The organism is Planomonospora alba, assembly GCF_039534085.1.
In the GTDB taxonomy this organism is placed as follows: domain Bacteria; phylum Actinomycetota; class Actinomycetes; order Streptosporangiales; family Streptosporangiaceae; genus Planomonospora_B; species Planomonospora_B alba.
Window position 1 is genome coordinate 57294 of record NZ_BAAAUT010000008.1, and the last position, 101792, is coordinate 159085.

Sequence of the window (101792 nt, forward strand, 5' to 3'; positions counted from 1 at the left end):
GGCGGCATCGGCCTGGCGGCCAGCGGCAACGTCAACCCCGACCGGACCGCGCCCAGCATGTTCGAGCCGGTCCACGGCAGCGCCCCGGACATCGCGGGCCAGGGCAAGGCCGACCCCACCGCCACCATCCTGTCGGTCGCCATGCTCCTGGACCACCTGGGCCTGGCCGAGGACGCCGCCCGGGTCGAGCAGGCCGTCGCCGACGACCTGGTCGAGCGGCAGACCGGCTGGAGCGGCCGGACCACCCAGGAGATCGGCGACGACATCACCGCCCGAGTAGCCGGCTGACAAGCCGCCCACCCGACCTCTGACGCGCCCGGCGGCTCGCAAGAGCCGCCGGGCGCTTTCGCGTATCCGGGCGGGTGCGGTCCTGCCGATCACCCACCCGGATGCAGTAGTTTCCCGTTACCCGAGTCCACCGCAGAATGGACTAAAGGGTAGAGCCATCACAAAGAGAAGGATCTCCGTCATGACCACCGCTCAGAAGCTCAGCTTCGATGTGCAGCTCTCCGACCACGCGCGCACCGCGGCAGAGCGCGAGCGGGTAATGGAGAGCCCCGGGTTCGGGCAGGTCTTCACCGACCACATGATCTCGATCGACTACACCGAGGGCGAGGGCTGGCACGACGCCCGGCTCATGCCGTACGGCCCGCTCGTCATGGACCCGGCGACCTCGGTCTTCCACTACGCCCAGGAGCTCTTCGAGGGCCTGAAGGCCTACCGGCAGCCGGGCGGGGCGATCGTGTCGTTCCGGCCGTACGCCAACGCCGCCCGCTTCAACACCTCCGCGCGGCGCATGGCCATGCCGGAGCTGCCCGAGGAGACGTTCGTCGAGTCGCTGGAGCTGCTGGTCCAGACCGACCGGGAGTGGGTGCCGACGACGCCGGGCCACAGCCTCTACCTGCGCCCCTTCATGATCGCCACGCAGCCCGCGCTCGGCGTGAACTACCCGTCCAAGACCTACAAGTACATGGTGATCGCCTCCCCGGCCGCCGCCTACTTCGGCGCGAGCAAGGCGGTCTCGGTCTGGCTGTCCACCGAGTACACCCGGGCCGCGCCCGGCGGCACCGGCTTCGCCAAGTGCGGCGGGAACTACGCGGCGGCCTTCGTGGCCCAGCGCCAGGCCGTCGAGAACGGCTGCGACCAGGTGGTCTGGCTGGACGCGGGCGAGCACCGCTACGTCGAGGAGATGGGCGGGATGAACCTGTTCTTCGTCTACGGCGACCGGCTGCTCACGCCCGCGCTCACCGGCACGCTGCTTCCGGGCATCACCCGCGACTCGATCCTCGCGTTGGCCGACGGCCTCGGCCTGACCGCCGAGGAGGGGCGCATCTCGATCGAGGAGTGGCAGGAGGGCTGCGCCTCCGGCGAGCTCACCGAGGTCTTCGCCTGCGGCACCGCCGCGGTCGTCACCCCGGTCGGCTCGGTCAAGGGCGCCGACCGCGCCTGGACGATCGGCGACGGCACCCCCGGCCCGGTCACCCGGCGCATCCGCGAGGAGCTCACCGGCATCCAGTACGGCAGCCGCCCCGACCCGTTCGGCTGGGTCCACAAGATCTGCTGACCGGCGTCCCGGCCCGGGCCGCGCACGCCTGCGGCCCCGGGCCGGGCACCCTCCCGTCAGCGCTTCCGGATCATGGTCAGTCCGTCGGCCATGGGGAGCATGATCGAGGTGGTCCGGGGATCGGAGGCGACCATGTCGTTGAAGTCGCGCAGCGCCTCCACGCCCTCGTCGCGGTCCTTGGGCTGGGCGACCCGGCCGCCGCCCAGGGTGTTGTCGACGAGGATCACCCCGCCCGGGGCGAGCAGGGACATCAGGATCTCGTAGTAGACCGGGTAGTTCGGCTTGTCGGCGTCGATGAACGCCAGGTCGACGGGCGGGTCGGCGGGCAGTTCCCGGAGCCGGATCGCGGCCGGGCCGAGGCGGAGCTCGATGCGGTCGGCCAGCCCCGCCTTCTCCCAGTAGCGCCGGGCCACCGTGGTCCACTCCTCGCTGATGTCGAAGCAGGTCAGCCTCCCCCCGGGCACCAGGCCGCGGGCCAGGCAGATGGAGGAGTAACCGGTGAAGGTGCCCACCTCCACGGCGTTCCGGGCCTCGCGGATCTGGGCGATCATCGTGAGGAACCCTCCCTGGGCCGGGGTGATCTGCATGATCGCCCGCTCGCCCGTGAGCTCGCGGGTCTCCATGGCGAGCTCGTCGAGCAGCTCGTCCGGCCGGGCGGAGTGCGCGAGCAGATACTGCCCGACGGTCGGTTCGAGATAAATCGCCTTCATCACGCCATTCTCACCGGTCACCGGCGATCTACACGGAGGGGCCCCTGCCCGGCGGGGCCGTGCCGTACGTCTCGGATCCCGAGATCGATGTGTCAGATGGCGGTCGCATGTGGCAGACTGCAGAGCATCATGTCCTACGGTCTGCTCATTATCGGCAGGCGCGCCGGCTGAAAAGGGACACCGCCGGCGCGCAGACCTCTCACGTCCGTGAGGGGTCTTTTTGCTTTCCCGAGCCGAATGGGCGCGCGGCGACACCGCACCGCGAAGGAGATCACCGATGACCGACGACCGCTTCCACGTCTACGACACCACGCTCCGCGACGGTGCGCAGCAGGAGGGCCTCAACCTCACCGTGGCCGACAAGCTGGCCATCGCGCGGCACCTGGACGGCCTGGGCGTCGGGTTCATCGAGGGCGGCTGGCCCGGCGCCAACCCCAAGGACACCGAGTTCTTCCGGCGGGCTCGGACCGAGCTCGACCTGAAGCACGCGCAGCTCGCCGCGTTCGGCGCGACCCGCCGGGCCGGCGTGAAGGCAGCCGACGACCCACTGGTGGCCGCACTGCGCGAATCCGGCGCGCCGGTCGTGACCCTCGTCGCCAAGAGCCACGACCGGCACGTGGAGCTGGCCCTCCGCACGACGCTGGAGGAGAACCTCGCGATGATCCGCGACACCGTCTCCCACCTGCGTGCGGAGGGCCAGAGGGTCTTCCTCGACGCCGAGCACTTCTTCGACGGCTACGCCTCCAACCCGGCGTACGCGCTGGAGGTGCTGCGCACCGCCGCCGAGGCGGGCGCCTCGGTGATCGCGCTCTGCGACACCAACGGCGGCATGCTCCCCGACGAGCTCGCCGAGATCGTCCACGAGGCGGTCGGCACCGGGGCCCGCATCGGCATCCACTGCCACGACGACACCGGCTGCGCGGTGGCCAACACCCTCGCCGCGGTGCGGGCGGGCGCCACGCACGTGCAGGGCTGCGCCAACGGGTACGGCGAGCGCTCCGGCAACGCCAACCTGTTCACCGTGGTGGCCAACCTCCAGCTCAAGCGGGGCTTCGACCTCGTGCCGCCGCAGGCGCTGGCCGACATGACCCGGATCGCGCACGCGATCACCGAGGTCACCAACGTCACCCCGAACTCCCACGCGCCCTACGTCGGCGTCTCGGCCTTCGCGCACAAGGCCGGCCTGCACGCCAGCGCCATCAAGGTGGACCCCAACCTCTACCAGCACATCGACCCGGCGCTGGTCGGCAACGACATGCGCATGCTCGTCTCCGACATGGCCGGCCGGGCCTCGGTCGAGCTCAAGGGCCGGGAGCTGGGCTACGAGCTGCCGGCGGAGACCGCGCGCGACCTGGTGGAGCGGGTCAAGGACATGGAGTCGCGCGGCTACACCTTCGAGGCCGCCGACGCCTCCTTCGAGCTGCTGCTGCGCGACACCGTCGCGGGCGAGCGCCGCCGCCACTTCGAGGTCGAGTCCTGGCGGGTGATCGTCGAGCGGACGCGCGGCGGCGAGCTGGTCAGCGAGGCCACGGTCAAGCTGCACGCCAAGGGCGAGCGGATCGTCGCCACCGGCGAGGGGAACGGCCCGGTCAACGCGCTGGACAAGGCGGTGCGGGCCGCGCTGGAGCGGCTCTACCCGGACCTGGCGGCGGTCGAGCTGGTCGACTTCAAGGTGCGCATCCTGGAGGGGACCCACGGCACCGACGCGATCACCCGGGTGCTGATCACCTCCAGCGACGCGGCGGGCGAGTGGGCCACGGTGGGCGTCGCCGAGAACGTCATCGAGGCGTCCTGGCAGGCGCTGGAGCAGGCCGTCACCTACGGCCTGCTGCGTGCCGGGCACGCCACGGACTGAGGAGCCCGCCGGGCGGGGCCGCTACGGCGCGGCCCCGCCACGCGGGCCCGGCCCGGCGGCCCGGTCGGCGGGCCGGGGCCCCGCGGGTCAGGACAGGACCGTGCCGGCGGCCTTGAAGGAGACCGAGCCCTTGGAGGTCTCCAGGGTGACCTTGCCGCCGGAGCAGGAGACCGAGGGCTTGTCGGTGCCGGGCACCACCACGGTCAGCAGCGAGCCGGCGACGTCGGGGGAGATGACGGCGGGGGCGGCCTGCTTCTTCAGGTAGGCGGGGGAGACCCAGCCCTGGTAGGGGCCGCTCGCGCCGCGGACGACCTTCTGGCCGCCGACCGGCGCGCAGGACGGCATCGCGATCTGGACCAGCGTCGCCTTCCAGCCGCTCGGGTCCTTGACCACGACCCGGCCGCCGTCGTCGGAGACCACCGACAGGTTCGCGGCGAAGTGCCAGAGGGTGCGGACCTTCGAGCCCTTGGGCACCGTGTCGAGCACGGCCATGACGTCCTCGCCGTGGTTGACCAGGACCGAGCGGGTGCGCGGCACGCCGTACGCCCTGTCGGTGAGGCGGAAGCCCTGCCGGCCGTCCTTGATCGAGGACCGGGTCAGGGAGGTGGCGGTCCTGGGCCGGAAGCGGGCGCCGGCCACGACGGGCACGTTGTGCGCCTCGGGGGACATCGTCCAGTGGCGGTAGGCGCTGTCCTCGTAGGAGTGGAAGCCCACGTCGACCAGGACGTCGCGGCCCTGGGCGTAGTAGGTGACGCCCAGGTGGTCCTCGTGGCCGTGGTACTTGGTGCCCGGGCCGAACCGGATGGAGTAGAACGCCGAGTCCGGCTTGCCCCAGGAGGTCCGGCCGTACACGTAGCCGTTCCGGTACACCTGCACGGTCTTCTTCGGGTTGTCGTAGCCGACCGGGCGCACGTCGGCGCCGCCGTCGCCGATCGGGACCATGAAGCCGTCGGGCTTGGTGGAGTGGGCGATGAAGGTCTTGAGCGACTCCCAGCGCTTCTCGATCGCCGACGGCACCTTCCGGCCGCACGCCTTGATGTTGTCCATCGCGACCTTGAGCCGGTCGTGGACGTAGACCGCGTAGCGGGGAGCCTGCTCGCGCAGCGCGCCCTGGGAGTCGACGTCGAGCTCGACGGTCTCGGTCAGGCGGCGGATCGCGAGGGAGGACCACTGGTCGCGCCCGTAGCGGCAGCCGATGCCGAGCAGCGCGATGTCCTGGTCGATGCCGTGGTTGTGGCCCTTCTCGTAGAGCCTCGGGTCCGACAGCATCGCGGCGTGCTCGGCCAGGCTGCGCGTCAGCCAGGACTCCTTGACGTGCTTGCTCAGGCAGACCAGGGCGGGGGCGCGCAGCGCGATCGGGTGCTCCTGCCAGGCGTACGGGCTGCCGCCGCCGCGCCGGGGGTTGTCCTTCACCCAGTCACGGGCGATCTCGGCGGCGCGCTCCAGGTAGGCCTTCTCCCCGTTCGTCTCGTAGTCGGCGACCAGGCGGCCCATCCAGCGCAGGGAGTGGAAGACCATGCTCCAGGAGCGGTTGCGGTAGGGGTCGGTCCGCCAGTCGACGTCCCTGCCCACCTTGACCGGCGGAAGGTCGAGGAAGGACACCTCCCCGGCCATGACCTCCGGCCCGGTCGGGGTGGCGGGCAGCCAGTCGCCCTGGCACTCGGCGGTGCGTTTGACCGCGCCGCCGGTGTTCGCCGCCTCCGCTGTGCCGGCGGCGCCGCCGGAGGCCAGCAGCAGGGCGGTGGACAGGACGAGTGCTCGTGTGCGGGGGCGCACGCCAGTTTCCTTCCGGGGCAGGTGGGGTACATGAGAAAGCTTGGCCATCATCCCATCGATATCCCACCGAACCGGTCAAGCCGGGGTGACTTTTCCCAGGGCATCGTTAGCAACTAGATGCACGGTCCGGCCAGGCCGCACGGGGCGTGGCCGGCCGGGCCCGGTCCGTCACCCGCCGGCGCGGGTCTCCTGGCGGGTGCTCGCCCAGATGCTCGGCCGGGGCAGCGGCTCCCCGGCCCGGACGGCGGCGGCCCACTCGGCGGTGGTGGCCACCGCGGCGAAGTTGGAGGCCATCACCACCAGCACGTGCTCGTGCACCCGGCGGGCGGAAAGACTCCCCGCCGGGGTCGTCAGCGCGACCGTGCCGGTGGCGTCCGACAGGAACTCCACGGCCATGCCCCGGTGGAAGGCGTCGCGGGCGGTGGACTCGTCGCAGTTCTGGGTCATGTACCCGGCGACGGTCAGCGTGTCGACGCCCCGCTCCGCCAGCCACCCGCCCAGGTCCGTCCCGGTGAAGGCCGAGGGCCTCGCCTTGTCCACCAGGTGGTCGTACGGCCTGCCCGCCACCTCCTCGCGCAGCTCCCAGCCGTGCCCGCCGGAGCCGAACAGCGGCGAGGAGGCCGGGGCGGTGTGCCGGACCACGACGACCGGGACGCCGTGCTCGCGGGCGGTGTCCATGGCGGTCAGGATCGCCGCCAGGCTCTCCTCGCGCGGCGGGTGGGCGATCGGGAGCTCCCCGGTGAAGTACTCGTTCTGCACGTCGATGACGACGAGGGCGCGTTTCATGCGCTCAGCCTGGCGGCGGGGGAGGGCCCGGCGTGAGGGCGCGGTCGGCCATCCGCCGAGGGATTCACGCCACGGCGCCCGCGGCGGTCTCCGCCGGGGGCGTTCCGGCGCCGCCCCCTGAGCCGGTCCCGGCTCCCGTGCCGGTGCCGGGGGCGCGGTCCGGGCCGGAGGGGCCGCAGAAGGCGGCGCGGTAGGCGGCGGGCGAGACTCCCACCTGGCGGCGGAAATGGGGCCGCAGCGCCACCGCGGAGGCGAAGCCCGCCCGCCGGGCGATCCGCTCGACCGGCTCGTCGGTCGTCTCCAGCAGCCGCTGGGCGTGCAGGACCCGCTGGTGGAGCAGCCACTGGGCGGGAGTCGTCCCGGTGGCCCGCCGGAACCGCCGGTCGAAGGTGCGCCGGCTCATCAGCGCCCGGGCGGCCAGCGCGTCCACGGTCAGCTCCCGGTCCAGGTGGCGCAGGGCCCAGTCCAGGACGTCGCCGAGCGGGTCGCCGGCCGCGGGGGCCGGGACGGGGTGGTCGATGTACTGCGCCTGGCCGCCGGCCCGGTGCGGCGGCGTGACCAGGCTCCGGGCGATGGTGTTGGCCACCCGCGTGCCGTACGAGCGGCGCACGAGGTGCAGGCACAGGTCGATGCCGCCGGTGCTCCCGGCCGAGGTGAGGATGTCGCCCTCGTCCACGTAGAGCACGTCCGGCCGGACCTCGACGCGCGGGTGCATCGAGGCCAGCAGGCCGGTGTAGCGCCAGTGGGTGGTGGCCGGGCGCCCGTCCAGCAGGCCGGCGGCGGCCAGCACGAACGTGCCCAGGCACAGGGAGACGACCGTCGCGCCCCGGGCGTGGGCCCGGCGCAGCACGTCCAGCGCCTCCGGTGAGGGCGGGCGGGACGAGAGCGGGTGCCGCCAGGTCGGCACGATCACCAGGTCGGCGTCCTCTGCGGCCGCCAGGCCGTACGGCGCGGCGAGGGTGAGCCCCGCGTCCGTGCGCACCGGTCCGCCCTCGGCGGACACCGCCCGCACCTCGAACTCGGGTGTCCCGGCCCGCCGCTCGCCGAAGACCGCGATCGGCACCGAGGCCTCGAACAGCGGGATCTCGTCGAAGAGCAGCACCGCGACCGTCGAGAAACCCGCCGGGGGCGGAGCCGCCGGAGAGGTCTGCGCCGGATGGGCCATGGCGGGATCCTATCGGCGGGTGTCCTGCCGGACACTCGTGCGCTCCGGCGGCCCCGGGGATCCTGGGCGCATGAGACTCGACGACATCGTCATCCCCGACACGCCCGCCTGCCGCGCCGCGCTGGAGGCGGCCACCGCCTACTGCACGCCCTCGCTGCTGGGCCACTCGGTCCGGGCCTACCTGTGGGCGGCGGCCTACGCGCAGGCCCGCGACATCGCCTTCGACGCGGAGCTGCTCTACGTGGCGGCGATGTTCCACGACATCGGGCTGGTCGCGGAGTTCGACAGCCGCACGGTGCCGTTCGAGGAGGCCGGGGGCCACGTCGCGTGGGTCTTCGCCGCGGGGGCGGGCTGGCCGGTCGAGCGCCGCCGCCGGGTCTCTGAGGTGATCGTGCGGCACATGTGGGACGAGGTGGACGTCACCGCCGACCCGGAGGGGCACCTGCTGGAGCTCTCCACCGGGCTGGACATCTCCGGCCGCAGGCCCGAGGACTGGCCCGCGGAGCTGCGGGCCGAGGTGCTCGCGCGGTACCCCCGGCTGGAGATCGGCAAGGAGTTCACCGCCTGCATCCTGGAGCAGGGGGAGCGCAAGCCGGACAGCCTCGCCGGGCGGTTCGTCCGCGGCGGCGTCGCCGACCGCATCGCGGCCAACCCGCTGGACCGCTGACCGCCCGGCCCGCGGGCCCGGTCACCGGGGCGGGTCAGGACTTCGGGCCGGTGCTCTGCACGACCTCGAACGACCAGACCTCGGCGGCGGAGGCGGCCGGACCGCCCTGGCCGTGACCGTGCCCCTGGCCGTGACCGTGGCCCTGCCCCTGGTCCTGTGCGTGGCCGTGGCCCGGGGCGCCGGCCTCGGCGGCGGCCTGGGCGTGGCCCTGCTGGAACGCCCGGCTCTCGGTCCAGCGCTGGAAGTCCTCCTCCGAGCGCCAGCGGGTGTACACCAGGTAGCGGTCGAGGCCGTCCACCGGGCGCAGCAGCTCGAACCACTCGAACCCGTCGGCCGACTCCACGAACCCCGCCCGGTTCGAGAAGCGCCGCTCCAGCTCCTCGCGCATCTCCGGGGGCACCGTGAGCACGTTCATCTTCACAACCGACATGAGGCCTCCTTCCGGAACGTCTTCCCGATCACCCTACGGTCCCCCCTCCCGCGGTCCCGGGAACGACCCCGCGGCCCGTGCGCCGCGTCCGGGACCGGTCCGGCGTGAGCCGGACCGGCACTAGCCTTGTCCTGTGCGTATAGCGAGGTTCTCCACAGGCGACGGTGTCGGATTCGGGGTGGTCGAGGGCGGCCCGGGTGAGGAGTTCGTCTCGGCGATCTCCGGTCATCCGTTCGGCCCGATCCAGTTCACCGGCGAACGGCACGCGCTCACCGACGTCAAGCTGCTGGCGCCCATGCTGCCCAGCAAGGTCGTCGCCATCGGCAGGAACTACGCCGAGCACGCCCGCGAGATGGGCGGCGAGGTGCCCGAGGAGCCGCTGTTCTTCCTGAAGCCGTCCACCTCGGTGATCGGCACGGGCGACGCCATCGCCTACCCGGTGGGGCTCTCCCAGCGGGTCGACTACGAGGGCGAGCTGGCCGTGGTCATCGGCAGGCTCTGCCACCAGGTGCCCGTCGAGCGGGCCCACGAGGTGGTCTTCGGCTACACCTGCGCCAACGACGTCACCGCCCGCGACCTGCAGAAGAAGGACGTGCAGTTCACCCGGGCCAAGGGCTTCGACACCTTCTGCCCGCTCGGCCCGTGGATCCAGACCGAGCTCGACCCCGCCGACCTGGGTATCACCACGAAGGTGAACGGCGAGGTCCGGCAGAGCTCGCGCACCTCCAAGCTCATGTACGACATCCCCGCGCTGATCGCCCACGTGAGCGCGGTCATGACCCTGATCCCCGGCGACGTCATCCTCACCGGGACGCCCGAGGGGGTCGGCCCGCTCGAGATCGGGGACGAGGTCAGCGTCGGCATCGAAGGTATCGGCACTCTCAGCAACGTGGTGGTCTCCCGATGATCAGGGTTCGTTTCGCTCCGTCGCCCACCGGCATGTTCCATGTCGGCGGCGCCCGCTCGGCGCTGTTCAACTGGGCGCTGGCCCAGCAGTCCGGGGGCCGCTTCGTGCTGCGCATCGAGGACACCGACGCCGCGCGCAACCGGCCGGAGTGGACCGAGGGCATCCTGTCGGCCCTGGCCTGGATCGGGATCAGCGACGAGAGCCCGGTCTTCGAGGGCCCCCACTTCCAGTCGGAGAACGAGCCGCGGCACCGCGAGGCCGTCGCGAAGCTGCTCGCCGACGGCAAGGCGTACTACTGCGACTGCACCCGCGACAAGCTCGAGGAGCGCACCGGCTCGCAGCACAAGGGCTACGACGGCTTCTGCCGCGACCGGGGCCTGAGCGAGGGCGCGGTCCGCTTCCGCACCCCCGACGAGGGCGTCACCGTGGTGGACGACGTGATCCGCGGCCGGGTGGAGTTCCCCAACGACGCGCAGGAGGACTTCGTCATCGCGCGCAGCGACGGCTCGCCGCTGTACGTGCTGGCCAACGCGGTCGACGACATCACCCAGGGCATCACCCACGTGGTCAGGGGCGAGGAGCACCTGTCCAACGCCCAGCGCCAGGAGCTGCTGTGGCCCGCGCTGGGCGCCGAGCCGCCGGTCTGGGCGCACCTGCCGGTCATCGTCAACGAGCAGCGCAAGAAGCTCTCCAAGCGCCGCGACAAGGTGGCCCTGGAGTCCTACCGCGAGGAGGGCTACCTCGCCGAAGCGATGGTCAACTACCTGATGCTGCTCGGCTGGGGGCCCGGCGAGGACCGGGAGATCATGCCCTGGTCGGAGATGATGCCGCTGTTCAAGCTGGAGGACGTCAACTCCGCCAACGCCTTCTTCGACGAGAAGAAGCTGCGGGCCTTCAACGGCGAGTACATCCGGGCGCTCCCGCTGGACGAGTTCGTCCGGCGCTGCGAGCCGTGGCTCGACCCGAGCTGGGACCGGGCGACCTTCACGAAGGTCGCCGAGCTGGCGCAGACCCGCATCTCGGTGCTCTCCGAGATCAGCGCGAACGTCGACTTCCTCTTCCTGGACGAGCCCTTCTTCGACCAGGCCTCCTGGGACAAGGCGATGAAGGGACCGGCCGAGGAGATCCTGACCGGCTACCTCGCCCGCCTGGAGACGGCCGAGATGACCCCCGAGGCGCTGAAGACCGCCCTGGAGGAGGTCGGCGCGGAGCACGGGCTCAAGCTCGGCAAGGCCCAGGCCCCCGTCCGGGTGGCGGTCACCGGCCGGACGGTCGGCCTGCCGCTGTTCGAGTCGATCGAGGCCCTCGGCCGGGAGCGCTCGATCGAGCGCCTGCGCGCGGCGCTGACGCGCCTGCGAGGCTGAGCGCGGCCCCGGCCGCCATCGCCAGCCAGACGCCGCTCGCCCCGAGCGCGGAGGCGAGGAGGGCGGCCAGGGGCAGCTGGACCGCGAAGCCCGCCAGCGTGGCGGCGAGCAGCCGGCCGCCCCTGCCCTCGGCCTGGAGCACGCCGCCCAGCGCGATCAGGCCGCCGAACGGGACGAGATAGAGCGTCATCCAGCGCAGGAAGTCCACGGCCGCGGCGGCCGTCGCGGGGTCGCCGGTGAACAGCCCCGCCGCGGGCGCCGCGACCGCGTTGAGCACGGCGGCGACCGCCGCCCCGGCAGCCAGGCCGTACCGGAGCACCGGTCCGGCCCGGCCGGTGCGGGCGGTGCGGATCAGCGCGGCCTGGCGGAGCGCGTAGAAGGCCATCACGCCCGCCAGCATGATCTTCGTGCCGATGCCGTACCCGGCCAGTGCCGCGACCCCGAGCCCGCCCACGATGTCGACCATGAGCAGGCCGGCCAGGGACCTGGCCAGGAAGTCGCCGGACATGGGCAGGCCGGTGCGGAGGATCTCCGCGGCGTGCGCCCGTGCCGGCGGCTCCGGCGCCGCGGCCCTTCGGTCCGCGCCCGCCCGCGCTCCGGATCCTCCATCCGCCCTGACCTCCCGGTCCGCGCCCGCCCGCTCCCCGGGACCTCGGGCCGGAGGCGCCGGGGCGGGAACCCCGGGCGCCCGCCGCAGCAGCAGGGTCAGGGAGACGGCGAGGGTGACCAGCCGGGCCAGTACGGTCGCCAGCGCCGCACCGGGCACGCCCAGCGCCAGGCCGTAGACGAACAGGGGGTCGAGGGCGATCACCAGCGCGTTGCAGAGCAGCGCGTTGCGCATCGGGGTCCTGGTGTCCCCGAAGCCCTTGAAGACCCCGTCGGCCAGGGACTGGGCGTAGAAGACCGGGACCCCGGCCATGGAGACCAGGAAGAAGTCCGCGGTCAGGGCGGCCGTGGCGGCGTCGTCGGTGAACAGGGCGGCGAGCGGTTCGCGGAGCAGCACGCCGGGGACGGCCACGGCGAGGCCGGCCGCCGCGCACAGCAGCCACGCCGTGCGGACGACCGGGGCGGTGGGCAGCCGGCCGTCGCGCCGGCCCACCAGGACGGTGGTCCCCGTGGTGACGGCGAGGACCACGCCCAGCACGAGGTTCTCTACGGTGGTCGCGATCGTGACGGCGGCCACCGCGCGCCCGCCCAGCCCGGAGACCCACAGCAGGTCGATCAGGCCGACGGCGACCACGGCGGTCAGCAGTTCCACATAGACGGGCAGGGCGAGGCGGATCAGCGCCATGCTTTACCTCGATTCGATATAGCTCGTTTAGAGGTATAGCGTTACGATGCGCCCATGGCAAGCGGCGACCTTACCCTGTCGATCCTGGGCCTGCTCGGCGAGGGGCCCAAGCACGGCTACGAGCTCAAGGCCCGCATCCACCAGCTGAGCGGCCACCTCCGCCCGGTCAGCGACGGCGCGCTCTACCCCGCCATCACCCGGCTGGAGAAGGCCGGGCTGCTGGAGCGGCACGAGGAGGAGGGGGCGGCCGCCGCCCGGCGCCAGGTGCTCACCCTGACGGAGGCGGGCCGGGCCGAGCTGCTGCGCCGGCTCCGCGAGCCGGACGAGCTCGACATCAGCGACCAGACCCGGTTCTTCGGCCTGCTGGCCTTCCTGTCGCAGCTCCCCGACCGCGCCGACCAGGCCAGGGTCCTGCGCCGCCGCCTCGACTTCCTCCAGACGCCCGCGAGCTTCTTCTACGCGGACGGCCGGCCGCAGCGGGCCGAGGAGGTCTCCGACCCGTTCCACCGCGGCATGCTGCTGATCGCCCGGGCCACCGGCACCGCCGAGAAGCAGTGGCTGCGGGAGGCCATAGCGGCGCTGGAGTCGTGAAAGAGCCCGGGGGAGGCAAGGCGCCTCCCCCGGGCTCGAAGCCCTTCAGCGGGCCAGGGCGGCCCCGGGCCGGGGGTCTCAGGCCAGCAGGCCCCGCCGCTCCAGCAGGGGCTCGATGCGCGGCTCGCGCCCGCGGAAGTCGCGGAAGGCGGCCATCACGTCCTTGGAGCCGCCCACCGACAGCAGCGTGGCGCGGAAGTGGTCGCCGTTCTCCCGCCTCAGCCCGCCGTTCTCCTTGAACCACTCGACGCTGTCGGCGTCGAGGACCTCGCTCCAGATGTAAGAGTAGTAGCCGGCGCTGTAACCGCCCACGCCGGAGGAGAAGACGTGCGCGAAGTAGTTGGTCCGGTAGCGCGGGGGGACCAGCTCGAAGGCGATCCCCGCGCGCTCCAGGGCCGCCGCCTCGAACGCCTCGGGGTCCTCGACGGTCTCGCCCGGGGCGAGCTTGTGCCAGGCCCAGTCCAGCAGCGCGGCGGCGAGGTACTCGACCGTCGCGAAGCCCTGGTTGAACTTCTCCGCGGCCCGCATCTTCTCCAGCAGCTCCGCCGGGACGGGCTCGTCGGTCTCGTGGTGGCGGGCGAAGCCCTCCAGGATGGACGGCCAGGTCGCCCACATCTCGTTGACCTGGGAGGGATACTCCACGAAGTCACGGGGGACCGTGGTACCGGAGACGCGCGGGAAGCGGACATCGGAGAACAGGCCGTGCAGGGCGTGGCCGAACTCGTGGAAGGCGGTGTTGACCTCGTCGAAGGTCAGCAGCGTCGGGCCCTGCGCGGGCTTGGTGATGTTGAGGTTGTTCATCACCACGGGCCGCTCGCCGAACAGGCGCGACTGGTCCACGAGGTTGTTCATCCAGGCGCCGCCCCGCTTGGTGGGCCGGGCGTAGGGGTCGAACAGGAACAGGCCCAGCGGCGAGCCGTCGGCGTCGAAGACCTCGTAGACCCGGACGTCGGGGTGGTAGCCGATCAGGTCGGTCCGGTCGGTGAAGGTCACGCCGTACAGCTCGGTGGCTGCGCGGAAGACGCCGTCCCGGAGCACCCGGTCCAGCTCGAAGTAGGGGCGCAGCTCGGAGCTGTCGAAGTCGTAGCGCGCCTTGCGCACCTTCTCCGCGTAGAACGACCAGTCCCACGGCTCGATGGGGAAGCCGGCCTGCTCGCTCAGCGCCTCGGCCTCGCGCCGGGCGTTGGCCACCGCCGGGCCCACCAGCTTGCCGAGCATCTCCTCGACGGCCTCGGTGGTCTTGGCGGTCTGGTCGGCGACGGAGTAGGCCGCGTGGTGGGGGAAGCCGAGCAGGGCCGCCCGCTCGGCGCGGAGCGCGGCGATCCTGGCCGCCAGCCCGAAGTTCTCCGGCGCCCGGCTCACCGAGAGCTCGTACAGTCTCCTGCGGGTCCCGCGGTCGGTCAGCTCGGCCAGGGCCGGCTGGTTGGTGAAGTTGAGCAGCGGCAGGACGTACTTGCCGTCCTTGGCGATCGCCTCCAGGGCGCTCTCGGAGAGCCCGTCGAGCTCCTTGGCGTCCTCGACGACCAGGGCCGAGGAGGTGCCCGCCGTCAGCAGGTTCTGCGCGAAGGCGGTGGCGAGCGTGGACAGCTCCTCGTTGAGGGCGCGCAGCCGCTCCTGCTCGGTATCGGACAGCTCGGCGCCGGCCCGGACGAAGTCCTCGCGGTACTTCTCCAGCAGCCAGGCCTCCTCCGGGTCGTCGGTGGAGACCTGCTTGATGCGCGCGTAGAGCGCGCGGTCGAGGTGGATGGCGTCGGCGTGCTTGGTCAGCCGGGGGGAGATCTCCTTCTCGATCGCCCGGATGCCGTCGGTCGCGTCGGAGGAGGCGAGGCTGAAGAAGACGGTCGAGACCCGCTTCAGGATCTGCCCGGAGCGCTCCAGCGCCTCGATGGTGTTGGCGAAGGTGGGGGGCGCGGGGTCGCCCGTGATCGCCGCCACCTCCGCCAGCTGCTCGGCCATGCCGCGCTCGAACGCGGGCAGGTAGTGCTCCTCGCGGATCTCCGCGAAGGGCGGCAGCCGGTAGGGCAGCGTGCTGGGGGTGAAGAACGGGTTGGACGGGCTCGACGGGCTCGACTGGCTCGACTGGCTCTCTGCCAAGGCTGGGGCTCCTCACATGCGGACAGATCTCCGAAAACAGCGTTACACACCCCGTTCCCGCCGGGTACTCCCGTGTCACGGATTCGGCTCAGGGCCGAGCCGGGGCAATCGTTTTGGTCCTAGTCCGCAACGTGGGCTATTCTTTCGGAGTCGCCAGGGCGGACCGAGAGGAAAGCCCGAAGCGGTGGGGTATGGTGTAATTGGCAGCACGACTGATTCTGGTTCAGTTAGTCTAGGTTCGAGTCCTGGTACCCCAGCTGCGGCCTCCTCCCCGAGGCCGTTGCGGATCCGGTCCCCCGGATCCGGCGACAGCAGGCACGGTCCCGTCGTCTAGTGGCCTAGGACGCCGCCCTCTCAAGGCGGTAACGCCGGTTCGAATCCGGTCGGGACTACCACTGCTGTCACTCTTGGCAAGGCTCCGTCGTCTAGTGGCCTAGGACGCCGCCCTCTCAAGGCGGTAGCGCCGGTTCGAATCCGGTCGGGGCTACCACGCAGAACCCCTGGAAGCATCCGCTTCCAGGGGTTCTTCGCATTTCCGGCACCGCTCCCTTGATTGGATAGCTGCACTGACCAATACTTGGTAAGTGACGCTATCCAAGGGGGTTCCGATGATCACTCTGCTGGCCGACGGGCGCGAGGACACGATCGAGGGCCTGGTCCTGCCGTACGGCACGGCGGTCCTCGGCTGGGAGCGCAAGCCGCACGGCTGGTGCCGCGGTGAGGCGTGCCTGCCGGCGTTCCGGGCCGCGGCGGCCGAGACCGACGAGGGGGTGGACCTGGTGGCCTTCGCCGAGCTGCTCGGCAGGCAGGCGGTCGCGGACGCCGGCGAGGGCGTGGTGGCGGTCGGCGAGCCCGCCCCCGCGGCCCTGGACCGGGCCCCGGAGTTCGGCCCGCTGCCGGGCCTGCGCGGCACCAAGGTCGCGCTGGTCTTCTGGGCCTCCTGGTGCGGCTGCCGCTACGACCTGCCCGCCTGGGAGGCGCTTCACCGCGAGCTCGGCGGCCACGGCTTCAGCGTGGTCAGCGTCTCCCTCGACCGCGACCCCGGGCACGCCCGGGAGTGGCTCGAAGGCCTCACCCACCCGGCGGTGGTCGACGCCGACGGCCGGATCGCGGAGCTGTACAACGTGGTCAACGTGCCGACCGTGGTCTGGATCGACCCGGACGGCCGCATCGCCCGCCCCCAGGACACCATGACGGCCACCGACACCTTCCGGTCGATGAACGGCCTGTCCTCGGAGCGGGCCACGGCGGCCCTGCGCAGGTGGGTGGTCGAGGGCGAGTCCGGGGCGGACTCGCGCGAGCTGCGCGCCCCCACCGCCGCGGAGCGGCTGGCCCGGCTGCACGGCCGGGTGGCGGCGTGGCTGCTGCGCGCGGGCCGCGGCGAGGCGGCCGGGCGGCACCTGGCGCGGGCGGCCGAGCTCGCCCCGCACGACCTGGCCGTCCGGCGCGGCCTCATGCCGCTGGCCGGGGTGGACCCGTTCGGTGAGGAGTACTTCAGGCTCCGGGAGGAGCTCCAGGCCGCGGGCATCCCGATCTACCGGCCGCTGCCCGACTGGCAGGAGGGCGCCTGACGGGCGCCGGGGCGACGGGGGGCGCTGACGGCCGGGCGTTGAGGAGCGCCCGGCCGTCCCGAGTGCGCGGTGCGCCGTCCGGGACGGCCGGGCCCGCGTGTCCTCAGTCCCGTGCGGAGCGGGCCTTGAACAGGGCGCGCTTGGCGGCCTTGCGGACCTGGGGGTCCGGGTGGGCCTTGGTGATCGTCTCCAGCAGCTCCTCCAGGTGCGGGTGGCGGACCTTCCAGATCACGTCGAGCAGTCCGGTCAGCATCGGCGCCGGGCCGATGTCGTCGAGGCTGCCGACGAACTCGGCCCGGCCCAGACCGGCGGAGATGGTCAGCATGTCGAGGATCAGCCAGTGGGTGTCGGCCTGGGTGGGCGCGGGGGCGTCCTCCACGCCGAGCTGGGCCAGGTGCGTGGCCGCGTAGGGGTGCAGGGACGGCTCGTCCAGCGCCCGCCGCCAGGCCGGCACCGCCACCTCGCCGAGCGAGCCGACCACGCTGGCGGCCTGGACCCGGACCAGGGCGTCCGCCTCGTCCGCCGCGGCGGCCTCCAGCAGCTCGCCGGCGGCCTGAGCGGGGTCGCGCAGCTCCATCCAGGCGGCGAACTCGGCGTCGGCCTCCTCCTCCGACAGCTCCGCGCTGAAGGAGAGCAGGTCCAGGGCGGTCATCGCGTCGATGGCGGGCCGGGCGTCCAGCTCGATGTCGGCCTCGTCCACCAGGTGGACCACGCCCTCCATGCCCAGCGGGGTCAGCCGCACCTGGCCGTGCTCCACCTCGACCATGCCGTAGCCCGCCAGCCAGTCGAGCACCGGGTTGAGCGGGTCGCCGTACTGCTCGGTGGCGGCGGCCCAGGCCTCGGCGCCCAGGTCGTCGCAGGCGGCGGCGGCCTCGGCCAGCTCGGTGCGGAGCTCGTCCAGCGGCTTGGACCCGGTGGCGAGCAGCACCCGCACCAGCAGGGCCCGCGTCAGCCCGGACAGGGCGATCGTGGCGTCCTCGTCCTCCAGCTCGGGGTCGCCGTAGTCGACCGAGTGGAGACCGGCCAGCCAGGCGTCCAGGACGTCGTCGTCCTCGTCGAAGGGCCACTCGACGGCGTCGGGGTCGGCGCTGACGGTGTCCTCGCCCTCGGGCTGCAGGAAGTCCAGGTCGATCGCGAGGTTCCACACGTTCCACAGCGCGTCGGCCGAGCGCCCGCCGCCTGCCTCCGGCGGGGGGAACCCGAGGACGGCCAGCGCCTCGGCGACCTCGGCGTCGGACAGGAGGGTCTCCTCGCCCACCCGGCGCCCGGTCCCGACCCAGACGGCCAGGTCGCGCGCCTTGCCGATCAGGACGGTACGGCGGGCCGCCTCGGCCAGCTCGGCGTCAGGGCGGAGCCGGATCGTGGGGAGCCGGGAGAGCTCGTCGGCGAACGGCTCGAAGTCGCCCAGCCCCTCGTACTCCTCGTCGTCGTCGCCGTACCCGTCCTCGTCGACGAGCTCCTCCATCGCCTCGACGACGTCGTCCTCGATCTCGTCCAGCTCGGTGAGCAGGTCCTTGATCGAGGCCGAGCCCGCGGAGAGCCGCCCGGTGTCCGACAGGAACGCCAGATAGGAGCGTACGGCGGGCACCAGGCCCTCGGCCGCGGCCTCGGGGTCCTCCACCGCCTTGGGCATGCGCTCCAGCAGCACCGTGCGCAGATCGGAGGTCCTCCAGCGGCCGATGTCGTCGGAGGCGCTCAACCGGTGCCACAGGGCCACGGAGCCGACCAGGTTGGAATCGCTGCCGGGCGCGTTCTCACGGGCCCAGAGGATGAATTCTTGGAGCAGGGGACGCAGTTCAGCGGCGGCTGCCTCGATGCGATCTGTCACCCGCCCAGCCTAGGGGGCTGCAGGGGTGCTCGCCTCCTCATATCGGGTGTGCGGGCGCCCGCGGGCACGCCGTTCCCGCCGGTGCCGCCCCCCGGGCCCGGCTCAGCCGTTGCGGCGCATGGCCTCGGTGATCCGCTCGGCGGCGGCGACCACGGGGGCGGCGTGCAGTCGGCCGGGCGTGCGGGTCAGGCGCTCGATCGGCCCGGAGACCGAGACGGCGGCGATGACCTTCCCGCCCGTGCCCCGGATCGGCGCCGAGACGCTGGCCACGCCCTGCTCGCGCTCGCCGACGCTGTGCGCCCAGCCCCGGCGCCGCACGCTGGAGAGCGTGGCGGCGGTGAACTTGGCGCCGCGCAGGCCGCGGTGGAGGCGGTCGGGCTCCTCCCAGGCCAGCAGGACCTGGGCGGCCGAGCCGGCGGTCATCGGCAGGGCCGAGCCGACGGGCACGGTGTCGCGCAGTCCGCTGGCGCGCTCCGCGGCGGCCACGCACACCCGCTCGTCGCCCTGGCGCCGGTAAAGTTGTGCGCTTTCGCCGGTCATGTCCCGGAGCTGGGTGAGCACCGGGGACGCGACGGCCAGCAGCCGGTCCTCACCGGCGGCCGTGGACAGCTCGGAGAGCCGCGAGCCCAGGACGAAACGGCCCTGCGTGTCGCGGGAGACGATGCGGTGGTGCTCCAGCGCGACCGCCAGCCGGTGGGCGGTGGGGCGGGCCAGGCCGGTCGCCTGGACGAGCTGCGCGAGGGATGCCGGGCCGGCTTCGAGGGCGTTGAGCACCAGCACGGCCTTGTCGAGTACGCCGACTCCGCTAGAGTTGTCCATACACCGATACTGCCGTCTCGACATATGAGAAGGCAAGTCGGCGGCGGAGCGCGACGAGGCGCGGAGCCGTACGGAAAAGGGAGGCGACAATGGGCCGCACGCTGGCGGAGAAGGTCTGGGAGCAGCACGTCGTGCGACGTGCGGAGGGAGAACCCGACCTGCTCTACATCGACCTGCACCTCATCCACGAGGTGACCAGCCCGCAGGCCTTCGACGGCCTGCGCATGGCGGGGCGGACCGTGCGGCGGCCGGACCTCACCATCGCCACCGAGGACCACAACGTCCCGACCCTGCTCGGCCCGATCGCCGACCCCGTCTCCAAGACGCAGGTCGAGACGCTGCGCAAGAACTGCGCGGAGTTCGGCGTCCGCCTGCATCCCATGGGCGACGCCGGCCAGGGCGTCGTGCACATCATCGGGCCGCAGTTCGGCCTGACCCAGCCCGGCATGACCATCGTCTGTGGCGATTCTCACACCTCCACCCACGGCGCCTTCGGCGCGCTCGCGTTCGGCATCGGCACCTCCGAGGTGGAGCACGTGCTGGCCACCCAGACGCTGCCCGCCTACCGGCCGAAGACGATGGCCATCGAGGTCTCCGGCGAGCTGCCGTCCGGCGTCACGGCCAAGGACCTGATCCTCGCGATCATCGCGAAGATCGGCACCGGCGGCGGCCAGGGCCACATCGTGGAGTACCGCGGCGAGGCCGTCCGCAAGCTCTCCATGGAGGGCCGGATGACCGTCTGCAACATGTCGATCGAGGCCGGCGCCCGCGCGGGCATGATCGCCCCCGACGAGACCACCTTCGAGTACCTCAAGGGCCGCCCGCACGCCCCCACCGGGGAGAAGTGGGACGCCGCGGTCGCGTACTGGAAGTCGCTGGCCACCGACCCCGACGCCGTCTTCGACACCGTCGTGGAGATCGACGCCTCCACGCTGACCCCGTTCGTCACCTGGGGGACCAACCCGGGCCAGGGCGCCCCGCTGGGCACCGCCGTGCCGGCGCCGGAGGAGACCGACGACCCGGCGGCCGCCCGCCGCGCGCTGGAGTACATGGGCCTGACCCCGGGCACCCCGCTCCGGGAGATCGAGGTGGACACCGTCTTCGTCGGATCCTGCACCAACGGCCGCATCGAGGACCTGCGGGCCGCGGCCGAGGTGCTGCGCGGGCGCAAGGTCGTCACCCGCACGCTCGTCGTCCCCGGATCGATGCTGGTCAAGCTCCAGGCCGAGCAGGAGGGCCTGGACCGGGTGTTCACCGCCGCGGGCGCCGAGTGGCGCACGGCCGGCTGCTCGATGTGCCTGGGCATGAACCCCGACACCCTCGCGCCGGGCGAGCGCAGCGCCTCGACCTCCAACCGCAACTTCGAGGGGCGCCAGGGCAAGGGCGGCCGCACCCACCTGGTGTCGCCCGCCGTCGCCGCCGCCACCGCCGTCACCGGCAAGCTGACCGCCCCCGCCGACCTGGCCTAGGAGACCCGAGAGATGGAAGCCTTCACCACCCACACCGGCCGGGCCGTGCCGCTGCGCCGGAGCAACGTCGACACCGACCAGATCATCCCCGCCGTCTGGCTCAAGCAGGTCAGCCGGACCGGGTTCGAGAAGGGCCTGTTCTCCGCCTGGCGGGAGGACCCCGACTTCGTGCTGAACCGGCCCGCCCACGCCGGCGCCTCGATCCTCGTCTCCGGCCCCGACTTCGGCACCGGCTCCTCCCGCGAGCACGCGGTCTGGGCCCTGCAGCAGTACGGGTTCCGCGTCGTGATCTCGGCCCGCTTCGGCGACATCTTCCGCAACAACGCCACCAAGATGGGCCTGCTCCCGGTCATCCTGCCGGGGGAGGTCGTCGAGGAGCTGCAGTCGGCCGTGGAGGCCGACCCCGCGCTGGAGGTCACCGTCGACCTGGACGGGCGCCAGGTCCGCTGGGCGGACCGGGCCGTCGGCTTCGAGATCGACGACTACACCCGCTGGCGGCTGATGGAGGGCCTGGACGACATCGGGCTGACCCTGCGCAACGTGGAGGACGTGGTGGCGTACGAGAATGGTCGGCAGCCATGGCTGCCGACGACGATCTGACGCGTTCCGAACAGGAGCTGGCGCGGCGGTTGCGCGAGGCGCACCGCCGCGTCCGCGCGCTGCCGGCCTCCCCCGAGGTGCGTCAGCGCCTGGCCCGCCGCCTGCTGGCCATCTGCGACGCCGCCAAGCACGACGTGCGGCACGCCGCTTCACGCCTGGAATTGTTCCTTATTTCCCTCGATGACCTGGTTTCAGACACGGGCAGTGCTGGAAATATTGCGGAAGGTGATTGAGTCACACGCTCCCGTCCCCTAATTTCAAGCGGGTAAGGGGTTCCGGCTCGACCGGGGCCCCTCTCGGCGACAGATCGGGTGAGGCGGGCTTCCTGTCTTGAGACCCACTCCCGGACATCGGCAACAAGGGACAATCTTATGAACAAGAAAGAACTCGTCGACGCCATCGCGGATCGGGTGGGCGACAAGAAGACGGCCACCGAGGCCGTGAACGCCGTCCTCGACACGATCCAGAAGGCCGTCGCCAGTGGGGACAAGGTCTCCATCACGGGGTTCGGTGCCTTCGAGATGGCCCACAAGCCGGCCCGTACGGCAAGGAACCCTTCCACCGGCGCCGAGATCAAGGTGGCAGAGAGCTGGGCGCCGAAGTTCCGCCCGGGGTCCGACTTCAAGGAGCTCGTGAACGAGGGCGGCAAGAAGGCGGCGAAGAAGTAACCAGGACACGCGCACCGGGGCCCGGTTCCTCCGCGGAGGACCGGGCCTCGTCCGTGCCCGGGTCCGGCGGGACGGCCCCGGCCGTCGTCAGCCGGGGAGCGGGAACGTCGAGAGCGTGACGTAGGTGACGCGGCCGCCGTCCAGGAGGATGTTCACCCGCTGGCCCGACCTGAGCAGCCGGAGCGGCCCGGCGTCGAACGCCTCGGCGCCGAACGGCACCTCGGTCCCGTCGTCCAGGAACACCGACCCGGATCGGCTCGCGGGGTCGAAGGTCTTCACCGTCGCCTGCACGCCCCCACCCTAACCGGCCCCGCCCGGCGCGGCGGAAAACGGGTTGACCCGGCCGCGGACGGGCCGCGATCATGCCTGGCCATGCGCACCCGGGACCAGAGCACGGGGATGTGGCGGGACCGGTCGTTCCGGTTGTTCCTCGGCGCCGACGCGATCAGCCAGTTCGGCACCCAGATCACCCTCGTGGCGCTGCCGATGGTCGCGCTGCTCACCCTGGACGCGGGCGAGTTCCACCTCGGCCTGCTCACCGCCGCGGAGACGGCCGCCTTCCTGATCCTCGGGCTGCCCGCCGGGGTGTGGGCGGACCGGCTCCGCCGCCGCCCGATCATGATCTGGAGCGATCTGCTCCGGGGCGCGGCCCTGCTCTCCGTCCCGGTCGCCGCCGCCCTGGACGCGCTCACCCTGCCCCAGCTCTACGTCGTCGCGCTCCTCCTCGGCCTGGGCTCGCTCCTGTTCGACGTCGCCCACATGAGCTTCCTGCCCGCGCTGGTCGGCAAGGAGGACCTGCTGCGGGGCAACGGCGCCCTGGAGACGCTGCGCGGCACGGCGGCGCTGTCCGGCCCCGCCCTGGGCGGCTGGCTGGTGCAGGTGCTGACCGCGCCGGTCACCCTGCTCGCCGACGCGGTCAGCTACCTGGTCTCGGCGCTGCTGCTCGGCGGCGTCCGCGTGGCGGAGACCCCGGCGCCCGCCGCGGCCCGGCGCAGGCTCACCGAGGAGGTGGCCGAGGGCGTGCGGTACGTGGCCGGCCACCCGGTGCTGCGCCGCCTCGCCGCGGTCGGCGCGCTGGTCATGCTCTGCAACGGGATCTGGGCCGTCGCCCAGCCGGTCTTCCTGCTCCGGACGCTCGGCGTCGGGCCGGGCGTCTACGGCCTGCTGGTGGCCGGCTCCGTCGCCGGCGGGCTGGCCGGGGCGGTCCTCGCCCCCCGGGCCGCCGCCCGGTTCGGAGCCGGCCGCGCCATGTACGGCGGAGCCGCCCTGGCCGCCGTGGCGGTCCTCCTCATCCCCCTGGCCGGGGAGGGCTGGCGGCTGGCGCTGTACCCGCTCGGCTGCGTGCTCAACGGCGTGGGCGGCGCGGTCTTCGGCGTCAACCAGCTCAGCTACCGGCAGCGGATCACCCCGGAGCACCTGCTCGGCCGGATGAACGCCAGCATGCGCTTCCTGATGTGGGGGGCGGCGCCGCTCGGCGGCCTGCTCGGCGGGGTGCTGGGGGAGCGGTTCGGCGCGCACGCCGCCCTGTGGGCCGCAGCGGCCGGCATCGCGGTCGCGCACCTTCCGGTCCTGCTCGGCTCCACGGTCAGGCGGCTGCGATGAGCGGCCGGGCGGTGGCCGCGGCGCGGGGCCGGGGCCCGCGACGGGCGGTCAGGCGCCCGCGATGAGCCGGGCCACCTCGGCGGTGCGGGGGCCGGTGCCCAGCGCGAGGGCCGCCCGCAGGTCGTCGGGGGTGTCCACGTCCCGGCGCACCGAGTCGACCCCCGCCAGGCAGAGCTCCTTGGCGCCGCGGCCCAGGTGGCGCTCGCGGGAGGGGCCGCCGAAGCCCGGGGCGAACGGTACGCCGGGCCGTACCCCGTAGAAGGTCGTGCCGACCTCGGCGGCGTCCGGCAGGAAGGCCTGGTCGAACTCCGCCGCGGCGGCCAGCACGCGCGCCAGTTCGGCGGGGCGCAGGGCGGGCAGGTCGGCCTGGAGCGCGCCGACCGCCTCGCCGGGCGCCAGCCGTACGGCCTCGCGGGCGCCGTGGCGCAGCGCCGCGTTGAGCCCGGCCTCCGGGTCGCCGACCACGCGGGCGCCCACCCCGGACAGCGCCCCGGCCGCCACCGGATCGCCCGTCACCACCACGACGCGGGAGACGAGGGCGCACCGCAGGGCGGCCTCGACGGTGTCGCAGGCGATCGCCACGGCCAGCGCGGCGCGGTGCGGGCCCGCGGCCTCGGTCAGCCGGGTCTTGGCGGCGACCAGCGTCTTGACGGGGACGACGAGACTCCAGCCCGCGTTCTCGGGAGGCATACCCTTAAGCATCCCGCCTCGGCGGTCCCGGAAGCCAACCGGGAGGTCCGCCGGGCGTCCCCCCGCGCGTATGGAGGACTCATGAGACGCCCTGGGTGGCCGACCCGCTTCTGGGTGGCCGTGGCCGTCGTGATCGTCAAGCCGCTCTCGTGGCTGCTGGTCAAGAAGGACTGGCGGAACGGGGAGCGGCTGCCACGCGAGGGCGCGATCATCGTGGCGACCAACCACCTGTCGTGGGTGGACCCCTTCCTGATCGCGCACTTCCTGTACAACAACGGGCGCTGGCCGGTGGTGCTGGCCAAGTCCGGGATCTTCAAGGTGCCGGTGATCGGGCAGCTGGCGCGGGCGATGCGGGCGATCCCGGTCCACCGGGGCAGCGCCGAGGCGGTCCGCTCGCTGGAGGCGTCGCAGGAGCGCGTCGCCGAGGGCGCGTGCGTGATGTTCTACCCCGAGGGCACGTGCACCCGCGACCCGGACTTCTGGCCGATGGAGGGCAAGACCGGGGCCGCACGGCTGGCCCTGGAGACCGGCGTGCCGGTGATCCCGGTGGCGCACTGGGGAGCCCAGGAGATCCTCCCGTACGGCAGCAAGCGCCCCCGCCTGTTCCCCCGCAAGACCTTCCGCGTGCAGGTCGGCCCCCCGGTCGACCTGTCGAAGTACCGCGGCGGAGCGGACGGGCGGCCGCCCCAGGCCGAGGTGCTGCGCGCGGCGACCGCCGACATCATGGCGGCGATCACCGCGCAGCTCGCCGAGCTGCGCGGGGAGAAGGCGCCGGACGCCCCGTTCAAGAGACCCGCTCACGGCTGAGTTCGGCGTACGGTGTGGGAATGACCAAGGCTGCCGTGTTCGGGACGGGCTCATGGGGCACGACGTTCGCGATGATCCTCGCCCACGCGGGCACCCGGACGACCCTGTGGGGCCGGCGCGCGGACGTCGTCGAGGCGATCGACCGCCGTCATGAGAACCCCGACTACCTGCCGGGGGTCGAACTGCCCAGCACGCTGCGCGCCACCACCGACCCCGCCGAGGCGCTCGACGGCGCCGACTTCGTGGTGCTGGCCGTGCCCTCCCAGACGCTCCGGGCCAACCTGGCCGTCTGGAAGCCCGATCTGCCCTCCGGCGCCGTCCTGGTGAGCCTGATGAAGGGCATCGAGCTCGGCACCGCCAAGCGGATGAGCGAGGTGATCCGCGAGGTGGCCGAGGTGCCGCCGGAGCGGGTCGCGGTGGTCTCCGGCCCGAACCTCGCCGGCGAGATCGTCCGCGGCCAGCCCGCCGCGACGGTGGTGGCCTGCCCGGACGAGAAGGCCATGGAGCGCCTCCAGGCGGCCTGCCACCTGCCGTCGTTCCGGGCCTACACCAACCCCGACGTGGTGGGCGTGGAGCTCGGCGGGGCGGTCAAAAACGTGATCGCGCTGGCGGTCGGGGTCGCCACGGGCATGGGGATGGGCGACAACGTCGCGGCGACGCTCATGACGCGCGGCCTGGCGGAGATCTCCCGGCTCGGCGCGGCGCTCGGCGCCGACCCCCACACGTTCGCCGGGCTGGCGGGCATGGGCGATCTGGTGGCGACCTGCACCTCACCGTTGTCCCGGAACCGTACCTTCGGTGAGAATCTGGGGCGGGGCATGACCCTGGCCGAGGTCGTCGCCGCCACCAAGCAGACCGCCGAAGGGGTCAAGTCCTGCGAGTCGGTCCTCGAACTGGCCAGAAAGCACGACGTGGAGATGCCGATCACCGAGGTCGTGGTGGCCGTCGTCCATGACGGCATGCCGCCCGGGGAGGCAGCGATGCTGCTGATGTCCCGCACCCCCAAGCCCGAGCGGTACGGATGAATCCCGGCATGCGCAGGCAGCGGGGGGAGAACACCCGCTCGGCGCATCTGCCGGTCCCGGCCGCGCCCCAGCGCAGCCCGCTCGGCCTGCCGGTGTGGCGCAGCTCCGCGTGGGGTTCCGCAGGTCCGGGCGGCGGCGCCGCGGAGGCCGCGGCGCAGGCGGCGGGCGACCGGATCGACAACCCGACGACCGCGGCCTTCGCGGCGGCGGTGGCCTCCCTGGAGGGCGCGGCCGCGCCGGAGGACGTCGCCGGGCAGGCGTTCTCCTCGGGCCGGGCCGCGGTCAACACGGTGCTGATGACCTTCCTGCGCTCCGGGGCGCACGTCGTCGCCCCCGTCCCGGTCGACGGCGGGACCCACTCGCTCCTGACGAACGTGCTGTCGAGGTTCGGGGTGAGCGCGGACTTCGTCGACTACGCCGACCTGGGCCGGGTGAGCGCGGCGGTCCGGCGGAGCACGAAGATCATATACGCGGAGACGATCTCCACCCAGGCGGCGGCCGTGGCCGACATCCGCGGCCTCTACCGGATCGCGCGCGGCGCCGGGGCCCTGCTGGTGGTGGACTCGACCTACGCCACGCCGGTGGTGTGCCGCCCGCTGGAGCACGGCGCCGACCTCGTGCTCCACTCCGCGTCCACCTACCTCGGCGGGCACGACGACTGCACCGGAGGGATCGTCGTGGGCCGGCCCGACCTGGTCGCGCGGCTCCGCGCGGTCCGCGCCGACACCGGGGCCGAGCTCTCCCCCGACGAGGCATTCCTGCTCCGCCGCGGGCTGGAGACGCTGCCGCTGCGGGTGCGCCGCATGTGCTCCACCGCGATGGTGTTCGCCGCGGCCGTGGCCAAGCACCCCGCGGTCCGCCGGGTCGACTACCCCGGCCTGCCCCACCACCCCGGCCACCGGCTGGCCAGGCACCTGTTCGACTCCGGGCCCGAGGGCACCCGGTACGGCGCCTGCGTGACGGTCGTCCCGCACGGCGGCCAGGAGGCGGCCGCCCGGCTGACCGGGGCGCTCCGGCTCGTCTCCGCCGCCTCCTCGGCGGGCGGCACGCGCACCAAGGTCGCGCACGCGGCCTCACTCGGCCACCGCAGGGGCGGCGGCGGCACAGGGGACGGGAGGGCGGACGAGGCGGGAGCGGTGCGCTTCTCGATCGGCCTGGAGGACGCCGAGGACCTCATCGTGGATGTCACCCGGGCGCTCGACTCCCTGCTCGCCGCGGGGAGATAGGCGCGTCTGACAACCGGATTCACCCCCCAGAGGGGGTACATTCGGTCATCATGAGCGAGCAGCACACGTCCCGGCCGCGGGTCGCGATCCTCTTCGGCGGCCGAAACTCCGAGCACGCCGTCTCCATCCTCGGTGCGGGCAGCGTGCTGGAGGTCATCGACCGGTCCAAGTACGAGGTGATCCCGATCGGGATCGCCAAGGACGGGCGGTGGGTGCTCGCCTCCTCCGGCCAGCGCTACGCGATCGAGAGCGGCGAGCTGCCTGCCGTCGATGCCGGCGGCGCGGAGCTGGCGCTGCCGTCCGGGGGGAACTCGCTGGTCGCCTACGAGCCGGGGGACATCCCCGTCGAGCTCGGCACGGTGGACGTGGTCTTCCCGGTCATGCACGGCCCGTTCGCCGAGGACGGCACGATCCAGGGGCTGCTGGAGATGGCCGGGGTCCGCTACGTCGGCTCCGGGGTGCTGGCCAGCGCGGTCGGCATGGACAAGTCCTACATGAAGATGCTGCTGGCGGCCTCGGGCCTGCCGGTCGGGCCGTACGTCACGATCCGCGACCGCGACTGGCGGACCGAGCGCGACCGGGTCCTCAAGGAGGTCCAGGAGCTCGGCTGGCCGGTCTTCGTCAAGCCGGCCCGGGCCGGGTCCAGCCAGGGCATCTCCAAGGCCTCGGACCCGGCGGAGCTGGAGCGGGCCGTGGAGCTCGCCCGCGAGCACGACCCCAAGGTGCTGGTGGAGGCGGCGATCGCCGGCCGGGAGATCGAGTGCGCGGTGCTGGAGTCCCCGGGCGACGAGCCGCCGCGGGCCAGCCTGCCGGGCGAGATCCTGGTCCACGGCGACCACGAGTTCTACGACTTCGAGGCCAAGTACGTCGGCGACGACATGTCCCTGGTCGTGCCCGCGGACCTGCCCGGTGAGGCGGCCGAGGACCTGCGGGCCATGGCGGTGCGCGCGTTCGAGGCGCTGGGCTGCGAGGGGCTGGCGCGGGTGGACTTCTTCTACACCCCGGACGGGCGGCTGATCGTCAACGAGATCAACACCATGCCGGGCTTCACCGCGATGTCGGCCGCTCCGCAGCTGTGGGAGGCCAGCGGCGTGCCGTACCCCGAGCTGGTGGACCGGCTGATCCGCCTGGCGCTGGAGCGCTCACCCGGTCTGCGGTAGCGCGGCGGTGATCGGGGCCGCGAGGTCGGCGAGCACGTTCTCCGGGACGTGCTCGCGGGACACGGTCACCTCGACGTGGGCCGCCCGGGCGACCGAGGTGTACAGCAGCGGCCTGCCGGGGTCCTGGAACCACGCCACGTCGTTGATCACCGGCACCTGGTCGGTGGCGTTCATGTTCACCGGGCGGGGCACCCCGCAGCGCAGTGTGATCTCGCCGCCTCCCCAGACCGCGACGTACGGCGAGGCGGGGGTCGACTCCGTCCGCTCGGCCCCGTCGAGCACCCGGGGGAGCCGTCCGGCGAGCGTCCGGCAGGCGGCCGCGGCCGAGGGCTCCGGGGCGGGCGGGTCCACCCGGACCGCGCCGCCGCATCCGGCCAGGGCCAGCAGGACGCAGGCGCAGCCCGCCCGACGAGCGAACCGGAGCGACATCTTCCCTTCTCCCGCGGATCAGATGTGGACGATGGGGCACGTGAGCGTGCGCGTGATCCCTTCCACCGCCTGGATCTGCGCGACCACGAGCTTGCCGAGCTCGTCCACGTTCCGGGCCTCCGCGCGCACGATCACGTCGTAGGGGCCGGTGACGTCCTCCGCCTGCGTGACACCGGTGATCGAGGAGATCTGGCGTGCCACCTCGGCGGCCTTGCCGACTTCGGTCTGGATCAGGATGTAGGCCTGCACCATCACGTCCTCCCGGGCGATTGGATCAGTGCCGGAGGGCCACCGTACCCTGTGATGAACGGGAGGTGTGTCATCACAGTCGGAGATCTCGGCGAATTCGGAATCGTCGCGCGTATCGCCGGGCGTCTGCCGCAGGGCCGGACCGTCCTGCTGGGCCCCGGGGACGACGCGGCGCTGGTGGGCGCGCCCGACGGCCGGGTCGTGGTGACAACGGACTTATTACTCGAAAATCGACATTTCCGTCGGGATTGGTCCACTGCTTACGATATCGGACGAAAAGCCGCGGCCCAGAACCTCTCCGACGTCGTGGCCATGGGCGCCGACCCCACCGGAATCGTGGTCGGCCTGGGACTGCCCGCCGACACCCCCGCCGGATGGCTGGACGACCTCGCCGACGGCTTCCGCGACGAGTGCGCCCTGGTGGGGGCCAGCGTCGTGGGCGGCGACACCACCCGCTGCGAGCTGGTCGTGATCGGCGTCACCGCACTCGGCGACCTGGGCGGGCGGGCCCCGGTCACCCGCTCGGGAGCGCGCGAGGGCGACGTGGTCGCGGTGGCGGGGCGGCTCGGGCACGCCGCCGCCGGACTCGCCCTGCTCCGCGACGGCCGGGCCGTACCGGGGGCGGCCGGAGCCGGGGCGCGCCCGGGCGGGGCCGGGTCCGCCGCCAGACCTGCTGCCGGGCCCGCGGGGGCGGCCGGCGTCCCGGCATCCGCGGGGGCGGAGGACCCGGACTCGGGGGAGGCGGCCCCGGTGGCGCTGGCGGCGCTGGTGGACGCGCACCGCCGCCCGCGCCCGCCCTATCCCTGCGGTGTCCAGGCGGCCGAGCTGGGCGCCACCGCGATGCTGGACGTCAGCGACGGTCTGCTGCAGGATCTGGGCCATGTCGCACACGCCAGCGGAGTGGGGATCGTGCTCGACCCCGCGGCCTTCGCCGTCCCCCCGGAGCTGGAGGCCGCCGCCCGCCTGCTCGGGACGGACCCGCTGGAGTGGATCCTCACCGGCGGCGACGACCACGCCCTCGCCGCGGCCTTCCCTCCCGGCGTACGGCTCCCGCCCGTCTGGACCCGGGTCGGGAGGGTCACCGGAGGCGAGGGCGTCCAGGTGAGAGGACGCCCGCCGGGACACGGCGGCTGGGATCACTTCCGCGACTGACCGGTCGCGTTCTCATGGCATCCGTGAAAATTGTGACAATTATTTACTGAAATGGTATGAAGATGCCCGGTCGACTTCCTGAGGAAAAAAGAGGTGACAGTGGGTAGTCACGGAGCGGAGGGGGAGGAACCTCTCCAGCACGGTGGACGCCCCGAGCCGGGCACCGCTCCGCTGTCGGTCGGCGGGGACGAGCCGATCGGGCGCCGGCTCCGTCCCGAGCAGTCGGCGGACACCGTCCCCCTCCGGGGGGAGCGGCGGGACGGGTCCCCGGAGGAGCCCCGGTCCGAGGCCCGGCGGCGCTCCGGAGTGCCGGCCAGGGCCGCGCTGCTCGCCGCCACCGCCGCGGTCGCGATGATGGGCGGCACCGTCGCCGGCGTCCAGGCGTGGAAGGACGCGGCGGGACCGGCCCCCGACTGCCCGCCGGGGCAGTGCGCGGCGGCGTCGGACCGGCCCTCGCCGGCCGAGGACGCCACCCGGCCGCCCGAGGGCGCCTCCGGTGAGGAAACGGACCCCTCGGGCACCCCGGGGACCGAGCCCTCCGAGCCGGAGCGCGGGCAGACGGCGAAGCCCTCCTCACCCGCGAAGACGACCGACCGCCCGCGGCCGAGCCGCACGCCGAAGTCCCGCCCCGCGCCGGAGACCACCCGGAAGGTCTTCGACGACGGCCCGCCGGCGCTCGACGAGGACGGTCCGCAGCCGGACGAGCCGGCCGGCGGACTGTCGGCCGCCGACGACCACGCCGCACCGGCCACCCGGACCGCCACTCCGACGGCGCAGGCGCCCGCGGCCACCTCGACGCCCGCACCCGAGAGCGCGGCGCGGCCCTCGCCCAGCCCCACGAGGCAGCCCCACAAGCTCCCGCTCCCGCTGCCGTTCCTCGGCGGGGGAGGCCGGGACTGAGCCGCCGGCCGCCTCGCGCGGTCTCCTCCCCGGCCGGATCCGCGGCGCCCCACACCCGGCCGGAAGCTGGTTGGATGAGAGCCATGACCGTTTCGTCCCCTCCCCGCGTGCTGACCGTCGCCGGTTCCGACTCCGGCGGCGGCGCGGGCATCCAGGCCGACCTGAAGACCATGCTCGCCCTCGGTGTGCACGGCATGAGCGTCATCGCCGCGGTGACGGCCCAGAACTCGCTGGGCGTCCAGGGCTACTGGGAGCTCCCGCCCGAGGCGGTGCGGGCCCAGCTCGACTCGGTGCTCGGCGACATCGGAGCTCAGGCGATCAAGACCGGGATGCTGGCCTCGGCCGTGCTGGTGGAGACCGTCGCCGAGGTGCTGGCCGGGGTGGACGCCCCGGTCGTGGTGGACCCGGTCGGCGTCTCCAAGCACGGGGACGCCCTGCTGGCCCCGGAGGCGGTGGACACCGTGAAGTCGCGGCTGCTGCCCGTGGCCACCGTGGTCACCCCCAACCTGTGGGAGGTGGCCCAGCTCACCGGGGTGAAGGTCGAGGAGGAGAGGGACATGCGCCGGGCCGCGGAGGCGGTCCTGGCGCTCGGCCCCGCCTGGGTGCTGGTCAAGGGCGGTCACCTGCCGGGCGCCCCGGTGGACCTGCTGACCGACGGCGACCGGGAGTTCCGCTTCACCGCCGAGCGGCACGACAACCGCCACACCCACGGCACCGGCTGCACCCTGGCCTCGGCCATCGCCTCGCACCTGGCCCTCGGCGAGGACGTCCCGTCCGCCGTGCGGCAGGCCAAGGAGTACGTCACGGGCGCGATCGCCCGGGGGTTCGCACTGGGGGCGGGCATCGGCCCGGTGGACCACGCCTGGCGCGGGCGCGCCTGACCCGCCCGCCCCGGCCTCCGGGCCGGGGCGGTCTCAGACGTCGATGATCACGTGCTCCAGCTCGCGGTCGACCCGGGTGATCCCCGCGCGGTCGTCGGTGAGCACGATGGCGTCGACGACTCCCGAGGGGGAACTGCGGGCGCACAGGGCGACGTTCACGTCGACCACGTCGTCGTGACCGCATTCGCCGATCTTCCGGCCGATCTGGACCGCGCGCTCGGGGGTCAGCTCGTCGATCACGAGCGAGCCGTGGCGGATCCGCTGGGCGCGGTTGAACGCCGCGGCCAACCGGGTCTGCCGGGCCCCGCCGCGACCGACCTCGGCCAGCACGGTGCGGGGTACGACGCCCTCCACCTCGCCGGCGAGGATGCGCTCCAGCGCCTCGATCACGTCGGGGTGGCCCCGCTCGAGCCCGATCAGGGCGCCGGAGTCGAACACGAAGCGCCGCAGCCCCTCGGACCGCGTCACGCCCGGACCCCCAGGGCGGACGCCCCGGCCTCCTGGATGGTGCGCAGCGCGTGGACGGCCTCGTCGACGCGCTTGCGGCTCTCCGCCGAGGGCTCGCCGAACTCCGCCTTGAGGTCGGCCAGGAGCGCGGACAGCTCCGCGCGGCTGCGCTGGTGCTCGACGACCTCCGAGATCAGCCCGGAGATGGACGGGGCGCGACCGGCTCTGACCTCGCCCTGCATCCACCGGTACAGGTCATCGGGGAGGTCGACGCCGATCTTCTTGGTCACGTCGCGCACGGGGCCGCGAGGCAGGCAGGTGATGGTCACGCTGCGACGATAGAGAGTCACGCTGCGTCGGACAAACATGTTGCGAAAACATGTCGGCCCGGAGCTGTTCCGTTGACCGGCGGCCGGTGGCGCGGTCGGAGCGCGCGCGGGGCACGCCCCGAGCGGGCCGCAGACGTGCCCGGAAAAGCAGGAAGCCCGCCGCCCTCGCGGAGGGCGGCGGGCTGTCCGGGAGCCTGGACTAGCGGGTGACCTTGCCGGCCTTCAGGCAGGAGGTGCACACGTTGAGCCGCTTCTTCGTGCCGTTCACCACGGCGCGCACCGGCTGGATGTTCGGAGTCCAGCTGCGACGGGTGCGGCGGTGCGAGTGGGAGATGTTGTTGCCGAAGATCGGCTTCTTGGCGCAGACGTCGCAGACGGAAGCCACGGTTCGCTCCTTAGATCAGTCGAGAGACCCGATCCGCTTGGCGGTCATCGGGCATGCCGGGACGACCGGCTGGCCAAACGAGGATATCCGATGCCTGGCCCTGCCTGCCAACGCGAGCTGTCACGGCCAGTCGAACGGGATAATCTCCAAAAGACAACCGTAGCGCATCCCGGAGGCCGGGACGGCGGGCCGCGGGGGACGGGGCCTGGCCGCGGCGGGGCGGCGCGGCCGCCGGGACGCGGCCGGACGGGCCCGCAGGCACGAAAGGGCAGGCATGCTGGAGGTGTTCGACCCGCCGGCGGTCCGCCGGTGGTCGCGGCTGGCCGCGGAGACACTCGGCCGGGTCCGGGAGGAGATCGACGCGCTCAACGTCTTCCCGGTCCCCGACGGCGACACCGGCACCAACCTCCACCTCACCATGCTCTCTGCGGCCGAGGCGCTGGACGGCCTGCCCCCCGGCGCCGACGCGGCGACCACCTGGCGGACCCTGGTGCAGGGCGCTCTGATCGGCGCGCGCGGCAACTCCGGGGTCATCGTCAGCCAGGCGCTGCGCGGCCTCGCCGAGGTGCTGCGCACGGCCGAGGGCCGGGGAGCCGATCTCGGGCACGGCCTGGCGCGGGCCGCCGAGCTGGCCCGGGGCGCGGTGGAGAAACCGGTCGAGGGCACGCTGCTGAGCGTGCTCGGCGCGGTGGCCTCCGCGGTGCGCGACCTGCCGGGCGACCTCGCCGCGGTGGCGCGCCGGGCGGCCCAGGAGGCGCGCGCCGCGCTCCGGCGCACTCCGGACCAGCTGGACGTGCTGGCCCGCAACGGCGTGGTGGACGCGGGCGCGGCGGGCCTGACGATCATCCTGGAGAGCCTCGCCGCGGTGGTCACCGGCTCCTCCGTCGGGTCGCCGCGGATCCCCGCCCCGGCGCACCGGATCGAGCCCGAGCCGGAGGGGGAGCCCGGCTACGAGGTGATGTACCTGCTGGAGGCCGACGACGGCGCCGTGGAGGCGCTCCGCGGCGAGCTGGCCGGGCTCGGCGACTGCCTGGTGGTCGTGGGCGGCGAGGGCCTGTGGAACGTGCACGTGCACGTGGCCGACGCGGGAGCCGCGATCGAGGCCGGGCTCCGGGCCGGCAGGCCGTACCGGATCCGGGTGGCCTACCTGGCCGCGGCGGGCCGGACCCACCGGGCCGCGGGCGGGCGGGGCGTGGTCGCGGTGGCGGCCGGACCGGCCCTCGGCGCGCTGTTCGAGCGGGCCGGAGCCGTCGTGGTCCGCCGGGAGCCGGGCGCAGGCCCGCCGCGGGCCGCCGTGCTGGCCGCGATCCGCGAGGCCGGCACCGAGGTCGTGGTGCTGCCCAACGACAGCGGGGCGAGGGAGGTCGCGGCGGCCGCGGCGGAGACCGCCCGCGAGGAGGGGATCGCGGTGAGCGTGATCCCCACCCGGGCGTCGGTGCAGGGCCTGGCGGCGCTGGCCGTGCACGACCCGCTCCGGCGCTTCGACGACGACGTCGTCGCGATGACCGAGGCGGCCGCGCACACCCGCCACGGGCACGTCTGGGTGGCCGACCGCGAGGCCGTGACGAGCGCCGGCCTGGTCGGCCCCGGCGACGTGCTCGGCGTGATCGACGGGGACGCCGCGCTGGTCGGCACCGGCCTGGTGCAGACCGCGCTGCAGGTCGTCGACCGCATGGTCGCGACGAGCAGTGAGCTGGTCACCCTGCTGGAGGGCACGGACGCGCCGGACGGGCTGGCGCGGGCCGTGCAGGACCACCTGGCGGCCACCCGCCCGGACATCGAGGTCGTCCGGTACGAGGGCGGGCAGGGCGGCTACCCGCTCCTCATCGGGGTCGAATGAGCGGCCGGACCGGGGTCGGAGCCGGCCGGGCGGGCGCGGCCGGATGAATTCTGTCCCCGGGAGAAGGTAGAAAGCTGCCGTGACGAGCTTCGACGAGCCGACGGGCAAGGTGCTGGACCCCCGCACGGCCAAGCTGCTGGAGAGCGTCCTCGGCCTGCGCACCGTCGGAGACCTGCTCCGGCACTACCCCCGGCGCTACGCCCAGCGGGGCGAGCTGACCGACCTCGACGACCTGCGGGTCGACGAGCACGTCACGGTGGTGGGCGAGGTCACCAAGGCCGTGCGCAGGCCGATGCGGAACAAGGGCGGCACCTGGCTGGAGGTCGAGGTCGTCGACGGCCGCGGCAGCAGGATCTACCTGTCGTTCTTCGGCAAGGCCTCGCACATCGCCGAGACGCGGCTGCGCCCGGGCGCCCGGGGCATGTTCGCCGGGAAGGTCGGGGCGTTCGGCCAGGGCGAGCGGCGCAAGTGGCAGCTGTCGCACCCCGAGTTCGAGATGATCGACGAGACGGAGCAGGACGCCGGGGAGTTCGCCGCGGCGCTGGTGCCGATCTACCCGGCGGGCAAGGACGTCACGCCCTGGGCGATCCGGCGGGCGCTGGGCGTCGTGCTCGACACCATGGGCGAGCTGGAGGACCCCCTCCCGGCCGACCTGCGGGCCCGGCACGGGCTGCCCGGGCTGGCAGAGGCGCTGCTGGCGATCCACCGGCCGCGCGACCACGCCGACGTGGCGCGGGCGCGCAAGCGGCTCAAGTTCGACGAGGCGTTCCTGCTCCAGGCCGTGCTGCTGCAGCGGAAGACGGCCGCCGAGTCCTGGGCGGCGACCCCCCGGCCCCGGCGCGACGACGGGCTGCTGGCCGACTTCGACGCCCGGCTGCCGTTCCAGCTGACCGAGGGGCAGCGGAGCGTGGGAGAGGAGATCGCGGCCGACCTGGCGCGGGAGCACCCCATGCACCGGCTGCTCCAGGGCGAGGTCGGCGCGGGCAAGACCGTGGTGGCGCTGCGCGCCATGCTCCAGGTCGTCGACGCGGGGGGCCAGGCCGTCCTGCTCGCGCCCACCGAGGTGCTCGCCCAGCAGCACCACCGGTCGATCACCGCCATGCTCGGCGACCTGGCGACCGGCGGCATGTTCGGCGGCACCTCGGTGGCCCTGCTGACCGGGTCGCTGGGCGCCGCGGCCCGCCGTACGGCGATGCTCGACGCCGCCTCCGGCGCGGCCGGGATCGTGGTCGGCACCCACGCGGTGCTCCAGGAGCGCGTCCAGTTCGCCGACCTGGGGCTCGTGGTGGTCGACGAGCAGCACCGCTTCGGTGTGGAGCAGCGCGACGCCCTGCGCGAGAAGGCGGGCGGAGGGCGCCCGCACGTGCTGGTCATGACCGCGACCCCGATCCCGCGCACGGTCGCGATGACCGTCTTCGGCGACCTCACCGTCTCCACGCTCTCGCAGCTGCCCGCCGGCCGCGCCCCGATCAGCACGCACGTGGTGCCCGCCGCCGAGAAGCCGCACTTCCTCGACCGGGCGTGGGCCCGCGTGCGGGAGGAGGTCGAGCTCGGCAGGCAGGCCTACGTGGTGTGCCCGCGCATCGGCGACCTGGAGGGCGACGAGGGCGACCTGGCGGGCGGCGACGACGAGCGGCGCCCGCCGCTGGCGGTGCTGGACATGGCGCAGGCGCTCGCCGAGGGGCCGCTGAAGGGGCTGCGTACGGCGGTGCTCCACGGCAAGCTGCCACCGGAGGAGAAGGACGCCGTGATGCGGGCCTTCGCCCGGGGCGAGGTCGACGTCCTGGTGGCGACCACGGTCATCGAGGTCGGCGTGGACGTGCCCAACTCCTCGGTCATGGTCATCATGGACGCCGACCGCTTCGGCGTCTCCCAGCTCCACCAGCTCCGCGGCCGGGTCGGCCGGGGCGGCCTGCCGGGACTGTGCCTTCTGGTGAGCGAGGCGCCGCAGGGCACGCCCGCCCGGGAGCGGCTCGCCGCGGTCGCGGCGACCCTGGACGGGTTCGAGCTGTCCCGGGTGGACCTGGAGCAGCGCCGGGAGGGGGACGTGCTGGGAGTGGCGCAGTCGGGCCGCAGGTCGTCGCTGAAGATGCTGCGGCTGCTCCGGGACGAGGACGTCATCGAGGCCGCCCGCGAGGAGGCCGAGGCGATGCTGGCCGCGGATCCGGAGCTGGCCGGGCATCCGTCCCTGAGGGCGGAGATCGGAAGGCTGCTCGCCGACGAGCGGGCCGAATACCTGGAGAAGGCGTGAGGGCGGAGGCGTGAGAGGGTTCCCCGGACGGGGCGCCGGGAGAGGCGGCCCGTGCGAGGGGCGCCGCCGGAGTGCCGCCGGGGTTCCGGGCGTCCTTCGCGGCCTGCGCCGCGACCGAGCACGGTGCGCGCCGGGATCCCCGGGCCCAGTTGCGGGGACGGCCTCCCCCCGAATGCCGTCCCCGCCTGGGCCCGCTCTCGGGTCAGGTGCCGAGAGCACCGGCGTGCGGAAGGGCTCACGATCACGCCGGCCGGCCTTCCCCTGGGTCATTCGAAGGCCGCAGCACTCATCATGCAGGGCGGGGGGCCGCAGGGGAACGACCCTTGCGCTTTCGTCGCCGCCGCTTGCCCACTCTTGACCATGGCGACCCGCCGGAAAGCCTGTGACCTGCGGTTATGTGCTCGGCCGCGACACCGGAGACGACACGGGACAATGGACGGGTGAGTCGAGTCATCGCGGGTGTCGCAGGGGGAAGAAGGCTGGCCGTGCCGCCGGGGCGGGGGACCCGCCCCACGAGCGACCGGGCCAGGGAGGGGATCTTCTCCACGGTGGGCTCGCTGATCGGCCCGCTGGACGGGGCCCGGGTCATGGACCTGTACGCCGGCTCCGGCGCGGTCGGGCTGGAGGCGCTCTCGCGCGGGGCGGCCCACGCGCTGCTGGTGGAGTCCGACCCCAGGGCGGTCCGGACGATCCGGGCGAACATCGCCTCGCTCGGGCTGCCGGGGGCCGAACTGGCCGCCGACCGGGTGGAGCGGGTGCTCGCCCGGGGCGCCGCGCAGCCGTACGACTTCGTGTTCGCCGACCCGCCGTACGCGGTGGCGGCCGAGGAGGTCGACGCGGTGCTGGGGCTGCTGCGCGCGGGGGGCTGGCTCGCCGAGGACGCGCTGGTGGCGGTGGAGCGGGAGAGCAGGGGGAAGGACCTGGTCTGGCCGGACGGATTCGAAGAGGAGAGGGTCCGTCGTTACGGCGAAGCGTCCGTTTGGTACGGTCGCGCCGCCGGGAATCCGTAAACCTGGGGGTTCGCCTTGCGTCGCGTGATCTGCCCGGGGTCCTTCGACCCCGTCACCAACGGTCATCTGGACATCATCGGCCGGGCCTCCCGGCAGTACGACGAGGTCGTCGTCGCGGTCCTGATCAACATCGAGAAGAAGAGCCTGTTCACGGTCGAGGAGCGCATCGAGATGCTCCAGACCGTGACCAAGGAGTACGGCAACGTGCGCGTGGACAAATTCCACGGCCTGCTGGTGGACTACTGCAGACAGCAGGAGATCCCGGCCATCGTCAAGGGCCTGCGCGCGGTCAGCGACTTCGACTACGAGCTCCAGCAGGCCCAGCTCAACTACCGGATGTCCGGGGTCGAGACGCTGTTCATGGCGACCGGGCCCGAGGTGTCGTTCCTGTCCTCCAGCCGGATCAAGGAGATCGTCAGGTACGGCGGGGACGTGAGCGGCCTGGTGCCCGAGCTCGTCGAGGAGCGCCTCATCGAGAGGCTCAGGGGATAGGCCGCGGTCCGTGCGCGCTCCGCCCCGCAGCGTGGCGGTCCGGAGCTCGCAGACCCCTGGTATTCTCTTATTTCGGCCTTGCACGACGGCGGTGATTCGCCATGCCTGATGAGAGCGGAATGACTCTGCACCTTGATCCCCGCGCCCCGTGGGTGGTCTCCACCCACGAGTTGGGGCGGCAACCGGGGACGATGCGGCAGTTGCGCCTCACTCTTCCGGCACCGGCGGAGATCGGCGTCGACATGATCGGTGTCCCCAAGGACGCCGATGTCGAGCTGGACCTCCGGCTCGAGGCGGTCATGGAAGGCGTGCTCGTCACGGGCACGGCGCGTTCCCCGCTGCGGGGGGAGTGCGCACGGTGTCTGGAGCCGATCACCTCGGTGAGCGAGGTGTCGTTCCAGGAGCTGTACTTCTACTCGGCTGAGGATGCGGCCGAGGACGACCTCCTCCTGGACGGGGACCTGCTCGACCTCGAACCGGTCTTCCGCGACGCGGTGGTGCTCACACTGCCGCTGAGTCCGCTCTGCAGTGAGGACTGCGCCGGGCTCTGCGCGGAGTGCGGGATCAGGCTGGCCGACGCCGAGCCTGGTCACGGTCACGAGGTGATCGACGCACGCTGGGCGAAGCTGCAGGGTCTGGTTCCGGAACATAACAACGATCAGGAGAGCTGACGTGGCTGTCCCCAAGCGCAAGATGTCGCGGAGCAACACTCGCTCCCGCCGGTCGCAGTGGAAGGCCGCCGCGGTCTCGCTCGTGAGCTGCCCCCAGTGCCGCTCGCCGAAGCGTCCGCACATGGCGTGCCCGACCTGCGGCACCTACAACCGCCGTCAGGTGATCGAGCCCTCCGCCTGATCGCATTCTGACTGACGGATGCCGGCCGGGCGCCCCTCGCGGGCCCCGGCCGGCGTCACCGTCCGGCCCTGCGATGGCGGTCCGTCCGCGGCCGTGGTGGACGCCGGGGTCCGTGCACACGAACCCTCCCGGCGTCCACCACGTCTTCGGAGTATCCGGGCGATCTCTCGTCTCGCTTCCTTCGCCATCGCGCATTCACGAACGACCGTGCGAGGAGAAGAAGACGTGGCGACGAGCATGAAGCCGGTGGCCGTCGAGGCCGCGAGGGACGAGCTGGAGCGGCTCCTGTCCGTGCGACTGGACGTCGCGATCCTGGAGCGGGCGCTGACCCACCGCTCCTACGCCTACGAGAACGGCGGCCTGCCCACCAACGAGCGCCTGGAGTTCCTCGGCGACTCGGTGCTGGGGCTCGTCGTCACCGACACGCTCTACCGCAACCACCCCGACCTGCCCGAGGGCCAGCTGGCCAAGCTGCGGGCCGCGGTGGTCAACATGCGCGCCCTCGCCGACGTGGCGCGCGGCCTGGGCCTGGGCCGCTTCCTGCGGCTCGGCCGGGGCGAGGAGGGCACCGGGGGGCGCGACAAGTCCTCGATCCTCGCCGACACGCTCGAGGCGCTCATCGGCTCGGTCTACGTGGACAAGGGCCTGGACGAGTCGTTCCGCGTCGTCCACCTGCTCTTCGACCCGCTCATCACCCGCTCGGCCTCGCTGGGCGCCGGTCTCGACTGGAAGACCTCCCTGCAGGAGCTGACCGCCTCGGAGTCGCTCGGCGTGCCCGAGTACCACGTCGAGGAGAGCGGCCCGGACCACGCCAAGTCCTTCACCGCGGCCGTCCGGCTGGGCGGCGAGGAGTACGGCTCGGGCTCCGGCCGGTCGAAGAAGGAGGCCGAGCAGCAGGCCGCCGAGGCCGCCTGGAACCGCATCCGCAGCGCCCAGCAGGCGCGCGAGGCGGCGAACTGACGGCGGTCCCGGGACCGGTCAGGAGGGGGCATGCCCGAGTTGCCGGAGGTCGAGGTCGTACGGCGGGGCCTGGAGCGCTGGGTCGCCGGCCGTACCGTGGCGCGCGCGCAGGTGCTCCATCCGCGGGCGATCCGGCGCCACGTCCCCGGGGCGGAGGAGTTCGCCGCCCGGCTGGCGGGCCGGACGATCGCCTCGGCCGAGCGCCGCGGCAAATACCTGTGGCTCCCGCTGGACGGCTCCGACGCGCTCCTGGCGCACCTGGGGATGAGCGGGCAGCTGCTGGTGGTCGAGCCGGACTCGCCCCCCGAGCGGCACCTGAGGGTCCGGCTGAGCTTCACCGACGGCGGCCCGGAGCTGCGCTTCGTCGACCAGCGGACCTTCGGCCACGTGCTGGTCGCGCCGCTGACGGCCCGGCTCCCGCGGTGGGTGCCCGAGCCGATCGCGCACATCGCGGCCGACCCCTTCGAGGACTCGTTCGACGACGAGGGGTTCGCGATCGACCTGCGGCGCAGGCGGACCGAGGTCAAGCGCGCCCTGCTGGACCAGTCGCTGATCAGCGGGGTCGGCAACATCTACGCCGACGAGGCCCTGTGGCGGGCGCGGCTGCACGGCACGCGCCCCACGGCGACGCTGACCCGGCCGAAGATCGCGGAGCTGCTGGCCGCGGTCCGCGCGGTGATGACCGAGGCGCTGGCCGAGGGCGGCACATCTTTCGACAGTCTGTACGTGAATGTCAACGGGGAGAGCGGCTACTTCGAGCGGTCACTCGCCGTGTACGGCAGGCGCGACCTGCCCTGCCGGCGGTGCGGGACACCGGTCGTGCGGGAGTCGTTCATGAACCGCTCCTCCTACAGCTGCCCCCGCTGCCAGCCTCCCCCGCGCGCCGCCCGTAGGGTACGGGCATGACGGAGGTCCGGCTGACCGCATGGGTCAGAGGAAGAGTCCAGGGTGTGGGTTTCCGCTGGTGGACGCGGGCGCGGGCGTTGGAGCTCGGCCTGGTCGGCTGGGCGAGGAACGCCGACGACGGCCGGGTCGAGGTCGTGGCGGAGGGATCCGAGGAGGCGGCGGGCGCGCTGCTGGAGCTCCTCCGGAGCGGCCGGACGCCGGGCCGGGTGGACGGGGTCGTGGAGCGCTGGAGCGCGGCGAAAGGAAATCTATCGGGTTTCGTGGAGCGCTGACACTTCCCTTGAAACCTCTCTCTGGGGTATATTTAGCTGTCGAGAGTGCCCACAGGTGCATCCATGCGGAGTGTTCAACTTGACCGTCTCCCACACCGGTGCGACTCTTGATAGGAACCACGCGCACCCCTCCCGCGGCAAAGAAGTGCGCGAACCAGTCTGGTCACTCAGCGTGGAGGACCCTTAACCATGGCGAAGGCTCTACTCGGCCACGTCGGCGGTCCTGACCCTCGGATGGTCTCGGAGATGCGCCGTCTTCAGCAGCGCGTCCGCGACCTGGAGGCAGAGCTCATCCGGCTCCAGGCCCAGAACGACGAACTTGCGGCGAGCAGCCGCGACGAGACGTTCACCGGTCTGCAGGATCGCGAGCCAGCTCTCACCTAGGGCCCTGTTCCTGAACCTCCGCCCGCTCGGGTGACGGATCCCGTCGTGGATACGCCGCGCGGACACGGGCTCAGGAAGAGGTTCCCCGGGGCCGGCCCGGAGAGAACACATTGTCAGGGACGCCTCCACGGGGCGTCCCTTGTCATGTCCCGTCGGCGCCGCTCCGCCCGTCCCCGTCCGTCCGCGCGGGGCGCAGATGGATGTGCCGGGAGACGAAGGAGATCTGCTCCGGCAGCACCCGGCGGCGGTAGGCGGCGTTGTGGCAGCCGTCGGAGACGCCTCCTTCGGCCGTGGCGCCCAGCGCCTTCAGGCCCTTGAGCATGGTCTCGGTCTGCTTGGCCCAGCCGTCGCGGTCGCCGCAGCCCAGCCAGACGGGGATGTCCACCAGTTCGCGCAGCGGCGCCTGCGCGGCGGTGACGGCCGGCGCCACCGCCACGACCACGGCGACCTTCCGCTCGCCCAGCTCGGCGGCGAGCCGCAGCGCCCCGGCCCCCCCGGCCGACCAGCCCATCAGCCCGATCCGCTCGGTGTCCAGCCCGCAGTCGTCCAGGTAGGGCAGCAGGTCGCCCGCGATGTCGGCCGAGGGCCAGTCGTCGATCGAGGCCACCGCGAACCGCGCGCCGCCCGCGGCCAGGTAGCGGTCCACCGCGTAGAGCTCGAACGGGGTCAGCGCGTCGCCGGCGGCGCCGTGCAGCATGACCAGCACCGGGATCCTGCCCCGCGTGCCCGGGGGGATCCCGATCACCACCCTGCGGTCGTCCAGCGTGCTGCGCTGCAACGTGCCCGGCGGCGCCTCCGGGGGGTCGGGCATCCTGCCGCACCTGATCTGCCCGTAGGCCTTCCGGACGCCGTCGGGCCCGGCCAGGGCGGCGGCGCCTCCGAGACCCAGGAGAGTCAGGCCGCCGGCCGCCAGAAAACTTCGTCTTTTAAGCGTATTTTCCCTGGTCTGGGAGGGTTGTCGCGCTCCCCGCACGCCGCGCTCCACGTCCATGCAGGGCACCATAGGCCGTGCGCGGGCGGGTGTGGGCGAAGAACGGTAGTCTTCCCCGCTAAGGGCTCACGGCGGGCCCGGATCAGACGCCGCCCACCGGCCCGGCGCCGCGCGCGTGCGCGGCACGGGAGGCGCGGATCCGGCCCGCGTGCCGCGGCCTGCGCCGCCGCGGCCGGTGCGGAATGTCAGGACGAGGGGGTTTTCGTTGTATTTGAAGACTCTCACCCTGCGCGGCTTCAAGTCCTTCGCCTCGGCGACCACCCTCCGCTTCGAGCCGGGCATCACCGCCGTCGTCGGCCCCAACGGCTCCGGCAAGTCCAACGTGGTCGACGCCCTGGCCTGGGTCATGGGCGAGCACAGCGCCAAGTCCCTGCGCGGCGGCAAGATGGAGGACGTCATCTTCGCCGGGACCTCCTCCCGGGCCCCGCTGGGCCGCGCCGAGGTCACCCTCACCATCGACAACAGCGACGGCGCCCTGCCGATCGACTACACCGAGGTCACGATCAGCCGCCTGATGTTCCGCGGCGGCCAGAGCGAGTACGCCATCAACGGCGACACCTGCCGCCTGCTCGACATCCAGGAGCTGCTGTCGGACTCCGGCATCGGCCGCGAGATGCACGTCATCGTCGGCCAGGGCCAGCTCGACCAGGTCCTGCACGCCGGTCCCGAGGAGCGCCGGGCGTTCATCGAGGAGGCCGCCGGCGTCCTGAAGCACCGCAAGCGCAAGGAGAAGGCGCTGCGGAAGCTGGACGCCATGCAGGCCAACCTGACCCGCGTCCAGGACCTCGCCACCGAGCTGCGCCGCCAGCTCAAACCGCTGGGCCGCCAGGCGGAGATCGCCCGCAGGGCCGCCGTCATCCAGGCCGACCTGCGCGACGCGCGCCTGCGCCTGCTCGCCGACGACGTGCTCACCCTGCGGACCGCGCTGGAGCGCGAGGCCGCCGACGAGGCCGCGGTCCTCGCCCGCCGCCGGGAGGTCGAGGCCGCGCTGGAGCGGGGGCAGCTGGAGGAGACCGAGCTGGAGGCCGCCGAGGCCGAGGCCCAGCCGCGCCTGGCCGCCGCGCAGGAGACCTACTTCCGGCTGTCCTCGATCCGCGAGCGGCTGCGCGGCCTGGCCGGCCTGGCCGCCGAGCGGCACCGGCACGCGGCCGAGGCCGGCGTGGAACGGCGCGGGCGCGACCCGGAGGACCTGGAGCGCGAGGCCGAGGAGGTCCGCGAGCAGGAGCGGGTCCTCGAAGAGCTGCTGGAGCGGGAACGCCAGGCGCTGGCCCGGGCCGTGGCCCGGCGGACCGAGGCCGAGAACGCGCTCGCGGCCGAGGAGCGGAGGCTGGCCGCCGAGGCCAGGGCCGCCGCCGACCGGCGCGAGGAGCTCGCCCGGCTCCAGGGGCAGGTGGGCGCGGCCCGCAGCCGGGTCGAGGCGGCCGCAGGCGAGATCGGCCGGCTGGGCGCCGCGCTCGCCGAGGCCGAACTCCGGGCCGAGCAGGCCCAGGCCGAGCACGACGGCCGGGAACGGGACGAGCCCGCCGCCGACCCCGCCCTCGCGGAGGAGCTGGAGATCGCCCTGGAGGCCGTGGAGTCGGCCAAGCTGACCGTGGAGTCGGCCAAGGCCGCGGCCGAGGAGGCCAAGGCGGCCGTCGCCGGCCCGGACGCGGCGCTGGGCGCCGCCCGCACGGCCCTGGCGGCCGCGCGCACGGCCGAGGCGGAGGCGCAGCGCAGGGTCGCCGCCCTGGAGGCCAGGCGGGAGGCGCTGGAGCTGAGCCTGGCCCCCGGCACGGACGGCGGAGCCGCCCTGCTCGCCGCGGCCGCCGGGCAGGGCCCGGACGGGCTCGGCGCGGCCGTGCTCGGTCCGGTCGCCGCGATGCTGACCGTCCGGCCCGGCGCCGAGGCCGCCGTCGCCGCCGCGCTCGGCGGCGCGGCCGAGGCGGTCGCGGTCGGCTCGCTGGCCGACGCGGTCGGCGCGGTGGAGTTCCTGCGGAGCACCGACCAGGGCCAGGCGGCGCTGGTCATCGCCGGGGAGGGGCCGGCGGCCCCCGCCCGGCCGGCGCCGGTGGCGGGTGCCGAGTGGGCGGCCGACCTGGTGACCGTCCCCGCGGAGCTGCGGGCCGCCGTGGACCACCTGCTGGCGGACGTGCTCGTCGTCGACGACCTGGCGGCGGCGCGCGAAGCCGTCGAGCGGCGGCCCGGGCTGCGGGCCGTCACCCGCGCCGGCGACCTCCTCGGCGCCCACGCCGCCCGGGGCGGAGGCGCGCCGGGCGCCTCGGCGCTGACGATGCGGGCCGCGCTGGACGAGGCCGCGGCCGACCTGGAGGCCGCCCGGCTGGCGGCCGGACGGGCCGCCGAGGTCATGGAGGAGGCGGCGCAGGCCGAGGAGGAGGCCCGCCTGGCCGTGGAGGCCGCCCGGGAGCGGGCGGCCGAGGCCCAGACGGGCGTGCAGACCGCCCAGGCCGGGGTCAGCGCGGCGCAGGCCGTGCTGGAGGAGGTCCGGGGCAGGCAGCGCGACGCCGACCAGCGGGCCGCCGCCGCGGCCCGGCGGCTCGCCCGGCTCGAGGCCGCGGCCCGGGCCGCCCGTGACGAGTGCGCGCGCCTGGCCGAGGGCGTGCGGGCCGCGCAGGAGGGGCGCGAGCGGGCCCTGGCCGAGCTGGAGGAGCTGCAGGAGCGGCTGGAGGCCGCGGTCGACGCCGCGGAGCCCGCGGCCGACGAGCCGTTCACCGGGATGCGCGACGAGCTCGCCGAGCTGTGCGCGCAGGCCCGGCAGGCCGAGATGGAGGCGCGGCTGGCCGTGCGGACCGCCGAGGAGCGGGTCAAGGGCATCGCGGGCCGGGCCGACGCCCTGGTGCGCGCCGCGGCGCACGAGCGCGAGGAGCGCGCCCGCGCGGCCGAGCTGCGCGAGCGGCGGCGCCGGCAGGCGAGGATCGCCGAGGCGGTCGTGCGGGGCACCGAGCGGACGCTGCGCGCGCTGGAGACCTCGCTCGCCGCGGCCGCCGCCGAGCGCGACGAGGCCGAGCAGGCGCGCGGGCACCTCGACGGCGCGCTGCGGAGCGCCCGCGCCCGGGTCCGCGAGCTGAGCGCGGAGCTCGACAAGCTGGTCAACCGGGTGCACGGCAGCGAGATGGCCCGCACCGAGCAGCGCATGCGCCTGGAGCAGCTCGCGGAGCGCGCGATGGAGGAGTTCGGCGTCGAGCCGGACGTGCTCATCGCCGAGTACGGCCCCGACCAGCCGGTCCCGGCCGCCGACGGCGAGCCGGTGCCGTACGACCGGCAGGAGCAGGAGAAGCGGGCCAGGGCGGCCGAGCGGCAGATGGCGCAGCTGGGCAAGGTCAACCCGCTGGCGCTGGAGGAGTTCGCCGCGCTGGAGGAGCGGCACGCGTTCCTCACCTCCCAGCTGGAGGACCTCAAGAAGACGCGGCGCGACCTGATGCTGGTGGTCAAGGAGGTGGACGAGCGGGTCGAGCAGGTCTTCTCCGCCGCCTACGAGGACGTCGCCCGCGAGTTCCAGTCGATCTTCTCCCGGGTCTTCCCCGGCGGGGAGGGCCGGCTGCTGCTCACCGACCCCGAGGACATGCTGACCACCGGCGTCGAGGTCGAGGCGCGCCCGCCGGGCAAGAAGGTCAAGCGCCTGTCGCTGCTGTCGGGCGGCGAGCGCTCGCTGACCGCGGTGGCGTTCCTGGTGGCGATCTTCAAGGCGCGGCCCTCGCCGTTCTACGTGATGGACGAGGTCGAGGCGGCGCTGGACGACACCAACACCCAGCGCCTGCTGACCCTCTTCGAGGAGCTGCGGGAGACCTCGCAGCTGATCGTCATCACCCACCAGAAGCGGACGATGGAGATCGCCGACGCGCTGTACGGCGTGTCGATGCGGGGCGACGGCGTCACCCAGGTGATCAGCCAGCGGCTGCGCACCGACTCCTGACCCCGGCGGCGGAGGGGTCCACCGGGGACACGGGACACCCCGAAGCCGGAAAGGTCGGACTATCACCGGCGGTCTGGGAAACTAGGCGGTTGTGGAGAGCTATCTCGGCCTGATCCTGATCATCGCCGCCGCCGTCGTGCTGACGGCGGGCGGCATGTTCCTGCTGTTCCGCCAGGGGAGGAAGACCCCGCCGCCACCGGTCCGGCCGCCCGAGGCGCCGCCGGTGGAGGAGCGGCCCGCGGCGACGGGCACCGTGGTGGAGGAAGAGGAGGCGACGACCACCGTCCCGCCTCCGGCCCGGCCGATCGAGGTGCCGGTCGCGCCGCCGGTCGAGGTCCCCCCGCCGTCCGCCGGCCGGATGGTACGGCTCCGCGCCCGGCTGGCCCGCTCCCAGAGCACCTTCGGCAGGGGCCTGCTGGAGCTGCTCTCCCGCGACCGCCTCGACGACGACGTCTGGGACGAGATCGAGGAGACCCTGATCACCGCCGACGTGGGCGTCGCGCCGACCCAGGTGATGGTCGAGGAGCTGCGGACCCGGGTGAAGGTCCTCGGCAGCCGGACGCCCGACGAGGTGCGCGGCCTGCTCCGCGAGCAGCTGCTCACCCAGATCGGCGCGGACACCGACCGGACCCTGCACCTGGCCAAGCACGGCGAGCGCCCGGCCGTGGTCCTCGTGGTCGGCGTCAACGGCACCGGCAAGACCACCACCACCGGCAAGCTGGCCCGCTCCCTGGTCGGTGACGGCCGCAAGGTCGTGCTCGGCGCGGCCGACACCTTCCGCGCCGCCGCGGCCGACCAGCTGGCGACCTGGGGCGAGCGGGTCGGCGCCGAGGTGGTGCGCGGCCCGGAGGGCGGCGACCCCGCCTCCGTGGCCTTCGACGCGGTGGCCCGCGGCATCGACGACAAGGCCGACGTGGTGATCGTGGACACCGCCGGGCGCCTGCACACCAAGACCGGCCTGATGGACGAGCTCGGCAAGGTCAAGCGCGTCATCGAGAAGAAGGCCACCGTGGACGAGGTGCTGCTGGTCCTCGACGCGACCACCGGCCAGAACGGCATGCGCCAGGCGCAGGTGTTCGCAGAGGTCGTGAACATCACCGGCATCGCCCTGACCAAGCTCGACGGCACCGCCAAGGGCGGCATCGTCATCTCCGTCCAGCGGGAGCTGGGCGTCCCGGTCAAGCTCGTCGGCCTCGGCGAGGGCCCCGACGACCTGGCCCCGTTCGACCCCGAGGTGTTCGTGGACGCCCTGCTGGGCGACTGACCGCGACCCGGACCCCGCCCGGACCCGGCCCGGGACCGGGCCGGGACCGGGCCGGGACCGGGTTCAGTCCACGGGGCCGGCGGCGTGCTGCCGGACGCCGATGGGGACCACCAGAGGGGTCCCGGTCACCGGGTCCTCGATGACCTTGGCGTCCAGGTCGAAGACCTCCGCCAGCAGCGACTCGGTGAGCACCTCGGCCGGGGTGCCCGCCGCCACGACCCGGCCGTCGCGCATCGCGACCAGCCGGTCGGCGTAGCGGGCGGCGAGGTTGAGGTCGTGCAGGACCATCACGACGGTACGGCCCAGCTCGCCGTGGAGCCGGCGGACGAGCTCCAGCACCTCGATCTGGTGCGCCAGGTCGAGGAAGGTCGTCGGCTCGTCCAGCAGCAGCAGGTCGGTGCCCTGCGCCAGGGCCATGGAGATCCACGCGCGCTGGCGCTGCCCGCCGGAGAGCTCGTCCAGCGGGCGCTCGCCCAGGTCGAGCAGGCCGGTCATGGACAGCGCCTCGCTGACCGCCGACTCGTCGTCGGACGACCACTGCCGGTACCAGGTCTGGTGCGGGTGCCGTCCCCGCGCCACCAGGTCCGCCACGGTCAGCCCCTCGGGGGCGGTCGGCGCCTGGGGGAGCACGCCGAGGATCCTGGCGACCTCCTTGGACGGCATGCGGTCGATGCGCCTGCCGTCCAGCAGCACCTCGCCGCCGGAGGGCTTGAGCAGCCGTCCCAGCGCGCGCAGCAGCGTGGACTTGCCGCACCCGTTCGGGCCGATGATCGTGGTCACCGTGCCGGCCTCGATCCCGAGGTCGAGACCGTCGACGATGACGCGATCGCCGTATCCGAGCCGGACGTCGGCGGCCTGGAGTCTCATGGGCGTGCCTCTCTGCGCACACGGACGAGGAGATAGATCAGATAGGGGGCGCCGAGGATCGCGGTGACCACGCCCACCGGGAGTTCGGTGGGGCTGAAGGCGGTCCTCGCGAGCAGGTCGGCGGCGGTCGTCAGCAGGGCGCCGGTCAGGGCGGAGACCAGCAGCGGGGGGTGGGCCGTCCCGGCCAGGCGGAGCGCGATCTGCGGGGCGGCCAGGGCGACGAAGGTGACGGGCCCGGCGGAGGCGGTGGCGACCGCGGCGAGCAGCACCGCGGCGAGGATCATCAGGCCGCGGGCGAGGTTCATCCGCACGCCCAGGCCGGTCACGGTGTCGTCGCCGAAGCGCAGCACGGCCAGCGAGCGGGTGCCGAGCAGGGTGACCGGGACGAGCACGGCCAGGGCGAGCGCGACCGGGTGGACGTGCTCCCAGCCCCGGCCGCTGAGCGAGCCGCTGATCCAGACCATGGCGCGGCTGCTGTCGTTGACGTCGCCGAGGGTCAGCAGCCAGTACTTGACGTTGCCGAACACGGCGGTGACGCCGATGCCGACCAGCACCAGCCGGTAGCCGTCCAGCCCGCCCCGCCAGGCCAGCAGGTAGACCGCCACCGCGCCGAGCAGGCCGCCGGCCAGTGCCGCGAGCGGGATGCCGAGCGCGGACAGGGCGCCGCTGGGGCCGCCCGCGGTGCTCCCGGCGGCCACGATGACCGCGACCACGGTCACACTGGCGCCGGTGGTGACGCCGAGGATGTCGGGGCTGGCCAGCGGGTTGCGGGCGACGGCCTGGGTGATCGCGCCGGACAGCGCGAGCGCCGCGCCGGCCAGCGCCCCGGCCAGCGCGCGCGGCAGCCGCAGCTCCATCACCACGAAGTGCTCGGGGCCGTCGCCGGTGATCGCTCCGAGCACCTGGCCGACCGTCATCGGGATGTCGCCGATGCGCATGTTCAGCGCCATCAGCAGCGCGACCGCGGCCAGCAGGACCAGGCAGAGCGCCGCCGAGCGCGGGCGGAGCGGCCAGGAGAAGGGGCCGATCCGGACCGGCCGCCCGTGCGGCGACCGCCGGGCGGCGGGGGCGGAGGGGAGCCGGGTCACAGGCGGACCGGCTTCCTGCGGCGGACCAGGGCGACGAAGAACGGCGCGCCGAGCAGGGCCAGCACGACGCCGACCTCCAGCTCGCCGGGGCGGGCGACCACCCGTCCGACCACGTCGGCGACGAGCAGGGCGATCGCCCCGGCGAGCCCGGAGTACGGCAGCAGCCAGCGGTGGTCCGGGCCGGACAGGGGGCGGACCAGGTGGGGGACCATCAGACCGACGAAGGCGAGCGAACCGCAGGCCGCCACCGCGGCGCCGCTGAGCAGGGTGACCGAGGCGACGCCGAGCGCGCGGGTCCGGGCGACGTTCCGGCCGAGGGCCCGGGCCACGTCCTCGCCGAGGGAGAGCGCGTTGAGCCCGGGCGCGTTGGCCAGCGCCATCACCAGGCCGGCCGCGATGAACGGGAGCACCTGCCAGGCGACGTCGGCGCCCCGGGCGGCGACGGAGCCGGCCTGCCAGAACCGGAAGACGTCCATGGCCTGGTCGTCGATCAGGACCAGGGCGGAGGTGAGGGCGTAGAGGAAGGAGCTGACCGCGGTTCCGGCCAGGGCGAGGGTCACCGGGGTGGGGCCGCCCCGGCCGCCGGCCATGCCGAGCGCGAAGACGCCGGCGCTGGCGGTCAGCGCCCCGGCCAGGCCGAACCAGATGTAGCCGTACAGGTCGGTGACACCGAGGACGATGATGCTCGCCACCATCGCGAACGCCGCGCCCTGGGTGACGCCGAGCAGGCCGGGGTCGGCCAGGGGGTTGCGGGTGTGGCCCTGCATGAGCGCGCCCGCGACGCCGAGCGCCACCCCCGCCAGGATGCCGAGGGCGGTCCGGGGGACGCGCAGGGAACGGACGATGATGTCGTTCTCGGTGCCGGTCGGGCCGGTCAGCCCGTGCCAGACGTCACCGAGCGGGACGGGCTTCGCGCCGACCGTCACGCTCAGCACGGCCGCCACCGCGAGCGTCGCCAGCAGGCAGGCCAGGACCAGCGTCCGGCGCCCCCGCCGCCCGCCGTCCCGCCGGGGCGCCCGGGGACCGCCGGGCGAGGGCGTGCGCGCCGCGGCTACCGCTGTGCTCACCGGTGCCCCTCTCAGTTGCTTGACCGTTCCGAGTATGTCAGTTTAGGCATGCCTAAGCTAAATGAGGTTAGGCATACCTTCGTGAGAGGATCGTCAGATGAGAGCTTTGCGTGCTCTGACCATGACGGTGGCGGGAGCCGTACTGTCTCTCGGGCTCGCCGCCTGCGGGTCGGACGCCCCCGCGGCCGGGAGCGGTACGGCGGGCGCGGCGCCGACGGCGGGCGGCGGCACCGCGGCCTTCCCCCGGACCGTCAAGCACGCCATGGGCGAGACGGAGATCCCGGCCCAGCCCAAGCGGGTCGTCGCCCTCGACCAGAGCTTCGTCGACGCGGTGCTGACGCTGGACACCGAGGTCGTCGGCTACACCGTCTACCGCGGCATCGACGACGAGCTGCCCGGCTATCTGGCGCCGGTCATGGACCAGGCGCGCAATGCCGAGGTGGTCGGCACCCTGGAGGCGCCGAGCCTGGAGCAGATCATCGCGCTCAAGCCCGATCTGATCGTCTCGGCCAAGATCCGTCACGAGGCCCTGTACGACAAGCTCGCCCGGATCGCGCCGACCGTCTTCAGCGAGACCACCGGCGCCATCTGGCCGGAGAACCTCCGGCTGATGGGACAGGCCCTGGGCAAGGAGGAGCTCGCCGAGACGCGGCTCAAGGAGTACAAGGACCGCGCCGCGAAGATCGGTGAGGCGATCAAGGCCGAGGAGGGCGAGATGCCCACGGTCTCGGTGGCCCGCTTCGCCGGGGAGCCGACCGTCCGCCTGTACGTGGAGAACTCCTACTCCGGCCTGGTGCTCAAGGACGTCGGGTTCCCGCGCCCCGAGGGCCAGCCGACCACCACTGAGACGATCATGGTGCCGATCAGCGAGGAGAACATCCCGCAGCTCGACGCCGACCACATCTTCGTCGTCGCCTACGACGACCCGGAGGTCAAGGCGGTCCAGGAGAAGTTCCAGGCCAACCCGCTCTGGGGCAAGCTCAAGGGCGAGCAGCACGTGGTCGACGACACCACCTGGATGGCGGCCGTCGGCCTCCAGGGCGCCCACGTCATCCTCGACGACCTCGCGAAGATCTTCGGGGTCGATCCGGCCACGACCTCCTGAGCGGTCGCCGGGCCCGCGGTCCTCAGGGTGCGGTGAGGAAGGCGCGCAGGTCCTCCAGGTGGGGAGCGATGTCCAGGCCGTGCTCGGCCAGCCAGGCGTCGTCGTCGTAGGTGCCGCGGTAGCGCTCGCCGCCGTCGCAGATCAGCGTCACCACGCTGCCCCGCTCGCCCGCCTCCCGCATCTGGCGGATGATCTGCACGGCCGCCGCCACGTTCGTGCCGGTGGAGCCGCCGACGTCGCGGCCGGTGACCTCGCGGACCCAGCGCATGGCGGCGATGGACCGGGCGTCGGGGACCTGGATCATGCGGTCGATCACGGCGGGCATGAAGGAGGGCTCGACCCGGGGGCGGCCGATGCCCTCGATGAGGGAGCCGGCGGCGGTGACCTCCGGGTCGCCGGAGCACCAGGAGGGGTAGAAGGCCGACCCGTCGGGGTCGGCGACGGCGAGCCGGGTGGCGTGGCGGCGGTAGCGGATGTAGCGGCCGATGGTGGAGGAGGTGCCGCCGGTCCCGGCGCCGACCACGATCCAGGCGGGCTCGGGGTGGGGTTCCATCGCCATCTGGTTGAAGATGCTCTCGGCGATGTTGTTGTTGCCGCGCCAGTCGGTGGCCCGCTCGGCGTAGGTGAACTGGTCCATGAAGTGCCCGCCCGTCTCCGCGGCCAGCCGGCGGGACTCGGCGTAGATCGTGCGGGGGTCGTCCACGAGATGGCACTTGCCGCCGTAGAACTCGATCAGCGCGATCTTCTCCGGTGAGGTCGAGGCGGGCATCACCGCGATGAAGGGCAGCCCGAGCAGGCGGGCGAAGTAGGCCTCGCTCACCGCGGTCGAGCCGCTGGAGGCCTCCACGATCGTGGTGGAGGGGCCGATCCAGCCGCCGGCCAGGCCGTACAGGAACAGCGAACGGGCCAGGCGGTGCTTGAGTGAACCGGTGGGGTGGACCGACTCGTCCTTCAGGTAGAGGTTTACTCCCCAGTGCGCGGGAAGCGGAAAGACGTGGAGATGAGTGTCGCAGCTGCGGTTGGCGTCGGCCTCGACGAGGCGGACGGCCTCGGCCACCCAGGCGCGGGTCTCGGGGTCATGGCGGTCCACGTATCGCATGCCCTTAAAGGTATCTCTACCTGCCCTTATGTGACACCAGACACATTCTCTGTCAAACAGAGCGGGAGATGTTACGATAACGAGACTTGTTCGGCTGCAGGGTGTGTCGCCTCCGCCCGCGGCACGGACGTCGACAGACCTCCTCCCGACCGTGCGGAATCCTTAACGAGCCTCTTACGGAGCCGATGGGAGCATGAGCCGGACCGTCGGGAAGGGTGTGCCCACACCCGGAGAGGACGGTCGCGGGGGGAAGAACACAAGGGGGATGACATGATCTCGATGACCGACGAGCAGCGGCAGGACTGGTTCGAACGCGACGTCGTGCCGGTGACCGGGCAGCTGTACGCCTCCGCCATGCGTCTCACCCGAAACTCCGCAGACGCCGAGGACCTGGTGCAGGAGACCGTCACCAAGGCGTTCACCTCCTACCACCAGTTCCGTGAAGGCACGAATCTCAAGGCGTGGCTGCACCGGATCCTCACCAACAACTTCATCAACGACTACCGCAAGAAGCAGCGCTCGCCGAAGCTGTCGGCCACCGAGGAGATCGAGGACTGGCAGCTCGCCGCCGCGGAGTCGCACACCTCCACGGGCCTGAAGTCGGCCGAGACCGAGGCGCTGGAGCAGCTGCCCGACAACGCCGTGATGAACGCCCTGCGGGCCCTGCCGGAGGACTTCCGGGTGGCGGTCTACCTCGCCGACGTCGAGGGGTTCGCCTACAAGGAGATCGCCGAGCGGATGGGCACCCCCATCGGGACGGTGATGTCCCGCCTGCACCGCGGCCGCCGCCAGCTCCGCACCATGCTGGCCGACTACGCCCACGAGGAGGGCGCGGTGCGGCTGCCGGAGCAGCGCCAGGCCGCGTAGGGCGCCGCCGGGCTCCACCGGCCTCCGGCGTCGGGCCACCGTGAGCGGACGGCCGGCCTCCGGCGTCAGGCCGCGGCGATGAGGGCGACCGCGGCGAGGGTGACGCCGATCCCCGCCGACTGGACGACGTTGAGCCGTTCCCCCAGCACGTAGCGGGCCAGCACCAGCGTGCTCGCCGGATAGAGCGAGGCGAGCACTCCGACCAGCGCGATCATGCCCCGCTGCCCGGCCAGCACGAACAGGATGTTGGCCACCATGTCCAGCGCCCCGGCCGTGATGATGATCGGCAGCGCGCCGCCGCTGCCGGGCCGCAGCGTGCGGCGGGTGGCCACGGCGAGCAGGGCGATGAGCGTCACCGAGGCCAGCCGGGCGCCGACCAGCGGCCACAGGCCGCTGTCACCGGGCCCCTGCGCGATGAGGATGAAGAAGCAGCCGAAGCCCGCGCCGGCGGCCAGGGCGGCCAGGACCGGGCCGTAGCCGCCGGTGCCCCCGGCGGGCGCGGAGGAGTCGCGGCTGACCAGGACCACCGCCACCAGCGCGAGCGCGATGCCGCCCAGCGCCATCGGCTCGGGGCGCTCTCCGGCGGCCAGGCCGAACAGCACCGGCAGCGCCGCCGAGGTCGCCGCGGTGACCGGGGCGACGACCGACATCACGCCGGTGGCGAGCGCCCGGTAGAAGAGCACCAGCGCCGCGGCCCCGGCCAGCCCGGCGGCCATGCCCCAGGCGAGCGCCGCGGGGCTGGGCGACCCGGGCAGCAGCGGCAGCGCCGCGACCACCAGGACCAGCCCGGCCAGCTGGGAGAGCACGACCACGGCCAGCACCCGTGACCGCCGGGTGGCGAGCCCGCCGAAGAAGTCCGCCGTGCCGTACACCAGTGCGCTGGCCGTGGCCAGGACAACCGCCGTCATCGTTCACCTCGGTTCATTTGAATGCACTCTTAGTACAGTACATTGAGCGCACTAGACTGTACATGAAGTTCACTAGACTGCACTCATGGACCCCGAGACGATCACCGCCGCCATCGCCAACAACGTCCGGGCGCAGCGGGCGCACCGGCAGATGACGCTCGACGAGCTCGCCGCGCGGTCGGGGGTGAGCCGGGGGATGCTGGTCCAGGTCGAGCAGGGGCGGACCAACCCCAGCATCAACACGCTCACCCGCATCGCGGACGCACTCGGGGTGACGGTCGCCCGGATGGTGGAGGTCTCCGACACGCCCGTGGTGCGGGTGGTGAACCCCTCCGACGTGGTGACCTTCGCGCACGGCCGGGCGAGCGCGGCGCGCCTGCTGGTCGGCACCGACGCGCCCGCGATCCTGGAGCTGTGGGACTGGCGGCTGGCCCCGGGCGACCACCACGACGGCGACGCCCATCCTCCCGGGACCCGGGAGATGCTGACCGTGCTGGAGGGGGAGCTGACCCTCACCGTCTACGGCAGAAGCCACGTGATCGGCGCCGACGGCGCGGTGCTGTTCAGCGCCGACCGCCCGCACCGGTACGCCAACGAGGGCTCCGGGCCGCTGCGGTTCGTGATGGTCGTCACGGAGCCCCGGGAGACCCCCGACCAATAACCCCGAAGGCCTTTTCCGTTGACTGTGGGTAGCAGCATGATTGCTCCATGCGACTTCGGAGACTCCTGACCGGCGCGCCGGATCCGTCTCGCCCCGCTCCCCTCGTCCCGCCGCGTACGGACCGGAGGGGCCGCCGTGGGTGAGCGGGAGGGCGCGGTGGCCGCTCTCCGCGCGGAGCTGGCCCGACTCGGTGTCACCGACGCCTGCGAGATCGGGGACGGAGTCACGCTCTCCGTCTGGCTCGGCCTGGTCGTCCGCTTCCGGGATGGCTTCTACCGGTGGCAGGAGGGGCAGGTGAGACAGCGGCATCTGGGTACAGATCCGACAGGATGTGCCATTCGGGTGGCGCGCAGATACGCCGAGCTGCAGACCGACGTCCCGCTCTGGTGGGAGGGACTGGCCAAGGTCTTGCGAAGGGATGCGGCGCAGGGGCCCTCCTGACCGCCGCGCTGCTTCCGGGAGGACGTATGCGGGTGTGGATCGCGCCGTTGGCGGTGCTGCTCGGGATCGGAGCCCCCTCCGTCCCGCCCCCGCCGCCGGATCCGGAGACGCTCTCCGGGAACCTCATCGAGATCCAGCCGCAGTGGCCCGGGAGGGGGTTCCCCGTCCCGCCCCCGGCGCGCAGGATCGACTGCGCGACGGCCAGGTGCGTGGCGCTCACCTTCGACGACGGCCCCGGCGAGCACACCGCGTCGCTGCTCGACACCCTCGCCGAACACCGCGCCCGGGCGACCTTCTTCGTGATCGGCGAGACGGTCGCCGCCGGCGACGGGAGGGACCTGCGCCGCATGGTGGCCGACGGGCACGAGCTGGGCAACCACTCCTGGAGCCACGCGGACCTCGCCGCGCTGCCGGAGGACGGGATCGCCGACGAGCTGCGCCGGACGCAGGAGGCCGTGCGGCGCGTCACCGGGGTGCGGATGGTCTTCATGCGCCCGCCGTACGGCGCCACCGACGACCGGGTCGCCGCGACGAGCAGGCGCGAGGGACTGGCCCAGATCCTGTGGAACGTCGACACCCTCGACTGGCTGGAGCGCGACGGCCCGTCCCTGCTGCGCCGCGCGGGGGCGGCCGAGCCCGGATCCATCGTGCTGATGCACGACATCCACCGTGAGACGGTCGAGGCCGTGCCCCGGCTGCTGAAGGACCTGGCGGCCAGGGGCTACACGTCCGTGACGCTCTCGGAGCTGTACGGCCGCGCGCTGACGCCCGGTCAGGCCTACCTCAGGCGGTGACCGGCGCCCCCGGTCGGCCGCCGGTCGTCGGCCGGCGTCCGGCGGCCGGGCGCCGGTGGAACGGCCGGTTTCCGTCGGCGGCCGCTGAGACCATGGGGCACATGAGTTTCAGCGGTTTCCCGGACGAGGCCTTCATGTTCTACGAGGGCCTGGAGGCGGACAACTCCAAGATCTACTGGACGCGGCACAAGGCCCGCTACGAGGAGGCGGTGCGGGCGCCGATGGCCGCGCTGGGGGAGGAACTGGAGGCGGAGTTCGGCCCGGTGCACCTGTTCCGGCCCTACCGCGACGTCCGCTTCGCCCGGGACAAGTCGCCCTACAAGACCCACCAGGGGGCCTTCGCCGCGACCGGCGAGGCCACCGGTTACTACGTGCAGCTCGACGCCGCCGGCCTCTACGCCGGGGCGGGCACCTACTCCGTCCAGGGGGAGCGGCTGGCCCGCTACCGCGAGGCGGTGGACGAGGAGATCACCGGGGTCCCGCTGGCGAGGATCGTCGGCGAGATCCGCGCCGCGGGCCACACGATCGAGGGCGACCGGCTCAAGACCCGGCCCCGCGGGTTCCCGGAGGACCACCCGCGGCTGGAGCTGCTGCGGCACCGCTCCCTGTACGCGGGCCGCCGGTTCGAGCCCGAACCCTGGGTGCACACCCCCGAGGTCGTCGAGCGCGTCCGCGCCGTCTGGCGCGACCTCGCCCCGCTGGTGGAGTGGCTGACCGCGCACGTCCCCGGAGACTAGGGTCCGCCCCGGTCTCCGCCCGGGCCGGGGCGCCGGGCCGGGGCGCCGGGCCGGCCGTACGTCCTCGGGCGTGCTCCGGGCCCCGGCGGTCACCGGGGCCCGGAGGCGGCCCTCCCGGGCGGAGGGCGGCGCCGAGGGGGCGGAGCCGGGCGATCGTGCCGCAGGCGAGGGGGTGAAGACGCCGGTCGGCGCGTGATGACCGGAGTCAGCGCCGGGCGATCGTGCCGCAGGCGATGCGCCGGCCGGAGTCGCCGGCCTCCAGTGTCTCGGCGTCGGGGCCCTTGCGGGGCGAGTCGGCGTCGGGGCCGACCCGGCCGCCGGGGGCGGGGCTGGCCGTGTCCCCGCCGTGGCTGTAGCGGTCGGGGATGTTGGCCTGGTTGTCGGGCTTCTCGTGGACGATGACGGCGGTTCCGTCGGCGTCGAGGAGCTGGTCGACGCGGAAGCGGTCGGTGACGAAGGAGGCGGTCCCGCCGCCGTTCCGGTCGACCAGCAGGTCCGGCATGTCGCCGTTGTGGTCGGGGTGGGAGGCCGACTCGAAGCTGAGGTGCGGGCCCGCGTCGGCGAACGGGCTGCCGGTCGCGGGGTCGACAGCGTCCGGATCGCACACGCCCTTGCCGTGCAGGTGGAAGCCGTGGAACCCGGCGGGCAGCCCCGTGACGGTCACGGTGACCACGGACCTGCCGTTCTCCTCCTCGACGCTGAACGAGCCGACGGACTTGCCGTCCACGTCCTTCAGCTCGGCCTGGGCCGAGGCGCCCGCGGCCCCGGGGGAGCCGCCCTGGTCCGTCCCGGCCGGCGAGGGGGAGCCCCCGGGAGCCGGCGACTCGTCCTCGCCGGTCGGGGTCGGCGCGACCTCGTCGGCGGTGTCGTCCGGGGCCGGATCCCGTCCCGCCGTGTCGGTCGGCATCGGCGCGTCGGGCGGCTGGGGCGACGTCGCGGTCGCCGGGCCGATGGCGAGCGCCCCCGCGCCCAGAGTGGCGGCCAGGGCCAGATGCGGTGTGCGAAGCATGGACTTCCCCCGTGTGTCGTGGCTGCGCTCCGCCTTCCGCGGTCCTCGGCGGTCCTCGGCGGCCCGGCGTGGCCCTTCGCGGTCCCCTCCGCGGTCCTCGGTGGTCCCGGGCGGCCCGTCGTGGTCCTCCGCGACCTTCGCCCGGGCGGCACGGGGCGGAGCAGAGAGCTCGCCTGTCTCCATACCTCAGGAGTCGCCGGCAATGCCCTCGATATCCCCTATAGGGGACAAAAGGGTTTTAGGGGAACGCGTGGAAGTTTCAGGGCAACACGCGGAAGGGGCGGGTGCCCTCCCGTGCGGGAGGGCACCCGCCCCTTCACCGAGGACCGGCCGCCGCGGGCGGTCAGCCGCCGCGCTTGGCGCGGGCGGCGGTGCGGGCCCGGCTGGCCGCGTCGAGCACGACCTTGCGGATGCGGACCGCCTCCGGAGTGATCTCCACGCACTCGTCCTCGCGGATGAACTCCAGCGCCTGCTCCAGGGAGAGCTGGCGCGGCGGGATGACCTTCTCGGTCTCGTCCGCCGTGGAGGAGCGCATGTTGGTGAGCTTCTTCTCCTTGGTGATGTTCACGTCCATGTCGTCGGAGCGCGAGTTCTCACCGATGATCATGCCCTCGTAGACCTCGGTGCCCGGCGAGACGAACAGCACGCCGCGCTCCTGCAGGTTGAGCATGGCGAACGCGGTCACCGGGCCGGAGCGGTCGGCGACCAGGGAGCCGTTGTTGCGGGTGCGCAGCTCGCCGAACCACGGCTCGTAGCGCTCGAAGACGTGGTGGACCAGACCGGTGCCCCGGGTCTCGGTGAGGAACTCGGTGCGGAAGCCGATCAGGCCGCGGGCCGGGACCACGAACTCCATCCGGATCCAGCCGGTGCCGTGGTTGGTCATGTGCTCCATGCGGCCCTTGCGCACGGCCAGCAGCTGGGTCACCGCGCCGAGGTACTCCTCCGGGCAGTCGACGGTCAGCCGCTCGACCGGCTCGTGCAGCTTGCCGTCGATCATCTTGGTGACGACCTGCGGCTTGCCGACGGTCAGCTCGTAGCCCTCGCGGCGCATCTGCTCGACCAGGATGGCCAGCGCCAGCTCGCCGCGGCCCTGGACCTCCCAGGCGTCGGGGCGCTCGGTCGGGAGCACGCGCAGCGACACGTTGCCGACGAGCTCCTTCTCCAGGCGGTCCTTGACCATGCGGGCGGTGACCTTCGCGCCCTTGACCTTGCCGACCAGCGGCGAGGTGTTGGTGCCGATGACCATCGAGATCGCGGGCTCGTCCACCGTGATCAGCGGGAGCGGGCGCGGGTCGTCGGGGTCGGCCAGCGTCTCGCCGATCATGATGTCCGGGATGCCGGCGATCGCGATGATGTCGCCGGGGCCCGCCTGCTCTGCGGGCTTGCGCTCCAGCGCCTCGGTCATCAGCAGCTCGCTGATCTTGACGCGCTCGATGGTGCCGTCGGTCTTGCACCAGGCGACCTGCTGGCCCTTCTTGATGACGCCCTGGTGGACGCGGAGCAGGGCGATCCGGCCCAGGTAGGTCGAGGAGTCGAGGTTGGTGACGTGGGCCTGCAGCGGCGCGGACGGGTCGTAGACCGGGGCCGGGATCGTCTCCTTGATGACCTCGAAGAGCGGCTCCAGGTCCTCGGAGTCGGGCATGCCGCCGTCCTCGGGACGGTTCAGCGAGGCGCGGCCGGCCTTGGCCGAGGCGTAGACGATCGGGAAGTCGATCTGGTCCTCGGTGGCGTCCAGGTCCATGAAGAGCTCGTAGACCTCGTCCACGACCTCCTTGATCCGGGCGTCGGGGCGGTCGACCTTGTTGATGCAGAGGATGACCGGCATCTTGGCGGTCAGCGCCTTGCGCAGCACGAACCGGGTCTGCGGCAGCGGACCCTCGGAGGCGTCCACCAGCAGCACGACGCCGTCCACCATCGACAGGCCGCGCTCGACCTCGCCGCCGAAGTCGGCGTGGCCGGGGGTGTCGATGATGTTGATGGTCATGTCACCGTGCCGGACGGCGGTGTTCTTGGCGAGAATGGTGATGCCCTTCTCGCGCTCGAGGTCGTTGGAGTCCATGACACGGTCGTCGACGTCCTGGTTGGCCCGGAAGGCTCCCGACTGCCAGAGCATGGCATCCACGAGAGTGGTCTTGCCGTGGTCGACGTGCGCGATGATCGCGATGTTCCGCAGGTCGTCGCGGCTGTTCAAGGGCATGTTGAAGTCTCACTCTGTGGTCGTGGGGCTGACCGCGGACGTGCGGCCGCATTATTTTAGTTGATTCCAGCCTTCTTCAACGCGTTCTCGGCCCCCTGCCCTTCCCGTTCACCCTCCGGAAACCCGGAGGACCACCGCGCCGCCACCCGCCGGCACCCGTCCGGCACCCCGGACGCGGGTCCGCCGCCGACCGCGTCCGGGCCGCTCGCGGGCAGGTGGAGGCCGGCGGCGGGCCGGGCGGAGGCGGGGCGCGGTCCGGGTGGGGCGGCGCCTAAGCTCGCCCCATGTCTTTCGCCCCCTCCTTCCCCGTGATGCTCAGGACCCGGGACAACGTACGGATCGACGCCGCGCACACCCCGCCGCGGCACGACGGCGACCTCGCGATCGTGCTGGCGCACGGCTTCACCGGATCGTTCCGCTCCCGCACCACCCGGCGCATCGTCCACGTGCTCAGCGGGTTCGGCGGCGTGATCGCGTTCGACTTCCGGGGGCACGGCCGCTCCGGCGGCGAGACGACCGTGGGGGACCTGGAGATCCACGACCTGGACGCGGCGGTGCGGCACGCGCGGGTGACCGGCTACTCCCGGGTGGTGACCATGGGGTTCTCCATGGGCGGAGCGGTGGCGCTGCGCCAGGCCGCCCTCCTGCGCGGGGTGGACGGGGTGGTCGCGGTCAGCGCGCCCGCGCGCTGGTACTACCGCGGCACCCGGCCGATGCGGCAGGTCCACTGGGCGATCGAGCACCCGGCCGGGCGTCTGGCGGCGCGGCTGGGGAAGCGGACGCGGATCGCCCGGGGCGGGTGGGACCCGCTCCCGCTGGCGCCCTACGAGGCGGCCGCGCGGATCTCGCCGGTGCCGCTGCTCGTCGTGCACGGCGACGCCGACACGTTCTTCCCGCTCGACCACCCGCACCAGATCCACGACGCCGCCCGGGACCCCAAGGAGCTGTGGATCGAGCCCGGTTACGGTCACGCGGAAACGGCCGCCACGCCGGACCTGATCCGCCGGATCGGGCGGTGGGCGGCCATGGTTTAGTCCTGGTACGGACGGCAAATGGTCGAGGCGGGGGTAAGCGCACATGCGGAGCATCTACGTGGCGGGTCTCGGCCCCGGTGACGGGCGGCAGATCGTCGAGCTCGGCCTGATGGAGCTGCTGACCCGCCGGGCCGGCCGGACCGGGGTGTTCCGGCCGATCGCCCGGGGCGAGCACGCCTCGGAACTGCTCGACGACAGATACCGCCCCGCGGCCTCGTCGATCGGCGTGACCGCCGACGAGGCGGCCGAGATCTACGCCCGGCACGGGAGCGAGGAGCTCATCGGCCGCCTCGTCGCCCGCTTCCACACCATGGAGCACGAGTGCGACGCGCTGCTGGTGCTGGGCAGCTCCTTCGCCACCGACGACCTCCCCCGCGAGCTGGCCTTCAACGCCCGCCTCGCCGCCGAGTTCGGCGCCCCGGTGATCGTGGTGGTGGGCGCGCACGCCGACGGGCCCGGCGAGATCGCGCGGGAGATGCGCACCGGCTACCAGGTCTTCTCCGACCTGGGCTGCACGGTCCTGGCGGTGATCGCCAACCGGGTTCCGCCCGGCATGGCCGTCGAACCCGACCTGCCGGTGCCGTACTACGTCATCCCCGAGCACCCGTCGCTGTCGGCGCCGACCGTGGCCCAGGTGGCGGAGGCGGTGGAGGCCAAGCAGGTCCTGGGTGACGACGACGGGCTGCTCCGGGACGTGAACGGGTTCGTCTTCGGCGGCGCCACGCTCCCCACGCTCCTGTCGCACCTGGTGGACGGGGCGCTGCTGCTCACCCCCGGCGACCGGGCCGACCTGCTGCTGGCCGCCGCGGCGGCGGAGGCCGCGGGCACCGTACGGCCGGCGGGCGTGGTGCTGACGCTGGGCGAGGTGCCCCCCGAGGGGGTGCGGGAGCTCACCTCGCGGCTGGCCCCCGGCCTGCCCGTGCTGTCGGCGCAGGCCGGCAGCTTCGCCGTCGCCACCACGCTGGGCCACCTGGAGGGGCGGCTCACCGCGGAGAACCCCCGCAAGATCGAGACGGCGCTGGGCCACTTCGAGGCGCACGTCGACACCGCCGACCTCGCCGACCGCATCGCGCTGGCCCGCTCCGAGCGGGTCACCCCGATGATGTTCGAGCACATGCTTCTGGAGCGGGCGCGTGCCGACCGCAGGCACATCGTGCTGCCGGAGGGCGGGGACGACCGCATCCTGCGGGCCGCCGACCTCCTCCTCCGCCGCGGCATCGTGGACCTCACCCTGCTGGGCCGGGAGGAGGCGGTCCGGCGGCGGATCACCGAGCTCGGCCTCGACCTGGAGGGGGTGGCGGTGGTCGACCCGGTGACCTCGCCGCTGCGCGACGACTTCGCCGAGGAGTACGCCCGGATCCGGGCGCACAAGGGCGTCGCCCTCGACCGGGCGCGGGACGCGCTGACCGACGTCAACTTCTTCGGCACGATGATGCTGCACCGGGGCCTGGTGGACGGCATGGTCTCCGGCGCCGCGCACACCACGGCCGCCACGATCCTGCCCGCCTTCCAGATCATCCGGACGGTCCCGGGCACGTCGATCGTCTCCTCGGTGTTCTTCATGTGCCTGGCCGACCGGGTGCTCGTCTACGGCGACTGCGCGGTCAACCCCGACCCGGACGCCGAGCAGCTCGCCGACATCGCCATCTCCTCGGCCCGTACGGCACGGCGCTTCGGCGTCGAGCCGCGGGTGGCGATGCTGTCGTACTCGACGGGCCGCTCCGGCAGCGGCGCCGACGTGGACAAGGTGCGCGAGGCCACCGCCAGGGTCGCCGAGCGGGCACCCGACCTGCTGGTCGAGGGCCCCATCCAGTACGACGCGGCGGTCGACCCCCGGGTCGCCGCGGCCAAGCTGCCCGGCTCGCAGGTGGCGGGGCGGGCGACCGTGCTGATCTTCCCGGACCTCAACACCGGCAACAACACCTACAAGGCGGTGCAGCGCTCCGCCGGGGCGGTCGCGGTCGGCCCGGTCCTGCAGGGACTGCGCAAGCCGGTCAACGACCTGTCGCGCGGCGCGCTGGTCACCGACATCGTCAGCACGGTGGCCATCACCGCCGTCCAGGCCCAGGGGGATCCCCGATGACGCGCAAGCACATCCTGGTGCTCAACTCCGGATCCTCGTCGGTGAAGTACCGGCTGCTCTCGATGGGAGAGGAGCCGGCGAAGGGAGCGGAGGCGGGAGAGGCCGTGCGCCTGGCCTCCGGGACGGTGGAGCGGATCGGAGAGGCGGGCTCCCCGGTCGCCGACCACGGCCAGGCGCTGCGGGCCGTCGCGGACGAGCTGGAGCGGGTGGGATTCGGCCTGGACTCGGAGGAGCTGATCGCGATCGGGCACCGGGTGGTCCACGGCGGCACGGCCTTCACCGAGCCGACGCTGATCACCGACCGGGTGGTCGAGAAGATCAAGAAGCTCGTCCCGCTCGCCCCGCTGCACAACCCGGCCAACGTGGAGGGCATCCAGGTCGCCCGGCGGCTCCGCCCCGACCTGCCGCAGGTCGGGGTCTTCGACACCGCCTTCCACTGCACCATCCCGGAGGCCGCCGCGACCTACGCGATCGACCGCGCGACCGCCGAGCGGTACGGCATCCGCCGCTACGGCTTCCACGGCACCTCGCACGCCTACGTCTCCCGGGAGGCGGCGCGGCTGGCGGACCGGCCGGACCCCAACGTGATCGTGCTGCACCTGGGCAACGGCGCCAGCGTCTCGGCGGTGGCCGCCGGGCGGTGCGTGGAGACCTCCATGGGCATGACCCCGCTGGAGGGGCTGGTCATGGGCACCCGGAGCGGCGACGTGGACCCGGGCGTGCTCGTCCACCTGCGCCGCGAGGCCAGGATGCGGACCGAGGAGGTCGACGGGCTGCTCAACCGGCGCAGCGGCCTGCTGGGCCTGTGCGGCGACAACGACATGCGCGCCGTGGAGCGGCGGGTCGCCGAGGGGGACCCGGACGCCGAGCTGGCCCTGTCGGTCTACTGCCACCGGATCCGCAAGTACGTCGGCGCCTACTACGCGGTGCTCGGCACCGTGGACGTGATCGCCTTCACCGCCGGTGTCGGGGAGAACTCCGCCCTGGTCCGGGAGCGGGCGCTGGCCGGTCTGGAGGCGCTCGGCATCGCCCTGGACCCCGGGCTCAACGCGGCCGGCAAGGGACTGATCTCGGCGGACGGCTCGCGGGTGAAGGTGGCGGTGATCCCCACGGACGAGGAGTTGGAGATCGCCCGCCAGACCCTCGAGGTCGTCTCCCGGAACGGTCGCGGGTGAATCTCCGAACCGATCGCGGATGAAAGCCGTCTACCTAGGGTGGACGGATGAAACCCGCCGGGAGAAGCCCAGGGGACACGAACCGCCGCCAACCGGTGGTCGTGGGGCATACTTCATGCAGTCGGCCGGTCGCCCAGCGTCGCGGGGGCGCGCTGGGCCGCTCATCCGGCCGCGTGTGCCGGTACGGCCCCGCGGGGCCGTACCGGCACGTCCCGCCCCCCCGCCCGGCCCCGCGGGACGCGGGGCGTCCGGGACCGGGCCGGGAGGTCCCGAGGGGGGCCGAGAAGGCCCGGGGTCAGCCCATGCGGGCGATGGACTTGTACTCCAGGTAGGACGCCAGGCCCTCGGGGCCCATCTCGCGCCCGATGCCGCTGGACTTGAAGCCGCCGAACGGGGCGCAGGGCTCCAGCATGAAGAGGTTGACGCCGTAGGTGCCGGTGCGGACCTGGCGGGCCACCTCCATGCCGTGCTCGGCGTCGGCGGTCCACACCGTGCCGGCCAGGCCGTAGTCGCTGTCGTTGGCGATGCGGATCGCGTCGGCCTCGTCCTCGTAGGGGATCACGGCCAGCACCGGGCCGAAGATCTCCTCCCGGGCGATGCGCATCTCGTTGGTCGCGCCGGCGAAGACGGTCGGGGCGACGTACCAGCCGCGTCCGTACGGGCGCTCCAGGCCGCCGACGACCGGCTTGGCGCCCTCGTCGATGCCGATCCTGATGTAGTTCTCCACCCGCTCCTGCTGGCGCTGGGCGACCAGCGGGCCGATGCCCGTGGCCGGGTCGGCGGGGTCGCCGACCGGCATGCTCCGGACCATCGCGGCGACCGCGTCGACCACCTCGTCGTAGCGGCTGCGGGAGGCGAGGATGCGGGTCTGCGCGACGCAGGCCTGGCCGTTGTTCATCAGCGACGCGATCGACAGGAAGCCCATCGCGGAGGCCAGGTCGCAGTCGTCCAGGATGATCGCGGCGGACTTGCCGCCGAGCTCCAGGCTGACGCGCTTGAGCTGCTCGCCGCAGATGCTCGCGATGCGGCGGCCGGCCGCGGTGGATCCGGTGAAGGCGACCTTGTCCACCCCGGGGTGGGAGACCAGGTGCTCGCCGGCCTCGCGGCCCGCGGGCACGATGCTGACGACGCCCTCGGGCAGGCCCGCCTCCTTGATCAGCTCGGCGAGGAGGTAGGAGTCGAGCGGCGTCTCGGGGGCGGGCTTGACGACGACCGTGCAGCCCGCGACGAGGGCCGGGGCCAGCTTGGTCATGATCACGAACTGCGGGACGTTCCACGGGACGATCGCGGCGACCACGCCGACGGGCTCGCGCCGTACGGTGACCGGGCCGAAGGTGCCGGGCCGGTCCTCCTCGACGGCGAACTCCCGGCCCAGCTCGGCGTAGTAGCGCAGGAAGCCGAGCGGCTGGGGCACCTGCGCCATCTTGGAGAAGGCGATGGGCGAGCCCATCTCCTCGGTGATGATCTCAGCCATCTCCTCCTGGCGGGCCTCGTAGAGGTCGGCGAGCCTGGCCACGACGGCGGCCCGTTCGGCCATGGTCATCCGGGGCCACGGGCCGTGGTCGAACGCCTGGCGGGCCGCGGCCACCGCGCGGTCCATGTCGGCGGCGGTGCCCTCCGGCACGCGGCCGACGACCTCCTCGGTGTGGGGCGAGACGACGTCGATCGTGGCCGTGCCCGCCGGGGCCACCCAGTCGCCTCCGATGAACAGCGTGTCGTGCTGGCGCATGTCTGTTGCCTCCTGGTGGGCGGTCCGGGGCGATGAACTGAACTAATGCTTGTTCGGACAGTGTCATCCGCGGGAGGGACCTCCACAAGGCCCGCCGCCGGGGAAAACCGAACCAGGTTCTGTCAATCATGGCAAGGGTTGCGACCGGAGGGCGGGGTTGCGCACTCACCGGGCGCGTCGCCCTCCGGGGCCGTACCCTCGTGGTGCGCCCCTCGGCGCGTCCGGCCGACCCCTAGCTGGAAGGTTCGGGCATGCCCGAAATTGTGGTCATACGTTGCGACCTGGTAGATAGTTCATCAATGGTGTATGGAATCCACCATTCCGGTGGCGAGCTTGAAGATCGTCTTCTATAGTTTCGCTCCGTCCGCAAGGGCCTCTGGAGGTGAGCGAAGCGTGCGACCGAGCCGCCCGGCGGTGCTGGGCGTCCTGCTCGCGGCGCTCCTGCTGACCCCGGCGATGGCGGGGGCGAGCGCCGGGCAGATCACCGCCCCCGACCCCGAGGCCAGGTTGAAGAAGCTGACCGCCGAGGCGAGCCGGCTCAACAAGCGCTACCGCGGCCAGGTGCAGACCCTGGAGGACGCCCGGGTCAAGGCCAAGAAGGCCACCGAGACCGCCAAGAGCCTCAAGCGCTCCCTGGCCACCACGGAGACCGACGTGGTCCGCTTCGCCCAGACCGCCTACATGGGCGGTCCGCTGGACAGCGCCGCCATGCTGGGCTTCCGGGGCGACGCCGAGCTCGCCCTCGACCAGGCCGCGACCATGTCCCACCTGGCCGGCCAGCGCGCCAACCAGCTCGTCCGGCTCAAGGAGCTGATCAGGCGGGCGGACGAGGCGGAGAAGAAGGCCGAGGCCGAGATCGCCGAGCTGGAACGGGACATCTCCCGGCTCAAGAAGGACCGTGTCCGGATCGAGGGGCTCCTGGCGAAGTACGGCTTCCAGCAGCCCACCGGGAACGGCGGCCTGACCCCCCGCACGGTCACCATGCGCAACCTGGTGCTGCAGAACTTCCCGATGCCGTACGGCTACGGCTGCCTGCGCCCCGGCGACCCCGGCGACCACGGCAGCGGCCGGGCCTGCGACTTCATGATGAGCTCCGGCGGCCGGGTGCCCACCGCCGAGGCCAAGGCCCGCGGCGACCGCCTGGCCCAGTGGGCCATCGACAACGGCGCGCGGCTCGGCGTGATGTACATCATCTGGCAGCAGAAGTACTACGACGTGCGGACCGGTTCGGGCTGGCGCATGATGTCCGACCGCGGCGGCAACACCGCCAACCACATCGACCACGTGCACATCTCGATGTTCTGACGGGGCGCGGCCGCGCCCCGGCAGCGTCTCACGGACTCGGCGCGCCGGAGCCGGCGGCGTGCCGGGACCGGGCCTCGTCGATCTCCGTCCCGTGGCGTACCGCCCAGTCGGCCAGTGCCGACAGCGGTTCGAGCAGCGTCCGCCCGAGCGGGGTCAGGCTGTACTCGACGGCGGGCGGCACGGTCGGGTGCACCTCGCGCCGCACCAGCCCGTCGGCTTCCAGGCCGCGCAGCGTTCGGGTCAGCATGCGCTGGCTGATCCCCTCGACGGCGCGGTGGAGCTCGTTGTACCGGTGCGGGCGGCCGCCGAGCAGGATCACCAGCAGCATGCTCCACTTGTCGCCCACCCGCCGGAACACGTCCCCGACGGGACACGCCGCGAGTTCGTCGGCCGGCACCGGCCGGGGAAGCTCGTGAGCCAGCACGGAGGGAACACCGGTGTGCGTACCGGACATGAAACTGCCTTCTTTCCGCCGCCGACGGGGGCGTCCCACGATTGGTCCAGCCGATTGCGATCCTACGGACCGTGGAGGACCCCGTGCCCGACCGAACGCCGAAAACCGTGATCATCAGCGGCGGCACCGACGGCATGGGCCGCGCGACCGCCCTGGAACGGCTCGCGCGGGGCGACCGCGTCACCGTGATCGGCAGCAGCGAGGCGAAGGGCCGCGCCCTGCTCGAACGGGCCGGCAGTCCGAACCTGCGGTTCGTCCGGGCGGACCTGTCCTCGATATCCGAGGTCGAACGGGTCGTCGCCGGTGTCTTCGAGCGGCACGGCAGCGTCGACGCGCTGGCGTTGTTCGCCAACCGGGTGAGCGCCGGGCGCAGAGAGACCGCGGAGGGGCTGGAGCACACCTTCGCCCTGTACTACCTGAGCCGCTATCTCCTCAGCCACCGGCTGGTCCCGCTGCTCGACGCCAGTCCCGCACCGGTGGTCATCAATGTCGCCGGTGTCGGGAACACCGCGGGCCGGATCTTCTGGGAGGATCCGCAGCTGACGCGCCGCTACGGCCAGGTGCGCGCCCAGCTGCAGGCGGGCCGGGCGAACGACCTGCTCGGTGTGGCGTTCGCCGAGTGGGCGGGGAGCAGGGCGCGCTACGTCCTCTACCATCCCGGATTCACCCGCAGCGGGACCGGCGGACACCGGAACCCGCTGGTGCGCGGTTCGATCAGACTACTCGGAAGGCTCTTCGCCCGTCCGGTGCCCGAGGCGGTCCGGCCGATCGTCGGATGGATCGACGAGCCGCCGGGAGACCCGCTCACCGCCGTCGACAGGGGCCGGCCGGTGGACAGGTCCCTGCGGACGCTCGACCCCGGCGAGGCCGCCCGCCTGGCGGCCTACACCGAGCGCCTGCTGCGCGACCGGTCCTCCCGCCGCTGAACCCGACGGTACGAGCCCGCCCCCGGTCCCACCAGGGCTGTCAACCATAAATAAACCTTAAATAAAGTTTCTTATTGACAGGGGTTGTGGGGTGCGGTTACATCTTCGTGACTTCAGCCGTCACGGTGTTCTCGGCGGGCGCCCCACCGTGACGGCTCCTCCCCACCGCGGGCGGGCCGGGAGGTCCCGTCCCGCGACGACGACAGAGCGGAACCACCCCCATGCGCAAACGCAGGCCTCTTCTCGCGGCCCTGGCCGCGGTCCTCGCCCTGACCGCCACCACGCTGGGCGCCACCACGGGCGACGACCGGGCCGAAGCCGCCGCCATCGGCCCCGTCACCTGGTCTGACGAGTTCAACGCCGCCGCCGGAACCCCCGTCGACGGGTCCAAGTGGAAGTTCGACATCGGCGGCGGCGGCTGGGGCAACAACGAGCTGCAGTACTACACCGACTCCACCCAGAACGTGTACCACGACGGGCAGGGCCACCTGGCCATCACCGCCCGCAAGGGGAACCCGTCCAACTACCAGTGCCACTACGGGACCTGCCAGTACACCTCGGGCCGCATCCTGACCGCGGGCAAGTTCAGCCAGGCGTACGGCCGCTTCGAGGCCCGGATCAAGATCCCCAAGGGGCAGGGCATCTGGCCGGCCTTCTGGATGCTCGGCGGCGGCGACTGGCCGAACACCGGTGAGATCGACATCATGGAGAACGTCGGCAGCGCGCCGAACACGGTCCACGGCACCGTGCACGGCCCCGGCTACTCCGGCAGCGGCGGCATCGGCGGGAGCCGCACGATCGGCGCGCCGCTCGGCGACGCCTTCCACACCTACCGGGTCGACTGGTCCCCCAACCTCATCGTCTGGTACCTGGACGGGTCGGAGTACTTCCGCCTCACGCCGTCCGGCATCCGGGGGAACCGGTGGGTCTTCGACCACCCGTTCTTCATGATCCTCAACGTGGCGGTCGGCGGCAACTGGCCGGGCAGCCCCAACGCGAGCACCTCGTTCCCGCAGACCATGCTGGTCGACTACGTCCGCGTCCACGCGTGGAACGATGAGGGGTCCGGGGGCTCCGGCGGCTCCGGGGGCGCCTCCGCCCTGAAGTCGAAGCTGAACGGCCGCTGCATCGACATCCCCGCCGCGAACGCCGTCGACGGCGCCCGCCTGCAGATGTACGACTGCAACGGCAGCGCCGCCCAGCGGTGGGCCTTCAACAGCAACGGCACCGTGAGCGCGATGGGCATGTGCATGGACGCCGCGGGCGCCGGCACCGCCAACGGCACACCGATCCAGCTCCACCCGTGCAAGGGCAACGCCGCCCAGCAGTTCCGGCTCACCTCGGCCGGTGACCTGGTCAACCCGGTCTCCAACCGGTGCGTGGACGTGGTGGACAACAACGCCGCCAACGGCGCGCGGCTCCAGCTGTGGGACTGCGCCGGCACGGCCAACCAGAAGTGGACCCGTGCCTGACCCCGACTGATACGCGAGGCCGGCGGCCGGCGCCGCCGGCCTCGCGCGTCCGCGGTCCGGCGTGCCTCGCGCGTCCGCGGTCCGGCGGGAGGCGGACCCGGGGCGCGGTACGGGCGCGGGCCCGCATCCGGCGACCCGTCTCCCGGGCCGACCCGGGGGCCCGTCAGGCGGCGGGGAACGCGCCGCCGACGGCGTGGGCCACCAGGGTGGTCAGCACCTCCTTGACCGACTCGCGCTCCCGCGCGTCGCACATCACGACCGGCGCCGCCCCGTCCAGGCCGAGCGCCCGCCGTACCTTGGCCGGGTCGTGGCGGCGGGCGCCGTCGAAGCAGTTGACCGCCACCACGAACGGCAGGGCCCGCTGCTCGAAGTAGTCCACGGCGGGGAAGCAGTCCTGCAGGCGGCGGGTGTCGGCGAGCACGACGGCGCCGAGCGCGCCGGAGGACAGCTCGTCCCACATGAACCAGAAGCGGTCCTGGCCGGGCGTGCCGAACAGATAGAGCCACAGGCCGTCGCGGATGGTGATGCGGCCGAAGTCCAGCGCGACCGTCGTGGTGGCCTTGGACTCCACGCCCCGCAGGTCGTCCACGCCGGCGCCGCGCGCGCTCAGCAGTTCCTCGGTGTGCAGCGGCCGGATCTCACTGATGGCGCCGACCATGGTCGTCTTCCCGGCCCCGAAGCCGCCCGCCACGAGGATCTTGAGCGCCACCGCGGGATCGGCGGTCGCGGGCTCAGAGCCTGCGTAGCCCATGCAGCACCTCCCTGTAGACGTCCTCGGTGATCGTCTGCGCCACGGGCCCGGGCCGGTCGATGGCCACCAGCCCGTCGCGGCGCAGGTCGGCCAGGAGCACGCGGGTGATGTTGACCGGCAGGCCAAGGTGCGCGGCGACGTCCGCCACCGGGGTGGGCCGCCGGCACAGGTCCAGCACGGCGAGGTGCTCCGGGACGAGCCCGACCGGGTCGAGGGGCACGTGGACGGTCGTGACGACGGCGACCAGGTCGAACGACTCGCCGGCCGGGCGGGCGCGGCCGCCGGTCAGCCCGTAGAGCCGGATCAGCGGTCCCGGGTCGTCCCCTGTCACGACCGGGACCCGTTCCAGGCGGGCGCCGGGGCCGCCGTCCTCGGCTGCGCGGACAGGTGCTCGCCGACCCGCTTGACCAGCAGTGCCATCTCGTAGGTGACCATGCCGAGGTCGGCGTCCTGCGCGGCCAGTACGGCGAGCCGCGCGCCCTGGCCGGCCGCGGTGACGAACAGGAAACCGCCCTCGAGCTCGATGATGGTCTGCCGCACGCCGCCGAGGCCGAAGTGCCGCCCCGCGCCCGCAGCGAGGCTGTGGCTGCCGGCGGAGATGGCGGACAGGTGCTCGGTGTCCTCCCGGGTCAGGTCGCGGGAGCCGCCCATGGCCAGTCCGTCGGAGGACAGCACGACGGCGTGCCGGATCCCGGGGACGCGCCGGGTGAGGTCGTCCAGCAGCCAGCTGAGCTCAGATCTGGGGTCGGCCATCGCAATGGCCCTCCTTTCCGTTCCGGGGGTCACCGCTCGTGTCACCGCTCGTGTCGCCGTGCGCGCCGTCGCGCGCCCCGCCGTGGGCTCCGGCCTGGGTGCGGCCCTGCCGCCAGCCCCGCTGCATGGCGGACATGCGGGCGAGCGCCTCCTCGGGCGCCCGTGCCGGGGGAGCGGGCGCCCGTTCCGGCTCCCGGCCGGGCACGCGGCGCAGCTGGGGGGCCAGGCTGGCCTGCCGGACCCGTACGGGCAGCCCGTCGAGGTCGTCGGGAGCGCCGGGGTCGCCGCCGGCGGCCTCCAGCGGGGCCGGGCCGTCGTCGGCCGGGGTCCGGGGATCGGCCAGCAGGCTCAGCGGGAGCATCACGATCGCCGTGGCCCCGTCGTAGGGCGAGGGCCGCAGCACGACCTTGATCCCGTGCCTGGCCGCGAGCCGGGACACCACGAACAGGCCGAGCCGGTCGCTGTCGGCCGGGTCGAACTCCGGCGGCCGGGCGAGCCTGCCGTTGAGCTCGTCGACGCAGACCCCGCCCAGCCCCAGGCCGCGGTCCTCGATCTCGATCGCGAAGCCGTGGGCGGCGGCCGAGCCGCGGACGTGGACCGGGGTGCCCGGCGGGGAGAAGGACGTGGCGTTCTCGACCAGCTCGGCGATCAGGTGGACGACGTCGGTGACCGCGTTGCCGGCCAGCAGCGGGGCACCGGGCATGGGCAGCACCGTGACGCGCGTGTAGTCCTCGACCTCCAGCACGGCGCCGCGCACCACGTCGAGGACCGGGACCGGGTCGCGCCACCGGCGGCCGGGGGCGGCGCCGGACAGGACGATGAGGTTCTCCGCGTGCCGGCGCATGCGGGTGGTCAGGTGGTCGACCTTGAACAGGTCCTCCAGCGTCTGCGGGTCCTCGGTCCTGCGCTCCATCGCGTCCAGCAGGGTGAGCTGGCGGTGGAGCAGGGCCTGGTTCCGCCGGGCGAGGTTGAGGAATACCTGGCCGACGCCCTTGCGGAGCACGGCCTGGCCGACCGCGGCCTCCACCGCGGTCCGTCGGACGGCCGACAGCGCCCGCACGACGCCGTCCACCTCGGCGGTCGGCGTGGGCGCCGGTTCGGGGGTCTCGGCCGCCGGATCCACGTCCTCGCCGCCCGCCAGCCGCTCGACCAGCCGGGGCAGCCGCTCCTCGGCCAGTTCGGCGGCCGAGGCCCGCACCTGCCGCAGCTCCCGGACCAGGGAGCGTCCGAAGCGGTAGGAGAGCACGGCCGAGACGACCACGGTGAACAGGCCGAGGAGCACGACCGCGCCGATGCGGAGCAGGGCCGCGGTCCGCAGGTCGCCGCCCTTGTCGGTGACGCGGGCCAGCTCCCGCCGGGCGTTGGAGTCGAGGGCGGAGACGACGGCCTCGGCGTCCCGGTTCCACACGGCGGCGTCCAGCGGCGGTGAGCCTGATCCGTCCCAGGCGAGGAGCCGGTCCTCGGCCGTCTGGAGCCGCCGGTGGGCGGTGCCCGCCGCCAGCTCCCGGTGGAGCGCCCGCAGCTCGGGGCCCATGTCGCGCTCGGCGGCGGCGAGCATGAGCCTGCGGCCGGTCGCCGCGGCGACGAAGGCGGTGTGCTCGGCCGTGGTCATCTCGCCGCGGGCCAGCGCGAGGGTGACGAGGGCGTGCTCGCGGGACAGGTGCTCGGAGACGATCGAGTAGTAGGACAGTCCCCGGACGATCCGGTGGGACGCCACGTCGGGGAGCAGGTCGGCGGCGTTGAGCTGCCGGTGGGCGAGGTCGACGAGCGAGGCGTAGCGCTCGATCACCTCGGACGGGGCCGTCCGGCCGCCGTCAGCCGCCGAGCGCAGCGCGCTGAGGTCGCCCAGGGACTCCAGCAGGGACCGCATGCCGGTGGAGTTCTCCTCGGCGGTGTTCTCCAGGCCGATGGAGGCGACCAGCTCACGCAGGGCGGAGGCCGTGTCGTCGGTGGTCCGCCGCTGCTCCGCCAGCACCGCCCGCCGGTCGGGGCGGCCGGCGGTCTCGGCGGTCAGCTGGCGCTCCCGCCGAAGCTCCTCGATCAGTTCCCGGACGGGGGAGCCGACCTCCTGCCACCGGCTCTGGGTCTGCGCGAGAGCGGAGACCTCCAGGACGGTGGTGTAGGCGTTGTAGCCCCACATGGCGACGAGGGCGGCGAACGGGATCAGCAGGATCTTGAGGATCCTCGTCCGGATCGGCTGGGGGGTGCTCATCCATCGTGTCCAGTTCCGCGCGTTCCCGCGCAGGGTCGTCCGTCACGGGCGGCGGCCGACCCCCGAAGATCGCGCCGTGACGGGTGCGCTGTGATTCGCCTCACTATGCCGGTGTGATCGAAAGCGGTTCAAGGCGGTGATTGCGAAGATTCGGTATCGATGCCGCCCCCGGAGACCGGGCCGTCACGGGAGACCGGGCCGTCACGGGGAGGTGATGCGGGACCGGGCCGGGACCGGCGGCGGGGAAGGAGGCGCCGGCGGCGTCACGCGCGGCCGGGGTCCCGCCGCAGGGCGATGCGTTCGCGCAGCCAGTGGTAGGAGGCCTTGGGCGTGCGCCGCTGGGTGGCGAAGTCGACGTGGACCAGTCCGAAGCGCTGGTGGTAGCCCTCGGCCCACTCGAAGTTGTCCAGCAGCGACCAGACGTAGTAGCCGCGCACGTCCACCCCGTCGGCCACCGCCCGCTCCACCGCCGCGATGTGCCCGTCGAGGTAGGCGATCCGGGCGGTGTCGTCCACCACGCCGCCGGGGCCCACCTCGTCGGGCTGGGAGCAGCCGTTCTCGGTGACGTAGACCGGGGGCAGGGCCTCGCCGTACCGGGCGGCCAGTCCGGTCAGGAGCTCGTGCAGGCCGTCGGGGACGACGGGCCAGCCGAAGGCGGTGCGGGGGTATCCGGTGATCGGCACGTCGGCGAAGGGCAGGAGGTCCCCGGCCGCGGGCGCGGCGATCCGGGTGGGGTTGTAGTAGTTGACGCCCAGGCCGTCGAGCGGGGCGGAGATCAGGTCGAGGTCGCCGTCGCGGACGCAGTCGAGCGCCGTGCCGTACGCCGACAGGTCCGGGTAGGTCCCGAGCAGGACCGGGTCGTTGAACAGGCGGTTGTGCAGGACGTCGTAGGCGTCGGCGGCGGCCAGGTCGGCGGGGTCGCCGGAGGCGGGCCAGACCGGGGTGCAGTTGTTGGTGATCAACACCTGCCGGACGCCGCGCTCCCGGAGCGCGGCCACGGCCAGGCCGTGCCCGAGGAGCTGGTGGTGGGCGGCGGGCAGGGCGCCGGTGAGCAGGGCCAGGCCCGGGGCGTGCACACCGGTCGCGTAACCGTAGGCCATGTGGACGAAGGGCTCGTTGAGGGTGATCCACATCGGGATGCGGTCGGCGAGCCGGTCGGCCGCCAGGGCGGTGTAGTCCGCGAAGCGGAAGGCGGTGTCCCGGGAGAGCCAGCCGCCCGCGTCCTGGAGGGGCTGCGGCAGGTCCCAGTGGAAGAGGGTGGCCGCCGGGACGATGCCCTCGGCGAGCAGGGCGTCGGTGAGCCGGTCGTAGAAGTCCAGCCCGGCGGGGTTCGCCGGTCCCGTCCCGGCGGGCTGGACGCGGGGCCAGGCGATGGAGAAGCGGTAGGAGCCGACCCCCAGGCCGGCCAGGAGGGCGACGTCCTCGGGCCAGCGGTGGTAGTGGTCGCAGGCGGTGTCGCCGGTGTGGCCGCCGGCGACGCGGCCGGGCTCGTGGGAGAAGACGTCCCAGATGGAGGGGCCCCGGCCGTCCTCCGCGACGGCGCCCTCGATCTGGTAGGAGGCCGTCGCCGCGCCCCAGAGGAACATCTGCACCCTCCAGTGGTATGAGTGCTGCTCATGTTAGCTCGGTGAAGGGGCCGATGGGGGATGATGAGGGGATGACGAACGTCTCCGGGGGAACGCTGCGCCGCCGCCCCGCCCAGCGGCGGAGCGTGGAACGGGTCGAGCGCATGCTGGACGAGTGCGCCCGGCTGCTGGACGAGGTGGGATACGAGGCGCTGACCACCAAGGAGGTCGCGCGCCGCGCGGAGGTGCCGATCGGCACCTTCTACCAGTTCTTCCCGGACAAGCAGGGGCTGGTGCGCGCGCTCGCGCTGCGCAACCTCGAGGCGTTCCTCGACCGGGTCACCACCCGCCTCGGCGACGCCGAGCTGTCCGGCTGGACCCAGATGGTGGACCTGGCGATCGACGAGTTCGTCGCGATGAAGCGCTCCACGCCCGGCTTCGCCGTCATGGACTTCGGCGAGGTGCTGCCCACGCCGGGAGGCCCGGCGCTGCGCGGCACCGAGCGCATGCTCGACGCCGCGCTGGAGAACAACGTGGTCGTCGCCGACCGCCTCCGGGCGATCACCATCGACGTACTCGGTGCCCCGGTGGGACCGGAGCTGGACCGCGCGCTGGTCGTGGCGGTGGAGGCGGCCGACGCCGTGCTCAAGCTCGCCTTCCGGACCGCTCCGGAGGGAGACCCCGAGCTGATCGCCGAGTGCAAGCTCCTGGTCCGGCGCTACCTCGCCGGCCACCTCCCCTCCTGACCGGCGGCTCCCCGGGCGGCGGGCCCGGCGGGAACCGCCGGACGCCTCAGGAGACGGCGTCCAGCCGGGCGCGGAGCTCGCCGTCGAGCTTGACGTCCAGGGCCCCGAGCGCCTCGTCCAGCTGCTCGACGCCGCTCACGCCGACGATCGGCACCACGGCCGGGGAACCGCCGATCAGCCAGGCCAGGACGACCTGGTTCACCGTGGCGCCCACCTCGGCCGCGACCTCGCGCAGCACGGCGAGGCGGCGGTCGGTGCCCGGGTGGTCGAACGCCTCGTCGAAGGGGCGGTCCTCGCGGGTGTAGCCGCCGCTCATCAGGGTGTTGTAGGCCCACAGCGTGACGGAGGGCTCCTCGCGCAGGTAGTCGAGGGTCTCGTCGCCCGCCACCCGGTGCCCGGAGGACTGCAGCGGGGCGCCCGGGCGGGGCCGGACGTAGGAGTGGCGCAGCTGCAGGTGGGTGTAGGGGGTCCAGCCGTTCTCCCGCGCCACGTTCCGGGCCCGCTCCAGCCGCCAGACGGGGAGGTTGCTGGCGCCGACCTCGCGGACCCTGCCCTCCCGGACCAGCTCGTCGAAGGCGCCGACGGTCTCGGCCAGCGGGACCGACCGGTCCTCCATGTGCGCCCAGTACACGTCGACGTGGTCGGTCCCGAGCCTGCGGAGGCTGCCCTCGATCGCCGCCTTGATCACCGGCGCGGACAGCCCCTCGGCAGAGCCGAGCGTGCGGTCGCCCGGGACGGTCGGCCGGGCGCCGCACTTGGTGCCGACCACCATCCGGTCGCGGTTCTTGCGTGAGGCCAGCCAGCGGCCGATGGTCAGCTCGCTCTCGTCTCCGGTCGCTCCGTCGTACCAGAAGGGGTAGTTGTTCGCGGTGTCCAGCAGCGCGCCGCCCGCCTCGGCGAAGCGATCCATGATCGCGAACGCCGTCCGGTCGTCCACCGCGGTGCCGAACGGGATGGTGCCCAGGGCCAAGGGGATGTGGTGCGTCGTCATACGGCACAGCCTGGAAGCTGGAGCCCACTCCATGTCAAGCGGGGCGGTGCGGCGCGCCGCACGGCGGCCGGGAGCTTGACCTGGAGCCCGCTCCAGGTGGGATGCTGCCGGGCATGAGCACGAGTGTGTACACGCCGGGACAGGTTGCGGAGGAGACCGGGTTCAGCCTCGACACTCTGCGCTACTACGAGCGGATCGGGCTGCTGGAGCGGGTCGGCCGCAACGCCGCCGGCCAGCGGCGCTTCACCCAGCAGGACATCGGCTGGCTGGGCATGATCAGGTGCCTGCGGGACACCGGCATGCCGATCGCGGAGATGCTCCGCTTCGCGGAGCTGACCAGGGAGGGCGAGCACACCATCCGCGACCGGATCGCCCTGCTGGAGGCCCACGACCGCCGGGTGGAGGCCCAGGTCGCCAACCTGCGGGAGAAGCAGGCCGCGCTCCGCAACAAGATCGGCTACTACCGCGGCGTGATCGCCGAGACACCGTGCCCCGCCGCCGGCTGAGCCGGGCTCCCGGGGTGGGAGACGGGGGGTACGGCCGAGGCCTCACGGACCCGGGAGGCGGGTGAGGCACGCCGTACGGCGGTTTTGCCGCGGGGCGGGGGTCCCTTTCCGCGCCGGCTGCTAGACCGGTAGCCGGATCTCGGGGAGGGGCCCATGGCCGCACCGCGCGCACGGCGGATCGACATCCCGCTGCGGCACGTCGCCGTGGCATGCGGGGTGATGCTGTTCGTGCTGCTCGGCAGGGCCACCTACATCCAGGTCTTCGAGGCGGCCCGGCTCCGGGAGGACCCGCACAACCAGCGCGCGTCGACCGCGCGGTTCGACCGGCCCCGGGGGGAGATCGTGCTGCGCGACGGCACCGTCGTGGCGACCAGCCGCCCCTCCGACGGGCGCCACCGCTACCGGCGCTTCTACCCCGGCGGCCCGGTCCACGCCCCGGTCACCGGCCACCTGTCCTTCTACGGCGCCACCGGTGTCGAGCAGGCCGAGGACGCGGTGCTGTCGGGGAACGACCCGCGGGCGACGGTGCGCTCGATCATGGGCGGGACGCCGGCCCGGGCCACGGTCAGGCTCACGATCGACGGGCGGGCGCAGCGGGCGGCCTACGCGGGGCTGCGCACCACCGGCCGGCCCGGCGCCGCCGTCGCGCTCGACCCGGCCACCGGCGCGATCCTGGCCATGGCGTCCCACCCGTCCTACGACCCGAACGCCTACACGACCCCCGACCCGGCCGAGCTCGACCGGACCGACCGGCGGCTGCAGACCGACCCGCGCGGGCCGCTGCTGAACCGGGCGATCCGGCGGACCTACCCGCCCGGCTCCGTCTTCAAGATCGTGACGGCCGCCGCGGCGCTCTCCTCCGGCGGCTACCGGCCGGGCACGGAGGTCGCGGCGCCCCCCGTCCTCCGCCTGCCCGGCGCCTCCGCCCTGCTGCGCAACTTCCGCGGGTCGGCCTGCGGGAACGGCCTGCCGCCGCTGTCCTACGCGTTCAAGGTCTCCTGCAACACCCCGTTCGCGCTGCTCGGCGTCAAGCTGGGCCAGGACGCGCTGCGCGAGCAGGCCGAGGCGTTCGGGTTCAACGCCGCGGACCTCGCGATCCCCCTGCCGGTCGCGCGGAGCGTCTACCCGGCCGGGATGGACCGGGCGCAGACCGCGATGTCGGCGCTCGGCCAGTTCGACGACCGGGCCACCCCGCTCATGCTCGCGATGATCTCCGCGGCGGTCGCCGCCGACGGTGTGCTCATGCGCCCCTACCTGGTGCAGGAGGTGCGGCTCGGCGACGGCACGGTGGTCCGGGAGGCGGAGCCGTCCCGGTACAGGCGCGCGCTCGGCCGCCGCGACGCGGCCCGGCTCACCGCCATGATGACCGGCGTCACCCGGCCGGGCGGCACCGGCCGCGCCGCGGCGATCCCGGACGTCGAGGTGGCCGCCAAGACCGGGACCGCGGAGAACGCGGGCCGCGACCACGCCGTCTTCACCGGGTTCGCCCCGGCGCGGGAGCCCCGGGTGGCCGTGGCGGTCCTCGTGGAGGGCGGCGGCTCCGGAGGCCGGGTGGCGGCGCCCATCGCCAAGGAGATCATGCAGGCGGTGCTGGGCACCGGGTGAGGGGCGTCCGCGGCGCGCCTCCGCCGGGGACGGAGCCGGGAGGCGGCGGGAGAGGAGGCGAAACCGGAGGCGGGACCGGAGGGCCGGTCAGGCCGAGTAGGCCTCCGCCTGCAGGCCGTACAGCTCGGCGTAGAGGCCGCCGAGCGCCATGAGCTCGGCGTGGGTGCCCTCCTCGGTGACCTTGCCGTGGTCGAGCACGTAGATCCGGTCGGCGTAGCGCACGCTGGCCAGCCGGTGGGTGATCAGCAGGACGGTGCGGCCGCCGGCGTGCTCCCGGATGCGCTCGAAGAGCGTGTGCTCCGCCCGGGCGTCGAGGGCGGCGGTCGGCTCGTCGCAGATCAGCAGGGGCGCGTCCCGGTGGAAGCCGCGGGCGACCGCGATCCGCTGCCACTGCCCGCCTGACAGCTCCTGGCCGTCCTTGAAGCGCCGGTCCAGCAGGGTGTCGTAGCCGTGCGGCAGGCCGGCCACCACCTCGTCGGCCCCGGCCACCTCGGCCGCAGCGACCAGTGCGGGCTCGCCCTTGTCGGTGCCCATGGTGATGTTGTGCCGGGCGGTCAGCGGCCAGTGCGTGTGGTCCTGGGCGATGACCGCGATGCGCTCGCGGAGCCGGTCGGGATCGACCCGGGCCAGATCCGTCCCGTCCCAGCGGACGCGCCCGGCGTCGGGCTCGTAGAGGCCGGACAGGATCTTGGCCAGGGTGGTCTTGCCCGAGCCGTTCTCCCCGACGAGCGCGACCACCTCGCCCCGGTCCAGGTGGACCGAGACGCCCTGCAGGGCGGGGGCGTCGGAACCGGGGTAGGTGAACGTGACGTCGTCGGCGGTGATGCGACGGAACGACTCCGGGACGGGCTCGGTGCGCCCGCCGGCCAGCCGGTTCTCCGCCGCGGCGCAGAAGTCGAGGAAGTCCGTGAAGTACAGGCCCTCCTCGTACAGGCGGTTGGTGGCGTACATCAGGTTGGCGAGGTAGGTCTGGCCGGAGCGGATCGCGAGCACGGCGGTGCCCGCCACGGCCAGCGGCACCGCCCCGAGCGCCAGCAGCACGCCGAGCGCGACGTAGACCAGGGCCGTGCCCAGGCCGCCGAGCGCCTCCCCGACGATCCGGGTGACCGTCTGCCGCCGCGCCAGGTCCAGCATGACCGACTGCTCGGCCCGGGAGACCGCGTCGTACATCCGCATCAGGAAGCCGCGCATGGTGAACGAGCGCACCTCGGCCGCCGGCTCGCGCTCCGCGAGCAGCTCGGCGATGATCCACTTGCGCCGGGCCGCGGGGATCAGCCGGTACATCGTGGTGTAGCGCATGCGGGCCGCCCGGACGGCCGCCCAGGCGTCGGGCAGGACGGCCAGCACCAGCAGCGGCAGGAGCAGCGGGTGGAGCACGCCGAGCACGCCCGCCGTGGCGGCGATGCCGATCGCCGCGGTCAGCACGTTGATCGCCGTCCCGACCACCTGGTCGGCCATGGCTACGCCGCGGGCCCGGGCCCGCTGGAGCGCGTCGTGGAAGTCCGGGTCGTCGAAGGAGGCCAGCTCCACCCGGCTGGTCAGCCCGTAGAGGCGCTCCTCGGCGACCCGGCTGACCTGCGGCTCCAGCCGGGACTGCGCCCAGCCGGCGCCCGCCTGCACCAGCGCGCGCAGCGCGGCGGCCACCCCCACCAGGACCAGGCTGGGCAGGGCGGCCCTGACCCGCTCCGGGGTGGGGCCCGCCTCGAACAGGGCCGTCAGCACCCCGGTCGTGGCGAGCAGGCCGAAGGCGGTGAAGACGCCGCCGAGCAGGCTCAGCGCGATCGCGGTGACGGTGTCGCGGGGGCTGGCCAGCCATGCCAGCCGTACGGCCTGGGCGACCAGGGCGGGCAGGCGGCGGGCGATGGTGAGGAAGCCGACGCCGGCCAGCTCGCCGGCGTGCGCGTGCCAGTCGGAGAAGGTGAGCTCGCCGAGCCCGGGCACGTCGGATCCGGGGGCGCCGGCGTCCGGGGCTTCGCGGGGTGCTGGAACGGGGTCCTGTGAGGTGTCCGCCATGACCGCAGTGTGAACGGCCGGGCCGGTGGCCGCCATGGCCGAGGCTGTCCACCATCGGACACCCGGCGCGCGGGGCCCCTCGCGGGGGCCGGGTGCCGGGGCGCCGGCAGCACGGTGGCGGCGCCGCTCGTCCGCCTCCGTCCGCCCGCCTCTTGACGGGGGAGGGCGCGCGTGCGTTGATAGCCGTACTGACAACGTTGTCACGCAGCGCTGTCACCTCGGGGGAACGCGGCGCGCGGCGCCGCGGCCAGAACGCGCGGCGCCCGGCGGCGCGCGCCATAGCGATCCTCGACCCCGAAGGGACGGGAAAAGCCATGCGACGACGGTGGACGGCGGCCGTCGCGGTCACCGTGGCGGGCCTGCTCGCCCTGACCGCGTGCGGTGACGGCGGTGGCGGCGGGGCGGCGCAGAGCCCCCAGGGCGGCGCCGGCAAGCAGGTCGAGGTCTTCTCCTGGTGGACGGGACCGGGCGAGGCCGACGGCCTGAAGGCCATGAGGGAGATCTTCGAGAAGCGGAACCCCGGCCTGACGTTCTTCGACGCGGCCGTGGCCGGCGGCTCCGGGGACAAGGCCCGCGCGCTGCTCGCCACGAAGCTCCAGGCGGGCACCCCGCCGGACACCTTCCAGGGCCACGCCGGCGCCGAGCTGCAGGGCTACATCAAGGCCGGGAACCTGGAGCCGGTCGACTTCCTCTACGACGAGCTGAAGCTCCGGGAGGTCCTGCCGCCGCAGCTGGTCGAGCAGATCAGTGTGGACGGCAAGATCTACTCGGTGCCGGTGAACATCCACCGGTCCAACGTCATGTGGTTCAACCCGGCGGTGCTGAAGGAGGCGGGCGTCGGCACGGTGCCCGCGACGATCGAGGAGTTCGTCGCGGCGCTGGAGAAGGTCAAGGCGACGGGCAGGATCCCGCTCGCGCTCGGCTCGGAGTGGACGGCCGTGCACCTGCTGGAGAGCGTGCTGCTCGGCTCGCTCGGCACGCGGGCCTACAACGCCCTGTGGAGCGCGGACGCGGACTGGTCCGGCCCGGCGATGACCAAGGCGCTGAACGCGTACAAGACGATCCTGTCCTACGCCACCGACCCGCAGGACGACTGGCAGCCCGCCGCCAAGCAGGTGGCCGACGGCCAGGCGGCGTTCACCATCATGGGCGACTGGGCCTACGGCTACTTCCACAACCCGCCCGACGGAGGGCTCGGCAAGACCTCCAAGACCGACTTCGACTGGGCGCCCGCGCCCGGCACCGCCGGCACGTTCATGTGGCTGTCGGACAGCTTCACCCTGCCCAGGGGCGCGCCCAACCGGGACGGGGCGATCGCCTGGCTCAAGGTGGCCGCGAGCAAGGAGGGCCAGGACGCCTTCAACCCGAAGAAGGGCTCGATCCCGGCCCGCAAGGACGCCGACACCTCGCTCTACACCGACTACCTCGCCGACGCGCTGAAGGACTGGGGGAGCAACGAGCTGGCCGGCTCCATCCAGCACGGCGTCACGGTCAACGACGCCTGGCGCGCCGCGATCAACGAGGCGGTCGGCCTGTTCCAGCAGTCCCAGGACGTCGCCGCGTTCCAGGCCGCGCTGGCCGACGCGGCGAAGAACTCCGGCCAATGACGTCCCTGGACGTCCGCGCGCGGCCCGCGGCCCGGACGCTCCGGCGCCCGGCCCGCCGACCGGCGCCCGCGGGACACGCCGGCCGGGCCGGGGCGGGACGGGCCGCACCGGAGGAGGGCCGGGCCGTACCGGAGGAGCGGACGGCCCCCGCCGCCGGGGCGCGGGGCGGGGCACCCGCCCGTGGTGCCCGGTGACGCGCGTGCGCGGATGGCTGCCCGGGCTGCTGCTGGTGGCGCCGTCGATCGCGGCGATCGCGGTCTTCGTGTACGGCATGCTCGGCTGGAACTTCCGGCTGGCGATGACCGACAAGCACGACGAGGTGTCCGAGGGGGGCTTCGTCGGGCTGGAGAACTTCACCGGGCTCTGGGAGCAGCAGCGCTGGCACCTGTCGGTGAACCACGCGCTCGTCTTCACGGCGGTGTTCGTGGGCGGCGCGCTGGTGCTGGGCTGGCTGCTGGCGTTCCTGATGGAGCGGGGGATCAGGGGCGAGGGCACCTTCCGGGCGATCTACCTGTTCCCGATGGCGATCTCGTTCGTGGCGACCGGGGTCGTCTGGCGCTGGCTGATGAACTCCAGCACCGGGGAGCGGGCGGTCGGGCTGAACCGGCTCCTCGACGGCCTGGGGCTGGAGTTCCTGCAGTGGCAGTGGTTCCGGGACCCGGACTGGGGGATGGCGGCCATGGCCGTCCCGGCGGTCTGGCAGATGTCCGGCTACGTCATGGCGCTGTTCCTGGCGGGGTTCCGCGGCATCCCGGAGGAGCTGCGCGAGGCCGCGCGGGTGGACGGCTGCACCGAGTGGGGCGTCTACCGGCACGTCGTGCTCCCGCTGCTCCGCCCCGTCACCCTCTCCGCGCTGATCATCCTCGGCCACATCTCGCTGAAGGCCTTCGACCTGATCGTCGCGGTCTCCGGCAAGCAGATCATCACCGACGTGCCCGCGGTGTTCATGTGGGTCGCCGTCTTCGACGCGCACGACCCGGCCAAGGGCGCCACCATCGCGGCCTACATCGTGATCGCGGTGAGCGTCTTCGTCGTCCCCTACCTGGTCTGGTCGCTGCGGAAGGAGAGGCGGGCATGACGGCTGCCGCCGCACCGGCGCGCGAGCGCGGGGCCGGGGAGGCAGGGGCGCGGGCCGCGCGCCGGGCGAGGCGGGGCCGCGCGGCCCGGCTGGCGCTGCTCGTCGCCTTCGTCGTCGTCTTCCTGATCCCGGTCTACGTGCTGCTGGTCACCAGCTTCAAACCGCTGACCGAGGCGGACCCGGGGCGGGCCTGGGCGCTGCCGGAGACGTGGACGGCCGAACCGTGGCGGGTGGCGTGGGAGAAGCTCGCGCCGGGCGTCTGGAACAGCGTGCTGCTGGCCGTACCCGGGGCGCTGATCTCGGCGGCGCTCGGATCCATGAACGGCTACGTGCTGTCGAAATGGCGCTTCCCCGGCGCGGACGTGGTGTTCACGCTGTTCCTGTTCGGGATGTTCATCCCCTACCAGGGCGTCATGATCCCCCTGGTCCAGCTCCTGGTGGGCCTCAACGAGCTCACCGGGCTGAACGGCGTCTTCTACGGCGGCATCCCCGGACTGGTGCTGGCGCACGTGGTCTACGGCATCCCGATCTGCACGCTGATCTTCCGCAACTACTACGTCACCATCCCCGACGAGCTCGTCGAGGCCGCCCGGGTGGACGGGGCCGGGATGCTGCGGACCTACCGGTCGGTGGTGCTGCCGCTGTCCGGCCCGGCCTTCGCCGTGGTGGTCATCTGGCAGTTCACCGCGCTGTGGAACGACTTCCTGTTCGCCGTCTTCCTGACCGGGCCGCAGAGCTGGCCCACCACGGTGATGCTGAACAACATCGCCGGGGCGCAGACCGTCCCCTACAGCCAGCAGATGGCCGCCGCGCTGCTCGCCTCCGTCCCCACCATGGTCGTCTACGTGCTGCTCGGCCGGTTCTTCATGCGCGGCCTGATGGCCGGGGCGCTGAAGGGCTGAACCGCGGCGGACGCATAGCCGCCGCGGACCGGGGCATCTCCCGACGAGGGGCGTTTTCGGGGTGAGGCGATGGCCTGCGTTCTGGTCGTAGAGGACGATGTCGATCTCCAGTTCGTGATCGACCTGCTGCTCAAGCGGGCCGGGCACGAGGTGACCATGGCCGGCCACGGCCGGGCCGCCCTGGAGGCGGCCGCCCGGCGCATGCCCGACGCGGTGGTCCTCGACTGGATGATGCCGGGCATGTCCGGTCCGGAGGTCTGCCGCAGACTGCGGGCGATGCCCGGCGGCGACCGGGTGGGGGTGCTGATGCTGACGGTCAGGGTGGAACCGGACGACCGGGAGGAGGCGCTCCGGGCCGGCGTCGACGACTACATGGTCAAGCCCTTCGAGCACGAGGAGTTCATGCGGCGGCTCGGGGAGATGCTGGAGCACGTGGCGCGCGCCCGCCCCCGGGCCTGACCGCGGCCCGGACGCCGGCCCCGGGGCGGACGTCACGGCGGCAGCTCGCCCGAGCCGCGCGGGACGAGGCGGGTCGGGAGCTCGATCCGCTCGGCGGGACCGGTCTCCCCGGCCAGCCGCCGGAACAGCAGCTCGGCGGCGGTCCGGCCGAGCCCGGCGGGATCCTGGGCGACCACGGTCACGCCGGGCGTCAGCAGGTCGGCCAGCTCGAAGTCGTCGAACCCGACGAGGGGCGGGCGGCGGCCGGCGCGCAGCACCGCCACGGTGACGCGGCCGTTGCCGGTGAACACCGCCGTGGGCGGGTCGGGCGCGGCGAGCATGCGCTCCAGCGCGGCGCCCGCCTCCTCCGGAGGGCCCAGCGCGACCAGCGACTCGTCGGCGGGCAGGCCCGCCTCGGCGAGCGCCCGGCGGTAGCCGCGCAGGCGCTCGTCGGCGGTGAAGATGCCCCTGCGGTCACCGAGGAAGGCGATCCGGCGGTGGCCGTGGCCGATCAGGTGGGCCACCCCGGTGCGCGCCCCGCCGACGTTGTCGCAGAGCACGGTGTCCGCCTCCAGCCCGCCGGGCCGGTCGGCGAAGACGGCGGCGACGCCCGCGTCGAGCTCGGGCCGCAGGTAGTCGTGGCCGGAACCGGCAGGCACGATGATCAGCCCGTCCACCCGGCGCGCGCAGAAGGCGAGCACGAGCTCCCGCTCGCGCCGCGGGTCCTCCCCGGACGAGCCGCTGAGCACCAGCGAGCCGTGCCGGAGCGCCACGTCCTCGACCGCCCGGCTGATCTCCGAGTAGAACGGGTCGGCGACGTCCTCGATCACCAGGCCGACGGTCGCGGTCCGGCCCCGGCGGAGCACCCGGGCGCTCTCGTTGCGCCGGTAGCCGAGCCGTTCGATGGCGGCGGCGACCCGCTCGCCCGTCTCCGGGCTGACCCCGGGCTCCCCGTTGACCACCCTGGAGACCGTCTTCAGCGCCACCCCGGCCGCCGCGGCGACGTCCTTCATGGTGGGACGTCCCCGGATGCTGTCTGCCACGGCTCCGATCATCGCGCAGGCGGGGCCTGCGGACAACGTTGTCAACGGGTGCCGGGGCGGGCGGCCTCCGCCCGCGCCCCACCCGCCTGTCAGCGGTCCTCCCTGCTGTGCTCCACCGCGCGGTCGACGAAGACGCCGGCCGACCCCAGGGAGCGCGCCGGGTCGAGCGCGGCGTCCAGCTCCCGCTCGGTCAGGCCCGTCCGCGGGTCGGCGAGCAGCACCTCCCGCAGGGGGCGGCGCTCGGCGGAGGCCCGCGCGCAGGCGGCGTCCACCAGCTCGCGGGCCTGCGGCGTGCCGCCGAGCCGCGCCACGACGTTCTCGGCCAGCGGCAGGCCCAGGGTCAGTTCGAGGTTGGCGCGCATCCGCGCGGCGTCCACGGTCAGGCCCTCCAGGACCTCGCGGAGCCAGGAGGCGGCGCTGCCGGTCAGGCGGAGCAGCTCGCCCACCGTCTCCCACTCGGCCTGCCAGGGCCCGGCGGCGCGCTCGTGCTCGGTGAGCATGCCGTCCAGCACGGAGGCCACCAGCCCAGGGACGCGCTGCACGCAGGCCAGCGCGCTGACCGCGCCGACCGGGTTGCGCTTGTGCGGCATCGCGCTGGAGCCCCCGCGGCCGGGGGCCGACGGCTCGGCGGCCTCGCCGACCTCGGTCTGGGCCAGCAGCTTCACATCGGTCGCGATCTTGCCGAGGGCCCCGGCGGTGACGCCCAGCGCGCACGCCAGCTCGGCGACCGGGGTGCGGTCGGCGTGCCAGGGCACGACCGGCGCGGCGAGCTCCAGCGCGGCCGCGAGCCGGGGCGGCACCTCGTGGCCGCGCCCGCCGAGGACCGAGAGCGTGCCCGCGGCCCCGCCGTACTGGACGGGCAGGCGGAGCGCGGCCAGCCGGGCGTGCGAGCGGTGCAGCGCGGTGAGCCAGCCGGCCGCCTTCAGCCCGAAGGTGACCGGTACGGCCTGCTGCAGGAGGGTGCGCCCGGCCATGACGGTGTCGCGGTGCCGTCCGGCGAGGCCGGCGCAGGCGTCGGCCCCGGCGCGCAGGTCGTCCAGGAGCGGTGCGAGGGCCCGCCTGGCCAGCAGCATCATCGCGGTGTCGTTGACGTCCTGGCTGGTCGCGCCGTGGTGCACGTACCGGCGCAGGCCGGCGGGGAGCCGCTCGCGCAGGGCGGCGACCAGGGGGACGACCGGGTTCGCGGTCCGCGCGGTCCGGTGCCCGATCTCGGCCAGGTCGAACAGCTCCGGATCGCAGGCGGCACCGATCGCCTCGGCGGCCGCGTCCGGGACGAGGCCGAGCTCCGCCTGGGCGCGGGCCAGCGCCGCCTCCACGTCCAGCATCGCGGCCAGCCAGGCCGCGTCCGTCACCTCGGCCGCGGCCCCGCCCCGGGAGAACACCTGCGAGAACAGCCCGTCCAGCCCCGGCACCATCACCCCCGCCTTCCGTTCGCGACATCTCCAGCGTGCCACGGGGCCCTGCCGCCCCGTGACGTCCGGGTCGGGCGGCCGAGCCCGCCGGGACACGGCGGCCGGGCCGTCGCGCCCCCGCCGCGGCGGCCCCCGCGTGAGAAGATCCTCTCGGCGGCCGCCGCCGTGGAACGTGTACGAAAGCAGGGCGATGTCCGAGCACCGAGTCCGTCTGTCGTGGTTCCTGCTGCTCGGCGGGGTCGTGCTCGCCTCGCTCAACCTGCGCCCCGCCCTGGCCGGGATCTCGCCGGTGCTCGACGAGATCATGGACGATCTCGGGCTCAGCCCGGCCGGGGGAGGGGCGATCACCACGGTCATGGTGGTCTGCCTCGGCGTGCTGGCCCCGCTCGCCCCGGTGCTGGCCCGCCGGTTCGGCCTGGACCGCACGCTGTCGGCCGGGCTGCTCGTGCTGGCCGCCGGGGTGCTGCTGCGCAGCGCCGGGAGCGTTCCCGCGCTGTACGCGGGCGCGGCCGTGGCCGGCACCGCCATCGCGATCATGAACGTGGTGATGCCGGGCATCGTCAAGCAGCACTTCCCCGAGCGCGTCGGCCTGGTCACCGGCCTCTACGTCTCCGCCCTGGTGCTCGGCGCCGCCGCGGGCGCCGGGCTGACGGTCCCGCTGGAGCACGCCACCGGGTACGGCTGGCGCGGGGCGACCGCGCTGGCCGCCCTCCCCGCCGTGGCTGCGGCCCTGCTCTGGCTGCCCCAGGCGCTGCGTCCCCCGGCGGGCGGCCCGGCGGCGCCCCGGCCGTTCCGCGCGCTGCTGCGCGCCCCGGCGACGTGGTCCGTGACCGTTTTCATGGGGCTGCAGTCGCTGACCTTCTACATCACCCTCGCCTGGCTGCCGACGATCTTCCGGGAGGCGGGGATCCCCGCGGAGCAGGCCGGCTACCTGCTGAGCCTGTCCAACCTCGTCCAGATCGCGGTCACGCTCGCCGTGCCCCTGCACGCCGGGAGGGCGCGCTCGCAGGTGTCGCACGTGACGGCCGCGGCCCTGCTCACCGCGGCCGGGTACGCCGGGGTGCTGCTGGCCCCCGCCACCGCCCCGTGGCTGTGGGTGACCCTCCTCGGCCTCGGTCAGGGCGCCTCGATCGCGCTGGCCCTGCTGATCATCACGCTGCGGGCCCCCGATCCGGCGTCGGTGACCGCGCTCTCCGCCGTCGCCCAGTCGGCCGGGTACGTGCTGGCGGCGCTCGGCCCGTTCCTGGTCGGCGTGCTGCGCGAGGTCTCGGGCGGCTGGACGGTGCCGCTGCTGGCCGGGCTCGGCGCGTGCGCGCTCCAGCTCGCCGCGGGCCTCTTCGCCGGCCGTCCGGCGCCCGCCGGGAGACCGGACCCCGTCCCGGACCGGAGCGCGTGACGCTCCCGACACCGGGGCGTGCGGTGCCCGTCGCGCGCCGGGCACCCGGTGGTCACCTGGGCTCCCTACGGTCCTGCCATGATCCGTAGGTTCCTGGCGGTGGCGCTGACCGTCCTCGTGACCGGTACCGTCACCGTTGTGCTGCACCGACCCGAACCCGCCGCCGCCGACCGCCGCGGCGAGAGGCCCATCGTCATCGGCCACCGGGGCGCGAGCGCCCACCGGCCCGAGCACACCCTGCTCTCCTACGAGGCCGCGATCGCGCTGGGCGCCGACTACATCGAGCCCGACCTCGTCTCCACCAAGGACGGGGTGCTCGTGGCGCGCCACGAGAACGAGATCTCCGGCACCACCGACGTGGCGCACCGTCCGGAGTTCGCCGACCGGCGCACCACCAAGACCATCGACGGGCGGCCGGTGACCGGCTGGTTCACCGAGGACTTCACCCTCGCCGAGCTGAAGACCCTCCGGGCGGTGGAGCGCGTGCCCGACCTGCGCCCGGACAACACGGCCTTCGACGGGATGGCGGAGATCCCGACCTTCGAGGAGGTCGTGCGGCTGGCCAAGCGGCACGGGGTCGGCGTCTACCCCGAGACCAAGCACCCCACCTACTTCGATTCGATCGGGCTCTCCCTGGAGGAGCCGCTCCTGGCGGTCCTGCGCGAGCACGGCTGGGACGGGCGGCGCGCCCCCGTCTTCATCCAGTCCTTCGAGACGGCCAACCTGCGCGACCTGCGCAAGAAGACCCGGCTCCCGCTCATCCAGCTGATCAGCGCGAGCGGTGCGCCGTACGACCGGACCGCCGCCGGGGATCCGCTCACCTACGACGACATGGTCACGCGCGAGGGCCTGCGCGAGGTCGCACGGTACGCCGACGGCGTCGGCGTGGACACCCGGCGGATCGTGCCCACCGGCCCCGACGGCCGCCTCCTGGAGCCCACGACCCTGATCGGCGACGCCCACCGCGCCCGCCTCGCGGTCCACACCTGGACCGTGCGGAACGAGAACTCCCAGCTCCCGGTGGACTTCCGGCTGGGAAATCCGGCCAGCCCGGCCTACGCGCGCGCCACGGGTGACGTGATGGGCTGGCTGGAGAAGCTCTACCGGCTCGGCCTGGACGGCGTCTTCGCGGACGACCCGGGGGTCGCCCGGGCCGTCCGGGAGCGGGTGTTCTGACGCTTCGGTGAGACGCCCCCGGGAGCGTTTCCCGGAGCCGGCGTACGGGGGCCCGGTCCGGCGGACCGGGCCCTCAGTCGTCGCGGCCCAGCACCAGGTCGAGCAGCCAGCTCACCACGCCGACGATGATCGCGCCCCAGAAGGCGGCCCAGAAGCCGTCCACGTGGAAGGGCAGGTCGACCCGGTCGGCGATCCAGCTCGTGAGCAGGAGCAGCCCGGCGTTCACGACGAGCGCGAACAGGCCGAGCGTGAGGACGTAGAAGGCGCAGCCGACGGTCTTGATGATCGGCTTGAGCACCGCGTTGACGAGACCGAAGATCAGGGCGACCGCGATCAGCGTGCCGACGGTCTCGACGGTCGTGCCCCCGGAGACGGAGATGCCCGCCACGAGCTGGGTGGCCACCCAGAGGGAGGCCGCCACGATGAGGACTTTGATGATTAGCTTCACGTTCGGGGATCCTCGCACGCTTGTCGGATGGCCGATAGGTCCGATGGCCCGTAGATCTTCGCGGTGACGGGCATACCCCGACCCTAGACACTCCGGGGCCCGTCGTGGCGGAATGCGTGTGCGATCTCCGGCCCGCGGGCGCGCGGCAGGGGGCGTTGACCTCCGTCCGGCCGCGCGTTGACCATTCGATCAGTGGCGAACACGCATGATCACCCACATCCGGGGGCAGATGGGGCATAAAGGGGGTGGGATCGGTGGAGACGGACGAGCTGGAGGCGCTGTCGGCCAAGGAGCTCCACGACCGCGCCGTGGGATACGCGGTGCACCACGGCGACCTGGGCTTCCTGTGGGAGCTGCTCAAGATGATCCCGCCGGCCGAGGCGGCCAGCGGGAACGGCGAGGAGACGACCAACGATCTCACCCGGGTCTCGGCCCTGCTCAGCGACGCCATGGTGTCGGGCGAGGGGGAGCTCGGCGAGGCCCTGCGGCCCTTCTACATCGACTACCTGTCCAAGCACCCGGACGCCTGACCGCCGGGACGCCCGAGATGCCCGGCCGCCCGGTGCCCCGCTCCGCCGGGCCGGCGGCTTCGGTAGGGTGATCGGCAGGCGAGGAGAGAGGGCGGAGCGATGGCATCGGTGCACGTGGAGCGGACCGAGGACGGCTATCTCGCGCGCAACGGCCGCGGAGCCGAGGTCGCCATGGGCGGCGGTGACGAGCAGGGGGTGTTCACCCCGGTCGAGCTGCTGCTGGCCGCGCTCGGCGGATGCAACATCGTCACCGTGGAGCCCCTCACCGCCCAGCGCGGCCACCGGCTGGTCCGCCTGGCGATGACCGTCAGCGGGGAGAAGACCGCGCCGACGAAGCTGGGACCGATCACCATCACCTACGACGTCGAGCTGCCCGAGGGCGACGAGAAGGCCGGTGAGGTCTTCCGCGCGGTCGCGCGCCGCGTCGAGGAGAACCACTGCACGGTGAGCAACGCCCTGCGCGGCCAGACCGAGATCATCCTGGAGCTGCCCGGGTGACGCCCTCCGGCGGTCCCGTCGCCGGGGCATTGTCCGGGCTATACCGGGTCACTCCGGGTGTAGGGGCAAAAGCAACCTGTGTATGACTTTCTCCTTGCCATCCCCCCGCTACTGTGGAAGCAGGTCGACAGATCCGCGAGGCAGCGGGCGACCGCAGAGGCTTTTACCGGATAAGGACGCGGGGGGATCGCGTCCGTGCGCGGAGCCGTCGGTGTCTTGGGGGAGGCACCGGCAGGGCCCGCCAGGTGAAGACGGGGCCGGACAGTTGGGGGAACTGTCCGGCCCCGCACCTGTCTCCGGGGACTTCCGGAGGGGCCCGGTCTGCGTGGATGTGCGTTGTCCTCCGTAGGACTGGTACAGTTTTCCCATCGCAAGCGCCGCTAGCTCAGTTGGTTAGAGCAGCTGACTCTTAATCAGCGGGTCCGGGGTTCGAGTCCCTGGCGGCGCACCGATGGAAGACCCGGGCCGGCCTCGTCGGCCCGGGTCTCTTCTTTTCCGCGGAGCTCCTCCAGACGCCGCCGCGGCCACCGGGCCCGTCAGCCCATGGTCTTCGCGCCGTCCAGCGCCTCCCGGATGATGTCGGCATGACCGGCGTGCTGGGAGATCTCGGCGATGACGTGCAGCAGCACCCGGCGCACCGACCAGGAGGCGCCCGGCTCGAACCACGGGGCCTGCGGGAGCGGATGGGAGGCGTCCAGGTCCAGGGTCGCCACCAGCTCGTCGGTCCGGCGGGCCGTCCGCCCGTAGGCGTCGATCAGGCCCGCCAGTGTCTCGCCCTCCTCCATGCGGAACTCGGCTGCCCAGTCGACGGGCTCGCTCCGCATCGCCGCGGCCCCGCCGACCATGAACCGCGCCCACCGCGTCTCGACGCCGGTCACGTGCTTGATGATCCCGCCCAGGCAGAGCTCGCTCACGGTGGTGCGCAGCGCGGCCTGTTCGTCGGTCAGGCCCGCGACCGTCTGGAGCAGGAAGCCCCTGTGCCTGTCCAGCGTCTGCAGCAGGTCGGCCCGCTCGCCGGTCGCGGTCTTCTCGTGAGTGGTCATGTCGGCTGCCTTCCGTGGGTCTGCACGCGGTCCGTCGGATCCACGATAAAGATCGGCACCGACATCCCCTGATCACGGGCGCGCGGCCCGGAGGCTCCGGAGCGGCCGGTGGGCCGCTCCGTCAATGATCTCGGCAGGGCGGGATATATAGGCCCTGAGAGGTGGTGACCGGTATGGAAGACAGCGAATCGGCCATCCTGCGGGTCCCTCCGGGCAACGACCCGGAGGTCGGCCGGCTGGACAACACCGTCATGGACGTTCCGCAGGGGTCGGACATCTACCAGATGCCGTACCAGGGCGGGCCGCTCTACTTCAAGCGCACGACCGAGCGGGTCGAGTGGCAGGGCGAGGAGCCGCTGCCGGTCTTCGTCTACGTCGGCGACACCCCGCCGGGCGTGTGACCCGGCCGCCCCCGGCGGGGCCGGGACGGCGGCGCCCACCCCGCAGGCCGGGTCAGGACGGGGAAGCCGGGGGGCGCTCGGCGGGTGGTCGGGGGAGCGTGCCACGATGGCCGCCTGCCGCGATCACCGCAGTGCCGAGGAGGCCCCCCGATGCGCATCGACCGCCTTGACCACCTGGTGCTGACCGTCACCGACATCGAGGCGACGGTCGACTTCTACGGCCGCGTGCTCGGCATGGAGCCGGTCACGTTCGGCGAGGGACGGCGGGCGCTGGCCTTCGGCCGGTCGAAGATCAATCTGCACCGGGCGGGCCGGGAGTTCGAGCCGAAGGCGGCGCACGCCGTCCCGGGCAGTGCCGACCTCTGCCTGATCAGCGCCGATCCTCTGGAGCAGGTCGTGGCCGAGCTGGCGCGGCACGGTGTGGAGATCGAGGAGGGCCCGGTGCGCCGTACCGGGGCGCTGGGGCCGATCGAGAGCGTCTACCTGCGCGACCCCGACCGCAACCTCATCGAGATCAGCGTCTATCCCGGGACCCCGTGACCCGGACCCCGCGACCCGTGCCCGTGACCCGGTGGAGCGGGCGGCGCGCCGGTACGCCGCCCGGCGTCCCGGGAACCCCGCAACCGGTGATTCCGGCGAAACGGAAGTGGCTAGGTGGGCGGGGGTGTAGTTTTCCTCCTCACCGAAGGTGGTCGGTCGACCGCAGACCGCTTCTATCGTGGAGGTCCGCCATGTCCGTGTACGGCCGGGACGAGGAGACGTGGGAGCGGCTCGTCGAAGCGGGTCTGGAGTTCCTGACCGACCTGGCGCGCCGAGGGGGCGTGACGTCGTACACCGACCTCAACCTCGCCGTGGCGCGCCGGACCGGCACCGCCGGGTTCGACTTCAGCCGGGCCGACGAGCGCGCCGCGATGGGGCACCTGCTGGGACGGATCGTGGAGCGGAGCATGCCGGCCACCGGTCTCATGCTCTCGGCGCTGGTGCGCTATCTCGACCAGAACGACGCGGGTCCCGGCTTCTACGCGCTGGCGGGCCAGTACGGGCTCGTGCCGCCGGGGCTGCCGCCCCAGGCGAGGTGGGAGTTCTGGGTCAAGCACGTCACGGCGGTCCACGAGCACTACTCCCGCGCGGAGAGCGCCTCCGCCGGCTGACCCCGGCGCCCGGCGGCCGTCAGCCGAGGCCGAAGCGCTCGTCCAGGCGGGTGACGCGCAGCAGCCTGGCGGCGTTGCACGGGACGCCGGCCGGCCGGAGGCGGCCGCCGAGATGGCGGGCCCACGCCGGGGTCTGGAAGACCGGTCGCCTCACCGAGAAGCGCGAGCTGCGCGGCGCCGCGAAGCTGCACGTGACGGTGACGCCCACGGCCTCGGAGGGCACGCTCTTCGCCCACCTCTACGACGTCGACCGGCTCGGCGTCGCGAAACTGATCACGCACACGCCGTACGGCTTCGCGGACCGGCAGGCCGGGCGGCCGTTCGCCGCGGACGTGACCTTCCAGAGCACCGCCTACGGCGTGCCCGCCGGGCACCGCCTGGCCCTGGCCGTGGACACCGTCGATGCGGTCCACAAGGAGAACGACCCGGCGTCCGCCAAGGTCACGTTCTCCTCCAGGAGGCCGACCGGGCGGTCCGGCGCATCGGCTACGACTTCCGCAGGACGGGGATGACGGCCGCCACCGCGGCCGGTGTCCGCTCCGCGGTCACCCCGTCCCCGGCCGGTGGGCCGGGGGCGCTATCCGATCGTCGCGGTCAGGCCCTCGTCTCCGCGGCCGTCCGCGATGAGCTCTTCGATCCTGGCCGCGGCCTCCGGCAGCCCGCCGTCGCCGAGACGCAGCCCGCTCCGCAGCCCGATGAGGCGGCGGACGACCGCGAGGTGCTCGGTGAGGCGGGCGGGACCCGCGGGGTAGTCGGCTTCCAGCAGCTCGGAGACGGTGCCGGGAACCCCCGCGACCACGTGGCCGAGCTGGACGCCCGCCGTGCGGGCGAACCCGGCGACGTCGACGCCGGCCTCCCGGACGGTCTCGAGGGCGCGCAGCAGGCCGAGCTGGGCGTCGTACCAGACGCCGAAGAGGGCGAGGTCCCAGACCGCCGCCGCCTCCGGCGCCTCCCCGACGAAGCGCGGCCCGCCCAGCAGCCGGAGGGTCGCGGCGTGTTCCTCGAACGCGGGCCGGTGGCCGCTGTACAGGATGGTCGCCGCGCCGGCGCCGATCGTCTCGGGTGAGGCCTGGACGCCCGCGTCCAGGTAGTGCGCTCCCAGGGCCGCGACCCGCCGGGCGGCCGACCGCGCGTCGTCGGGGGTCCCGGTGCACATCGCGACGACGGTCCGCCCGGACAGGTCCGTGTCCAGCGCGGCGAGGCACTGCCGTACCGCCGCGTGGTCGGTGAGGGTGAGCAGGACCAGGTCGCCGGCCGCCACCGCGTCCCCGATCGACGCCGCAGGCAGCGCCCCCTCGTCCACCAGCCGGGCCGAACGGCTGGCGGTGCGGTTCCACACCGCCACCTCGCACCCGCCGGCGAGCAGGCGGCGCGCCACCGCGCCGCCGATGGCCCCCGTGCCGACCACCGCGACCCTGGGCGCCGGCTTTGCGATCTCCGTCATGGTGGTGATCCTCGGACATCGACCATGCTTGAGGTCAAGGCGGCGCCTCGGGCGCCGCGGTGGCCCGAACCGTCCGGGACGGGTCCCCGGCGACGGGACCGGCGCGGGGCGCGATCGGCACGCCGTTCATCGTGGAAAAGGCGCTGTGGAGCGGTATCCGACTGTTCGGCGGATGAAAGTTTCATCCGGACCTGCGCTTTCGTGATGTGCCGGTTATGCTCCAGGCCGGTCGGTGTCGATCTGCGAGCTGCGGTGGAGGCGGCCATGGGCGAGGGGACCCGGAGCTTGAACTGGACGCACGAGGACCCGGACTACCTCCCGCCGGAGATCGACACGAGCAGGCCCAGCATCGCCCGGGTCTACGACGCGTTCCTGGGCGGCAAGGACAACTTCGCGGTGGACCGCGCCGTCGCCCTGGAGGGGATGAAGCACTTCCCCGACGGCGGCGAGGGGGCGCGGCAGAACCGCGCGATGCTCTTCCGCGGCGTGAAGTTCATGGCCGAGCAGGGCATCGACCAGTTCCTCGACATCGGCTCGGGCCTGCCCACGATGGACAACACCCATTCCGTCGCCCAACGGGTCAACCCGGACGCCAGGGTCGTCTACGTCGACAACGACCCCATCGTGCTGGCCCACGCCCGGGCGCTCCTGCGGACCGACGAGAAGACCCGGGTGCTCACCGCCGACATGCGGGAGCCGGAGAAGATCTTCAATCATCCGGAGGTCGAGGGCTTCCTGGACTTCTCCCGCCCGATCGGCCTGCTGCTGGTGGCCGTGGTCCACCACCTGGGCGACGACGAGGGCCCGGAGGGGCTGGTGGACGCCTACAAGGCGAGGATGGCTCCGGGAAGCTACCTGCAGCTGACGCACTTCTGCTCGTGCGCCCCCGAGGTGCGGGCCCTGGAGGGGGTCCTGCTGACGATGCTGGGCACCGGCCGGGCCCGGGACATGTCGGAGATCGTGCGCTTCTTCGACGGGCTGGAGCCGGTCGAGCCGGGCGTGGTGCACGTGCCGGAATGGCGGCCGGAGCGGCCCGTCACCTACCCGCTGGGCCTGGGCGGGATCTGCATCGCCGGCGGGGTGGCGCGCAAGCCGTGACGGCGGCCGGTACCGGCCGTACCGGGCCGTGGCGGCGGCCCGGGAAGGCGGTTCAGCCGCCACCGCCACCGTCGCCGCCTCCCCCGGAGCCGGGGTCGTAGGTGCCGCCCATGCCGCTGTTGTCCGGGCCGTCCCAGATGACGGGGCCGCCGTCCGCGCGGGGCCCGTGGCGCCGCCGACGGGCGCGCCGGTTGTCCAGGAGGTGGACGGGCAGCATGACGGCGAGCAGCCCGATGACGAGCGCCCCGATGATCACGAATTCGACAGAGGGCATGAGACAGACCTCCACGGTGGGATCGCACGGTCCACGTCCTGTGCCGGGTGAGACGCTCCCGCTCCGCGGAAGGTTCGCCGGGGAGGATCCGCCCGCGGCGCCCGCGCCCGCCGTCCGGGCAGGCGCGGGAGGCGCAAGCCCGGGGCTTCAGCCCGGGATCGCCGACCGCACGGCTCTGGCGACCGCGTCGGTGACCGGGAGCAGGCCTGCCAGGGCCCGCTCCTCCGGCAGCGGGACGGACTCCGGAGAGTTCATCTCCGTGCCGCGGGGGCGGTCGGACGCCCAGTAGGCGATCTCGGCCACGGTGCCGCCGGAGAGCACGACGGCGCGGGCCACCCCCGCGTGCGCGGTGGCGTTCCGGTTCCGGCGGTACTGGCGGAAGGCCCGGTCGCCGAGTTCCGGCATCTCGGTGGCCTGCCCGTAGGAGGAGCCCTCGTGCTCGCCGCCCGCGCGCCGGCGCGCCTCGGCGAGGGCGTCGGCGTAGTGCCGCGCGGCCGCCTCCGGGTCCGGGCTCCCGGCACGGGTGTGGAAGGTCGTCAGGCCGACGAAGACGTTGCGCAGCCGCAGTCCTCCGGCGGTCCGGATGCCGGTGTTCTGCCACCAGCAGCTGTGGACCGTCCGGTCGTGATGCCGCACGCGCTCGGCCCGGGTGTTCGCCCGGGGGACCAGCCGCTCGGCCGACGGCGCCACGGCGGCGCAGGTCCGCGGGAAGGCGACCGGCACCGGGGTGGGCGTCCCGGAAGGGCTCCCGGCCGGCGGCCCCGTGGGCGCCGCCGCGGGTGTGCCGGTGGGCGCCGCCGCGGAGGGGACGGCGGACGGGCGGGCGTACGGCCTGCCCCGCCGCCAGGCCGCGACGGACTCCGAGACCTGGGCGAGCAGGAGCCGGGTCTCCCGCAGCATCTCCCGCCTGGGCGGCAGCGGGGCCTCCGCGGAGGAGGCGGAACCCTTCAGGGGATACCTGGTGACGGTGTAGGCCACCGTGACGATGACGTCTGCGACCCTGCTGACGCCGGTGCCTCCGGCGGAGGAGCCGCCGTTCCGGGTGTACTGGACGTACGCCTCGTCGCCGATCCCGGCGATCTCGACGCCGGGGGAGGTGCGGACGTTCCCGATCGGGGTGCCGGACGCGGCCCGGGTGGCCCGCAGGCGGCTGTCGTAGCCGACCTCGGCGTAGGCCGCGGAGGTCAGCCGCTCCAGGGGCTTGAACCGGACGACGTCGACGTCGATGCGCGCGCCCTCGGTGTACTCCCCGGCGGGACGGTCGGAGCCGTCCCAGTGGCAGCGCCAGGAGGTGGACCTGTCGTCGTCATGGCTGCGACGCGAGCTGTCGGCCTCCGGGACGAGGCGGTCCAGGTCGCCCTCGCCGACCATGACGCAGACGTCGGGGCCGGCGGAGGAGGCGGCCGGGGTGTGCCGTGCGGAGGCCGGCGCGGCCGGGGCGGGGGTCCGGGGGGCGGGTCCGGCCGACAGGTGGGCGAGGAGGCCGCCGGTGACGGCCAGCGCCGCCGCCCCCGCCACCACGGGGGCCAGCAGGCGCCGGCGGGCCGTACCGGGCGGCCGGCCCGGAGGGCCGGCCATCCCTACCCGATCCCCGACTTCTGGAAGGACGCGACGATCGCCTCGGTGACCGGGACGAGGCCCGCGATGACCTCCTTCTGCGGCATGAGGACGGACTTGGGGGAGTTGATCTCGGTGCCCTTGGGCCGGTCGGCGCCGCCGTAGGAGACCTCGATCACGGTCGGTCCGACGAGCACGGCGGCGTCGGCGACGCCGGCGTGCGCGCTCGGGGTCCGGTTCTTCCGGTACTGGTAGAACGCCCGCTCGCCCAGCCCCTTGGGCTCGGTCACCTTGTACCAGAAGATCCCCTGGAGCCCGCTGCCCTCCCACTCCTTGGCGTCGGCCCGCTTGTCGATGTAGTACTGCTTGGCCGCCCAGGCGTCCTCGGTTCCCGCGCGGTTGACGAAGGTGATGAAGCTGACGAAGACACTCCGCATCCGCAGGCCGTTCCCGTGCGGGATCTCCCGGTTGTTCCACCGGCAGGTGACGGTCGTCCGGTCGGCCTCCTGCGTCCGCTCGGACTTGAGCGCCGCGCCGGGGACCAGCGGCTCGGCGACCGGGGTCACCTGGGCGCAGGTCGCCGGGAAGTCGATCGGCACCGGCGTGGGCGTGCCGGAGGGCGTCGGCGTCGGCTTCGGGGTCGAACGGGCGTACGGCTTGCCCTGCCGCCAGGCCGCGACCGACTCGGCCGCCTGCTTGAGCAGGAGCTCGACCTCCCGCAGCGCGTTCTGCTCGGTGATGAACTGGCGGCCCTTGGTGCTGAGGACGGGCACGTCCTTGGGCTGCTGGCTGGCCTGGTACTCCAGTTCGATGATCACGTCGCCGACGCGGCTGAATCCCGCGCCGAAGGCGTATCCGCTCTCACCCTTGGACCAGGTGTACTGCGCGTGCGCCTCGTCACCGGCACCGGCGAGCTTGCGGACGGGGGAGTAGTAGACCTTCTTGTCGGGGTGGGCCTCCCTGTACTGGGACGACTGGAGCTCGAAGCCGTAGTTCCGCCGGGTGACGGTGTCGGCGGTCTCGGTCCCCTCCCCCTCGTGCTGAGTGATCTTGACGCTGAGCTGGCGGCTCCGGCGGTACTCGCCGTAGGAGTAGTCGAGATTGCTCCAGCTGCAGTTCCAGGTGATGTAGGCGGGCGACGACGAGCGGTTGTCCGAGGTGGAGTCGCTCACCTGCGCCTGCGGCACGAGGCGGTCGAGCTCGACCTGGTCGATCACCGCGCACGGGTTGATGGGACCGGAGGGGGACTTCGCGACCGGGGTGGCCGGTGCCGCGGAGGCGGAGGCGGAGGCGGTGACGGGGGCCTTCCCGGCGGTCTTGCTCACCACCAGGTAGGCGCCTCCACCGGCGACGAGGGCGAGCGCGGCCACGCCCGCCACGGGCAGCAGCCAGCCCCGCCGCGGCGCCGGAGACGGAACGGTCGGCCCCCACCCGGCCGGAGCGGTGGGCGGCTGGGGACCGCCGGAGCCCATGTGAGGCTGAGGGCCGCCGGGGCCCGCGGGCCACTGGGGGCCGCCGGGGCCCATGGGCGGGTGGGCGCCGCCGGGGCCCGCGGGCCACTGGGGGC

100 protein-coding genes, 4 tRNA genes and 1 pseudogene (1 of these 105 only partly in view) are annotated in these 101792 nt (G+C 73.4%); 64 read left to right on the forward strand and 41 right to left on the reverse strand.

Annotated features, from left to right (window positions below):
- Positions 1-288: the 3' portion of a 3-isopropylmalate dehydrogenase gene (locus ABD823_RS06530; RefSeq protein ID WP_344856925.1), read on the forward strand. The gene continues 759 nt to the left of window position 1, outside the view; 288 of the gene's 1047 nt are visible here — the last part of the coding sequence; its start codon lies beyond the left edge, outside the window; the stop codon is at positions 286-288.
- 181 nt (positions 289-469) lie between these two features.
- On the forward strand, positions 470-1564 hold the full coding sequence (locus ABD823_RS06535; RefSeq protein WP_344856927.1) for a branched-chain amino acid aminotransferase: 1095 nt from the start codon (positions 470-472) through the stop codon (positions 1562-1564).
- A 56-nt stretch (positions 1565-1620) separates the two neighbouring features.
- Here the strand turns inward: ABD823_RS06535 and ABD823_RS06540 are convergent, their stop codons facing one another.
- Positions 1621-2274 (reverse strand): O-methyltransferase, encoded by a 654-nt coding sequence (locus ABD823_RS06540; RefSeq protein WP_344856928.1) that lies wholly within the window; start codon positions 2272-2274, stop codon positions 1621-1623.
- A gap of 277 nt (positions 2275-2551) precedes the next feature.
- Between ABD823_RS06540 and cimA the strand changes: the two genes are divergently transcribed.
- Positions 2552-4129 (forward strand): citramalate synthase, encoded by a 1578-nt coding sequence (gene cimA / locus ABD823_RS06545; RefSeq protein ID WP_344856929.1) that lies wholly within the window; start codon positions 2552-2554, stop codon positions 4127-4129.
- Between the two features lie 87 nt (positions 4130-4216).
- Here the strand turns inward: cimA and ABD823_RS06550 are convergent, their stop codons facing one another.
- The 3 genes from ABD823_RS06550 to ABD823_RS06560 all read right to left on the reverse strand — a co-directional run bounded on the left by ABD823_RS06550 (position 4217) and on the right by ABD823_RS06560 (position 7856).
- Entirely contained in the window at positions 4217-5905 is a 1689-nt protein-coding gene (locus ABD823_RS06550) for a heparinase II/III domain-containing protein (protein WP_344856930.1), read from the reverse strand.
- Positions 5906-6073: 168 nt separating this feature from the next.
- Complete coding sequence (locus tag ABD823_RS06555) at positions 6074-6691, reverse strand: cysteine hydrolase family protein (RefSeq protein WP_344856931.1); 618 nt, start codon at positions 6689-6691, stop codon at positions 6074-6076.
- Between the two features lie 64 nt (positions 6692-6755).
- Positions 6756-7856, reverse strand: coding sequence for a helix-turn-helix domain-containing protein (locus ABD823_RS06560; protein WP_344856932.1), 1101 nt, complete (start codon positions 7854-7856; stop codon positions 6756-6758).
- A 70-nt stretch (positions 7857-7926) separates the two neighbouring features.
- On the opposite strand from ABD823_RS06560, the gene ABD823_RS06565 reads away from it, so the two are divergent.
- Positions 7927-8523, forward strand: a complete 597-nt coding sequence (locus ABD823_RS06565; RefSeq protein WP_344856933.1) for an HD domain-containing protein — start codon at positions 7927-7929, stop codon at positions 8521-8523.
- Positions 8524-8557: 34 nt separating this feature from the next.
- Here the strand turns inward: ABD823_RS06565 and ABD823_RS06570 are convergent, their stop codons facing one another.
- Positions 8558-8953, reverse strand: coding sequence for an antibiotic biosynthesis monooxygenase family protein (locus ABD823_RS06570; protein ID WP_344856935.1), 396 nt, complete (start codon positions 8951-8953; stop codon positions 8558-8560).
- Between the two features lie 133 nt (positions 8954-9086).
- On the opposite strand from ABD823_RS06570, the gene ABD823_RS06575 reads away from it, so the two are divergent.
- The gene (locus ABD823_RS06575; protein WP_344856936.1) at positions 9087-9860 is read left to right on the forward strand and encodes a fumarylacetoacetate hydrolase family protein; all 774 of its coding nucleotides are present in this window, start codon (positions 9087-9089) and stop codon (positions 9858-9860) included.
- Positions 9857-11224 carry a glutamate--tRNA ligase gene (gltX, locus tag ABD823_RS06580; RefSeq protein ID WP_344856938.1) on the forward strand — a complete coding sequence of 456 codons (1368 nt, stop codon included), beginning with the start codon at positions 9857-9859 and terminating at the stop codon, positions 11222-11224. Before ABD823_RS06575 ends, gltX begins: the two co-directional genes overlap by 4 nt.
- Here the strand turns inward: gltX and ABD823_RS06585 are convergent.
- Positions 11118-12515 (reverse strand): MATE family efflux transporter, encoded by a 1398-nt coding sequence (locus tag ABD823_RS06585; RefSeq protein ID WP_344856939.1) that lies wholly within the window; start codon positions 12513-12515, stop codon positions 11118-11120. The two genes, gltX and ABD823_RS06585, sit on opposite strands and share 107 nt — an antisense overlap.
- Positions 12516-12569: 54 nt before the next feature.
- Between ABD823_RS06585 and ABD823_RS06590 the strand changes: the two genes are divergently transcribed.
- Positions 12570-13106: a PadR family transcriptional regulator gene (locus ABD823_RS06590; protein WP_344856940.1), complete on the forward strand. Its 537-nt coding sequence runs from the start codon at positions 12570-12572 to the stop codon at positions 13104-13106.
- A gap of 78 nt (positions 13107-13184) precedes the next feature.
- On the opposite strand, the gene ABD823_RS06595 is transcribed toward ABD823_RS06590, so the two are convergent.
- Positions 13185-15200: a M3 family metallopeptidase gene (locus ABD823_RS06595; protein WP_344856942.1), complete on the reverse strand. Its 2016-nt coding sequence runs from the start codon at positions 15198-15200 to the stop codon at positions 13185-13187.
- 185 nt (positions 15201-15385) lie between these two features.
- Here ABD823_RS06595 and ABD823_RS06600 point away from each other — a divergent pair.
- From ABD823_RS06600 to ABD823_RS06615, 4 genes are all read left to right on the forward strand, one after another.
- Positions 15386-15457 (forward strand) — tRNA-Gln (locus ABD823_RS06600).
- Between the two features lie 62 nt (positions 15458-15519).
- A tRNA-Glu gene (locus ABD823_RS06605) sits at positions 15520-15595 on the forward strand.
- A gap of 19 nt (positions 15596-15614) precedes the next feature.
- A tRNA-Glu gene (locus tag ABD823_RS06610) sits at positions 15615-15690 on the forward strand.
- A 118-nt stretch (positions 15691-15808) separates the two neighbouring features.
- A complete protein-coding gene (locus ABD823_RS06615; RefSeq protein ID WP_344856943.1) occupies positions 15809-16771 on the forward strand; it encodes a redoxin domain-containing protein in 963 nt (320 codons plus the stop codon).
- A gap of 103 nt (positions 16772-16874) precedes the next feature.
- Here ABD823_RS06615 and ABD823_RS06620 read toward each other — a convergent pair whose 3' ends face one another.
- Together ABD823_RS06620 and ABD823_RS06625 are read right to left on the reverse strand one after the other, a co-directional pair.
- Positions 16875-18599, reverse strand: coding sequence for a hypothetical protein (locus tag ABD823_RS06620; protein ID WP_344856944.1), 1725 nt, complete (start codon positions 18597-18599; stop codon positions 16875-16877).
- A 102-nt stretch (positions 18600-18701) separates the two neighbouring features.
- Positions 18702-19418 (reverse strand): IclR family transcriptional regulator, encoded by a 717-nt coding sequence (locus tag ABD823_RS06625; RefSeq protein ID WP_344856946.1) that lies wholly within the window; start codon positions 19416-19418, stop codon positions 18702-18704.
- Positions 19419-19507: 89 nt separating this feature from the next.
- Between ABD823_RS06625 and leuC the strand changes: the two genes are divergently transcribed.
- The 4 genes from leuC to ABD823_RS06645 all read left to right on the forward strand — a co-directional run bounded on the left by leuC (position 19508) and on the right by ABD823_RS06645 (position 22155).
- Positions 19508-20887, forward strand: coding sequence for a 3-isopropylmalate dehydratase large subunit (leuC, locus tag ABD823_RS06630; RefSeq protein ID WP_344856947.1), 1380 nt, complete (start codon positions 19508-19510; stop codon positions 20885-20887).
- Between the two features lie 12 nt (positions 20888-20899).
- Entirely contained in the window at positions 20900-21487 is a 588-nt protein-coding gene (gene leuD / locus ABD823_RS06635; protein WP_344856948.1) for a 3-isopropylmalate dehydratase small subunit, read from the forward strand.
- Positions 21466-21720, forward strand: coding sequence for an SCO5555 family protein (locus ABD823_RS06640; RefSeq protein WP_344856950.1), 255 nt, complete (start codon positions 21466-21468; stop codon positions 21718-21720). The genes leuD and ABD823_RS06640 overlap by 22 nt, the downstream gene beginning before the upstream one ends.
- Before the next feature lie 138 nt (positions 21721-21858).
- Entirely contained in the window at positions 21859-22155 is a 297-nt protein-coding gene (locus ABD823_RS06645; protein WP_344856951.1) for an HU family DNA-binding protein, read from the forward strand.
- An 87-nt stretch (positions 22156-22242) separates the two neighbouring features.
- Here ABD823_RS06645 and ABD823_RS06650 read toward each other — a convergent pair whose 3' ends face one another.
- Positions 22243-22446 (reverse strand): hypothetical protein, encoded by a 204-nt coding sequence (locus tag ABD823_RS06650; protein ID WP_344856952.1) that lies wholly within the window; start codon positions 22444-22446, stop codon positions 22243-22245.
- Positions 22447-22527: 81 nt separating this feature from the next.
- On the opposite strand from ABD823_RS06650, the gene ABD823_RS06655 reads away from it, so the two are divergent.
- Entirely contained in the window at positions 22528-23757 is a 1230-nt protein-coding gene (locus tag ABD823_RS06655) for an MFS transporter (RefSeq protein ID WP_344856954.1), read from the forward strand.
- 48 nt (positions 23758-23805) lie between these two features.
- On the opposite strand, the gene cofC is transcribed toward ABD823_RS06655, so the two are convergent.
- The gene (gene cofC / locus ABD823_RS06660) at positions 23806-24459 is read right to left on the reverse strand and encodes a 2-phospho-L-lactate guanylyltransferase (protein ID WP_344856955.1); all 654 of its coding nucleotides are present in this window, start codon (positions 24457-24459) and stop codon (positions 23806-23808) included.
- 69 nt (positions 24460-24528) lie between these two features.
- On the opposite strand from cofC, the gene ABD823_RS06665 reads away from it, so the two are divergent.
- From ABD823_RS06665 to ABD823_RS06680, 4 genes are read left to right on the forward strand one after another with little or no spacing between them, the layout of a single operon-like run.
- Positions 24529-25254, forward strand: coding sequence for a lysophospholipid acyltransferase family protein (locus tag ABD823_RS06665; protein WP_344856957.1), 726 nt, complete (start codon positions 24529-24531; stop codon positions 25252-25254).
- Positions 25255-25274: 20 nt separating this feature from the next.
- A complete protein-coding gene (locus ABD823_RS06670; protein ID WP_344856958.1) occupies positions 25275-26279 on the forward strand; it encodes an NAD(P)H-dependent glycerol-3-phosphate dehydrogenase in 1005 nt (334 codons plus the stop codon).
- A gap of 8 nt (positions 26280-26287) precedes the next feature.
- The gene (locus ABD823_RS06675) at positions 26288-27505 is read left to right on the forward strand and encodes a trans-sulfuration enzyme family protein (RefSeq protein ID WP_344856960.1); all 1218 of its coding nucleotides are present in this window, start codon (positions 26288-26290) and stop codon (positions 27503-27505) included.
- A gap of 50 nt (positions 27506-27555) precedes the next feature.
- The gene (locus ABD823_RS06680; RefSeq protein WP_344856961.1) at positions 27556-28665 is read left to right on the forward strand and encodes a D-alanine--D-alanine ligase family protein; all 1110 of its coding nucleotides are present in this window, start codon (positions 27556-27558) and stop codon (positions 28663-28665) included.
- Here ABD823_RS06680 and ABD823_RS06685 read toward each other — a convergent pair.
- Together ABD823_RS06685 and ABD823_RS06690 are read right to left on the reverse strand one after the other, a co-directional pair.
- The gene (locus ABD823_RS06685) at positions 28648-29094 is read right to left on the reverse strand and encodes a DUF3515 domain-containing protein (RefSeq protein WP_344856963.1); all 447 of its coding nucleotides are present in this window, start codon (positions 29092-29094) and stop codon (positions 28648-28650) included. The two genes, ABD823_RS06680 and ABD823_RS06685, sit on opposite strands and share 18 nt — an antisense overlap.
- 18 nt (positions 29095-29112) lie before the next feature.
- Complete coding sequence (locus tag ABD823_RS06690) at positions 29113-29346, reverse strand: Lrp/AsnC family transcriptional regulator (protein WP_344856964.1); 234 nt, start codon at positions 29344-29346, stop codon at positions 29113-29115.
- Between the two features lie 51 nt (positions 29347-29397).
- Here ABD823_RS06690 and ABD823_RS06695 point away from each other — a divergent pair, with 51 nt between their 5' ends.
- The 3 genes from ABD823_RS06695 to thiD all read left to right on the forward strand — a co-directional run bounded on the left by ABD823_RS06695 (position 29398) and on the right by thiD (position 32276).
- Positions 29398-30495: a thiamine-phosphate kinase gene (locus tag ABD823_RS06695; protein ID WP_344856966.1), complete on the forward strand. Its 1098-nt coding sequence runs from the start codon at positions 29398-29400 to the stop codon at positions 30493-30495.
- A gap of 93 nt (positions 30496-30588) precedes the next feature.
- Entirely contained in the window at positions 30589-31395 is an 807-nt protein-coding gene (locus tag ABD823_RS06700; protein WP_344856968.1) for a hypothetical protein, read from the forward strand.
- 83 nt (positions 31396-31478) lie between these two features.
- The gene (gene thiD, locus ABD823_RS06705; RefSeq protein WP_344856969.1) at positions 31479-32276 is read left to right on the forward strand and encodes a bifunctional hydroxymethylpyrimidine kinase/phosphomethylpyrimidine kinase; all 798 of its coding nucleotides are present in this window, start codon (positions 31479-31481) and stop codon (positions 32274-32276) included.
- Between the two features lie 33 nt (positions 32277-32309).
- Here thiD and ABD823_RS06710 read toward each other — a convergent pair whose 3' ends face one another.
- From ABD823_RS06710 to rpmB, 3 genes are all read right to left on the reverse strand, one after another.
- On the reverse strand, positions 32310-32744 hold the full coding sequence (locus ABD823_RS06710; RefSeq protein WP_344856971.1) for a PIN domain-containing protein: 435 nt from the start codon (positions 32742-32744) through the stop codon (positions 32310-32312).
- Entirely contained in the window at positions 32741-33052 is a 312-nt protein-coding gene (locus ABD823_RS06715) for a hypothetical protein (protein WP_344856972.1), read from the reverse strand. The genes ABD823_RS06710 and ABD823_RS06715 overlap by 4 nt, the downstream gene beginning before the upstream one ends.
- A 199-nt stretch (positions 33053-33251) precedes the next feature.
- Positions 33252-33437, reverse strand: a complete 186-nt coding sequence (gene rpmB / locus ABD823_RS06720; protein ID WP_344856974.1) for a 50S ribosomal protein L28 — start codon at positions 33435-33437, stop codon at positions 33252-33254.
- A gap of 274 nt (positions 33438-33711) precedes the next feature.
- Between rpmB and ABD823_RS06725 the strand changes: the two genes are divergently transcribed.
- The 10 genes from ABD823_RS06725 to ABD823_RS06770 all read left to right on the forward strand — a co-directional run bounded on the left by ABD823_RS06725 (position 33712) and on the right by ABD823_RS06770 (position 42404).
- Positions 33712-35277, forward strand: a complete 1566-nt coding sequence (locus ABD823_RS06725) for a DAK2 domain-containing protein (RefSeq protein ID WP_344856976.1) — start codon at positions 33712-33714, stop codon at positions 35275-35277.
- A gap of 79 nt (positions 35278-35356) precedes the next feature.
- The gene (recG, locus tag ABD823_RS06730; protein WP_344856978.1) at positions 35357-37528 is read left to right on the forward strand and encodes an ATP-dependent DNA helicase RecG; all 2172 of its coding nucleotides are present in this window, start codon (positions 35357-35359) and stop codon (positions 37526-37528) included.
- Between the two features lie 440 nt (positions 37529-37968).
- Positions 37969-38538, forward strand: coding sequence for a 16S rRNA (guanine(966)-N(2))-methyltransferase RsmD (rsmD, locus tag ABD823_RS06735; protein WP_344856980.1), 570 nt, complete (start codon positions 37969-37971; stop codon positions 38536-38538).
- Positions 38539-38553: 15 nt separating this feature from the next.
- Positions 38554-39030 carry a pantetheine-phosphate adenylyltransferase gene (coaD, locus tag ABD823_RS06740; RefSeq protein WP_344856982.1) on the forward strand — a complete coding sequence of 159 codons (477 nt, stop codon included), beginning with the start codon at positions 38554-38556 and terminating at the stop codon, positions 39028-39030.
- 119 nt (positions 39031-39149) lie between these two features.
- Positions 39150-39701, forward strand: a complete 552-nt coding sequence (locus ABD823_RS06745) for a YceD family protein (RefSeq protein WP_344856984.1) — start codon at positions 39150-39152, stop codon at positions 39699-39701.
- A gap of 1 nt (position 39702) precedes the next feature.
- Positions 39703-39882, forward strand: coding sequence for a 50S ribosomal protein L32 (rpmF, locus tag ABD823_RS06750; protein ID WP_068926486.1), 180 nt, complete (start codon positions 39703-39705; stop codon positions 39880-39882).
- A gap of 237 nt (positions 39883-40119) precedes the next feature.
- Positions 40120-40842, forward strand: a complete 723-nt coding sequence (rnc, locus tag ABD823_RS06755) for a ribonuclease III (protein ID WP_344857083.1) — start codon at positions 40120-40122, stop codon at positions 40840-40842.
- A 30-nt stretch (positions 40843-40872) separates the two neighbouring features.
- A complete protein-coding gene (mutM, locus tag ABD823_RS06760) occupies positions 40873-41748 on the forward strand; it encodes a bifunctional DNA-formamidopyrimidine glycosylase/DNA-(apurinic or apyrimidinic site) lyase (RefSeq protein WP_344856994.1) in 876 nt (291 codons plus the stop codon).
- Positions 41745-42020 carry an acylphosphatase gene (locus ABD823_RS06765; RefSeq protein WP_344856995.1) on the forward strand — a complete coding sequence of 92 codons (276 nt, stop codon included), beginning with the start codon at positions 41745-41747 and terminating at the stop codon, positions 42018-42020. The genes mutM and ABD823_RS06765 overlap by 4 nt, the downstream gene beginning before the upstream one ends.
- A 189-nt stretch (positions 42021-42209) precedes the next feature.
- Positions 42210-42404, forward strand: a complete 195-nt coding sequence (locus ABD823_RS06770) for a hypothetical protein (protein ID WP_344856997.1) — start codon at positions 42210-42212, stop codon at positions 42402-42404.
- Between the two features lie 142 nt (positions 42405-42546).
- Here ABD823_RS06770 and ABD823_RS06775 read toward each other — a convergent pair whose 3' ends face one another.
- A complete protein-coding gene (locus tag ABD823_RS06775; protein ID WP_344856999.1) occupies positions 42547-43215 on the reverse strand; it encodes an alpha/beta hydrolase in 669 nt (222 codons plus the stop codon).
- 385 nt (positions 43216-43600) lie between these two features.
- On the opposite strand from ABD823_RS06775, the gene smc reads away from it, so the two are divergent.
- Positions 43601-47305, forward strand: a complete 3705-nt coding sequence (gene smc / locus ABD823_RS06780; RefSeq protein WP_344857000.1) for a chromosome segregation protein SMC — start codon at positions 43601-43603, stop codon at positions 47303-47305.
- A 154-nt stretch (positions 47306-47459) separates the two neighbouring features.
- Positions 47460-48569, forward strand: coding sequence for a signal recognition particle-docking protein FtsY (gene ftsY / locus ABD823_RS06785; protein ID WP_425566576.1), 1110 nt, complete (start codon positions 47460-47462; stop codon positions 48567-48569).
- 63 nt (positions 48570-48632) lie between these two features.
- Here the strand turns inward: ftsY and ABD823_RS06790 are convergent, their stop codons facing one another.
- The 3 genes from ABD823_RS06790 to ABD823_RS06800 are packed head-to-tail and all read right to left on the reverse strand — an operon-like array spanning position 48633 to position 51591.
- Positions 48633-49436: an ABC transporter ATP-binding protein gene (locus ABD823_RS06790; protein WP_344857003.1), complete on the reverse strand. Its 804-nt coding sequence runs from the start codon at positions 49434-49436 to the stop codon at positions 48633-48635.
- The gene (locus ABD823_RS06795; protein ID WP_344857005.1) at positions 49433-50524 is read right to left on the reverse strand and encodes a FecCD family ABC transporter permease; all 1092 of its coding nucleotides are present in this window, start codon (positions 50522-50524) and stop codon (positions 49433-49435) included. Before ABD823_RS06795 ends, ABD823_RS06790 begins: the two co-directional genes overlap by 4 nt.
- On the reverse strand, positions 50521-51591 hold the full coding sequence (locus ABD823_RS06800; protein ID WP_344857006.1) for a FecCD family ABC transporter permease: 1071 nt from the start codon (positions 51589-51591) through the stop codon (positions 50521-50523). Before ABD823_RS06800 ends, ABD823_RS06795 begins: the two co-directional genes overlap by 4 nt.
- Before the next feature lie 97 nt (positions 51592-51688).
- Here ABD823_RS06800 and ABD823_RS06805 point away from each other — a divergent pair, with 97 nt between their 5' ends.
- Positions 51689-52696 carry an ABC transporter substrate-binding protein gene (locus ABD823_RS06805; RefSeq protein WP_344857007.1) on the forward strand — a complete coding sequence of 336 codons (1008 nt, stop codon included), beginning with the start codon at positions 51689-51691 and terminating at the stop codon, positions 52694-52696.
- A gap of 22 nt (positions 52697-52718) precedes the next feature.
- Here ABD823_RS06805 and ABD823_RS06810 read toward each other — a convergent pair whose 3' ends face one another.
- Positions 52719-53795 (reverse strand): PLP-dependent cysteine synthase family protein, encoded by a 1077-nt coding sequence (locus tag ABD823_RS06810; protein ID WP_344857009.1) that lies wholly within the window; start codon positions 53793-53795, stop codon positions 52719-52721.
- 270 nt (positions 53796-54065) lie between these two features.
- On the opposite strand from ABD823_RS06810, the gene ABD823_RS06815 reads away from it, so the two are divergent.
- Positions 54066-54662: a sigma-70 family RNA polymerase sigma factor gene (locus ABD823_RS06815; RefSeq protein WP_344857011.1), complete on the forward strand. Its 597-nt coding sequence runs from the start codon at positions 54066-54068 to the stop codon at positions 54660-54662.
- 65 nt (positions 54663-54727) lie between these two features.
- On the opposite strand, the gene ABD823_RS06820 is transcribed toward ABD823_RS06815, so the two are convergent.
- Positions 54728-55570 carry an EamA family transporter gene (locus ABD823_RS06820; RefSeq protein WP_344857012.1) on the reverse strand — a complete coding sequence of 281 codons (843 nt, stop codon included), beginning with the start codon at positions 55568-55570 and terminating at the stop codon, positions 54728-54730.
- 85 nt (positions 55571-55655) lie between these two features.
- On the opposite strand from ABD823_RS06820, the gene ABD823_RS06825 reads away from it, so the two are divergent.
- The 4 genes from ABD823_RS06825 (at position 55656) to ABD823_RS06840 (ending at position 58203) form a co-directional block, all read left to right on the forward strand.
- A complete protein-coding gene (locus ABD823_RS06825; RefSeq protein WP_344857013.1) occupies positions 55656-56231 on the forward strand; it encodes a helix-turn-helix domain-containing protein in 576 nt (191 codons plus the stop codon).
- Positions 56232-56366: 135 nt separating this feature from the next.
- A complete protein-coding gene (locus tag ABD823_RS06830; protein WP_344857015.1) occupies positions 56367-56672 on the forward strand; it encodes a hypothetical protein in 306 nt (101 codons plus the stop codon).
- Positions 56673-56698: 26 nt separating this feature from the next.
- Positions 56699-57466, forward strand: a complete 768-nt coding sequence (locus ABD823_RS06835; RefSeq protein WP_344857016.1) for a polysaccharide deacetylase family protein — start codon at positions 56699-56701, stop codon at positions 57464-57466.
- 101 nt (positions 57467-57567) lie between these two features.
- On the forward strand, positions 57568-58203 hold the full coding sequence (locus tag ABD823_RS06840; RefSeq protein ID WP_344857018.1) for a DUF2461 domain-containing protein: 636 nt from the start codon (positions 57568-57570) through the stop codon (positions 58201-58203).
- Between the two features lie 205 nt (positions 58204-58408).
- Here the strand turns inward: ABD823_RS06840 and ABD823_RS06845 are convergent, their stop codons facing one another.
- Together ABD823_RS06845 and typA are read right to left on the reverse strand one after the other, a co-directional pair.
- Complete coding sequence (locus tag ABD823_RS06845) at positions 58409-59212, reverse strand: superoxide dismutase family protein (RefSeq protein ID WP_344857020.1); 804 nt, start codon at positions 59210-59212, stop codon at positions 58409-58411.
- A gap of 343 nt (positions 59213-59555) precedes the next feature.
- The gene (gene typA, locus ABD823_RS06850) at positions 59556-61409 is read right to left on the reverse strand and encodes a translational GTPase TypA (RefSeq protein ID WP_344857021.1); all 1854 of its coding nucleotides are present in this window, start codon (positions 61407-61409) and stop codon (positions 59556-59558) included.
- A gap of 284 nt (positions 61410-61693) precedes the next feature.
- Here typA and ABD823_RS06855 point away from each other — a divergent pair, with 284 nt between their 5' ends.
- From ABD823_RS06855 to ABD823_RS06865, 3 genes are read left to right on the forward strand one after another with little or no spacing between them, the layout of a single operon-like run.
- Positions 61694-62443 (forward strand): alpha/beta hydrolase, encoded by a 750-nt coding sequence (locus ABD823_RS06855; RefSeq protein ID WP_344857022.1) that lies wholly within the window; start codon positions 61694-61696, stop codon positions 62441-62443.
- A gap of 43 nt (positions 62444-62486) precedes the next feature.
- Positions 62487-64526 (forward strand): phosphate acetyltransferase, encoded by a 2040-nt coding sequence (pta, locus tag ABD823_RS06860; protein WP_344857024.1) that lies wholly within the window; start codon positions 62487-62489, stop codon positions 64524-64526.
- Positions 64523-65701: an acetate/propionate family kinase gene (locus tag ABD823_RS06865; protein WP_344857026.1), complete on the forward strand. Its 1179-nt coding sequence runs from the start codon at positions 64523-64525 to the stop codon at positions 65699-65701. Before pta ends, ABD823_RS06865 begins: the two co-directional genes overlap by 4 nt.
- A 295-nt stretch (positions 65702-65996) precedes the next feature.
- On the opposite strand, the gene ABD823_RS06870 is transcribed toward ABD823_RS06865, so the two are convergent.
- Positions 65997-67430: an aldehyde dehydrogenase gene (locus ABD823_RS06870; RefSeq protein ID WP_344857028.1), complete on the reverse strand. Its 1434-nt coding sequence runs from the start codon at positions 67428-67430 to the stop codon at positions 65997-65999.
- 393 nt (positions 67431-67823) lie between these two features.
- Between ABD823_RS06870 and ABD823_RS06875 the strand changes: the two genes are divergently transcribed.
- Positions 67824-68735, forward strand: coding sequence for a coiled-coil domain-containing protein (locus ABD823_RS06875; protein ID WP_344857030.1), 912 nt, complete (start codon positions 67824-67826; stop codon positions 68733-68735).
- A gap of 28 nt (positions 68736-68763) precedes the next feature.
- On the opposite strand, the gene ABD823_RS06880 is transcribed toward ABD823_RS06875, so the two are convergent.
- The gene (locus ABD823_RS06880; RefSeq protein WP_344857032.1) at positions 68764-69189 is read right to left on the reverse strand and encodes a winged helix-turn-helix transcriptional regulator; all 426 of its coding nucleotides are present in this window, start codon (positions 69187-69189) and stop codon (positions 68764-68766) included.
- Between the two features lie 83 nt (positions 69190-69272).
- Here ABD823_RS06880 and ABD823_RS06885 point away from each other — a divergent pair, with 83 nt between their 5' ends.
- Positions 69273-70115 (forward strand): SDR family NAD(P)-dependent oxidoreductase, encoded by an 843-nt coding sequence (locus ABD823_RS06885; protein WP_344857034.1) that lies wholly within the window; start codon positions 69273-69275, stop codon positions 70113-70115.
- A gap of 221 nt (positions 70116-70336) precedes the next feature.
- The gene (locus ABD823_RS06890; RefSeq protein ID WP_344857036.1) at positions 70337-71587 is read left to right on the forward strand and encodes a family 16 glycosylhydrolase; all 1251 of its coding nucleotides are present in this window, start codon (positions 70337-70339) and stop codon (positions 71585-71587) included.
- A gap of 163 nt (positions 71588-71750) precedes the next feature.
- On the opposite strand, the gene ABD823_RS06895 is transcribed toward ABD823_RS06890, so the two are convergent.
- From ABD823_RS06895 to ABD823_RS06915, 5 genes are all read right to left on the reverse strand, one after another.
- A complete protein-coding gene (locus ABD823_RS06895) occupies positions 71751-72338 on the reverse strand; it encodes a GTP-binding protein (RefSeq protein WP_344857038.1) in 588 nt (195 codons plus the stop codon).
- Complete coding sequence (locus ABD823_RS06900; protein WP_344857040.1) at positions 72319-72669, reverse strand: DUF742 domain-containing protein; 351 nt, start codon at positions 72667-72669, stop codon at positions 72319-72321. Before ABD823_RS06900 ends, ABD823_RS06895 begins: the two co-directional genes overlap by 20 nt.
- Positions 72666-73091: a roadblock/LC7 domain-containing protein gene (locus ABD823_RS06905; RefSeq protein ID WP_344857042.1), complete on the reverse strand. Its 426-nt coding sequence runs from the start codon at positions 73089-73091 to the stop codon at positions 72666-72668. Before ABD823_RS06905 ends, ABD823_RS06900 begins: the two co-directional genes overlap by 4 nt.
- Positions 73072-75303 carry a sensor histidine kinase gene (locus ABD823_RS06910; RefSeq protein WP_344857044.1) on the reverse strand — a complete coding sequence of 744 codons (2232 nt, stop codon included), beginning with the start codon at positions 75301-75303 and terminating at the stop codon, positions 73072-73074. Before ABD823_RS06910 ends, ABD823_RS06905 begins: the two co-directional genes overlap by 20 nt.
- A gap of 263 nt (positions 75304-75566) precedes the next feature.
- The gene (locus tag ABD823_RS06915) at positions 75567-76889 is read right to left on the reverse strand and encodes a GH1 family beta-glucosidase (RefSeq protein ID WP_344857085.1); all 1323 of its coding nucleotides are present in this window, start codon (positions 76887-76889) and stop codon (positions 75567-75569) included.
- Positions 76890-76960: 71 nt separating this feature from the next.
- Here ABD823_RS06915 and ABD823_RS06920 point away from each other — a divergent pair, with 71 nt between their 5' ends.
- Positions 76961-77614 carry a TetR/AcrR family transcriptional regulator gene (locus tag ABD823_RS06920; protein ID WP_344857046.1) on the forward strand — a complete coding sequence of 218 codons (654 nt, stop codon included), beginning with the start codon at positions 76961-76963 and terminating at the stop codon, positions 77612-77614.
- A gap of 46 nt (positions 77615-77660) precedes the next feature.
- Here the strand turns inward: ABD823_RS06920 and ABD823_RS06925 are convergent, their stop codons facing one another.
- Positions 77661-78605, reverse strand: coding sequence for an aldo/keto reductase (locus ABD823_RS06925; RefSeq protein WP_344857047.1), 945 nt, complete (start codon positions 78603-78605; stop codon positions 77661-77663).
- Positions 78606-78718: 113 nt separating this feature from the next.
- On the opposite strand from ABD823_RS06925, the gene ABD823_RS06930 reads away from it, so the two are divergent.
- Positions 78719-79111, forward strand: a complete 393-nt coding sequence (locus ABD823_RS06930) for a MerR family transcriptional regulator (protein WP_344857048.1) — start codon at positions 78719-78721, stop codon at positions 79109-79111.
- A gap of 153 nt (positions 79112-79264) precedes the next feature.
- Entirely contained in the window at positions 79265-80716 is a 1452-nt protein-coding gene (locus ABD823_RS06935) for a peptidoglycan D,D-transpeptidase FtsI family protein (RefSeq protein WP_344857050.1), read from the forward strand.
- 87 nt (positions 80717-80803) lie between these two features.
- Here the strand turns inward: ABD823_RS06935 and ABD823_RS06940 are convergent, their stop codons facing one another.
- Positions 80804-82729, reverse strand: a complete 1926-nt coding sequence (locus ABD823_RS06940) for an ABC transporter ATP-binding protein (protein WP_344857051.1) — start codon at positions 82727-82729, stop codon at positions 80804-80806.
- Positions 82730-83043: 314 nt separating this feature from the next.
- Between ABD823_RS06940 and ABD823_RS06945 the strand changes: the two genes are divergently transcribed.
- The 4 genes from ABD823_RS06945 to ABD823_RS06960 all read left to right on the forward strand — a co-directional run bounded on the left by ABD823_RS06945 (position 83044) and on the right by ABD823_RS06960 (position 86775).
- Positions 83044-84336: an ABC transporter substrate-binding protein gene (locus tag ABD823_RS06945; RefSeq protein ID WP_344857052.1), complete on the forward strand. Its 1293-nt coding sequence runs from the start codon at positions 83044-83046 to the stop codon at positions 84334-84336.
- A 190-nt stretch (positions 84337-84526) separates the two neighbouring features.
- The gene (locus tag ABD823_RS06950; protein WP_425566573.1) at positions 84527-85414 is read left to right on the forward strand and encodes a carbohydrate ABC transporter permease; all 888 of its coding nucleotides are present in this window, start codon (positions 84527-84529) and stop codon (positions 85412-85414) included.
- Entirely contained in the window at positions 85411-86316 is a 906-nt protein-coding gene (locus tag ABD823_RS06955; RefSeq protein WP_344857055.1) for a carbohydrate ABC transporter permease, read from the forward strand. The genes ABD823_RS06950 and ABD823_RS06955 overlap by 4 nt, the downstream gene beginning before the upstream one ends.
- Positions 86317-86385: 69 nt before the next feature.
- Positions 86386-86775 carry a response regulator transcription factor gene (locus ABD823_RS06960; RefSeq protein WP_344857057.1) on the forward strand — a complete coding sequence of 130 codons (390 nt, stop codon included), beginning with the start codon at positions 86386-86388 and terminating at the stop codon, positions 86773-86775.
- Between the two features lie 32 nt (positions 86776-86807).
- On the opposite strand, the gene ABD823_RS06965 is transcribed toward ABD823_RS06960, so the two are convergent.
- Positions 86808-87797 carry a LacI family DNA-binding transcriptional regulator gene (locus tag ABD823_RS06965; protein ID WP_425566574.1) on the reverse strand — a complete coding sequence of 330 codons (990 nt, stop codon included), beginning with the start codon at positions 87795-87797 and terminating at the stop codon, positions 86808-86810.
- Positions 87798-87886: 89 nt separating this feature from the next.
- Positions 87887-89212, reverse strand: a complete 1326-nt coding sequence (gene pcaB, locus ABD823_RS06970; RefSeq protein ID WP_344857058.1) for a 3-carboxy-cis,cis-muconate cycloisomerase — start codon at positions 89210-89212, stop codon at positions 87887-87889.
- Positions 89213-89399: 187 nt separating this feature from the next.
- On the opposite strand from pcaB, the gene ABD823_RS06975 reads away from it, so the two are divergent.
- Together ABD823_RS06975 and ABD823_RS06980 are read left to right on the forward strand one after the other, a co-directional pair.
- Complete coding sequence (locus ABD823_RS06975; protein WP_344857060.1) at positions 89400-90605, forward strand: CynX/NimT family MFS transporter; 1206 nt, start codon at positions 89400-89402, stop codon at positions 90603-90605.
- A gap of 78 nt (positions 90606-90683) precedes the next feature.
- Positions 90684-91781, forward strand: a complete 1098-nt coding sequence (locus ABD823_RS06980; RefSeq protein WP_344857061.1) for a glycerophosphodiester phosphodiesterase — start codon at positions 90684-90686, stop codon at positions 91779-91781.
- A gap of 73 nt (positions 91782-91854) precedes the next feature.
- Here the strand turns inward: ABD823_RS06980 and ABD823_RS06985 are convergent, their stop codons facing one another.
- The gene (locus ABD823_RS06985) at positions 91855-92229 is read right to left on the reverse strand and encodes a phage holin family protein (protein ID WP_344857062.1); all 375 of its coding nucleotides are present in this window, start codon (positions 92227-92229) and stop codon (positions 91855-91857) included.
- Between the two features lie 254 nt (positions 92230-92483).
- Between ABD823_RS06985 and ABD823_RS06990 the strand changes: the two genes are divergently transcribed.
- The 3 genes from ABD823_RS06990 (at position 92484) to ABD823_RS07000 (ending at position 93705) form a co-directional block, all read left to right on the forward strand.
- Positions 92484-92759: a hypothetical protein gene (locus ABD823_RS06990; RefSeq protein WP_344857063.1), complete on the forward strand. Its 276-nt coding sequence runs from the start codon at positions 92484-92486 to the stop codon at positions 92757-92759.
- 99 nt (positions 92760-92858) lie between these two features.
- The gene (locus ABD823_RS06995) at positions 92859-93257 is read left to right on the forward strand and encodes an OsmC family protein (protein WP_344857065.1); all 399 of its coding nucleotides are present in this window, start codon (positions 92859-92861) and stop codon (positions 93255-93257) included.
- A gap of 374 nt (positions 93258-93631) precedes the next feature.
- Positions 93632-93705, forward strand: a tRNA-Lys gene (locus tag ABD823_RS07000).
- An 88-nt stretch (positions 93706-93793) separates the two neighbouring features.
- Here ABD823_RS07000 and ABD823_RS07005 read toward each other — a convergent pair.
- Positions 93794-94300 carry a DinB family protein gene (locus tag ABD823_RS07005; protein ID WP_344857066.1) on the reverse strand — a complete coding sequence of 169 codons (507 nt, stop codon included), beginning with the start codon at positions 94298-94300 and terminating at the stop codon, positions 93794-93796.
- A gap of 173 nt (positions 94301-94473) precedes the next feature.
- Between ABD823_RS07005 and ABD823_RS07010 the strand changes: the two genes are divergently transcribed.
- From ABD823_RS07010 to ABD823_RS07025, 4 genes are all read left to right on the forward strand, one after another.
- Positions 94474-94701 (forward strand): hypothetical protein, encoded by a 228-nt coding sequence (locus ABD823_RS07010; protein ID WP_344857068.1) that lies wholly within the window; start codon positions 94474-94476, stop codon positions 94699-94701.
- 150 nt (positions 94702-94851) lie between these two features.
- Positions 94852-95241: a VOC family protein gene (locus ABD823_RS07015; protein WP_344857069.1), complete on the forward strand. Its 390-nt coding sequence runs from the start codon at positions 94852-94854 to the stop codon at positions 95239-95241.
- A gap of 191 nt (positions 95242-95432) precedes the next feature.
- A complete protein-coding gene (locus ABD823_RS07020; RefSeq protein ID WP_344857071.1) occupies positions 95433-95852 on the forward strand; it encodes a hypothetical protein in 420 nt (139 codons plus the stop codon).
- A 50-nt stretch (positions 95853-95902) separates the two neighbouring features.
- A complete protein-coding gene (locus tag ABD823_RS07025) occupies positions 95903-96364 on the forward strand; it encodes a CocE/NonD family hydrolase C-terminal non-catalytic domain-containing protein (protein ID WP_425566575.1) in 462 nt (153 codons plus the stop codon).
- Positions 96365-96429: 65 nt separating this feature from the next.
- On the opposite strand, the gene ABD823_RS07030 is transcribed toward ABD823_RS07025, so the two are convergent.
- Entirely contained in the window at positions 96430-97296 is an 867-nt protein-coding gene (locus tag ABD823_RS07030) for an NAD(P)-dependent oxidoreductase (RefSeq protein WP_344857074.1), read from the reverse strand.
- Between the two features lie 264 nt (positions 97297-97560).
- Between ABD823_RS07030 and ABD823_RS07035 the strand changes: the two genes are divergently transcribed.
- Positions 97561-98394: an SAM-dependent methyltransferase gene (locus tag ABD823_RS07035; RefSeq protein ID WP_344857075.1), complete on the forward strand. Its 834-nt coding sequence runs from the start codon at positions 97561-97563 to the stop codon at positions 98392-98394.
- A 52-nt stretch (positions 98395-98446) separates the two neighbouring features.
- Here the strand turns inward: ABD823_RS07035 and ABD823_RS07040 are convergent, their stop codons facing one another.
- The 3 genes and pseudogenes from ABD823_RS07040 to ABD823_RS07050 all read right to left on the reverse strand — a co-directional run.
- A complete protein-coding gene (locus ABD823_RS07040; RefSeq protein ID WP_344857076.1) occupies positions 98447-98668 on the reverse strand; it encodes a hypothetical protein in 222 nt (73 codons plus the stop codon).
- Positions 98669-98815: 147 nt separating this feature from the next.
- A complete protein-coding gene (locus tag ABD823_RS07045; protein ID WP_344857078.1) occupies positions 98816-100246 on the reverse strand; it encodes a hypothetical protein in 1431 nt (476 codons plus the stop codon).
- Positions 100247-100248: 2 nt separating this feature from the next.
- Positions 100249-101792: pseudogene (locus ABD823_RS07050) on the reverse strand (hypothetical protein); the annotation flags it as partial.

Coding starts and splice junctions, on each gene's coding strand:
- cimA (WP_344856929.1), top strand. CDS start 2,552: ATGACCGACGACCGCTTCCACGTCTACGACACCACGCTCCGCGACGGT.
- ABD823_RS06960 (WP_344857057.1), top strand. CDS start 86,386: ATGGCCTGCGTTCTGGTCGTAGAGGACGATGTCGATCTCCAGTTCGTG.
- ABD823_RS07035 (WP_344857075.1), top strand. CDS start 97,561: ATGGGCGAGGGGACCCGGAGCTTGAACTGGACGCACGAGGACCCGGAC.
- typA (WP_344857021.1), bottom strand. CDS start 61,409: ATGCCCTTGAACAGCCGCGACGACCTGCGGAACATCGCGATCATCGCG.
- ABD823_RS06680 (WP_344856961.1), top strand. CDS start 27,556: ATGAGCGAGCAGCACACGTCCCGGCCGCGGGTCGCGATCCTCTTCGGC.
- ABD823_RS07010 (WP_344857068.1), top strand. CDS start 94,474: ATGGAAGACAGCGAATCGGCCATCCTGCGGGTCCCTCCGGGCAACGAC.
- ABD823_RS06640 (WP_344856950.1), top strand. CDS start 21,466: ATGGCTGCCGACGACGATCTGACGCGTTCCGAACAGGAGCTGGCGCGG.
- ABD823_RS06565 (WP_344856933.1), top strand. CDS start 7,927: ATGAGACTCGACGACATCGTCATCCCCGACACGCCCGCCTGCCGCGCC.
- ABD823_RS06880 (WP_344857032.1), bottom strand. CDS start 69,189: ATGTCCGGTACGCACACCGGTGTTCCCTCCGTGCTGGCTCACGAGCTT.
- ABD823_RS06840 (WP_344857018.1), top strand. CDS start 57,568: ATGAGTTTCAGCGGTTTCCCGGACGAGGCCTTCATGTTCTACGAGGGC.
- ABD823_RS06770 (WP_344856997.1), top strand. CDS start 42,210: ATGGCGAAGGCTCTACTCGGCCACGTCGGCGGTCCTGACCCTCGGATG.
- ABD823_RS06590 (WP_344856940.1), top strand. CDS start 12,570: ATGGCAAGCGGCGACCTTACCCTGTCGATCCTGGGCCTGCTCGGCGAG.
- ABD823_RS06820 (WP_344857012.1), bottom strand. CDS start 55,570: ATGACGGCGGTTGTCCTGGCCACGGCCAGCGCACTGGTGTACGGCACG.
- ABD823_RS06675 (WP_344856960.1), top strand. CDS start 26,288: ATGCGCAGGCAGCGGGGGGAGAACACCCGCTCGGCGCATCTGCCGGTC.
- ABD823_RS06935 (WP_344857050.1), top strand. CDS start 79,265: ATGGCCGCACCGCGCGCACGGCGGATCGACATCCCGCTGCGGCACGTC.
- ABD823_RS06955 (WP_344857055.1), top strand. CDS start 85,411: ATGACGGCTGCCGCCGCACCGGCGCGCGAGCGCGGGGCCGGGGAGGCA.
- ABD823_RS07015 (WP_344857069.1), top strand. CDS start 94,852: ATGCGCATCGACCGCCTTGACCACCTGGTGCTGACCGTCACCGACATC.
- ftsY (WP_425566576.1), top strand. CDS start 47,460: ATGTTCCTGCTGTTCCGCCAGGGGAGGAAGACCCCGCCGCCACCGGTC.
- ABD823_RS06890 (WP_344857036.1), top strand. CDS start 70,337: ATGCGCAAACGCAGGCCTCTTCTCGCGGCCCTGGCCGCGGTCCTCGCC.
- ABD823_RS06845 (WP_344857020.1), bottom strand. CDS start 59,212: ATGCTTCGCACACCGCATCTGGCCCTGGCCGCCACTCTGGGCGCGGGG.
- ABD823_RS06665 (WP_344856957.1), top strand. CDS start 24,529: ATGAGACGCCCTGGGTGGCCGACCCGCTTCTGGGTGGCCGTGGCCGTC.
- cofC (WP_344856955.1), bottom strand. CDS start 24,459: ATGCTTAAGGGTATGCCTCCCGAGAACGCGGGCTGGAGTCTCGTCGTC.
- ABD823_RS06615 (WP_344856943.1), top strand. CDS start 15,809: ATGATCACTCTGCTGGCCGACGGGCGCGAGGACACGATCGAGGGCCTG.
- ABD823_RS06745 (WP_344856984.1), top strand. CDS start 39,150: ATGACTCTGCACCTTGATCCCCGCGCCCCGTGGGTGGTCTCCACCCAC.
- ABD823_RS06895 (WP_344857038.1), bottom strand. CDS start 72,338: ATGGGCTACGCAGGCTCTGAGCCCGCGACCGCCGATCCCGCGGTGGCG.
- ABD823_RS06585 (WP_344856939.1), bottom strand. CDS start 12,515: ATGGCGCTGATCCGCCTCGCCCTGCCCGTCTATGTGGAACTGCTGACC.
- gltX (WP_344856938.1), top strand. CDS start 9,857: ATGATCAGGGTTCGTTTCGCTCCGTCGCCCACCGGCATGTTCCATGTC.
- ABD823_RS06980 (WP_344857061.1), top strand. CDS start 90,684: ATGATCCGTAGGTTCCTGGCGGTGGCGCTGACCGTCCTCGTGACCGGT.
- ABD823_RS06725 (WP_344856976.1), top strand. CDS start 33,712: ATGCTGGAGGTGTTCGACCCGCCGGCGGTCCGCCGGTGGTCGCGGCTG.
- leuC (WP_344856947.1), top strand. CDS start 19,508: ATGGGCCGCACGCTGGCGGAGAAGGTCTGGGAGCAGCACGTCGTGCGA.
- ABD823_RS06855 (WP_344857022.1), top strand. CDS start 61,694: ATGTCTTTCGCCCCCTCCTTCCCCGTGATGCTCAGGACCCGGGACAAC.
- ABD823_RS07030 (WP_344857074.1), bottom strand. CDS start 97,296: ATGACGGAGATCGCAAAGCCGGCGCCCAGGGTCGCGGTGGTCGGCACG.
- ABD823_RS06975 (WP_344857060.1), top strand. CDS start 89,400: ATGTCCGAGCACCGAGTCCGTCTGTCGTGGTTCCTGCTGCTCGGCGGG.
- pta (WP_344857024.1), top strand. CDS start 62,487: ATGCGGAGCATCTACGTGGCGGGTCTCGGCCCCGGTGACGGGCGGCAG.
- ABD823_RS06625 (WP_344856946.1), bottom strand. CDS start 19,418: ATGGACAACTCTAGCGGAGTCGGCGTACTCGACAAGGCCGTGCTGGTG.
- ABD823_RS06670 (WP_344856958.1), top strand. CDS start 25,275: ATGACCAAGGCTGCCGTGTTCGGGACGGGCTCATGGGGCACGACGTTC.
- ABD823_RS06790 (WP_344857003.1), bottom strand. CDS start 49,436: ATGAGACTCCAGGCCGCCGACGTCCGGCTCGGATACGGCGATCGCGTC.
- ABD823_RS06940 (WP_344857051.1), bottom strand. CDS start 82,729: ATGGCGGACACCTCACAGGACCCCGTTCCAGCACCCCGCGAAGCCCCG.
- ABD823_RS06995 (WP_344857065.1), top strand. CDS start 92,859: ATGGCATCGGTGCACGTGGAGCGGACCGAGGACGGCTATCTCGCGCGC.
- leuD (WP_344856948.1), top strand. CDS start 20,900: ATGGAAGCCTTCACCACCCACACCGGCCGGGCCGTGCCGCTGCGCCGG.
- ABD823_RS06835 (WP_344857016.1), top strand. CDS start 56,699: ATGCGGGTGTGGATCGCGCCGTTGGCGGTGCTGCTCGGGATCGGAGCC.
- ABD823_RS06540 (WP_344856928.1), bottom strand. CDS start 2,274: ATGAAGGCGATTTATCTCGAACCGACCGTCGGGCAGTATCTGCTCGCG.
- ABD823_RS07020 (WP_344857071.1), top strand. CDS start 95,433: ATGTCCGTGTACGGCCGGGACGAGGAGACGTGGGAGCGGCTCGTCGAA.
- ABD823_RS06870 (WP_344857028.1), bottom strand. CDS start 67,430: ATGCGCCAGCACGACACGCTGTTCATCGGAGGCGACTGGGTGGCCCCG.
- ABD823_RS06555 (WP_344856931.1), bottom strand. CDS start 6,691: ATGAAACGCGCCCTCGTCGTCATCGACGTGCAGAACGAGTACTTCACC.
- ABD823_RS06775 (WP_344856999.1), bottom strand. CDS start 43,215: ATGCCCGACCCCCCGGAGGCGCCGCCGGGCACGTTGCAGCGCAGCACG.
- pcaB (WP_344857058.1), bottom strand. CDS start 89,212: ATGGTGCCGGGGCTGGACGGGCTGTTCTCGCAGGTGTTCTCCCGGGGC.
- ABD823_RS06535 (WP_344856927.1), top strand. CDS start 470: ATGACCACCGCTCAGAAGCTCAGCTTCGATGTGCAGCTCTCCGACCAC.
- ABD823_RS06825 (WP_344857013.1), top strand. CDS start 55,656: ATGGACCCCGAGACGATCACCGCCGCCATCGCCAACAACGTCCGGGCG.
- ABD823_RS06655 (WP_344856954.1), top strand. CDS start 22,528: ATGCGCACCCGGGACCAGAGCACGGGGATGTGGCGGGACCGGTCGTTC.
- ABD823_RS06695 (WP_344856966.1), top strand. CDS start 29,398: ATGAACGGGAGGTGTGTCATCACAGTCGGAGATCTCGGCGAATTCGGA.
- ABD823_RS06865 (WP_344857026.1), top strand. CDS start 64,523: ATGACGCGCAAGCACATCCTGGTGCTCAACTCCGGATCCTCGTCGGTG.
- ABD823_RS06930 (WP_344857048.1), top strand. CDS start 78,719: ATGAGCACGAGTGTGTACACGCCGGGACAGGTTGCGGAGGAGACCGGG.
- ABD823_RS07045 (WP_344857078.1), bottom strand. CDS start 100,246: ATGGCCGGCCCTCCGGGCCGGCCGCCCGGTACGGCCCGCCGGCGCCTG.
- ABD823_RS06815 (WP_344857011.1), top strand. CDS start 54,066: ATGATCTCGATGACCGACGAGCAGCGGCAGGACTGGTTCGAACGCGAC.
- ABD823_RS06915 (WP_344857085.1), bottom strand. CDS start 76,889: ATGTTCCTCTGGGGCGCGGCGACGGCCTCCTACCAGATCGAGGGCGCC.
- ABD823_RS06645 (WP_344856951.1), top strand. CDS start 21,859: ATGAACAAGAAAGAACTCGTCGACGCCATCGCGGATCGGGTGGGCGAC.
- ABD823_RS06810 (WP_344857009.1), bottom strand. CDS start 53,795: ATGCGATACGTGGACCGCCATGACCCCGAGACCCGCGCCTGGGTGGCC.
- ABD823_RS06570 (WP_344856935.1), bottom strand. CDS start 8,953: ATGTCGGTTGTGAAGATGAACGTGCTCACGGTGCCCCCGGAGATGCGC.
- ABD823_RS07005 (WP_344857066.1), bottom strand. CDS start 94,300: ATGACCACTCACGAGAAGACCGCGACCGGCGAGCGGGCCGACCTGCTG.
- ABD823_RS06690 (WP_344856964.1), bottom strand. CDS start 29,346: ATGGTGCAGGCCTACATCCTGATCCAGACCGAAGTCGGCAAGGCCGCC.
- mutM (WP_344856994.1), top strand. CDS start 40,873: ATGCCCGAGTTGCCGGAGGTCGAGGTCGTACGGCGGGGCCTGGAGCGC.
- ABD823_RS06685 (WP_344856963.1), bottom strand. CDS start 29,094: ATGTCGCTCCGGTTCGCTCGTCGGGCGGGCTGCGCCTGCGTCCTGCTG.
- ABD823_RS06920 (WP_344857046.1), top strand. CDS start 76,961: ATGACGAACGTCTCCGGGGGAACGCTGCGCCGCCGCCCCGCCCAGCGG.
- ABD823_RS06805 (WP_344857007.1), top strand. CDS start 51,689: ATGAGAGCTTTGCGTGCTCTGACCATGACGGTGGCGGGAGCCGTACTG.
- rnc (WP_344857083.1), top strand. CDS start 40,120: ATGAAGCCGGTGGCCGTCGAGGCCGCGAGGGACGAGCTGGAGCGGCTC.
- ABD823_RS07040 (WP_344857076.1), bottom strand. CDS start 98,668: ATGCCCTCTGTCGAATTCGTGATCATCGGGGCGCTCGTCATCGGGCTG.
- ABD823_RS06765 (WP_344856995.1), top strand. CDS start 41,745: ATGACGGAGGTCCGGCTGACCGCATGGGTCAGAGGAAGAGTCCAGGGT.
- ABD823_RS06925 (WP_344857047.1), bottom strand. CDS start 78,605: ATGACGACGCACCACATCCCCTTGGCCCTGGGCACCATCCCGTTCGGC.
- ABD823_RS06560 (WP_344856932.1), bottom strand. CDS start 7,856: ATGGCCCATCCGGCGCAGACCTCTCCGGCGGCTCCGCCCCCGGCGGGT.
- thiD (WP_344856969.1), top strand. CDS start 31,479: ATGACCGTTTCGTCCCCTCCCCGCGTGCTGACCGTCGCCGGTTCCGAC.
- ABD823_RS06945 (WP_344857052.1), top strand. CDS start 83,044: ATGCGACGACGGTGGACGGCGGCCGTCGCGGTCACCGTGGCGGGCCTG.
- ABD823_RS06905 (WP_344857042.1), bottom strand. CDS start 73,091: ATGGCCGACCCCAGATCTGAGCTCAGCTGGCTGCTGGACGACCTCACC.
- ABD823_RS06910 (WP_344857044.1), bottom strand. CDS start 75,303: ATGAGCACCCCCCAGCCGATCCGGACGAGGATCCTCAAGATCCTGCTG.